This window comes from Candidatus Vallotiella adelgis (genome assembly GCF_020541305.1).
GTDB classification, from domain to species: domain Bacteria; phylum Pseudomonadota; class Gammaproteobacteria; order Burkholderiales; family Burkholderiaceae; genus Mycetohabitans; species Mycetohabitans adelgis.
Genome location: NZ_CP047396.1, coordinates 749,730 through 865,072, shown reverse-complemented (window position 1 = coordinate 865,072; position 115,343 = coordinate 749,730). Strand labels below are relative to the sequence as shown.

Here is a 115,343-nt window from a genome sequence, read left to right as displayed (position 1 = left end):
CAATTAATGCGATCTCCCTTGCGCGGCGCATCTGGATATTGGTGTGCTGCGAGTACAACGCCTAGTGCTGTGCGTGGGTCCCATTCCAGTCGGACTGTATCTAGTGTACCAGCAAGTGCATGCTCGATAACACAGGAGAAGTCATCTTTAAGTCGCATCATAATCGGTTGCGTCTCGGGGTCGCCCATTCGGCAATTGAACTCAAGAGTTTTCGGGTTACCCTGCGCATCAATCATCAGCCCAGCATATAGGAAACCTGTATAGCATATCCCTTCGCGCTCCATGCCGCTGATGGTTGGCCAGATGATCTCGCTCATCACGCGAGCATGCAACTGCGGTGTTATGATTGGTGCCTGCGAGTAAGCACCCATACCTCCGGTATTCGGACCTTGGTCACCGTCAAGCAACCGCTTGTAATCCTGACTCGACGCTAACTCGAGCACATGCTTTCCGTCGACCATTACGATGAAGCTGGCTTCTTCACCGTGCAAATATTCTTCGATGATAATACGCCTGCCCGCCTCGCCGAACTTGTTATCTCGGAGCATCATCTCGATTGCGCGATGTGCTTTATCTAAAGTCTGCGCGACTACTACACCCTTACCAGCTGCAAGCCCATCTGCCTTGATCACAATTGGTACGCCTTTTGCCTTAGCATACACGTGTGCCGCTGGCGCGTCGGAGAACATCTCGTATTCTGCGGTTGGAATGCCGTAGCATTTCATAAACGTCTTCGCGAAAACCTTCGAACTCTCAAGTTTCGCCGCTTCGCGCGTCGGTCCGAATATCCTAAGGCCGCGCGAGTGGAATAGGTTGACGATACCTGCTGCCAGTGGTGCTTCGGGCCCAACTATAGTGAATGCAATCTTCTCGTGTTCAGCGAAGTCGGCCAGCGCGTACAGATTAGTGATGTCAACATTATGCAGGCCCTTCTGTAGAGCTGTACCACCATTTCCAGGTGCTATGTAGACGATAGTAACTCGCGGCGATTGGGCGAGCTTCCACCCGAGTGCGTGTTCGCGACCACCTGAGCCGATAACTAATACCTTCATGGTAATGTTAGAAGAGCCAAATCATTTTTTTGCACGATCGGTTACTCGCTAATAATAACTGCATTCGTGTAAACATCCTGCGCATCATCGAGATTTTCTAATGCATCAAGCAGCTTTTGCATGTTGATTGCTTGACTGCCTGTAAATTTTACCTCGGTTTTTGGCTGCATTGTTACCCCAGAAAGTTCCGACTTAAAACCTGCGGCCTCGAGTGTTGCTTTGATCTGCGCGAAGTTGTTCGGCTGGAATATGACCTTGATACTACCGTCATTATTGGTAATTACATCGTCCACGCCAGCCGCCAGTGCCACTTCTATCAATTCTTCCTCTGGTGTATCAGGCGCGAATAGGAGCTGGCCGATATATTCGAATAAAAACGCAACGGAACCATCGGTCCCAAGATGGCCACCTTGCTTGGAGAGCGCGTGGCGCACCTCAGCTAAAGTGCGCGCGCGGTTATCAGTTATGGTGTCGATAATGATTGCTGCACCATGGATTCCATATCCTTCGTAGCGGATTTTTTCATAGTGCCAGCCTTCGACATCGCCGACACCACGCTGGATTGCGCGATTAATATTATTTTTCGGTATATTAGCGTCTGTTGCCTTTTCGATCGCTAGCCGTAGGCGCGGGTTTGATCCAGTATTATTACCACCTAGCCGGGCTGCTACGGTCATTTCTTTTATCAATTTTGTCCAGATTTTGCTGCGCTTAGCATCTGTAGCAGCTTTTTTATGCTTAATGTTACCCCATTTCGAGTGACCGGCCATAGTGGTTTCTCCGAGCGCGCACATAACGCGCGCAGAATTTATGTAAACATCGATGTATCACAGAAAAAGCTTTATTCGGCGCTGCGGCGCCCTCGAAACGAGGAGCGTTTAACAAAAATAATTTTAGCATGCTAGTTGTACTGATAAGTAGCGCGGCCACAATATGGTTTCCGATCTCATATAGTAATTTATCCCTCAATCCGCTCTTCCGCTCTCCAACTAGAGCCGAAGACTGTTTTGGATTGTGACGCTAAAAGTGTGATTGCTACTATCAGATCTCAGTAGACGAATAGCTGCCCATGTAGTTGGGCAGTACAACTAGGAATTTGACTAGTTGATAGTATCTACGTGGTAGAATCAATATCGCTGGCACATACCGAAGACATCAACTTCCGCGGCCTATCGACATAGCTACACTGATTTGCAGAACAGGTGACGTCTGGCTACGTCGATTTCAGCTAGTAACGTGGTAATGCAATGCGTAATTAACGGCAGATTACTAATAATCTTTTATCTCTTATGAGAAACCTAATTTCCTATAGAAACTCATGAAAGATATCCAGGTCCTTTATTAGGAAATCTTGTTCTAAATTATCTGGTAACTTAAAATGAGATGATTTTAAAATCAGCCGTTTTATTTAAAATCAACCATACAATAATGCGTATATAGTGATATAAATCATCTGCATCTAGTGTACCCAAATATTATGGACGACCATCCTCAAGTGTACGTAGTACGATTCAGCTGATCTAAAGATCAGACGCTTCGTCAGACCGCGCAGCAAACATCTGCGTATATCTATCCCAGTCAGCATTCTACTGGGTAGCGGTAATCGGTCTGCTATCGAAAAAATCTTAGACGGGTTTAGGCATTGAGGTAGATATCTGGCACCGATGTTCACGACTATCAATCAATTAGAGTTTAGCTGCATATAAACACCAGCTGACATCGCAGAAAACCTGATCGTAACACGTACGACTGACATGCTACAGACTGCTGTGCAGATGATATGCGCAAGCATGGGCATGCACGAAATCTATCTCGCTCTGGTATTTCTGCTAAGGTCGATTGGGCAGCTTTTTATGCATATTTTCATGCCGAACATCTTAGCTAATAACAGGGGTAGCTTGCCAACTAGCGACTCTTTTAATTCATATATGAGGAGTAAATGGACGCGAGGCTTTAGATATAAGATTTATTACTTGTTCGTCTGATAACGGTCCTATATGTTAGGGATATATTAAGCAGAGTTTGTCGGATTTTGACTAGATTAGTAGAAAAAAAGGGGGGGGCTGCAAGGCAGTGCAGTAGACTGTGTAAGGTTAACATACTCGACTGCTCTGCGAAGTTCGAGCTATTTCGTTATCTTCAGTAGTGTAACTAGCTCGCTTCAGCTGTGAACGCAGTCATTCTAATACGCTACAACAGTTTGTTGTACTTGACAAATCTGATGCTATTGTTATGCATCGCGAAATTCGGTGCTCTGCTTTGGATCTTTAGCGAGTTGTACAAGGTTGTTCAATATAGCTCATTTGGAGTAGAAACCCACTAGCTGATTGAGCTGACTATACTATTCCTAACGTAGCGCATTCTGTACTACACATTTCGATGCTGGTGGGTATATAGTTCAGCAGCATCCTGGATAGCATTTTGCTAGCTGACTAAGTTTCTTAGTAGAAGTATAACTACCTTGTTCTAGGTTGCTTTAGATCATCTATCAGTAAGTCAACAGTCGATGCTAAGACTGTTCATAGCAAGCTTTTCCAATTTTAAGTAGGAGGAGTATGGCTATCGATCATCGAGCATAGAGAGTACAACTGCGCCAACCCTGGTTCTGTGGAGAGCATCAGGGATATCTAAAGTGGATCGAACCACGCTTCGGTTATTTCTAATTGCGGTAGAGTAGTAAAATACTATAAAAATAAGCTGATCTAGTACCTCCCTAGAATAAGATAAGTAAATCCATAGTGTTGCTAGGTCAGCTGGCTGCATAAGCCGCAGAAGCATACAAGATATAAAAGAGATAGAGCAAAGAAATAAGCCACTCGCCGCGAGTGCTTAAGCTGGCTAATGCCTTAATATTCCCCTGTTCGTTGAAATTCTCAACACAAACGCACATCTTAGTTTAACGGGTAATTATTGATAATCGCTCTACGATGTTTCGAGCTTTTTATTCGACAAGTTTCCGGAAAACTAGTAGTCCGTACGCACTCTACTTCAATGTCATGCGGATATATTATGTGATTCTCAGCTATTTTTTTATATTTAGCATTAGAGTAATGCTTCTACCTGCATGGACTATAACTAAACCACTCCTTAATCATTTGATATTGCTCTTACCTGGCATATAGTGCTTACGTAATAGGTTCTTATAAAGAGATGTGTGATCTAATTAAGCAGATAGCCTCCAGGTTGTTGCTGAGCATAGCTACATCGATATCGGTCAAGAACTTCTACTACTTAGTAGTAGGTTACCAGGGCATTACCTTGTACCAGTATCAGACAAATCAAGGGCAATCGGTGACAAGTAGTTAGTCTGCTTGTGCTCAGCACACTTCGGAGTGAATACTTATTATGTGCTTTCTTTCGACTTCAGCATAACAGCTAGCCGCATGGTGTGTCCCACAAGCAATAGCTCTGATGTTATTTGGTCGTAGATCAGCGTACCAGTATTTTCCATAATATCGATTATATCGACCTGATTCACATCAGGAAAACTTTACTTTAACGCGTAGATAGTTGGAAATCTCTTCGTTGATAAACACATTTACTAGCTCTTGTTGGAACTAAGTAAGCGCTATTTTTTCAGTAGCAGACGAATTATCCGAGGTTTTGCGCTCTTCTATCGCATTCGGATTGCCTATCCAATAATAAAAATGAGACGTTCTATGCGTTATATATTTTCTAACAGCGCAAAAGCTGGAATGGGGGCAGCAGCTTAGCGGGAGACCTACCTGCCTAATAACAGACAAAGCTAGTTACTTTTGTCCTGGACGACACCCACTGCAGCAGCTACTTGTCTGTAGATCGCATGCGTGGTAATACTTAAATATGTCTTTTCGGAAGTTTTTCCTAGGACATCGGTGAGCTTTTTGCCTGATGTCATCCGTGTAGAATGCAATATAATAAGTGACATCAGGCGACACATGCAAAAGTGTTCGATTAGCACTCCGACCATAAAACGCTAACACAACCAAAACGTTAGAACCAACGAATCCTTCACAGAAAGAGTTTTGTGATGGGTCGATGTTTTTTCTTGCTCTCTATTCTGAGAATTGATATTATGATAATATTAAAAATCCTATGATTTTTAATCAAAATAACACTCAAAATCGCATTCTATCTAAGTAAGATGCGCAGCTTAAACCCGAGTCACAAGCCCGGCAGAGAGCCCCCGATCAATTTTTTGCCAAAAATTCGAAAGGTGAACGATGAATATGACCAGCGCAGAATGCTCCACAACAGATATTCCCCCCTCGACTGAAAATGAAAGCAGTTCAATTGGCGCGACCGTACTAATGCGGGCGCTCGCTGACGAAAATGTTCAATGCATGTGGGGGTATCCGGGTGGCTCGGTACTCCATATCTACGACGAGCTCTACAAACAAGACAAAATCCAGCATGTGCTAGTGCGGCATGAACAGGCCGCAGTTCATGCCGCAGATGCTTATGCACGTTCTACCGGAAAAGTCGGCGTGTGCCTGGTGACCTCCGGACCAGGAGTAACAAACGCAGTGACGGGTATTGCTACTGCATATATGGATTCGATTCCATTAGTAGTCATTACCGGACAGGTGCCAACGACAGCAATTGGCCAGGATGCCTTCCAGGAATGTGATACGGTTGGGATTACACGGCCATGTGTGAAGCACAACTTCCTTGTGAAAGATGTAAGAGAGCTTGCCCTGACAGTCAAGAAAGCGTTTTATATTGCGCAGAGCGGTCGCCCCGGACCAGTGCTCATTGACATCCCAAAAGATGTATCAAAAGCGCCATATCGCTACGAGCCAATTAGACACATGGCATTGCGCTCATATAATCCGGTAGTGAAAGGGCATGCAGGCCAGATCCGTAAAGCGGTTGTACTGTTACTGTCTGCAAAGCGCCCCTACATCTATACTGGTGGAGGAGTTATCTTAGCAGAGGCATCACGTGAATTAAACCAGTTTGCGGATCTGCTTGACTACCCAGTCACTAACACGCTAATGGGCTTAGGTGGCTATCGCGCGACGAATCGCAAGTTCCTTGGCATGCTCGGCATGCATGGCACCTACGAAGCCAACATGGCGATGCAGCACTGCGACGTGCTAATTGCAATTGGCGCACGTTTCGATGATCGCGTTATTGGCGATCCAGTGCATTTCTCGAGTACACCCCGCAAAATTATACATATCGATATCGACCCGTCTTCAATTTCTAAGCGAGTGAAGGTTGACATACCGATTGTAGGTGATGTAAAGGAGGTGCTAAAAGAGTTGATTGAGCAATTACAGGCGTCATCAAGCAGTCCTGACGGGGACGCATTAAGTGCGTGGTGGCAACAGATCGGGCATTGGCGTGCTCGAGATTGTTTAAGATACGATCGCGATAGCGAGATCATTAAGCCCCAGTACGTTGTTGAGAAACTCCATGAGTTGACCGGCGGAAACGCCTTCGTATGCTCGGATGTTGGGCAACATCAAATGTGGGCTGCACAGTTTTACCGCTTCGACAATCCACGGCGCTGGATTAACTCCGGAGGACTTGGGTCCATGGGCTTTGGTCTGCCAGCGGCGATGGGTGTAAAAATGGCGCATCCAGATGCTGACGTAATCTGTGTCACCGGAGAAGGCTCAATACAGATGTGTATCCAAGAGCTCTCTACGTGTAAGCAGTATGAAACGCCGATCAAGATTGTTTCGTTAAATAATCGTTATCTAGGTATGGTTCGGCAGTGGCAACAGCTCGAGTACAACAAGCGTTATTCGCATTCATACATGGATGCACTGCCAGATTTTGTGAAGCTTGCTGAAGCATATGGGCATGTTGGCCTGCGCATAGAGTGCAGGACGGATGTTGAGCCAGCACTGAAGGAAGCATTACGTTTAAAGGAGCGTACTGTATTTCTTGATTTCCAGACTGATCCTGCCGAAAACGTCTGGCCAATGGTGCAGGCTGGAAAAGGTATTACTGAGATGTTGTTCGGCGTAGAAAACCTCTGACGAGGCACGTATCGATTTCGGTGGAGGCGACACTAGACGAGATGCTACATATTATTTCCGTTCTATTAGAGAATGAACCTGGTGCGTTATCGCGCGTAGTTGGTCTATTCTCAGCGCGTGGCCACAATATTGAAACCTTAACCGTTGCTCCGACAGAAGATCGCTCACTATCGCGCATGACAATTGTGACGATTGGCTCAGACGACTTAGTTGAGCAGATTACGAAGCATCTAAATCGTCTTATCGAGGTAGTAAAGGTTGTCGATCTGACCGAAGGCATTCATATTGAACGTGAACTCATGTTAATTAAGGTTCGAGCGGTTGGCAAAGAAAGAGATGAGATGAGGAGACTATCGGATATATTCCGTGGCCGTATTATCGATGTCACCGAAAAGACTTATACGATCGAGTTGACTGGAGCTAGTAAAAAACTTGACGCGTTTATCGATGGAATCGATGTTACAGCTATACTAGAGACCGTACGAACAGGTTGCTCGGGTATTGGCCGCGGCGATCGAATTCTAAAGGTTTGATCTATTTCCGGTGCTGCATTGGGCAGCGAGGGCGGTATCCTAAACAATCAGTACTAGATTAAGTAACGATACACGAAGGAAGTTACATGAAAGTTTATTATGATAAAGATGCAGATCTTTCGCTTATCAGGGATAAGCGAGTCACGATTATCGGCTACGGATCGCAAGGTCACGCGCATTCTCTAAACTTACGAGATAGCGGTGTGAACGTTATAGTAGGGCTACGTCGTGGCGGTGCGTCATGGGCGAAAGCTGAGGCTGCCGGATTGACCGTGAAGGAGGTGGCTGAAGCAACGAAAAATGCTGATATTGTAATGATTTTACTGCCAGACGAGCAGATCGCTAACGTCTATAAGAGCGATGTGCATCAGAACATCAAGCCATATGCAGCGCTCGCATTTGCACACGGCTTTAACGTGCACTATGGTCAAGTAGTGCCACGTGCTGATCTGGATGTGATTATGATCGCACCAAAAGCACCAGGCCATACAGTACGCGGCACTTATATACAAGGTGGCGGTGTTCCACATTTAGTCGCAGTCGCGCAAGATAATTCGGGTGCAGCGCGTAACATTGCGCTGTCGTATGCGGTAGCCAACGGCGGTGGCCGAGCGGGCATTATTGAAACAAATTTTCGAGAAGAAACCGAGACTGACTTATTTGGCGAGCAAGTTGTACTATGCGGTGGCGTAGTCGAGCTAATTAAGACAGGCTTTGAGACGTTAGTCGAGGCAGGCTACGCACCTGAGATGGCGTATTTTGAATGCCTACATGAGTTAAAACTAATTATCGATCTTATCTATGAGGGTGGCATTTCCAACATGAACTACTCGATCTCGAACAATGCCGAATACGGGGAATATGTAACCGGCCCGCGCATAATTAATAATGAGACAAAGACAGTCATGAAAAACGTGTTACGTGATATCCAGGCTGGCGAGTATACAAAAAGTTTCATCCTCGAAAATCGTGCTGGTGCGCCGACATTGCAGTCTCGGCGGCGCTTAATGGCCGAACACCAGATAGAGATAGTCGGCGCAAAACTACGTGCGATGATGCCGTGGATCGCGAAGAATAAGCTAGTTGATCAATCAAAGAATTAATCAGATGATTATGCCATGTCCGTGACATCTCGAGTGCAAGCCGCTGCGTTTGGCTACTCTATTTTTTTGGAAATAGCATTGCCTATATGACTTATCCTCACCCGATTATTGCCCGTGAGGGTTGGTTGTTTATCGCTGTCGCATTTGTCGTGACACTGCTAATCCATATATTTTTAGGATTCGGCTGGGCATGGCCTTGCTGGCTATTGACACTGTTTTTTTTGCAGTTTTTTCGTGATCCGCGCCGCCCAGTTCGGCAGCAGCCGAATGCAGTGTTGTGTCCGGCAGACGGACGGATCGTTACTGTCGAGGCTTCGCATGATCCATATGCCGACCGCAACGCGTTGAAGATCGGCATATTTATGAACGTGTTTAATGTTCATTCGCAACGTTCGCCGGTTGACGGCGCAGTAATACAAGTGAAATACTTCCCCGGTGCCTACCTAAACGCTGCAATCGATAAAGCATCGTTACAAAATGAGCGAAACGCGATTATATTACGGACTGCGGACAACCAAATTGTTACCTCAGTGCAAGTAGCTGGATTAATTGCTCGGAGAATCCTTTGCTATGTGCAAACTGGTGATTTACTTACCCGTGGCCAACGCTATGGGTTTATCCGACTGGGTTCGCGCGTAGATGTCTATCTCCCATTAGGAAGCAAACCATGTGTGTCGATCGGCGAAAAAGTGCGGGTATCAGCAACAATTCTAGCTGAGCTCCAGGCGATGTAAGGAATGCTTGATGGCTAATCTCAAACCGCGAAGATCGCGTATAGAACGGCCTCGCCAAGCGAAGCCGTTCCGGCGCAACCGTACGATACAAGAACAAATCGCGCAGCGTAGCCTACGAGCTAGACGGCAACAATTACTGCGCAAACGCAGCGTCTACCTTCTACCCAATGCATTCACAACTGCCGCATTGTTCTGCGGTTTTTTCTCCGTAGTTCAAGCGATGAATGGCTATTTTGAGATCGCTGCGATTGCAATTTTTATTGCGATGGTACTAGATGGAATGGACGGCCGTATAGCGCGTATGACACATACACAAAGTGCGTTCGGAGAACAGTTTGACAGCCTCTCAGATATGGTGTCTTTCGGTGTTGCGCCATCGCTAGTGATATATGAGTGCATACTCAGAGAGCTAGGTCGCTGGGGGTGGCTGGCTGCATTTCTCTATTGCGCTAGCGCTGCGTTGCGTCTAGCGCGCTTTAATACGAATATCGGAGTAGTTGATAAAGGCTATTTTCAAGGCCTACCAAGTCCGGCTGCTGCTGCATTAGTGGCTGGTTTTGTATGGTTAGCAACAGATAACCGAGTACCTCTTAAGCTTGTCTGGCTGCCATGGGTCGCATTTAGTTTAACGGTCTACGCGGGCATTACAATGGTTTCCAGTGTACCATTCTATAGTGGAAAAGCACTCGACGTTCGGCATCGAGTGCCATTTGCGGCGATCCTGCTAGTTGTAGGTGCATTCGTTTTTGTGTCCTCTGATCCACCGCTGATACTATTTAGTATATTCGTATTATATGGTTTATCTGGGTATCCCTTATGGATATTGAATAAGCTGAACTTAACCACTAAAAAATACATTGCGGAGAAAGAGCTAAATAAAGCAGACGCTATGGAAATGTCTATAATGATGGAGCATATCGCAAATACAGCACTAAATAATAAGCGCTCAGTCGATAGTTTTTTGTAGCTATTACAGACAATAAGGTAACGTAAACTACTATGCATTGCATATTAATTTAACTAACGAGTTAGTTATCTAACTAAATATAATCAAGCAGCTATTACGATTTTTATCGGTCGATCCATCTATCGTGCCGAATCACTTCTACTCCCTCGCTTCGTCTTGCATATTTGTGCTACCGTATCATCTGCGAGTGATGTAGGCAGATGATGCTGCTATTACTTACACCCATTCGAGTCTGGAGACTAACGTGGTAGACAAGTTGATTATATTCGACACGACATTGCGTGATGGTGAGCAATCGCCCGGCGCGTCAATGACGAAAGAAGAAAAGATCCGAATTGCTCGCCAGCTTGAACGCATGAAGGTAGATGTAATCGAGGCAGGTTTTGCCGCTAGTTCGAACGGGGATTTTGATGCAATCCATGCTATCGCTTCGCAGGTCAAAGACAGCGTAGTTTGCTCGCTGGCGCGAGCTAACGATAAAGATATTATGCGTGCGGCTGCGGCGCTTAAGCCGGCAGGGCAATTTAGAATTCATACGTTTATCGCAACCTCAGCGTTACATATGGAGAAGAAGCTGCGCATGACTCCAGGGCAGGTATACGAGCAAGCGCAGCGAGCAGTGCGTTTTGCTCGGAATTTCACGAATGATATCGAGTTCTCGCCGGAGGATGGCAGTCGTTCGGATATAAATTTCTTATGCCGAGTACTGGAGATAGTGATTGCAGAAGGCGCTACCACAATTAATATTCCAGATACTGTTGGTTATGCGGTACCGGATGGCTATGCAGCGTTGATTCAGAAAATTCGCGAACAAGTGCCAAACTCAGACAAAGCGATATTCTCAGTGCACTGCCATAATGATTTAGGTATGGCAGTAGCGAATTCGCTAGCTGCAGTGAAGCTAAGTGGTGCGCGACAGATTGAGTGCACGGTAAACGGTCTTGGTGAGCGGGCTGGGAATACATCGCTAGAAGAAGTGGTGATGGCAGTAAAAACGCGCCGTGATTACTTCAGGCTAGAAGTAGGTATTGATACGACACAGATCATGCCAACCTCGAAGTTAGTATCGCAGACAACAGGCTTCATAGTACAGCCGAACAAAGCGGTAGTAGGTGCTAATGCGTTTGCGCATACGTCGGGAATTCATCAAGACGGAGTGCTCAAAGCTCGGGATACATACGAAATAATGCGCGCGGAAGATGTAGGCTGGAGCGCGAATAAGATTGTACTAGGGAAACTATCTGGTCGTAACGCATTCAAACAGCGGCTCCAGGAATTAGGAGTAGCACTAAACAGTGAAGCTGAATTAAATAGTGCCTTTGGGCACTTCAAAGAGCTAGCCGATCAAAAAGCAGAAATTTTCGACGAGGATATCCTATCAATTCTTAGTCAAGAAGCTAAGTCTGCACACGATCACGAGACTTATCGATTTGTATCGCTATCGCAGCATTCAGAAACTGGTGAGCGGCCATGCGCAAGGGTAGTATTTATAGTAAATAATAGTGAGACAATCGGAGAAGCGCATGGAAACGGGCCAGTCGATGCGACACTACATGCTATTGAGTCTCAGGTTAATAGCGGTGCTGAATTAATACTATATTCAGTTAACGCGATTACAACCGGAACACAAGCACAAGGGGAGGTAACTGTACGTCTTTCGAAATCAGGGCGTATCGTTAATGGTGTTGGGACTGATCTAGATATCGTTACCGCTTCAGCAAAAGCCTATTTCGCAGCATTAAATAAGCTTAACTCGAACACAGAAAGGCTAAACCCGCAATGCTCGTAGTAGCAGGCACACTTATATGCCTAATCTTGTCGTCTGTGTTGCACACCACAGCTTATTATAGCCCGGGTAGTCTGACGTAGTATGGAAACCTAGCCAGGGAAAGGCTACCCCAAAATTAAATGTTGTAGTAACTCAGCAAACTGACGAGATACTACTCCAGTAGATCAGTATATTGCTTGGTATTTGTTTTCTTCTTTTTTATAGAACTCTCTCTTTTATAACACCTGTTTTGTATTAAAAATACTAACTGTGCTACTAGCTTAAGTTAAGATAATTATTGTCATTTTTATATGGGGCGCATTAGAACATAAAAGTCACATCTAACCCGCATAGTATAAGCGGAGAAAGACCAGCAGAAATTCATGTTCAATCAAACGTAGCTTATAGCATTCACATAAATAAACTCGACAACAATATCATTGAAAGTCTATCGTTTATTTCAACGATGTTTCTATATATGAGTCATACGCATTTCGATTAAATAAGTCAGCGTCTTCGACGCTTTGAACCTTCTACAGCAATGGCTGCAAGGCGTCGAATATACTTAAAAGTAATAAATTTAGCTTGGCGCGCATCTCAGGCGTTTTCGAAATCTTCAAGATGAAGTATCTGATACTGTTAACTTGTTATTTATTACTATAAATTAATCGTAATTAAATAATATCCTTATGTGGGATACTTAAGGCGGTAATTTTTATCCAGCGAGATATATTCTGATGACTGCTAATCGATTCAGTCTCTTTGGATCTATAGGTAGAGAAGACGAAAATGTATAGATAAACTCGATTACTGTACGCGATCAGCCTAGAGACTATTCTAACTATGTTAAAATTATTGTCTTTTCGTAAACTCACGGCACGGCTTTTCTTCTGTGACCGCATGTTAATTAATATAAAGAAAATTATGTCTCTAGAAAATATCAAAAAATCAGAAGTCGTCACGCAATTTTCTCGCAGTACAAATGATACTGGCTCTCCAGAAGTACAAGTGGCGTTATTAACCAGTCGTATCAATGAGTTATCGGTACATTTCAAGGTTCATATGAAAGATCAGCACAGTCGTCGTGGTCTACTGCGTATGGTCAGCCGACGCCGTAAACTCCTTGACTATCTGAAGGCTAGGGATATTGACCGTTATCGTACGGTGATCCAGAAGCTGGGACTGCGCAAGTAAACAGCTCAATAACAGGCTTCTACCTGAATTAGCAGGCAGATGCAGGTATTTTATTTTTAGAATTGTAGTGTGCTGTATTCTGCAGGTATATGCATGCACCGATCTACTAGTAATCAAAATAGGATTTCGCGTCATTCGATGTGCAGCAGAAATACTGCTGTTGTCTTTCTCGATTACGATATTTCCTATTTTGAGCGCCTCGCAGCGTATCGGGAACGGTCGATGGGCCCAGCCGCGCGGTGCGCATGATGCCTCAAGGAGTGAAAATGTTTAATAAGGTCGTTAAAGAATTTAAGTGGGGCCAGCATAAAGTGCGGCTTGAAACGGGAGAGATCGCCCGTCAGGCAAGTGGTGCAGTCATTGTCGATGTTGAGGACACTGTCGTGCTCGCAACAGTGGTAGCGGCGAAATCCGCCAGGGCAGGGCAAGATTTTATCGCGCTGACTGTCGACTATGTGGAAAAGGCATATGCAGCCGGTAAAATTCCTGGTGGCTTCTTCCGTCGAGAGGGTCGTCCTTCCGAGAATGAGATAGTAGTCTCACGGCTGATCGACCGCCCATTGCGTCCGCTGTTTCCGGAGAGCTTCTACAACGACGTACAAGTAGTAATCCATGTACTATCAATCAACCCAGAGATTCCAGCAGATATTCCATCGATGATTGGCGCTTCAGCAGCGTTAACTATCTCTGGTATTCCGTTTAATGGGCCAATTGGCGCATCTCGTATCGCCTATATCGACAATCAGTTCGTGCTTAATCCAACGCGCTCGCAGTCTCAGTCGTCAAAGTTAGACTTGGTAGTTGCCGGTACCGAGCGTGCAGTATTAATGGTCGAAGCAGAAGCTCACCAGTTGTCGGAGGAGGTGATGCTTGACGCAGTTATGTTTGGTCATAAGCAGATGCAAGTAGCGATCGACGCCATCCACAATCTTGTTAAAGAAGGTGGCAAGCCTCAATGGGATTGGCGGCCAGCACCGAAAGATGAGGCATTGATTGCGCGTGTGACGGGGTTAGCGCTTACTGAGTTACAGACGGCATACCGAATGCAGCAGAAACAGCAACGTTCGACAAAGCTGAGGGAGGTATACACGTTAGTTTCGACCAAGATTGCCGAGCAAAATATGGCAGCTGGGACAGCCATCGTTAATACTATGCTGATCGATAAAATCTTATGCGATCTCGAGGCGAAGATTGTACGTAGTCAGATATTAAACGGTGAGCCGCGTATTGATGGGCGTGACACATGCACTGTGCGTCCGATCGAAATCCGAACTGGAGTACTACCGCGCGCGCACGGCTCAGCGCTGTTTACTCGAGGCGAGACACAAGCTCTAGTAGTGGTCACGCTCGGTACGAGAGGTGATGAGCAGATTGTCGATGCGATCGAGGGCGAATATCGCGATCGCTTCATGCTGCACTACAATATGCCACCGTTCGCGACTGGTGAAACTGGCCGCATTAGCTCGCCAAAGCGACGCGAGATTGGTCACGGCCGTCTTGCTAAACGTGCACTTGTCGCGTGCCTACCAGATGATGATGAGTTCGGCTATACAATCCGTGTCGTCTCTGAGATTACTGAGTCAAATGGCTCATCGTCAATGGCGTCCGTATGCGGTGGCTGTTTAGCACTGATGGACGCGGGTGTACCTATGAAAGCCCACGTAGCAGGCATCGCTATGGGATTAATCCTTGATGGCAATAAGTTCGCGGTTCTAACTGATATCTTGGGAGACGAAGACCACCTAGGTGATATGGACTTTAAGGTGACAGGCACCACACAGGGTATAACTGCACTTCAGCTAGATATTAAGATCCAGGGTGTCACAAAGGAAATTATGTGGGTTGCTCTTATGCAGGCAAAGCAAGGCCGACTGCATATCCTGGACAAGATAACCTTAGCAGTGCCATCGATAAGTACACAGCTGTCGCAGTTCGCACCTCGGATAATCACAATGAAAATTAATCCGGAAAAAATTCGTGATGTAATCGGAAAGGGTGGTTCAGTAATTCGGGTGTTAACAGAAGAAACTAAGACAACAATCGATATCTCTGATAATGGTGTTATAACTATTGCCAGCACAAGTTCTGAGGGCATGGCCGAGGCGAAGATGCGTATTGAGAGCATTACAGCAGAAGTAGAGGTCGGTCAGATCTATGAGGGTGAGATCCTAAAGCTTCTAGATTTCGGCGCAATTGTAAATATACTGCCGGGGCGCGACGGTCTATTACATATTTCCGAGATTGCGAATGAGCGGATTAAGGATATTAACAACTATCTCAAGGAAGGTCAGCAGATAAAGGTTAAAGTCATCCAAACCGATGAGAAAGGTCGGGTCCGATTATCTATGAAGGCACTACTTAACGAGATTTCGGCTACATCGCTTGTAACGCCCGTGATACCACAAGTAGAGCATTAAGTAATGCAATCGAAGTAGTATTTACTACATAAGACAAACCAGACGAAGTGTGGTATGTACCATTTCAAACTAAGATTGCATGGTCAGAATTCTTCGGTTACTTCAGGCTATTTAAGCATCGTCGGAAACTTAATGACCACACGGAATTCCGTATGAAAGCGATTGAGATAACCAAATATGGTGCTCCTGATGTCTTACAACTCAGTGAGCGCCAGATACCGGAGCTTCAGCCAGGTGAAGTGTTGATCAAGGTTAGAGCGGCCGGGGTAAACCGCTCGGACGTTTTTCAGCGCACCGGAAATTATCCCGCACCACCGGGCGCATCAGATATTCTTGGTCTAGAAGTCGCTGGTGAAATCGTCGACGGTGATCTTGATAACTCGAATAATCTATTTAACCTGACGCGTAGGCAACATGTGTGCGCTCTCGTACAAGGGGGCGGATATGCTGAATATGCAGCTGCGCCACTCGCGCAGTGCCTACCCGTGCCAGCAGGTCTATCAGACGTATATGCTGCGTCATTACCCGAGACGTTTTTTACCGTCTGGAGTAATGTATTTGATCTTGCTCGGCTGGGCGAGAGGGGAGCAGAGAAGGCATTGTTAGTACAAGGTGGCTCTAGTGGTATCGGCGTGACAGCAATTCAGCTGGCACATGCTTTTGGTCATCGAGTGTTTGCCACGGCTGGTAATATAGAGAAATGCAGCGCATGCGAAGCGCTAGGCGCTGAGCGTGTGATTAACTATAAAACTGAGGACTTTGTTTCCATTGTCAGGTCATTGACCAATAACTACGGCGTCAACGTGATCTTAGACATGGTAGGTGGTGCTTATGTAAATCGCGAGTTAAGTGTGCTAGCTGATGATGGCTGCATCGTAATAATTGCGCTGCTCGGCGGCGGCAGAGCACAGATTAATTTAGGCGAGGTGTTACATCGACGCTTAACATTGACTGGCTCGACGTTGCGGCCGCGATCAGTGGAATTTAAAGCCGCTATCGCTGCGCAATTATATGAGCGAGTGTGGCCGCTGATCGAGTATGGAACGGTCAAGCCTGTAATTCACAAGATATTTCCGGCTGAGCAGGCAGCTGCGGCACATACAATGATGGAGCTGGGTGAGCATATCGGAAAGATTGTGCTGACCTTCTAGATATGTTAATTTGACCGTAACCGGCGCTGCACAGTAACATAATAAAATTACGCACAAATTTTTCTTGCGGATGCACTAATGCCGGCACGTCACAGATCAATCGGCCTATGGCAAAAAAACAACGAGCAAAGTTAGTTGTTGGAAACTGGAAGATGAATGGCTCTATCGCTGAAAATGATACGCTGTTGAACGGGCTTGTACAACGCGCAGCAACGCTAGAGTCACGGGTTCTACTAGGCGTGTGCGTACCATATCCATATCTTGCACAAGTCCAGATGCAACTAACTGGCACACCAATCGCATATGGTGTACAGGATGTATCTGCTTATACGCATGGTGCATATACAGGAGATGTTTCCGCTAGGATGGTTGCTGAATTTGGTGTAACGCTAGCTATCGTTGGTCACTCAGAGCGCCGCACGTTACATACAGAATCTTCTAAATTAGTGGCGGCTAAAGCGCAGCGTGCCCTTGAAGCTAATATTATACCGATCGTTTGCGTCGGAGAAACATTAGATGAACGGCGAGCTGGGCAGACCAATACTGTTATACATGCGCAGCTGACTGCAGTACTAGACACACTAGATAAAGATCATGTGGCTCGATTAATTGTCGCATACGAGCCGGTTTGGGCCATTGGCACAGGTCAGAGTGCAACAGCCCAGCAGGCACAGCAAGTCCATGCCGTATTACGGAAACAGCTTACCACTAGGGGTGGTATTCGGGTACCGCTGCTATATGGTGGCAGCGTGAAGCCGGATAATGCAGAGGAATTATTTTCACAGGTTGATATCGACGGCGGTCTTATTGGTGGCGCATCGTTATCCGAGATTGATTTTCTTGCAATTAGCGCTGGATCTTTATAGGTAATTTCAATGTTGTTTTTAAGGACGTTTATTATCGTAGTTCAAGTGTTTTCGGCGCTTGGCGTGATTGGACTTGTTCTAATGCAGCATGGTAAAGGTGCTGATATGGGTACAGCGCTTGGTAGCGGAGCGTCTGGTAGTCTCTTTGGTGCAAATGGCTCAGTCAACTTCCTATCGCGCACAACAGCGGTTTTTGCGACTGTGTTTTTCATTAGTACACTTGCTTTAAGTGCGCTTGTTAATTATCAGCCACAAGCCAACGATATCTTATTAGACGGTGCGCCCCCACTAGCAGTGCGAGACTCAAAAACAAGTTCAGGGCCAGCTTCCGGTTTTGCAGCGCCCTCTTTGCCTTCCCCCGTGCCGGAGTTGAATGTACCCAAATAACACACAAGTTAGTAAAACTATGTTTTCTGATATGTATAGAAAAACGTATTTTGTGCGTTGAACAAACACCTCAACCAAGTTACAATCCACATATTGGAGCAATCTTGAGACAATTTGCAGTAATAAAAGCAATAAACAGATAAAAATCAGAGTGCATTCATAATGGCAAGCAGTGCCGACGTGGTGAAATTGGTAGACACGCCATCTTGAGGGGGTGGTGGCGCAAGCCGTATGAGTTCGACTCTCATCGTTGGCACCACAAAATGCAATGCCAGCCGCTTAAGTATATGCTTTAGTTGGCACTTATCTTTATACCGTTTTCTCGGTTTTGAAACTGTCAGTCACCCAAATCGCACCTTGAACTAACCGATAGAGGATAGTCTTGAACCCCGCCACCTATTTCCCTATCTTTCTGTTTCTTCTTGTGAGCCTCGGGTTAGGGATTACTTTAATTGGTCTCGGTAAGTTCTTGAGTGTAAATAAGCCAGACAGAAATAAGAATTCCCCATACGAGTGTGGTTTTGAGGCATCTCAAGATGCGCGAATGAGGTTTGACGTACGATACTATTTAGTTGCTATTCTTTTTATTATTTTTGATTTGGAAACGGCTTTTCTCTTTCCTTGGGGTGTTGCGTTGCGCGACATCGGTTGGCCGGGTTTCATGGCGATGATACTCTTCCTGCTCGAATTTCTGCTGGGCTTCGTCTATATCTGGAAGCGTGGTGGTCTCATCTGGGAGTAATCGAAAAGTCCGCACTTGAATCTCGGGCGAAAAGCTATCGGCCTGTCTGGAGTTGAAAGCAATGAGTATCGAAGGCGTCCTAAAAGAAGGCTTTCTCACCACAACATCTGATAAGTTAATAAACTGGGCTCGGACAGGTTCGCTGTGGCCAATGACGTTCGGGCTCGCCTGCTGCGCGGTTGAGATGATGCATGCCGGTGCTTCCCGATATGACCTAGACCGCCTTGGTGTCGTGTTTCGACCGAGTCCACGTCAGTCTGATGTCATGATCGTAGCCGGAACTTTATGCAACAAAATGGCGCCTGCATTGCGCAGGGTATATGACCAGATGGCTGAGCCACGCTGGGTAATTTCAATGGGATCATGCGCGAATGGTGGTGGCTATTATCACTACTCGTACTCTGTCGTCCGTGGATGTGATCGAATTGTTCCGGTTGACATTTATGTGCCCGGCTGCCCGCCAACTGCCGAAGCGCTGATCTACGGCATCATCCAATTACAAGAAAAGATCCGCCGAACAAATACTATCGCTCGTCAGTAACATGGAGGTGTTTCTTGTATGGTAAGTAAACTCGAGACCCTAGAGGCTAACCTTCATAAAGCATTCGGTGACAAGTTGAAAAGTACGTCCGAGTTGCTTGGACAGTTAACTATCGTTGTCGGCGCTGGCGATTTAATTGATGTAGCGATCCAGTTACGCGATAATCCATCGCTCAGCTTTGAGCAATTAACAGACTTATGCGGCGTCGATTATTCGACGTACGGCAATAGTAGATATGACACTCTACGCTTTGCTACGGTGACACATCTGCTGTCGATCCGAAATAACTGGCGCCTGCGTGTTCGGGTATTTGCGCCGCAAGACGATGCACCTATTCTGCCATCGCTGATCCGTGTATGGAATTCGGTCAACTGGTATGAACGTGAAGCCTTCGATCTATATGGCATCGTGTTTGAAGGCCATCCTGATTTACGTCGCATTCTGACTGACTACGGTTTTGTCGGCCACCCGTTCCGTAAAGATTTTCCGCTGTCCGGCTATGTCGAGATGCGGTACGACGCGGAAGAAAAACGCGTTATCTACCAACCTGTCACAGTTGAGCCGCGCGAGATTACACCGCGTGTGATTCGCGAAAAACACTATGGCGGTCTAAAAAACTGATTCTTTATCCGCCAAGGCCCGACTGCGGATTCTATAGCGAGCGCATGCTATCTGCCTAAGCCATTAAGTTTCTAGTAAGCCTGCCGAATATGCCTGATATTAAAAACTACACGCTGAACTTCGGTCCTCAGCATCCAGCAGCGCACGGCGTGCTGCGCCTGGTGCTCGAGTTAGATGGTGAAGTAATCCGGCGTGCCGATCCGCATATCGGTTTATTACATCGAGCAACTGAAAAGTTGGCTGAGCATAAAACATTCATCCAATCAGTGCCGTATATGGATCGTCTCGACTACGTGTCAATGATGGTCAACGAGCACGCGTATGTTATGGCGATTGAAAAGCTCCTTGGTATCGACATACCAATCCGGGCGAAATATGTTCGTGTGATGTTCGATGAGATCACGCGGATCCTAAATCACTTGATGTGGCTCGGCGCTCATGCGCTGGATGTTGGTGCGATGGCAGTGTTTCTATATGCGTTTCGTGAGCGAGAAGACTTGATGGACGTCTACGAAGCGGTATCTGGCTCACGTATGCACGCGGCATACTATCGTCCAGGTGGTGTCTATAGCGATCTGCCGGATACGATGCCGCAATATAAAGCCTCAAAGATCCGCAATAAAAAAGCACTTGCTCACCTCAACCAGAACCGTCAAGGTTCGCTACTTGATTTTATAGAAGATTTTACCAGCCGTTTTCCTAGTTGCGTAGATGAATATGAGACTCTACTAACTGATAACCGGATCTGGAAGCAGCGGCTAGTTGGTATTGGTGTTGTTACGCCGGAGCGTGCGCTGCAACTCGGTATGACTGGACCGATGCTACGGGGTTCGGGTATTGAATGGGACTTGCGAAAAAAGCAGTCATACGAAGTGTATGACAAACTGACTTTCGATATTCCAGTCGGCACGAGTGGCGACTGTTATGACAGATATCTCGTACGAGTCGAGGAGATGCGCCAGTCGAACTGGATTATTAAACAGTGCATTGAGTGGCTACGCAAGAATCCTGGTCCAGTGATAGTTGACAACCATAAAGTCGCACCGCCATTTCGGCTGGATATGAAGTCGAATATGGAGGAATTGATTCACCATTTTAAACTCTTCACGGAGGGTATGCATGTACCCAAGGGTGAAGTATATGTCGCTGTTGAGCACCCGAAGGGTGAGTTCGGTATTTATCTAATCTCGGATGGCGCGAATAAACCATACCGGCTGAAAATTCGCGCGCCTGGCTATGCGCATCTTTCCGCTCTTGACGAGATGGCTCGAGGTCATATGATTGCGGATGCGGTCACGATTATTGGAACACAGGATATTGTATTCGGCGAGGTCGACCGGTAGCGTAACAGCTTGAAGCATCGGGTATAGAACGATGCTTTCGCATTAAAGAGTGTCAGGTCGGCCGATAATAGTCAGCCGGCAGGTTTTCGTTCGGTAAACATTGAATGAGTTGTACCTGAAAATGATTTCAGATAAAGGTCTTAGAGAAATTGATCGAGCGGTAGCAAAGTACCCCGCTGGTCGCCAGAAATCCGCCGTGATGGCAGCTCTTGCAATTGCGCAGTGCGAGCAAGGCTGGCTATCGCCAGAGCTGATGCAATTTATTGCCAACCACTTAAAAATGCCAGCTATCGCGGTTCAAGAGATCGCAACGTTTTATACCATGTATGAAACCGCGCCAGTTGGTCAATACAAGATCACGCTATGCACGAATCTATCTTGCCAACTAGGAGGTGCTGAAGAAGCCGCGAAATATCTCAAGCAGAAACTAGGAATTAATTTTGGTGAGACAACACCAGATGGTAAGTTTACACTAAAAAAAGGTGAGTGTTTTGGTGCCTGCGGCGATGCACCGGTGATGTTACTAAACAATCACCAGATGCAGAGTTTCATGAATCGCGAGAAGATTGATCAGTGGCTTGAGGAGTTGTCTAAATGACATCTTTACATAATCGACATATCAATCCGCTGATCCTTGCAGGTCTTAACGGCGAGAATTGGCACTTACAAGACTACATCGCACGAGGTGGATACCAGCAACTGCGCCGCATTCTTGAAAAGAACATCCCACCAGAGCAAGTAATTTCGGACGTGAAAATATCCGGTCTACGTGGCCGTGGTGGCGCAGGATTTCCAACAGGACTCAAATGGAGCTTTATGCCACGTCAGTTTCCTGGACAGAAGTACCTGGTGTGTAACTCTGACGAAGGCGAGCCTGGCACATTCAAAGATCGCGATATTCTGCGCTGGAATCCATACGCATTGATCGAAGGTATGGCGATTGGCGCATATGCGATGGGTATTACTGTCGGCTACAACTATATTCACGGCGAAATCTGGGAGGTCTACGAGCGTTTCGAGCGAGCTCTAGACGAGGCTCGTTCTGCTGGTTATCTCGGTCATAATATCTTAGGTAGCAGTTTTTCGTTCGAGTTGTATGCTCATCACGGTTATGGTGCTTATATTTGTGGCGAGGAAACTGCACTACTCGAGTCACTCGAGGGTAAGAAAGGACAGCCTCGGATCAAGCCGCCGTTTCCAGCTAGCTATGGTGTATTCGGAAAGCCAACGACCATTAACAACACTGAAACATTCGCAGCAGTACCGTTCCTACTGGCGATTGGCCCGCAAAAATACCTAAGATTAGGCAAGCCAAACAACGGTGGCACAAAGATCTTCTCAGTGTCTGGCGACGTAAACTGGCCTGGCAATTACGAAGTGCCACTCGGCACATCATTTTCAAAGCTCATGGAGCTGGCCGGCGGTGTTCGCGGCAAAATTAAAGCTGTGATCCCAGGTGGTTCATCAGCACCAGTAGTACCTGGCGACCAAATGATGCAAACTGACCTTGATTATGACTCACTGGCGAAGGTCGGCTCTATGCTTGGTTCCGGCGCAGTAATTGTAATGAACGATACGCGTTGTATGGTGCATTCGCTGTTACGTCTGTCATACTTTTACTACGAGGAGTCATGTGGGCAATGCACGCCGTGCCGCGAGGGCACTGGCTGGCTATATCGGGTTGTACGTCGGATTGAACATGGTCAAGGGCGAAAAGAAGACCTAGATCTACTACACTCGATCTCGGAGAATATTATGGGCCATACGATCTGTGCGCTAGGGGATGCAGCCGCGATGCCGGTACGCGGCATGTTAAAACACTTCTGGAGCGAATTCGAATACCACATCACACACAAGCGTTGCTTCGTTCTGTCGCAAAGCAGCATATAGTATGGGCGCGTTTATAAGACTGGATTGGGGGAACCATCACTATCATGGTTGAACTTGAAGTAGACGGCAAGAAAGTCAAGGTGCCGGAAGGCAGTATGGTGATCCAAGCTGCACACAAGGTCAATACGTATATTCCTCACTTCTGCTATCACAAAAAGTTATCGATCGCGGCAAACTGCCGGATGTGTTTGATTGAAATTGAGAAGATGCCGAAGGCTTTGCCAGCATGCGCGACTCCAGTGTCTGCTGGAATGATTGTTCGAACGACATCGGACAAGGCAATAAAAGCACAGCAGTCTGTGATGGAGTTTCTATTAATTAACCACCCGCTAGATTGCCCGATCTGTGACCAGGGTGGTGAATGCCAGCTGCAGGACTTAGCAGTCGGATACGGAAAATCCGCATCGCGATATTCAGAAGAGAAGCGTGTTGTATTTCAAAAGAATGTCGGGCCTCTGATCTCAATGGAAGAGATGACTCGCTGCATTCACTGCACGCGCTGTGTGCGCTTTGGTGAGGAAGTAGCTGGAATAATGGAACTTGGCATGCTAGGCCGTGGTGAGCTGTCGGAGATCACAACATTTGTTGGTAACTCGGTTGACTCTGAGTTATCCGGCAACATGATTGACTTGTGTCCGGTGGGTGCGTTGACTAGCAAGCTTTTTCGCTATAGCGCTAGGACATGGGAATTATCACATGGGCACTCGGTGAGTCCGCATGACTCAGTTGGCGCAAATCTGATTATACAGGTACGGAACAATCGAGTAATGCGTGTGCTACCGCTAGAAAACGACGCGATTAATGAGTGCTGGATTTCAGATAAAGACCGCTTTTCATACGAGGCGTTAAATAGCACAGATCGCCTGACACAACCAATGCTAAAACAAGACGGAAAGTGGCATGAAGTCGACTGGGAAACTGCACTTGCTTATGTTGCTCACAACCTAAAAAACATCAAGGCCTTGCATGGCGCAAACGCGATTGCTACGCTCGTCAGCCCACACAGTACTCTTGAAGAATTATTTTTGCTCAAGACACTGACTCATGCGCTGGGGAGCACGAATTTAGATTTTCGGCTGCGTCAAAGTGATTTTTCTGCACTACTGAAAGGCGTGCCGTGGCTTGGTATACCAATAGCGATACTATCCAGCGCCGATTCGGCATTCGTAATCGGTTCATTCCTGAATCGCGATCATCCGCTTCTAGCGGCACGATTGCGCCAAGCTGCTGCTAGTGGCGCTACAGTGAGTTTATTGCACGCGAGCGCCGATGATGCACTCATCAATATTGCGCACAAAATAGTTTTACCGCCGTCAGATTGGATTAATGCTCTAGCTGGTGTAGCTTCTGCGGTAGCTAAGATCCGTGGCATAGCCTTTCCGGTTGAGCTTGGCAGCATTCAGCTAGATGCTGTTTCGCAGGGGATTGCTACTTCTTTGTTGAATGGCAAGCAACGATTGATTTTGTTAGGCGCGAGCGCAGTAAACCACCCAGAATTCGCGAAGCTGTGCGCTATTGCACAGTGGGTCGCGCAGATGAGTGGAGCAACGCTCGGATTTCTGCCGGAAGCGGCCAATACTATCGGCGCTCATCTAGTTGGTGCGCTACCCGGTGCAGGTGGTGCTAACGCTGCGCAGGCATTTTCGTTACCGCATCCAGCGTATCTGCTATTCAATGTTGAACCGGAGTTTGATGTCGCGAATCCACGTCAGGCTCGCGTGGCACTAGCACAGGCAGAAATAGTCGTCTCACTATCGTCATTTAAGGCCGGCGCAGACTATGCGGATGTACTATTACCGATTGCGCCGTTCACCGAGACAGCTGGTACGTTTGTTAACGCACAAGGCACGGTTCAAAAATTCACTAGTGTTGTGCGCCCGCTCGGTAACTCCCGCCCAGGCTGGAAGGTGCTATGCGTACTAGGCAATCTACTTGGGTTACCAAATTTCGATTATATGAAATCTGAGGAAGTAGCTGCTGCAGCATTGAGAGGTATAGATGTGCAGTCTCGTTTATCGAACGTGATGTATGCGCCACTAGCTCGCGGTACATTAGTGCGTATGGCCGGAACATTTGAGCGGATTTCTGATGTGTCAATCTATGACGCTGATCCACTAGTGCGTCGTGCACCGTCGCTTCATCTGACCAGAGCAGCGAAAGCTGCGCTGTGCGTATCGTTACCTGCTGCGCTTTTTGACCAACTTGAGCTAAAGAGGGGGGACATGGTACGTGTGCGCCAGGGCGAGGCATCGGTCATACTGCCGGCACTGCGTGATGCGAAGCTGCATAATGCGGTGGTACGCATTCCGGCAGCGACATCCGCCGTAGCCGAACTTGGTGGTCTGTTTGGTGATCTTCTGGTGGAGAGGGTTTAATGGGTGTGTTCGGAACGATCAATGCAACCGGTAGTTATTTTCTAGGCGTAGCATGGACAACCGTATGGGCACTGATACGCATTCTCATTATATCGGTCGTGATTCTTCTAGGTGTCGCCTATCTAATTCTATGGGAGCGCAAGCTGATTGGCTGGATGCATATGCGACTTGGACCTAATCGCGTTGGGCCGCAAGGGCTATTGCAGCCAATCGCAGATGTTCTTAAGCTGCTACTTAAGGAAGTAATCCAGCCGGCACAGGCTACTAAATGGCTCTACCTTATTGCGCCGATCATAGTTGTAGTGCCTGCATTCAGTGTTTGGGCGGTAATTCCTTTTCAGGCCAAGGCAGTGCTTTGTGATATTAACGCCGGTTTATTATATACCATAGCTATTACCTCGCTCGGCGTATACGGAGTTATCCTTGCTGGCTGGGCTTCGAATTCGAAGTACGCATTTCTTGGCGCAATGCGTGCAGCTGCACAGATGGTATCGTATGAAATTGCGATGGGCCTCGCGCTGGTTGTTGTATTGATGACATCCGGCAGCCTCAACCTGTCCGATATTGTGCATTCGCAAGGTTGCGGGTTGTTCGCTAGGATCGGCCTAAACTTCTTATCATGGAATTGGCTTCCACTACTTCCGATATTTGTTGTCTACTTCATCTCTGGTATAGCTGAAACTAATCGACACCCTTTCGATGTTGTCGAAGGGGAGTCAGAAATCGTCGCTGGGCATATGATCGACTACTCAGGGATGGCGTTCGCGCTGTTTTTTCTCGCCGAGTATATCAATATGATTGTGATCTCAGCGCTGGCTGCAACGCTGTTCTTCGGTGGCTGGAGTGCACCGTTCGAGTTCTTATCATTTATCCCAGGCATCGTTTGGCTAGCGCTGAAGGTATTTATTCTTCTATCGGTATTTATCTGGGCTCGTGCGACGTTACCACGTTATCGCTACGATCAGATTATGCGTCTAGGCTGGAATATCTTTATTCCGGTATGTATCGTATGGTTGGTGGTGGTAGGTTTCTGGATTATGTCGCCGCTGAACATCTGGAAATAAGGTATCACCATGAATATATTTCAGAGTTTTTTTAAAACATTCTTTCTGACAGAGTTGCTTAAGGGGCTTGCGCTGACTGGGCGGTATGTGTTTCATCGCAAAATCACTGTGCAATTTCCTGAGGAAAAAACGCCGATTTCACCGCGATTTCGCGGACTACATGCGCTGCGACGCTATGAAAATGGCGAGGAGCGTTGTATCGCGTGCAAATTGTGTGAAGCGATTTGTCCGGCGTTGGCGATTACGATCGAATCAGAAATGCGCGCTGATAACACGCGGAGAACGACCCGTTATGATATTGATTTAACTAAGTGCATTTTTTGTGGATTCTGTGAGGAAAGCTGCCCAGTCGATTCAATCGTCGAAACGCAGATCTTTGAATATCACGGCGAGAAACGTGGCGACCTATATTTTACGAAAGATATGCTGCTAGCAGTTGGCGATCGCCATGAAGCCCAGATTGCGGCAGCGAAGGCGTCTAACGCGCAGTACCGGTGATCGTCGCAGGGTTTTTTTCTAGACACACCATATTATGACAACAATATGCCAATGATGATCTCGTAAAAATACATGGAATTCACAACTGTCTTTTTCTACATTTTTGGACTATTCATGGTCGCGTCAGGGGTAAAAGTGATTACCTCACGCAATCCAGTTAGCTCAGCACTATTTTTGGTACTTACGTTTTTCAATGCTGCAGCAATTTGGCTACTACTTGAGGCCGAGTTCCTCGCAATTTTATTAGTGCTCATCTATGTAGGTGCAGTAATGGTTTTATTCCTTTTCGTCGTAATGATGCTTGATGTTAACCTCAATATGTTTCGATATAATTTTCGCCGCTTCGTGCCGATAGCAACAATTATTGGCACGATAATCGTGATCGAGGTCACGCCCATCCTCTGGTATGGTTACAGCACGAACGTCTCGCTGATTAATGAAGGAAGCGCACAGATACTGCAAGCAACAAGAGCCGCGAACTCGACACTGTCGTCACTATCTAATACTCGCTTGATTGGCCGAATGATCTACAGCGACTATATTTTCGCGTTTGAGGTTGCGGGATTTGTACTGCTAGTTGCAATTGTTGCCGCGATTGCATTGACTATCCGAGACAGTAAAGATGCAAAGCATCAGCGTGTCAGTAGACAGATAAAAGCGCGACGCGAGGATCGCGTTAGATTAATTCAAATAACTACTGAAAAATAGATACTCAATATATCAACAAACTAATGCGCCAGGCAATACTTGCCTTAATAAGGTCAGCGGCATCTACTGACCGGGGATAAAGAGAAAGCAATTATGTTGAGCCTTGCTCATTACCTTGTGCTGGCTGCGATCCTATTTTCAATTGCGATCGTGGGGATATTGCTGAACCGCCGAAACTTGATCACCATCCTAATGGCAATTGAGTTAATGCTACTCGCAGTAAACACTAATTTTGTCGCATTTTCACACTATCTCGGTGACGTGCGCGGCCAAGTTTTTGTATTTTTCGTACTAACCGTAGCCGCAGCTGAAGCGGCAATCGGTCTTGCAATTCTGGTTACGTTGTTCCGTAGCCTCGACACGATTAACGTCGAGGATCTCGACCGGCTTAAGGGTTAAAGAAAAACCCATAACTGTTATGGCAATAATACTTAATCAAAATTTGCTGCTAGCCGTTCCACTAGCTCCCCTGACTGGCTCATTAATCGCCGGTCTATTCGGAAAAAAAATTGGTCGCCATAATGCGCATTTCGTGACAATTTTTGGTGTGGCGATCGCATTAGTGATCTCCATATTAGTATTTCTTGATGTTTTGGATGGCAGTAGCTTTAATAATACGATTTACACATGGTTAACACTACCAAATATCGTGCCGGGACAAGGAGGATTAAGGCTCGAAATCGGTTTTCTCGTCGATTCGCTAACAGCAATGATGATGTGCATAATCACTTTTGTGTCGCTCATGGTACACATCTATGCGATTGGGTACATGGCAAAAGACTCTGGATACCAACGTTTCTTCTCGTATATCTCGCTGTTTACGTTCTCGATGTTGATACTCGTAATGAGTAATAACTTCCTACAACTCTTTTTCGGGTGGGAAGCGGTCGGTCTAGTGTCCTACCTGCTAATCGGTTTCTGGTACACGCGTCCAAATGCAATCTATGCGAACATGAAGGCGTTCCTTGTAAACCGCATCGGCGATTTTGGGTTTTTGCTGGGTATTGGCCTAGTGCTCGCGTATACCGGCTCATTAAATTATGGTGACGTATTTAAGCATCGCGATGCATTGACCAGTGTCGGTGTTCTACCAGGTACACATTGGCAGCTAATCACGGTAACTTGTATTTGTTTATTTATCGGGGCGATGGGTAAGTCCGCGCAGTTTCCGCTTCACGTATGGCTTCCTGACTCGATGGAAGGCCCAACACCAATCTCTGCGTTGATCCACGCTGCCACGATGGTGACCGCAGGCATTTTCATGGTCACACGTATGTCGCCGCTGTTCGAGTTATCTGACAGCGCTCTATCATTTATCATGGTGATAGGTGCAATCACTGCTCTATTTATGGGCTTTCTTGGTATCGTGCAGAACGATATCAAGCGGGTGATTGCGTACTCGACGCTATCCCAGCTCGGTTATATGACAGTAGCGTTGGGCGCCTCAGCTTACTCAGCAGCAGTATTCCACCTGATGACCCATGCCTTCTTTAAGGCACTGCTGTTCTTAGGCGCTGGTTCGGTAATTATCGGTATGCATCATAACCAGGACATGCGTAATATGGGCGGGCTAGGTAAGTATATGCCAATTACATGGATCACCTTTTTGATTGGCTCGCTGTCACTGATTGGCACGCCGTTCTTCGCTGGCTTCTATTCGAAAGACTCGATTATTGAGGCAGTCAAGTTGTCGAACTTACCGGGCTCAGAATTCGCATATTTCGCGGTGACCGCTAGTGTATTCGTGACTGCATTCTATTCATTTCGGATGATTTTCATGGTGTTCCATGGCTTTGAAAACTTTCGAAACGTACATCACGATAGAAATTTGCCTATCTACAGTACAGTCCATAGTTATAGTGTATACAAAATTTCTAAGCCGCATGAATCTCCATGGGTAGTCACGCTGCCGCTGGTGCTACTTGCGATTCCATCTGTTGTCATCGGTGCAATTATGGTTAGCCCGATGATTTTCGGCGATTTCTTCTTGCATGGGGTTGTATTTAATACAGTTGTCTACGTCAGCAAGCACCACGAGACACTGCGTAAGATGAACGAGGGGTTCCCCGGATGGATTTTGATGGCGCTAAATTCTATCTTTAGCTTACCAACTTGGCTCGCGCTCGCCGGCGTTATTGTCGCTTGGTTCTTATGTCTGAAGCGGCCGGATATACCAATATCGATTCGCCGGAGTTTGTCGGGAATTTATGCACTGCTGAATAATAAATACTACTTAGACAAGATCAACGAAATTATTTTTACTAAAGGCACGGTGATATTTGGAAGAATACTCTGGGTGAAGGGAGATATTGCTATGATCGATAGCCTGATTATTAGAAGCGCGCAGGCTGTTACAAAGTTTGCCGGCGTGATGCGCTGCCTGCAAACTGGGTATATCTACCACTACGCATTTTCTATGGTTATCGGCATGTTGGGATTGCTGACCTTGTTTGTTACGCTGAGAAAATAATGCGAGGACAAATATGCATGCTCATTTTCCCATTTTAACTTTCGCGATCTGGCTTCCGATTGCATTTGGCATCATCGTTCTTGTAGTTGGTTCAGACAAAACACCGGGCGTTGTTCGCTGGATTGCACTGATCGGCTCGGTGGCAAGCTTTATAGTTACTCTGCCCTTAATTAGTGGTTTTGATGCAAATCTTTCAGCGCTGCAGTTTGTTGAACTGGTGCCGTGGATTAAAAGTTTTAATATCAGATATCACCTCGGTGTCGACGGGCTATCGATATGGTTTATCATACTTACCGCATTTATAGCGATTATCGTTGTAATCGCTGGATGGGAGGTAATTACAGATAACGTTGCACAGTATATGGCAGCTTTCCTAATCTTGTCCGGCCTGATGGTAGGCGTATTCTCGGCGGCTGATGGGATGCTGTTCTATGTGTTCTTTGAAGCTACACTAATCCCGATCTACTTAATCATCGGGGTCTGGGGTGGACCGAACCGTGTATATGCGGCCTTCAAGCTCTTCCTGTATACGCTAGCTGGATCTTTAGTAATGCTAGTTGCATTAATCTACCTATACACACACTCAAATTCATTTGAGTTGTCGACTTGGCAGGCACTACCACTCAGTATGACCTCCCAGGTGTTGTTATTTATTGCGTTCTTCTTAGCGTTTGCGGTAAAAGTGCCAATGTGGCCAGTGCATACGTGGTTACCTGATGCGCATGTTGAAGCACCAACTGGTGGCTCGGTTGTTTTGGCAGCGATTATGTTAAAACTGGGCGCGTATGGCTTTCTGCGCCTCTTATTGCCTACCGTACCAGATGCTAGCCACGTACTAGCTCCGGTTATGATTGCCCTGTCACTCATTGCTGTGATTTATATTGGCCTTGTGGCACTAGTGCAGGCTGACATGAAGAAGTTAGTCGCATATTCATCGATTGTGCATATGGGCCTTGTTACGCTCGGCCTATTTCTGTTTAGTCAGCTCAGCATTGAAGGAGCTATCATGCAGATGATTTCACATGGGTTAGTATCTAGCGCAATGTTTTTATGCATTGGCATACTATATGACCGTATGCATTCACGGCAGATTGCCGACTACGGCGGCATCGTAAACACGATGCCTAAATTTTCAGCTTTCGCAGTCTTGTTCTCGATGGCTAACTGTGGGTTGCCGGGCACATCTGGCTTTGTCGGGGAGTTTATGGTGATTTTGTCAGCCGTAAAATTTAACTTCTGGATTGGATGTCTCTCAGCAATCACACTGATTCTTAGCGCTGCTTACACACTGTGGATGGTTAAACGCGTCTATCTTGGTACTATCACAAACGATAGTATTATGAGATTAGGCGATTTAAGTCGCCGAGAGTTTTGGATGTTAATGGTGCTGACACTGCTCGTGCTGTATATAGGTGTTTTTCCTAAACCGTTTACGGATGTAATGCACGAATCGGTAGTTAACTTGCTTTCTCACGCTGCGCAGTCAAAACTGCCAGCGCGGCCTTGGTAAAAAAAGGGGAATTTAGAAAATTATGCAAAACACTCCCCTGAGTGCTCTGCTACCTGATGCATTCCTAATGATTGTGACGGTTGCAGTATTGCTAAACGATATCATAACCGGCAAGAAGGGATGCAGACTGACTTATATGATTGTAGTTGGGTCCAGCTTGATTGCTGCACCCTGGTATGCGGTGATTTCCATGAATGTTCATCCGCATTACTACTTCTCGAACATGTATGTAGTTGACTCTTTCGCGAGTTTAATGAAGTCGTTTCTTTTGCTTGGCTTCGCCGTATCGCTGATTTATTCGCGAAAATACCTCGAGGAACGCGCTCTCTTCCGCGGAGATTTTTACTTGCTAGCGCTGTTTTCACTGCTTGGACAGCTAGTCATGGTGTCAGGAAATAATTTCCTGACACTATACCTTGGCTTAGAACTAATGTCGCTATCATCGTATGCAATTATTGCGCTGCGTCGTGAGCTGCCGCAGTCTAACGAAGCGGCAATAAAGTACTACGTGCTTGGGGCGCTGGCGTCTGGCTTCCTGTTATATGGCATTTCAATGCTGTACGGCGCGACCGGATCGCTCGATCTGCATAACGTATCTACCGCGATTACATCAAACCGTATTAACTATGCCGTGTTACTATTCGGCGTGACTTTCATTGTTGCTAGCATTGCGTTTAAGATGGGGGGGGTACCATTCCACATGTGGGTACCTGATGTCTATCATGGAGCTCCAACCGCTATGACGTTACTGATTAGCGGTATCCCGAAGGTTGCGATTTTTGCATGGGGATGGCGCTTTCTAGTGATAGGGCTACTACCGCTAGCAATTGATTGGCAGGCAATGTTGATAACATTAGCTGCGCTATCATTAATTGTGGGTAACGTTACAGGTATCGTGCAACACAATATCAAACGGATGCTTGCTTACTCCGCGATCTCAAACACAGGCTTTATTCTGCTCGGCCTGCTATCTGGCGTTGTTGGTGGCCAGACAAACAGTGCGACGAATGCATACGGATCTACAGTGTTTTATGGCAGCATGTATCTATTAACGATCCTAGGATCATTCGGTATTGTGATGCTGCTTGCGCGACGCGATTTTGAGGCTGATTTATTAGACGACTTCAAAGGCTTAAATAAGCGTAGCCCAGTATTTGCGTTCGTAATGTTGTTAATGATGTTCTCTTTAGCGGGTATCCCGCCAACAGTTGGTTTTTATGCGAAATTTGCGGTGCTTGAAGCTGTAGTAAATGCAAAGCTAACATGGCTTGCAGTACTTGCAGTTATCACATCACTATTCGGGGCGTTTTACTATTTGCGCATTATTAAACTAATGTACTTTGACGAACCAGTTGAAGCGACACCAATTACTGCATATAGCGCTAATCGTGCGCTACTCGTTTTTAACGGCTTCACAGTGCTATTACTTGGAATTATTCCAGGGCCACTAATATCAGTTTGTATGCAAGCGGTGCGGCATACACTGCCGCTATAAATCTACTTAACTTGGCGAAAAATATCTACTTTGATCTCTGATCAAAGTAGATATACTTATCATATAGATAAGCACAAACTTACCAAGTAGTATAGATTACTAAGTTACGACTATTTTATAAGGTAAGACTACTGCGTTGCATAGTAAAAATAAAAACAGATTGTAATTTTTTATAAAGAAATACTGAATAAATTCAGATCCTGAAATAGACTTAGATTTTATTAAAAAGCAACTCAAATAGCTAAAAAATCTCACAACAGCATACCGTTAAATATGCTACTTATGAACGCTACTATTAGGTAGCCACTAGTTAGGATAAAATCCCAAATTTATAATATCACTACTAAATAGCGATTGTCTTGAAAGAAGTATCGCGTTTTTTTCTTAGAAAAGCATAAAGTTTACTATCAATACTGCATAAGCCAACTATTAAATAGAGTAAGTCATAGCTACTAATTCTTCAAGCCGTCTGTTAGCAAGATATCTTCTCAAACAAATCGTCCTGCAGTAGAATAACGATATTCAAATCTATAGGCGATGATATTTCCTTTAAATAATTGACTTAAGCTATTCCAGAGTGTAACTCTATACACCTCGACAATTTTTTTCCAAAGTACGCAGACACTTTAACTGTCTATTAAACTAATAAAAGTCATCGAAGTGAAATTTCCAAGCCACGATTGAGATCGTGGCTAAAAAATAAAAACGATATAAAAGTTATATGAGCCTAATCAATATAATTTAGCCGAATTCTATGTATCGCTAGAACTTGTATATACTTTTTTAAGCATCACTGCAATCATACATTGATGCCATGCCGGCAGCATAAAGAATAGCTCTCTTAGAGATAAAACGCTCAAGTACGTGCGGGCTGTTCCTGCAAAAAAGATTCAACCAAATAAGTATAAATAATTGATGTTTACAGCTGGCTTACGCCGAACGGCCACAAAGTTCATATTTTGCTGAGAAGTTGACGCTAGCTTATACTATTCATGCCGTTGATATCAGCGCAGGTGACCTGTTGAAGCCAGATTTTGGCTATTAGCCAAAATAATAAAATCCCGGTCATGATTGATCATGATGGCCGCGATGGCCAGCCGATTATACTATTTTAATCAGGCGCGATTCTGATCTACCTCGCGGAGAAAACCGGACAGTTCTTGGATTTTGATCCCGTCCAACGTTATGCAACACTGCAGTGGTTGATGTTCTAGATGGGTGGACTTGGTTCTATACTCAGACAGGCGTATTACTTCCAGATCTATGCCCCAGATCAGATCAAATATGCGGTTAATCGCTATACGAATAAAGCACATCGATATATATAGTGTGATGTAAAAACAACTAAATAAATATCCTTATCTAGCTAGACTATACCATCGCAGACATTGGAGCGTTCCCGTAGGTGTGTTCGTAGAAAAATCAGGGAATTGGTCTTAATATTTTACCAAATATCAGTCTATGAAAGCAGCGTATTAATACGCGGCCTCTCTGTGCAGAGAGGTATTGAAGTGCTTGTAGCTGCCGAAGAGCCATAACTAATACTAGGGCGCGCGACGTTCTGTTCGATTCTACTCAGAATACACGTCCTTAAAGATAGGTGATCAAAAAACTACGGATTAGCCGCTCAAAATAGTATTGCCCTATAGTCTTTTCTATTATCAGAAAATGTGGTACTACTAAATATAGTAGTGTTAAGCGTGTTAGCTTAGCTATAGCCGATAATATAGATCGGCTGATCTAGCATAAATACCGCTTGCATTATGCTCGGCGATGATCATAATAACTGCAGCATAATTCTATGCTATATAGCTCTGAATCTTTGATTCAATCATATTAAAATTATAAATTCAGCATTATATATGCAGTACTTTTAGTGCCTAAGTACCGGCGCTTTAGACTTAGTGAGTGAGTGACGCTGAACTTTCCTGTTGGTTCCTCCTCTATGTAGTACCTTCGCTGAGCTCTTTCGGCTCGAGCCGCGTAGCGTCTTTTTAGACTGACTGGGCTGGTAGCCTGGCACAGCGGGTTTAAATGGCGCAACCGGATCATTCCAACTGAAGGCAAGAATTTGGGAGTTGACGTAACCACAGCGGAATCTTAACACATCTGTTGATGCACCATGCTTGCGTATGCCGATTCCTCTAAGGGTGACGATTAAGTCGACTTTAACCCGTTGCTTGCCTTGATCAAACGATCCCTGCCATGCCTTGACTTCAGCGTGCGCAGCATCGAACGAGCTACGCAAAAATTTAACACGATCAAACACGCTCGATGTACCAACGATAAAGTCAGCATGCGCCGCGCAGTCTGCAACCAGTGGATGAGCTCTCATTTGCGTGATAAATTGGTAGACTAGCTCGTTATGGTGTTGAACTTGATTAGTGCGGCCTATCGTAGGAGAGACGATTGCTATAATTGCGAGGGTGTATAAGACTATGATACCGATCAGTCGTGATGTGGATTTACGATCCATCTAATCCTATGGCTATTTACTGCGCAAAAATTGCGGTTAATATAAAAAATGTGCGCCCCAAGTGAATTCACGCGAAATATTATTTAACCGCTTAGACATTAAGTATTAGGTTAAAGTTCTATCTTTATTCAAAGTGAATGAGTAGATCGACGGGCAGGTAAGGGGCTAGACTAAGCACGCAGGACTAGGTCCCGCCGTGCGGCGGAGATTAAACTGATATGTTGCACATTGAATATAGCTCACCCCTGATAATAGAAGGTGAAGGGGTGCAGACTAACGTGCTACAAAACTACGCTTCGCGTGGAGAGAAATATGCTGACTTATGTAGTCAGTCGGGATAGTAGTCTATCCCTGTCAATTAACAACAGCACTATGCTGGTACAGCATAGAAGTTATGAAGTTATACCCAAAGGTCAAAAAATTTTAGTAGCTATGTGATAATTATCCCGCTGTATCTCTACAGCTGGAAAAACAGAACCAGACTTATATAATAGAGATAAGATGTAGGCTATTTTAGAAGCCGTGTCACAAGTTGCAGCCACCATCGCATTTTTCCTCTATGCTGTAGGCTATAGACAGGGTATAGCGCTACGATAGTTTCTATCGATAACTACAACGCTTCACTAAGCACAGAAAAATTTTATATCCAATGAATAGCGCTCAGAGAGCTAAAAATATAATTTTGGCATGCAGCGATATGCGGATTTATCCGCTTAATATTATCGCACTGAAGATGAAAAATATCGTATTTTGATATTTTCTTGCTTATTAAAAATAATGCATCTCAGAAGAGATGTCTCAGAATATTCTGAGACATTAGAAATTATAGACATAATATGTGTATATGCACAGATATGTACAAATTAGTTTTTGCCACACGTTTTCAGCTCTTTATATCTTGTACTGTTCTCTTAAGAAAGCAAACTTTCGTGATTGCTTACTCTAGCCTCGGCTCTATATAACCTGATCCTGCTGTATTCGCTAGAGAATCGGCTAAAATCTTGGATGGAAAAATTGCAATAAGATTTTTTAAAATGAACAGCTAATCATGCGATGTTGCAATCAATCACATATGGCGAAGGAGCAGTATGTATCTTAATGAAAGTGAGGTTGAGCTGGTTCGGCATCCTCAGGCATTTCGGCATGCACAATCTCGCCCAGTGGGTCAGCATACAGTGGCACGGAACAATCGTCGCAGTACTCTGGTTCAAATCGTACCGGGTGACGTCGAATATCGGTAACACCGATATTCTTGAACAGCTCGATAATATCGTCCAGCATGTTACAGCTTGGATCTTTATCGGGTAGAACCTCATCATTTGAGCCAGAATTACTATTCTCGCGGCCATATAACGGCCACACCACGCCGTGGATTACATTATTACTGCCGCGTCTGGTGAAGGCAATTCGATATTCATCTACACGTCGTTCGCCGAAACTAGCAATAACCGCACGCAGTTCATCCGGTTTTGCACCGAGCGTATCGTCCAGATACTTAATAGCAGTACGCAGGGTATGTGGGCGGATTTGCTGGTCCGCATCTCGGCAGGCTGAGTAATATGCGTCTGGCAGCAGGCAGTCAAATTCACAGCCGGGCAGCACGCCTGACAGATTCGCGCCACCCTGTACCCGCCATTGTTCTAGGCACTGTTCACGCTCGATACGAGCGCCGCTATTATCTTCCTCCTGCCATCGAAACAGCGGATCGCCAGCCGGAACAACGACTACAGATAGAATAAAACGAGGATCAGCAAGGATCGGCGACGTTTCATTTTTATCACTTATATTCATTTTAATTGCAACACCAATTAGTGCTGCCTGGCTAAGTTGCTGCGCGAGCCGGAATGTCTCGATATGATTGCTTGGTAACTGGTCAATACTGTAAAGATATGGCGCTAACGCGACGTTGGCCCGCGTCGCGAAGATGTGTGCTTGTAACTGTGCGCGCAGCGCATCAGCGACATCGTTTTTCAGTGGTCCAGACGGGATCATGTAACGCGTCCATGTCAGCACTGGTGCAGCAATCAGCAGTACATCATAAGGTTGACCATTGTGCTCGATATGGAGCGATTCGCTATGGGTTTCGGCTATATCAGCGAGGGCGATGTAAGCGCCTGCATGTTTTTGCTGCAAATGATCTAAAGCTGCATCCAGCGCTGTCTGGTTTCCATTGCGAATTACTTTATCGATTAGTGCATCAAGCTTTCCTTCCCAGAAGCGGTCTTCCATGTGGCTTCCGGACGCAAAAAGCGCAAGCGACAGACCGACTAGCTTGTCGGCGTCGGGTGGGAGACGTTTAGCGATACGCGAGTGCATAGTGTGCCAGTTGAGATACTCAAATTTATATTTTAGTCCGGATTAGAGCTGATAGTACATTGTCCGTTATTGAATATGCTTACGTCATATACGTATCTCAGGACCAATACTTATCCCGGATAAGTATCTTAATTAATTGTTTCTGGCTAGTTTATGCAGTTTGTATTGGCAAGCGGGATACAGGTAGATATATGTTGGCAGTATAGTATATTCAACTACTGTACATGCGGTTTGTATAACATTTGAAAAAATTAGAGTTCACTATCCTGACAAACAATAAAGTATTCGCTGAGTGCGCGCATATACTGGTTGAGATGCTTGATACGCTGTGAGATAGTTTTTCTACTAAGTTGTTAGTGTATTGACCAAGCCACTCGCTGTTAGGCTATATGTAAAGTACTAGAGATCTATATTTCATAATAGTAGTTAGCTAAAGTTAAGGTTGATACAATCTAATAAGTCATCACAGTTAATCGGTGGCTATACGTAGAGAGGTGTAATACTAACACAGTGAGTTATCACACTACAGCTAAGCGAAGCTATGTTGCGGATGGATACATCTGTCGTACGGCTTTAGACGGTCATCACTTAAAACGCTAGAAGCTAGAAAATCTTAGCGCTTCTAAAATGTACCTTAAAAGTTAGATTAAAATCTAACTTTTAAGGTGTGATGACGTAGGGTTTTCTATGGGCGTCACCAATACAGTGGATTCGATGCCACGTCTCTGGCAGGGTATATTTTGTGTTATGCTGTTAGCAGTTGGCGAAGCACAAACGGTAAGATTCCACCGTGCTTGTAGTAATCAACTTCGATCGGCGTGTCGATGCGTAGCAGAACTGGCACTTTTTTCATCCCGCTCTTGCTAAAAACAACGAGCATAACTTCCTGTTGTGGCCTAAAATCGTTTGTTAAGCCCTCAATATCGTAGGTTTCCTCGCCGGTTATGCCGATCGACTGCACGCTATCCTTATTTTGGAACTGTAGCGGTAGAACACCCATGCCTACTAAGTTTGAGCGGTGAATGCGTTCGAAGCTGCGCGCTATGACCGCTTTTACGCCGAGCAAGTACGTGCCCTTGGCCGCCCAATCACGCGATGATCCGGTGCCGTACTCTTCGCCGGCAAATATAATAGTCGGCGTGTCCTCAGAGATATATCGCATTGCGGCATCATAGATCGACATCTGTTCACTGCTTGGTTGGTGAATAGTCCAGCCGCCTTCCACTCGCGAGCCATCTGGCTGAGCCGGAATAATCAAATTTTTAATGCGCACGTTTGCAAATGTACCGCGCATCATAACATCGTGATTACCACGCCGTGAACCGTAACTGTTGAAGTCGGATTTCTGTATACCATTTTTTTTCAACCAGCGGCCAGCCGGAGACTCTTCTTTGATTGAGCCGGCCGGGCTGATGTGGTCGGTCGTTACCGAGTTGCCGAAGATGCCAAGTGCTCTAGCGTTTTTAACTGGAGTGATAGATTGAGCTGGTTGCATTGAGAAGGGTTCGGCGAAAAACGACGGCTCGGCGATGTAAGTTGATTTTGGCCAGTGATATACCTGACCCGCAGCACCTTTGATTTGACTCCACAGATCACTTTTCTTATTTAATTGCGAGTAATTCTTCTTAAACTTTTCTGTATCTAAGGCGTGTGTGAGTAGTTGATTGATTTCATTGCTGGATGGCCAAATATCACCTAGGTAGATGTCGAGACCGTCTTTTCCCTTACCAACCGGTTCCGTCATCAGGTCGCGTGTAATTGTGCCGGCGATCGCATATGCAACTACTAACGGCGGAGAGGCAAGAAAGTTTGCACGGATATTTGGGTGGATCCGTGCCTCGAAGTTTCGATTACCTGATAGCACCGCGACGGCAACTACGTCATGCTTAGTAATGGCATCGTTGAGCGACAAAGTTAGATCACCGGCATTGCCGATACACGTTGTACAACCGTATGCCGCGACGGTAAAGCCTAATTTTTCTAAGTATGGTAACAGTCCAGTAGCACTTAAATACTCTGTAACGATCCGCGATCCTGGTGCAAGCGATGTTTTAATATGTGGAGCTACCGTGAGACCTGCGTTAACAGCTGCTTTCGCCAGCAGGCCAGCTGCAATTAACACGCTTGGATTTGATGTATTCGTGCACGAGGTGATTGCTGCGATTAGCACATCACCGTTTTTTAATTTAATACTATCGGTAGTTGTGTATACCTTGTCTAGTTCACCAGTTTTTTTTGCGAAGCCATCTTGAGCGACTGGTAGCGAGAACAGATTACCGAACGTATTTTTCACGTTTCCAATTTCAATCCTATCCTGCGGGCGCCTTGGACCGGCAAGCGAGGGTACAAACATGCTTAGATCAAGCGTTAATGTTTTCGTATAGTCAATCTGGCCAGTGCATGGGATGCCATATAAATCCTGAGCTTTAAAGTAGTTTTCGAGCGCGGTAGTTTCTTTCTCCGTACGGCCCGTGCCTTTAAAGTAATCGATTGTCTTATCATCAACCGGGAAAAATCCCATCGTCGCCCCATACTCTGGCGCCATATTGCTGATCGTAGCGCGGTCCGGCGGTGTTAGCGATGCAACGCCTTTGCCAAAGAATTCGACAAATTTACCGACTACTTTTTCCTTGCGCAGTATTTCGGTAATTGTTAAAACCATATCTGTGGCAGTTACGCCTTCTCGAAGCTGACCCTTCAGCTCAACGCCAACTACATCAGGTGTTAGGAAATACACCGGTTGTCCTAGCATTCCCGCTTCAGCTTCGATACCACCTACACCCCATCCTACCACGCCAATGCCGTTGATCATGGTTGTATGACTATCTGTACCCACCAGTGTGTCAGGATAGTAAATTATGTCACCGACCATACTTTTTTTGTGTATGCCACGCGCTAGATATTCTAGATTTACCTGGTGCACGATACCTACGCCTGGTGGCACGACCTTAAAAGTATCAAATGCTTGCATTCCCCATTTCATGAACTGGTAGCGCTCCTGATTGCGCTTGAACTCTAGATTCATATTTAGTTCTAGCGCATCTTTTTGCCGGAAGTAGTCAATTTGCACGGAGTGGTCTATAACCAGATCGACAGGCACTAGTGGTTCGATGCATTTTGGATTTTTACCGGCGCGGTGCGCAGCGCTACGCATAGCCGCAATGTCAGCTAGTAGTGGTATGCCGGTGAAATCTTGCAATATGATGCGCGATACCATAAACGGAATTTCGTCGGTGCGCGCAGCGTTAGGTTGCCACTTTGCTAACTGCTGGACGTGCTCTTGGCTGATCTTTTGATCATCATAATTACGTAGTACAGATTCAAGTACGAGACGAATTGAGACGGGCAGACGGTTGATCTGAATACCGAGAGCCTTACCGAGCTTCGGCAACGAGTAGTACTTACCCTTACCTGATCCACTGTCAAATTCTTTAAGCGTGTTATAAAGATTATGGGCCATATGTTTCCTTTTTGATTGATACGCTTCGGTTCACTGACATTATGTAGCAATCGATATACTTATTAATGAACATCGCCTCGGGGTGGTCTAGTTTTAGTAATGAATTAACGATAGTGTTACGATACTTATCGGTGAAACAACACTAAGATGCGCGTGAAACTTTGTAATCAGAAACGGAATACCATCGATACAGAGATTCCTAATTGAGTATTTAACTACTGTTCTCGGAAAATTTCATACCGTCGTCTTATTCGATAATAAGAGCGTTAACAATTGAGCATTGATCAAGCCAAACGACTAAAATCAACGATAGCGCTACCGCGCATGAGATGTAGTCGCCCAGACTAGCTGCATATACATGATTACTACCTCGGCGAGCGTTTTAACATAAAAAGCTAGAGTAGTGTAGCCCACTCACTTAACCAATAACATATCGCTTAGATCACTATATTAAACAAATTCTCGACTTTAGGCGCTTAACAAATTAAGCCTAAATGTCGCAATGAGGATATCCACCACCCTCAAGAAAGGATGCATCCTCTGGCTAGGAAAATGCCGAAAGATTAGCTAGCAGTGTCTGAGATAGCGCTACAGTTGTCTGACGGATTACCCATGCTGTAGCGTGCTACTAATCCTATTCAGTCTAGTCCATAGACTATTCCACCGATATTCAATGCTACATACACTAGCATTCAATGCTATATACACTAGATGCAGCACAAATAGAGTCCGAAATCCGCGCGTCGAGCAGCACGCTCACATTAAGAATAATGTGAGCTAAGTGGCTTTATATGGGTTAGGTAGAACAGCGTTTGAATTAGTGAGCTGATAAATGGCACGCTGACTGTTAGTCAGCTGCAAATACGATAAACTGCATATAGCTAATGATGTTAGTTGGCGCTGTATCCGGCTCGAGATCCATACAATGGAGATCAGAATCCGGCCTAGATTCTATTAACTTCCTTGCTTAACAATGTTTGTTATCCGCTCATTTTTTGTCGTTACTCAGGAAACCTGCTATTTTCTGCGCAGCTCTACTATTGCGTTGTGCCTGCTGATATTGGAATCGGACAGAATTTTCACACCAGCTATGGCGGACGCATATGTTGGCAGTGATAAAAACACATCGATGGCAGCAGAAAGTATTAACATTTTTCATCTATACAACAAACTGAATATCAGTTAAGAGTTGATATCTGGTATTGGCTATTTTTTTCTATGCACAACGGTATTAAATTCCTAGCTATATTACTACTTTCGGTGAAAAACATATAATATTGCCGACTTTTACTGAAAAGTGTTATTTACTATAAAGCTTATACGATATCTCGATCTCGAGCTTAGACTAGCGCTAGGTTGGTGTATTATCTTAATAGATGTCTTGAGGTATGTGTCAAGGTATACATTATTAGGTGCGAGGTATATGCTAGTTTAGCTGAGCAAGTGCTCTATGCCGGCACGCTCCTCGAGCAGTTCACTAAGCGAGGCATCCATCTTTGCACGTGAGAAGGCATCGATCTCTAAATGCTCGACGCGCTTGTACTCGCCGTTTTCGATAATTACCGGCACACCATAGATGACGCCTTCCGGGATAGAGTACGAGCCATCGGCCGGTATACCCATAGTAACCCACTTTCCGTCAGTACCAACTATCCAGTCTCGCATATGATCAATTACTGCATTGGCAGCGGATGCAGCCGATGAGAGCCCACGAGCCTCGATAATCGCCACGCCCCGTTTACAAATCGTTGGAATAAATACGTTGCGGTTCCATGCATCATTTATCAATTGAGTTATCGGTTGACCAGAAGCGGTTGCAAAGCGGAAATCTGGATACATTGTCGGCGAGTGGTTACCCCATACCACAAGTCTTTCAATCGAGGAAACCGACTTTCCAACCTTAGCAGCCAGTTGTGACAGCGCGCGGTTATGATCTAGGCGTAGCATCGCAGTGAAGTTTTTCTTCGGCAAGTCCGGTGCTGATTTCATTGCAATATAGGCATTAGTGTTAGCTGGGTTGCCTACTACTAACACTTTTACATTTCGATTAGCGACTTCGTTAAGGACGCGGCCTTGCACCGAGAAAATCTCGGCGTTAGTCAACAGCAAGTCTTTACGCTCGATGTTTTTAGATCGAGGACGGGCGCCGACTAGTAACGCAACATCGGCATCTCTAAAGGCAATTTTCAGATCATCTGTGACAATGATATTTGATAGCAGCGGGAAAGCACAGTCCTCAAGCTCCATCATTATGCCCCTGATAGCGGCTTTTGCTTGCGGCAAATCAAGCAGATTTAGAATGATCGATTGATTCTTACCAAATAGTTCGCCATTAGCAATACGAAACAGCAATGAGTAATTAATTTGGCCTGCGGCGCCGGTAACAGCAACGCGTTTGACGGGCTTATCCATTAATCAACCTCCAAAACAAGATATTAAACGCAACAAAGAACGCATTCTAATCCCGCTGTATAGTTTTTCAGCGTGTTTGAGCAAACGTTCATCAAGCGTTGGTATAGCGCAGTTTTATTCACAACCACATACGGTCAGACCTACCTGCATCTTGTGGAGCTCGAGCGCGCGGGGTTAAGCGAGGCATGATGACACTATCTCGCTCATTGAATATTGAATAGCCTGCTTAAGGTGCAGCATGCTGGAGGAAAAATGGAATAAAGTCAATTCTATAGTACGTTTTCAGTATGTTTGATATATAAGATATATAAATATAGCAAAAAAGATGAGTAGTATCGTAATCATAATAATAAATCCACATTATGAATACGATGCTGCAAGCTTCAGTATCACAATGCATGGCCCTGAAGCGAGGTTCGTCTGTACCGTTGATTCGCTCAACCCGCCTTATCAACAGATTAATCAGCTGATGTCGGTCGCATGGAAGCTGGGTAAAGTTATCCTCAATTAAGATAGGAGTTAGCCGCACGCTACAAGATAAGCTAGGCAAACCGCGCGAAAGACGATTGATAAGTTGGTTGCCAATACCAACTGTACGCTGTAAAGGTGTGTTCGTAGTAATTCGCATGAGGATTAGATGCAGTGCCGCAGGAATCCATTAGGCCATTGGAGAGAGGATGCGGCGCTTGCGCGAACCAGCGGAAAGTACATTCGGAAGATCTATTCGACGTCCACTTGACAACGCCTAGCTATTAGCTGGGCGTTGCATCTGGTTATTCGATCATGAGTTGTCATTTGTCATATACATACTACAATCAGTCGGGCTGAAGTACGTCAAGATTGGTATAGATGATTAAGATGTTACTACCCAAACAATTGCATCCTACAGAAAAGAAATCAATGTCACCGACACACGCAGTATCTTAGCCTAGACCATACCTACTTTTGCATATGTAGTAAGGCAATATTGCGACTCTGATGCCAAAACGAACATTGCACAATATTGTTGCAATACATCATAAAAAGAAAAGGCGTTAAAATTACAGATTATGTCTCAATTTAGGGTATATCAATGGCTGAAGCTGTAAAGAAACCAAAACCGGAGTATCGGAATGTTAATATTAGCCAAATACTGAAATATCGGCTTCCGCTCGCGGGCCGTGTGTCCATCCTGCATCGCATGAGCGGCGCACTGCTGTTTATTCTGCTGCCTTTCTCGCTATACCTGCTTGAGAATAGCCTAACTTCGGAGCTTAGCTTCGCGTCTCTCAAAGCCTTCTTTGCTTGCCCCTTACTTAAACTTATCGTGCTTATGTTGTCATGGGCATACATATTTCACTTCTGCGCTGGATTGCGCTACTTACTACTGGATGCGCAGTATGCAGTCACGAAGCAGGGCAGCAAAAAAACGTCTATCGTCGTAGTGCTGGCGTCGTCGGTACTTATGATCGCCGTTGCACTTAAACTGTTTGGAGTCTTTTAAATGGAGAAGAATCACGGAATTGGTCCGAGGCGCTTAGTTGTTGGCGCTCACTATGGGCTACGAGACTGGATTGCGCAGCGTGCGACCGCGGCAGTCATGGCAATCTACACTGTGATCTTGCTGGGTTGGTTTTTCTCAGCAGGTAATTTCTCATATGATGGTTGGGCAGCAATCTTTTCGATCCAATGGATGAGGCTTGCGACATTTGTCACGCTACTTTCATTTGTCTATCACGCTTGGGTCGGTATGCGCGACATCTGGATGGATTACGTGAAGCCGGTCAGCGTGCGGCTCGCATTACAAGTGCTGACGATTGTTTGGCTCATCGCATGTAGTGGCTATGCGGCACAGATCCTTTGGAGAGTTTAAAAGCATGATTGCAATTAAGAATTTACTACCATCGCGTAAGTTTGACGTGGTGATCGTCGGCGCAGGTGGCTCTGGAATGCGGGCATCGTTGCAACTAGCGAAGGCCGGTCTGTCGGTCGCTGTGCTTTCTAAGGTGTTTCCAACTCGCTCGCATACAGTGGCTGCTCAAGGTGGTATCGGCGCATCGCTCGGAAATATGAGCGAAGATAACTGGCATTATCATTTTTATGACACGATCAAGGGCTCAGACTGGCTCGGTGATCAGGATGCAATTGAGTTTATGTGCCGCGAGGCAACGAGAACTGTTTATGAGCTTGAACACTTTGGTATGCCATTCGACCGTAATGCAAATGGCACAATTTATCAGCGCCCATTCGGGGGGCATACTGCACACTATGGCGAAAAGCCAGTGCAGCGCGCTTGCGCAGCCGCGGATCGTACCGGTCATGCGCTGCTGCATACACTATACCAGAAGAATGTGGAAGCCAGAACGCATTTCTTTGTTGAATGGATGGCGCTAGATCTAATCCGAAATACCGAGGGTGATGTGCTCGGTGTCACTGCACTCGAGATGGAAACCGGTGACGTCTATATTCTTCAGGGTAAGTGCACACTGTTTGCAACCGGCGGGGCTGGACGCATCTTTCATGCATCAACGAACGCATTCATTAATACTGGCGACGGTCTCGGGATGGCCGCGCGCGCTAACATCGCGCTGCAAGATATGGAATTTTGGCAGTTTCATCCAACTGGTGTTGCAGGAGCTGGTGTACTAATCACTGAGGGGGTACGCGGCGAAGGTGGTATCCTACGTAATGCGCATAGTGAGCGTTTCATGGAGCGTTATGCACCGACGCTGAAGGATCTGGCACCTCGCGACTTCGTATCTCGCTCAATGGACCAAGAAATTAAAGAAGGTCGCGGGTGTGGCCCAAACAAAGACCACTTGCTTCTAGACTTATCGCACATCGGAGCGGAAACAATTATGAAGCGTCTGCCGTCGATTCGCGAAATCGCACTAAAGTTTGCGAGCGTCGATGCAGTTAAGGAACCAATTCCGGTTGTGCCGACAATCCACTATCAGATGGGAGGAATTCCAACAAATATCTATGGTCAAGTCATCGGCACACCAAGGGCTCAAGAAGAGCCGGTCAACGGCTTCTATGCAGTCGGCGAATGCTCGTGCGTATCAGTTCACGGCGCGAACCGGCTTGGCACAAACTCGTTACTGGATCTGCTGGTATTCGGCCGTTCAGCCGGCGATCATATTATTAAGAGGGTGAGGGATGTCAAGCATCATAAGCCACTGCCGGTCGACTCAGTTGAGTTTACGTTATCGCGGCTCGCTAGGCTAGATGCATCTATATCAGGCGAGCATACACAGGCGGTGGCAGCAGAAATCCGAAAGACAATGCAGGCGCATGCGGGCGTGTTCCGCACTTCTAAGCTGCTTGCCGAAGGTGTCGAAAAGATTAACAAAGTATGTTCACGTGCTGACAACGTATATCTTCAAGACAAGTCACGCGTGTTTAATACCGCGCGAGTCGAAGCGCTCGAGTTAGCTAATCTGACTGAAGTTGCCCGCGCTACGATGGTTTCAGCTGAAGCGCGCAAGGAAAGTCGCGGCGCGCATGCGCAGAGCGACTACAAGTGCCGAGACGATATAAACTGGCTATGCCATACGATGTGGTTTAGCGAAGGTGATCGTCTAGACTATAAGCCAGTGCATATGAAGCCGCTAACCGTCGACCCGATTTTTCCAAAGCTGCGAACCTTCTAAGCAGTTTTCGAAAAGTCTAAGGAAATAAATATGGCAAAACGTATTTTTGAAATTTACCGCTACGATCCAGACAAAGATCCTAAGCCGCGCATGCAAACGTATGAGATCGAGCTAGATGCAAGCGACCGGATGCTGCTTGACGCGCTCATCAAACTTAAGTCAATCGACGAGACAATTTCGTTCCGCCGTTCATGTCGTGAAGGTGTGTGCGGCTCGGATGCAATGAACATAAATGGAAAAAACGGGCTAGCATGTCTAGAGAATCTCAATAAGCTTCCACATACGATCATACTGCGTCCGTTGCCGGGGCTGCCAGTCGTGCGCGATTTGATTTGTGATTTCACGCAGTTCTTTAACCAGTATCATTCAATCAAGCCGTATTTAATTAACGATAATCCGCCGCCAGAGAAAGAGAGGTTGCAATCGCCCAAGGAACGTGATGAACTGGACGGTTTATACGAGTGCATTCTTTGCGCAACTTGTTCGACTGCATGTCCCAGCTTTTGGTGGAACCCGGATAAATTCGTTGGTCCGGCAGGCCTGTTGCAGGCATATCGATTTATCGCCGATAGTCGAGATCAGGCAACTAGCAATCGCTTAGATAACTTAGAAGACCCGTATCGTTTATTCCGTTGTCACACGATTATGAACTGCGTCGACGTGTGTCCTAAGGGGCTTAATCCGACGAAAGCGATCGGAAAGATTAAGGAACTGATGGTGCGGCGGGCAATTTGAGGCTAACGTGTCATCATCCTATCAGTCCGACGACTATATACGACGCGCGAGGATTCGCTGGCGCGCGCGTCGAGGCATTCTGGAAAACGATTTAATTTTTGAGCGTTTCTTCAGGCGATATGAACATATACTTAGCGCCGCGGACGTTAGCGCGCTCACGCAACTACTAGAGCTGTCCGATAGCGAGTTAATGGATCTCTTGCTTTCGCGCAGCGAACTTAATGCGCCATTCGCGACACCTGATGTGGTGCGCATACTTAGTTGGCTACGCGCAGTGTGATTCGTGCGTTATATCGCAAATTATTTCCCGTATCACGATTGAGGACATGCTATGACCCCATCAGACGTTAAAGCCACGCTATCGTTCAGCGATCACTCGCCGAGTGTCGAACTTCCGATCTACAAAGGCACGATGGGTCCGGATGCTATAGATATTCGAAAATTGCACGGTCAAACCGGTAAATTTACATATGATCCAGCATTTATGTCTACCGCATCATGTAACTCCGCAATCACTTATATTGATGGTGATAAAGGCGAGTTGCTATACCGAGGCTACCCAATTGACGATCTAGCTCAAAACGCCGATTTTCTCGAGACTTGTTATGCACTGCTAAAGGGTGATTTACCTAACCAAAAACAGAACAAAGAATTTGCCGATACCGTATCGAAGCATACAATGGTTCATGAGCAGATACAGTTTTTTTTCCGAGGGTTTCGTCGCGACGCACATCCAATGGCGATTCTAACGGCAGCTGTAGGCGCACTAGCGGCATTTTACCACGATTCGCTAAACATTAATGATCCGCGTCATCGGGACGTATCAGCGATTCGAATGATTGCAAAGCTGCCGACGCTCGTCGCTATGGCCTATAAGTACAGCATTGGCCAGCCGTTTGTTTATCCGTGTAACGACTTATCGTATAGCGCGAACTTTATGCGCATGATGTTCGCGAATCCGTGCGAGGAGTATACGGTCAGCGATGTTCTGGTGCGCGCTCTAGATCGCATTCTAATTTTGCACGCGGATCACGAACAAAACGCATCGACGTCGACTGTACGACTAGCCGGCTCGTCTGGTGCTAATCCTTTCGCATGTATCGCTGCAGGTATCGCATGCCTGTGGGGGCCGGCTCATGGCGGCGCCAACGAGGCGGCTCTAAACATGCTGGAAGAAATTGGCTCGCCAGATAAAATTCCAGAATTCATTAAGCAGGTCAAAGACAAAAACTCCGGTGTCAAGCTGATGGGTTTTGGTCACCGTGTATATAAACATTATGATCCGCGTGCGAAATTGATGCGTGAGACGTGTTACGAGGTGCTCAATGAGCTGGGCTTGCATGACGATCCGCTATTCAAGTTGGCAATGGAACTGGAGAAAATTGCGCTTGAAGATGAGTATTTTGTCTCACGTAAACTATATCCGAATGTGGACTTTTATTCCGGCATCGTACAACGATCGCTCGGCATTCCAACATCGATGTTTACCTGCATTTTCGCGATGGCTCGCACCGTAGGTTGGATCGCTCAGTGGAGTGAAATGATTTCGGAGCCGGAGCAAAAGATAGGTCGTCCACGTCAGTTGTTTATCGGCTATACACCGCGCGAGGCTAAGTCGATCGACCGGCGCTAAGAGAATACACTTATGTTCAGTGGCTCGAGATTAGTAGCCTATTGGGATAGGTTATCTCTGATTAAATTAGCCATCAAGGTCGACGGGTAAGAGGTACTAGACAGGCGTCTTTAGTTCGTTTTTTTATTCCAGGATTACTGGAACCTCTGGCTAAGCTGCCGCATTTAGCCATCTCCAATACAGTAATGACTGATAGCAATTGAACGCTGTAGTTCTGCTTGTATTCTGTCTCAGAAATATGAGATTTATGCTTAGTTATATCTAAGATCTAAGAAAAAAGCTTGTAATAAGAAAATGTGTTATACGGCAGATCTGTACGCAAGGTGATAAGTATATTATCCCGCTGTGATGGGATATCGTTGTTCAACGTGCATCAATAAAGCCGAAGGCATTTATCTCAGTATTGAGAATATCTAATCAGCCTATTGATTAATAAGGTTTCTACAACAATGGGTGGCGAATAAGCCCGTGCTGCTGGCATAATTAGTACGTGAGCTAACGCGATACTAACCTATGCTATCTCTTCCATATTACATTCCAGAACTCACCCGAGACTAAACGACATGCCTCAGACTTTGTATGACAAACTGTGGGATTCGCACGTCGTCCATACTGAGGAAGACGGCACTACTATAATCTATATTGATCGGCATCTCTTGCATGAAGTTACTTCGCCTCAGGCATTCGAAGGCCTGAGGCTCGCGCAGCGACCCGTGTGGCGTATTAGTGCAAATCTGGCAGTGTCAGACCACAACGTGCCAACTACCGACCGAAGCCATGGTATTGCCGATCCCGTTTCTAAACTGCAAGTTGATACGTTAGACGCCAACTGTGATGCTTATAACATCATGCAATTCAAAATGAACGACCAGCGGCAAGGTATTGTTCACATCATTGGTCCGGAGCAAGGCGCAACGCTGCCCGGTATGACAATCGTATGCGGTGATTCCCACACGTCGACGCACGGCGCATTTGGCGCGCTCGCACATGGAATCGGAACATCCGAGGTTGAACATGTGCTCGCGACTCAAACTTTGCTGCAGAAAAAAAGCAAGAATATGCTTATCAAGGTCGATGGCATTTTACCGAGTGGATGCACGGCTAAAGACATTGCGCTTGCGATTATCGGGCGCATCGGTACGGCAGGCGGTACTGGCTACGCTATTGAATTTTCCGGATCGACGATCTGTGCGCTGTCCATGGAAGGTCGCATGACCCTGTGTAATATGGCCATTGAAGCTGGGGCGCGCGCCGGAATGGTGGCGGTCGATAATATAACGATCGACTATCTGCACGAACGGCCTTTCTCACCGAGAGGTGCCGAATTTGAGCGGGCTGCACAATATTGGCGAACTTTCCGCTCTGATAAAGATGCGCACTTTGACCGCGTTATCGAGCTAAAATCTGTACAGCTTATGCCCCAAGTAACGTGGGGCACATCACCAGAAATGGTTACTTCAATTAACTCACGCGTGCCAGACCCGGAGTGCGAGAAAGATCCAGTGAAGCATGATTCAATAGAGCGCGCTCTCCAGTATATGGCGCTAGAGCCTAATCAGGCTATAGAGGCAATCAAGCTCGATAAGATCTTCATCGGATCTTGCACGAATGCGCGCATCGAAGATCTTCGCGCAGCCGCGCATGTAGTACGCAAGCTCGGACGGCGTATTGCACCTAGCATCCGGCAGGCACTAGTTGTTCCGGGATCTGGACTCGTGAAAGCGCAGGCTGAACAAGAGGGACTAGATAAAGTATTCGAGAACGCTGGTTTTGAATGGCGCGAGCCAGGTTGCTCGATGTGTCTAGCAATGAACGCAGATCGGCTCGAGCCAGGCGAACGTTGCGCGTCGACGTCAAATCGCAATTTTGAGGGACGTCAAGGCAATGGTGGTCGGACTCACCTTGTTAGCCCGGCAATGGCAGCCGCAGCAGCTATCGAAGGGCATTTCGTAGATGTGCGTAAACTAGCTTAACGCGATATATAGAGTGTAAAAATACAGTATATATTTTGATTACGTAAATTAGGACGCCTACAGTGATTTTATAGTTGCTAGATACGATACCTTGTCAAGTTTGGAGTAAAAGCGCGTAAGTCTAGTGCGACGATTAAGGGAGGAAATAGAGTAACGCCGGTTGTGTTGCAAGGTCACACTATCAACTTATATAGCTCGAAAAAGCAGGCTTGAGACCTGATTCAGGACTCGATCACGTAAGAGGGAAGTCATGGAAAAATTTGTTGTTCACACCGGTATTGTTGTACCTCTCGATCGAGAGAATGTCGATACTGATGCTATTATTCCAAAGCAGTTCCTGAAGTCTATTAAGCGTACAGGATTCGGTCCAAATTTATTTGATGAGTGGCGCTATTTAGACCATGGGGAGCCGGGCCAGAATTGTTCAAAGCGGCCGCTGAACCCAGATTTTGTACTGAATCAGCCGCCTTACCAAGACGCCTCGATTTTACTTGCACGCCAAAACTTTGGCTGCGGAAGTTCACGTGAACATGCACCCTGGGCATTACAGCAGTACGGATTTAGGGCTATTATTGCCCCTTGCTTTGCGGATATCTTCTTTAACAATTGCCTAAAAAACGGCTTGCTGCCAATCGTGTTGTGTAGCTCTGATATACAGCAACTATTCTATGAAACAGCTGCATTCAAAGGTTTCCAGCTGACGATTAATCTAGAGCAGCAACAAGTGCGCACTTTAGACGGCACTAATATATTCGAGTTCGATATCGCCCCTTTTCGTAAGTACTGTCTTCTGAATGGGTTCGATGATATTAGTCTTACTCTGCGTTATTCTGACCGGATTCGTCAGTTTGAGATAAATCGGCTAGCTCGTCAGCCCTGGCTAGTTAATCAACCTGTCAGTTAGATGATAGGTGTTGCTATAACACGTCTTATTTTTTAGCCCAATATTCTTAAAATATAACATATGAAAGTTGCCGTATTACCGGGCGATGGGATTGGCCCGGAAATCGTTACCGAGGCGGTAAAAATATTAAATGCTCTTGAGGAGCGCTTTGAGATAGAGCAGGCACCGATCGGTGGGGCCGGCTACGAGGTCGGCGGGCATCCATTACCGGACGCTACGTTAGCACTGGCCAGCCATGCAGATGCGATTCTATTTGGTGCAGTCGGTGATTGGAAATACGATAGGCTTGAGCGTGAGCTACGTCCAGAGCAGGCAATCCTTGGTTTGCGTAAACACTTGCGGTTATTCGCAAACTTAAGGCCGGTAATCTGCTATTCGGAGCTGACCGGCGCATCTTCACTGAAGTCAGAGATTGTATCTGGACTTGACATCCTTATTGTTCGTGAGCTGAGCGGTGATATCTACTTCGGACAGCCACGCGGCCTGCGCGATGCACCGGACGGCCCGTTTTATGGCAGTCGCGAGGGTTTCGATACAATGCGCTATGCAGAGCCAGAGGTACGACGTATTGCGCACGTAGCCTTTCAGTCCGCGCAAAAGCGCGCTAAGCGGTTGACCTCGATTGACAAAGCTAACGTGTTGGAAACATCGCAACTGTGGAGGGACGTCATAACTAGCGTGGCATGCGAGTACCCAGATGTCGAACTATCGCATCTGTATGTCGATAACGCAGCAATGCAACTAGTAAAAGCGCCTAAGACATTCGATGTAATTGTCACGGGCAATATGTTTGGCGATATTTTATCTGACGAAGCGGCTATGCTGACCGGATCGATCGGAATGTTGCCCTCTGCGTCGCTTGATGCGAATAACAAAGGCTTGTATGAGCCGTCACATGGTTCGGCGCCTGATATTGCGGGCAAAGGTATAGCCAATCCGCTCGCAACGATCCTGTCAGTTGCAATGATGTTACGCTACTCACTGGGGCGAGCTGAACAAGCGAATCGAGTCGAAGATGCAGTAAAGAGCATACTTGCACAAGGCTATCGTACAATGGATATTGCTACACCGAATTGCAAAAAAGTCGGTACGCAAGAAATGGGCGATGCGGTTATTGCGGCGTTAGCATCCTAATTACCTACCTAGACGATTTATCTAAGATCGTATAAATCGCTACCTCACTTAGGTTTCCAAGCTAGTTTGCCATTATTACACTATAATTTCGTATACACTCAATAATATGACTATACCGTCCTGCCTAATAAATGTAGATCTGCAATCATAAGTGACAATCAAAGCGCACGTTGATAAACGTATATTGCATACCTATAGGTGCAACAATTATTCGCACTTAAACACAAAAAAATTTTTTTTGTGTTTTTTCATGTTCGAATTATTACCTCACGCGTCTACACCGTAGAAAAACAGCAAAACATTGATTTTAAGGGTAAGTCATGAACGTAGGTTTCGTGGGTTGGCGCGGCATGGTTGGCAGTGTCTTAATGCAGCGCATGCAACAGGAGCGCGATTTTGACCTGATAGAACCAGTTTTTTTTAGTACCAGCAATGTGGGTAGTGCGGCACCAGCATTTGCGAACGCGAGGCTTAAAGATGCATTTAATATCGATGATCTAAAACGCTGCGACGCGATTGTTACGTGCCAAGGAAGTCGTTACACAAACGACGTTTATCCAAATCTCCGTGCAGCTAGATGGAAAGGCTACTGGATCGATGCGGCATCTACACTTCGGATGAAAGACGACGCAGTAATTATCCTAGACCCAGTAAATCTTAACGTGATTCGTAATTCGCTATTACATGGCGGCCGCGCATTTATCGGCGGGAATTGTTCCGTGAGCTTAATGCTGATGGCGCTAGGTGGATTATTTCAGCACAATCTGGTTGACTGGATAACCGCGATGACATATCAGGCCGCTTCTGGGGCTGGCGCGCAAAACATGCGTGAGCTTTTATCGCAGATGGGAACGCTTCATGGGGCAGTTGAGCTGCAACTCTCCGATCCTGCATCATCTATCTTAGATATCGATCGCCGTGTATCATCAGTAATGAACAGTCAGGAAATGCCAACGCAGCATTTCGGCACGCCGCTAGCTGGGTCTCTAATTCCATGGATAGATAAAGATCTAGGAAATGGCATATCAAAAGAAGAATGGAAGGGTAGTGCGGAGACAAACAAAATTCTCGGTGGCCCACCTGCCGGTGAGCCAGGATCGATCTCAGTTGATGGATTGTGCGTGCGAATTGGTGCAATGCGTTGCCACTCACAAGCAATGATGATCAAGTTAACGAAAAATGTACCCCTTAACGAGATTCATCACATTCTAAAGACAGAGACTAATTGGGTTAAGGTTGTACCAAACGAACGTGCCGAATCAATACGCGAGCTATCACCGGCTAACGTGACTGGCACGCTATCGATACCAGTTGGCCGCTTGCGCAAACCAGCGATGGGCGGGGAATATTTATTAGCATTTACTGTCGGTGACCAATTACTGTGGGGTGCTGCCGAACCACTACGTAGAATGTTGAGAATTTTGCTTGAATATTAATCGCTAGGGATTACGCCGCAAACCCGTTGCAGATTATATCCGAACAGAAAAATCTAGATAAAAATAGAAATCAGTGGGTGGAAAAACTTCACAGTATCTTGAGTTAGAAAAACATAATGTGATGTAAGACGCTTAACGAGTATGCGAATCTATCGAATTCGGTTGGCCTCGTTTTAGTATCAGTAGAAGTTGCTAATAACACAAGATACAGTCTTTCCCATCCAGCTAATCGAGTTCATTACGTTATATCAGGCCCAATGATTAAGTAATTTCTCACAGAATAAGCGCCGTTATTTGAGGAAAATTCTGAAGCATTGATGCAGCAAAACTTGAATCCTCGAAAATCAGTAGGGAGATTTAGGCGATAAACGTCACGGAAACAATGACTTTTCGTATATGTGCTAAGCAGCGCTGTAGCTATAAAAAATCATGCGTTGCACACTTGTGTGCCGGCGGTGGCTATCAACGCTGGTTCCCGATAAGTAGATGTCTTTTTTAATTTGTCAGTGCGACTATATGCGCTACTTGCCGCCTCGACATCTGTCGAGGCGGCAAGTACAACCAATTACCCACATAAAGAGATTAGCGAATGCTACGGATAGCACCTCGCTGTCTCGCTTTCCTTACAATACCAACCATATTACATCTATCTAACAGCGGTAGCTATGCTATCGATTAAGCCTCACTAGTCGTCAGTACGCTGATACGGATAGCTCTTATACTAAAGAATAATACTTCATCAGACACCTATTGATATGAGAAAATAAGGGAGTGAGAACAAGACGAAAATCACTCTATATACCCGAATTCCTGCTATACTCAGCGGCCGCGTTAACATCGTTGTCGCTTTTTCCAAGAGTATTAATGCTCTATAATACGGCTGCATTGACAATGCCGTCGCGCGTTGCTCTCTATAGTGAGCTAGCGAATATTGCTTTATTGCCCTGCATCGGTTCTACCCATTTCAAGAATAAACCCACTGCCCCCGATGACTCAGTAATCATTGATCTGTATAACGTCGGACGAGTTAAATAAATTTGTCATGATCTGAGTCTTACTCACTCGATCTAGCTGCCGCATTATATACGATTAATGAATAAGTTAGGTACGTGTATTAATCAGAAAATTTATTGTGCCACAGGATCTAATGACGCTATACTAAGTATGAAAGTCATATGACTGTGCTTGCGTCATGTTAAGCGGGGTAGAAATGCGCATTGCGCTAGGACTCCAGTATGACGGTGCCGTATTCTGTGGCTGGCAAATGCAGCCACATGGTAATACAGTGCAGAACGTGCTTGAGCATGCACTAAAGCAATTTGCTCAAGTTCCGCTGCTTACCATAGTCGCTGGACGCACTGATGCGGGTGTGCATGCGCTCGGTCAAGTCGTGCATTTTGATACATATCTTGATCGCAGTGAATCTTCATGGGTTCGTGGCATTAACGCCTTCTTGCCGTCTAGTATTGCAGTACAGTGGGCAAAGCAAGTTCCAATGACTTTTCATGCGCGTTTTTCGGCATTTGAACGTACGTATTGCTATGTGCTGTATATGAACCCGATACGATTGCCAATGCTTGCGAATCGCGCCGGGTGGGTGCATACAGCCCTGGACATTGAGGGCATGCGCGAGGCCGCAGAATATTTAATTGGTGAGTATGATTTTTCATCGTTTCGTGCATCTCATTGCCAGTCAAAGACGCCTGTTAAGCATTTATATGCGATAGATATTGTCGAAAATAAGCCGTTTGTGCATTTGCATTTTCGTGCGAATGCATTTCTTCAGCGAATGGTGCGCAACATCATGGGTTGTTTAGTGTCGGTTGGTCGGCGCAAGCATGCGGCTTATTGGATGGCTGAAGTACTAGCTGCTCGAGAGCGCAAGCATGCGGCACCAACATTCATGCCGGATGGCCTATATCTAGCTCGAGTAAGCTATCCCAATAACTTCGGTGTGCCGCCGCCTAATCTTGCTACTTTACTGTTTAGCGAGGCATGGAATCGTGACTAAGCCTATAACTGCTAGCACTGCTGCGTTTACCTCTCGTGTGCGACATACGCGCGTGAAGCTATGCGGTTTGTCTACTGCGCAAGACGTCGATTATGCTGTTGCACTAGGAGCTGATGCGATTGGTCTAGTTTTTTATCCACCTAGCCCTCGTTGCGTTAGTATCGAGCGTGCTGCTGCGCTAGCGCGCCGTGTACCTGCATTCGTTCTTATAGTAGGGCTATTTGTCAACGCTGACGATGCAATGTTTAAGCAAGTGCTCGATTCTGTTCCGCTTAGTATGGTGCAATTTCACGGTGATGAGACACCGTTACGTTGCGCTACTTTAACTAAGAGCACAAATCTGCGTTGGCTGCGCGCCCTACGCGTTGGGCCAAATACTCAGCCAACTGATTTAGTAAAGTCCTCGTTTCACTATGCTAATGCTACGGGATTAGTACTTGATACATGGGTGGATAGTTATGGTGGCGGCGGAAAAGCGTTTGATTGGTCGCTGATTCCAGCAGATATTGCTAATCAAGCTATTTTGAGTGGTGGCTTAAACACGCAAAACGTAGCTGATGCTATTTACTCGATGCATCCATATGCTGTAGATGTGTCTAGCGGCATCGAAGTGCCCGGTGCAAAGGGTGTAAAAGACCATGTGCGTATGGCAGCGTTTATCGATACTGTCCGGGCCACAGATACAGCAATAGAGGCGACAGGCGTTTAGTGAACGGTCTGTTCGCGTAACACGAGCCGTTATATAAAAAGAGTAATAGTAATGTATAACTTGCCTGATAAACGCGGTCACTTCGGCCCTTATGGCGGCGTATTTGTTGCCGAAACCCTCATGCACGCGCTTACTGAGCTACGTGACGCGTACGATAGATATCGGCAAGATCCTGCGTTCGTCGACGAATATGTGCATGAGTTAAAACATTTTGTCGGTCGTCCGTCCCCGATTTATCACGCACAGCGTTGGAGCAATCTGCTTGGGGGTGCGCAGATTTATTTAAAGCGCGAGGACTTGAATCATACTGGCGCGCATAAAGTCAATAATGTAATTGGTCAGGCTTTGCTAGCGCGTCGCATGGGCAAGCCACGCATTATAGCAGAGACAGGAGCCGGTCAGCACGGCGTTGCGACAGCGACAATCGCTGCGCGCTTTGGCATGGAGTGCGTAGTATATATGGGCGCCGAAGATATGCGTCGTCAAGCCATGAACGTTTATCGGATGAAACTGCTTGGCGCAACTGTTATATCAGTTGACTCAGGTTCATGTACTCTCAAAGATGCGCTCAATGAAGCAATGCGCGATTGGGTCACAAATATCGAGAATACGTTCTACATCATCGGCACCGTAGCTGGCCCCCATCCATATCCGATGATGGTACGTGACTTTCAGCGTGTGATTGGCGATGAGTGTCGGGTACAGATGCCCGAACTAGTAAGGCGTCATCCTGATGCGGTAATTGCATGCGTAGGTGGAGGGTCGAATGCAATAGGAATTTTTTATCCATATATCACTGATACAGCAGTGCAATTGATTGGTGTAGAGGCAGCCGGTGATGGTATAGACACTTGCCGGCATGCCGCCTCGCTGATTGGTGGCACGCCCGGCGTATTACATGGAAATCGAACTTATTTGCTGCAAGATGAAAACGGGCAGATTATTGATACCCATTCGATCTCCGCAGGGTTAGACTATCCGGGTGTCGGGCCAGAACATGCGTGGCTACACGATACCGGCCGAGCACAGTACGTTGGAGTCACTGATAATGAAGCGCTGAAGTCGTTTTATGACTGCTGCCGCATCGAAGGAATTATTCCTGCGCTCGAGTCTAGTCACGCGCTTGCATATGCAGCGAAACTTGCACCAAGCCTAGCGTGCGACAAACTATTATTAGTTAATCTCTCTGGACGTGGCGACAAAGATATGCATACGGTAGCTGAACGCACTGGAATCTCATTTTGAGTACAGCATATCTTGCGACACCAATTGCGTCGCAAGATGGCGCAAGTGAGCAAGCAAGATTAAAAGATAATCTTGGTGAGCCATCTAGTGGTAAGCGCGCTACCCTAATAGGGGTTAAGTTATGCAATCATGATTTCCTCTCTGAGGTAGATAACGTAGCTGACCAATCTATTGACCTAATTGTAGCTGATCCCCCATATGGGTTAGGCAAAGACTATGGCAACAATTCTGATAAGCGTAGCGGCCAGGACTTTATCTTGTGGACTTTTCACTGGCTTGAGTTAGTGATTCCAAAGCTCAAGAAAAGTGGTTCGCTGTATATATTTTGCACATGGCAATACGCTCCAGAGATCTTCTATTTTTTAAAGCGCCGCCTTACAATGATCAACGAGATAATCTGGGATCGACGCGTACCAAGCATGGGCGGCACGACACGTCGGTTTACGTCAGTTCACGACAATGTTGGATTTTTTGCGGCATCGCGAGACTATTACTTTAATCTAGACTCGGTGCGGATCCCATATGATCCCGTTACAAAAAAAGCCCGTTCACGACGTATTTTTGAGGGCAGCAAATGGCTCGAACATGGCTATAACCCGAAAGACGTCTGGTCTATATCGCGCCTGCATCGACAGCATGCTGAGCGAATTGCGCATCCGACGCAAAAACCACTAGAGATTATCGAGCGTATGGTACTATCCAGTTGCCCACCGGGCGGGCTGGTACTCGATCCATTTATGGGTAGCGGAACTACTGCAGTGGCTTGCGTACGGTGTCAGCGTCGCTTTGTTGGCTACGAAATTAATCCTAAATACTGCGAACTTGCGCATCGAAGATTATCTGACCTCAAAATGAGCTAATTTATGTCGGCTAAAAATTTAATATATGTCTAGAATTAAAGCAAAGTTTGCTGCGTTAGCCCACGATCGACGCAAAGGATTGATTCCATTTATGACCGCGGGAGACCCCGACCCAGCGCGTACTGTCGAGTTTATGCATGTATTGTCTGCTAGTGGCGCTGATATAATTGAGCTTGGTGTACCGTTCTCGGACCCAATGGCCGACGGCCGTGTGATCCAGCGCTCATCGGAACGGGCACTGGCGCGCGGGATTACATTGCAGTGCGTGCTAGACAATGTGCGCGCGTTTTGCGATCACAACTGTGATACACCAGTAGTACTGATGGGATACGCAAATCCGATTGAGCGGATGGGGCTCGAGGCCTTTGGTGCTGCAGCGCATGAGGCTGGTGTGGATGGCGTATTAGTGGTCGACTACCCGCCCGAGGAAAGTGCTGAATTCGCTAATACGATGCGCAGTTATAATATTGATCCTATCTTCTTGCTTGCACCAACCTCTACAGAAGAACGTATGGCTGTAGTAGGGCGCGTGGCAAGTGGTTATGTCTATTATGTATCGCTCAATGGTGTAACCGGCTCGGCAAATATCGACGTTTCCAGAATCGCAAATAGAATGCCGGCTATTAAGGCACAGGTTTCTCTACCGATTGGAGTCGGATTCGGTATTCGCGATGCTTCTACAGCCCGCGCGATTTCTGAAATTAGCGACGCAGTCGTAATCGGTAGCCAAATTGTTCAACTGCTTGAACAGACGCCTGGGCAAGACGCTGTACATACGCTCAAGACATTTGTCTCCGAAGTGCGGCGCGCGCTAGACTGTGTAGCTTAAGTCTAGATGATATGCCGCGATAAAACTACTACGCATTGAGGATGCTTTCATGAGTTGGCTGGATGAGCTGCTTCCGCCTAAGATTAAGCAAACAGATCCGCGCAGCCGTAAAAGCATTCCCGAGGGACTATGGATCAAGTGCCTGAATTGCGAAGCGGTGCTTTATCGAAATGATGTGCGAGCCAACATGTACGTATGTCCGAAATGTAATCATCACATGCGGATTAGCGCGCGCGAGCGTTTAGATGTATTACTTGATCCGGAGGGCCGATATGAAATCGGCCAAGAGATTTTGGCTGTTGATGCGCTGAAATTCCAGGATGGCCGAAAATATACAGATCGGCTCAAGGATGCGATGAACGAGTCTGGTGAGACTGACGCTATAGTCGTAGTAGGCGGTGCGATCCACGGATCGTTGGTAGTAGTCGCCTGCTTTGAGTTCGCGTTTATGGGCGGATCAATGGGCTCAGTTGTCGGCGAGCGCTTTGTCCGTGGGGTAAAGAATGCGCTTGAGCATCGAGTTCCATTTATTTGTTTTGCTGCATCAGGAGGCGCGCGGATGCAAGAAAGTGTGCTGTCACTAATGCAAATGGCTAAAACTACAGCGATTCTCACGAAGCTCTCTCAAGCAAAGCTACCGTTTATCTCAGTGCTGACTGATCCTACAATGGGTGGTGTGTCAGCCAGCTTTGCTTTTCTAGGCGACGTGGTAATTGCTGAGCCCTATGCGCTGATCGGTTTCGCTGGCCCACGCGTGATCGAGCAGACGGTGCGCGAAAAACTTCCAGAAGGATTTCAGCGTTCTGAATTTCTACTCAAAAAAGGTGCGATTGATATGATCGTAGAGCGGCGAAGGATGCGCGAAGAAATTGCCCAGCTAATCGCACTGTTGATGCACTAGACATCGAACGTAGCTGCTGAAGCAGCAGCGCTTGACACAAGAGAGGGCTACCATAACTGTGTTTATCACGCTTCAGGATTGGCTAGCACATCTAGATAATGCCTACCCAGTTGGCATTGACATAGAGCTATCTCGTATTATGAAAGTCAAAGAGATTCTTGGCTTACAGTTCGCCTGTCCCGTGATCACGGTGGGCGGAACTAACGGCAAGGGATCTACATGCGCAATCCTAGAGGAAATTCTGCTACGTGCTGGCTATCATGTTGGGTGCCACACATCGCCACATCTGCTTGAGTTCAATGAACGCGCTCGAGTAGACGGCTGCAATGTAACAGATGATGAATTACTACTTCATTTCGAAGCGATTTACGTTGCACAGTTTTCGTTACCAGAACCAGTTGCGCTCACTTACTTCGAGTTTACGGCGCTAGCGATTATGCGCTTATTTGCAGCCCGACAGCTCGATGTAGTCATCCTAGAAGTCGGTCTTGGTGGCCGTTTTGATGCGATAAATATTATTGATGCTGATTGTGCAGTGATTACTAGCATAGATCTGGATCACCAACATTATCTTGGTAATACGCGGGAACAAATTGGTTTCGAGAAGGCGGGCATTTTCCGCTCGGGCAGGCCAGCAATTATCGGCGATCCACTACCACCGGCTAGTGTAATAAAATATGCCGAGGAAATCAGTGCTGATCTCTGGTTGTTCAATCGCGACTTCTACTATGAAAGTTATACTAACAGTCTACCGCAGCAATGGAGCTACTGTGGCCGCACATCGAAACGTGCAGCGCTTGCCTATCCAGCGCTGCGCGGCGCAAATCAGTTGTTAAATACTGCAGCGGCGCTCGCCGCGCTCGAGGCGCTACGCGAGCGTCTTCCAGTCAGCGCGCTGGATCTCCGGCTTGGGCTGGCTAATGTTAAGTTGCCTGGGCGCTTTCAGGTGCTTCCTAGTAAACCGGCGATCGTGCTGGATGTTGCACATAACTTTCACGCAACCGCAGTTCTGGCACAAAATTTAGGTAACATGGGGTATTTCCCCCGCACTTATGCGGTATTCGGCGCAATGGCCGACAAAGATATTGTCGGCATGCTAACTCTCTTAAAGAGAGAAGTTAATTATTGGTACATAACTGAATTACCTACGTCGCGTTCAGCCAGCGCTATCGAAATCGAACAAAAATTAATAGCGCTTGGTGTATCGCACAGTAATCTCGCTACATCCTTGAACGCGCCGATACGGCGTTTCATAAATTCACAGATTGCCTATCAGGCTGCGCTCGACCAGGCATCTGAAAATGATAGAATTATTGTTTTTGGCAGTTTTTATACAGTGGCTGGTGTTATGACCTATCGTAAGATGTTGCATCATTAATCTACACTAGAAGCAATCAAACTGGGAAAGCTTGCCTGCTCTGCTACAAGCTATATATGGGATTATTCTCCTTCAGCAAAAAAAACAACCCAAGTCAATCCGGCGTTACCGCGTGGCGCTATGTGAGCCGAACAAACTATAGCAAGCATCGATCACATCTAAGTGCCGCACTATTCGATCCAACGCTGCCCAAAAAACAGCATGCCCGTTGGCGATTAGTTCGTTCGATCTTGCTAGTTTTGATAAGTGCAGTAGCGTTGCTAGTGATTCTAGACTCTGATCAAAATCCCTTGATCGATAATGTCTCTATTCAGATTCTATACACAGTAAATTCGACACCTTGAGCTCTGGTGATACACTGAATACATCAGCCAGAAATTACTATGTAGTGCAACTAGATATACTAAACACTGATGCTACTACATAAGATTAGGCAGGCTAAATAAGGTCGCTCGGCATACCAGCCTATGTTGAGAGTCGGCGCTAGTCTGATGGCAGAAATGGGATCCTCGGCACGCGCCGGACCATTTGTTTCCACGCTGGCGGTAGCTGCTGTAGTGGTGAAAGTGCGTAATACTGGCTTCATCTAAGATAGCGACAGTAAGCTCCTGCAGTGGATAACAGCTGTAAGGTAATAAATTCGCGATGACTATTTTCGACTACTTTGTAATCACAGTCATTAGCTTGTCCACATTGTGTGGGATGTGGCGTGGGTTGCTAGCGGAGGTGTACGGCTTAATTAAATGGATCGTCGTGCTGCTTGTTGCAGCGATCTATGCTCCAGTCTTAATATGCTATGTACCAGCAAACTGGCCTGGCGGCGTACTCACACAGTACTTAATCACATGCTTGGTCTTAATAGTAGCTGTACTGGTTGTTTTTAGCTTAATTAGAGCGCTGATCACTCGGATTGCTGAGGCCGGTGGGCTGCGCGGCATTGATTGTACTTTAGGTATACTATTTGGGCTGATGCGCGGCATTTTTCTTGTATTGCTGTTAGTAGTAGTCGCTGCATTCACCACGCTGCCGAGAGAAAGCTTCTGGCGCAATGCACTATTCCGACCTTATACTGAACGCGCTATACAAGAACTAAAACCATTCTTGCCAGCTATGATCGCATCATATATACGTTTCTAAGCGGCACCTGGATCAATTTTTTTGAAGGATATGCCATGTGCGGCATCGTAGGCGTAATTTCTCAGTCCCCCGTCAATCAGTTGATCTATGACAGCTTGCTGCTACTACAGCATCGTGGTCAGAATGCTGCTGGTATTGCAACGGCTAACGGCAGCACATTCCATATGCATAAAGCAAATGGAATGGTACGAGATGTGTTCCGAACGCGCAATATGCGCTCACTACACGGCAACTACGGAATTGGTCAAGTCCGCTACCCTACTTCCGGATCCGTCAGTAGTGCAGAGGAAGCTCAACCGTTTTATGTAAATGCACCGTTTGGTATCATACTCGCGCATAATGGAAACGTGACGAACTGGGAACAGCTTAAAGACGAGATGTTTCGTATAGACCGCCGACATATTAACACAAGTTCCGATTCCGAGGTGTTGCTCAATGTATTAGCACATGAGCTGCAGCTAGCTACGACCGGATTCTCTCTAAAGCCTGATGCAATGTTCAAAGCGGTATCTGGAGTACACCGACGCGTGCAGGGTTCCTCTGCAATCGTCGCTTTAATTGCAGGATACGGATTATTAGCTTTTCGCGATCCACATGGTATCCGGCCGTTAGTTATTGGCAAGCATGATATAGATCAGGGCACTGAATGGATGATCGCATCCGAATCAGTCGCCCTTGAGGGCATCGGTTTCGAATTTATACGAGATATAGCGCCTGGTGAAGCTGTATTTATTGGTATGGATGGTACTCTACACACTAAGCAGTGTGCGCAGAATCCTAGCCTAAATCCTTGTATTTTCGAACTAGTTTACCTAGCTCGGCCCGACTCGGTACTCGATGGCGTACCTGTCTATAACGCGCGGTTGCGTATGGGTGACTACCTAGCTGAGAAGATTAAGCGTACGCTGCCTAACATGCAGATTGACGTTGTGATGCCAATTCCTGATTCGTCTCGGCCTGCGGCTATGCAGGTTGCTAAAAAGCTTAACATTGAATATCGGGAAGGCTTTTTCAAAAACCGCTATATTGGCCGTACTTTTATCATGCCAGGCCAAGCGGTACGAAAGAAGTCAGTTCGCCAAAAACTCAATGCGATGGCAGTTGAGTTTAAGGGGCGCAATGTTTTAATCGTCGATGACTCGATCGTACGTGGCACTACGTCCCAGGAAATCGTGCAAATGGCACGTGACGCTGGCGCGCACAAGGTAATTTTTGCTTCTGCAGCACCGCCAGTACGCTTCCCGAATGTATATGGCATTGATATGCCAACTTGCAGTGAATTAGTTGCACATAGTCGGACCGACCAGGAAGTGGCGCAGATTATTGGTGCGGATGCACTTGTTTATCAAGATGTCGAAGACATGAAACAGGCTGTGCGTGACATAAATCCACGACTACAGAATTTTGAGGCATCATGTTTTGATGGTCACTATATTACCGGCGATGTAACAACCGAATATCTAGATAAGGTTGAGCGAGTTCGACTTGATCCAATATCTCAGTCAGATCAAGATTCTGGCAACGAATGTAACGATCACCCACAATTACATTTGCATTTATCTATTGATTAAGTGCGATATTTTATAGAAATAAAATGCATTAATATTATTTTATTTACTATAGCACGGATAGAAGTGTAACACTGCTGAACAAACACGAAAATCGAGATTACTACTACCCGTAATTTTTTATAGATATAAAAACATGATCAGATAATAAATATCTGTCAATAGCTTAAAAAGCAGTATCGAGCAAAATATAACTAAGCTACCTGTGCTGCAGAATAAATACTATCTAATTTTTAAAATTACTTAAATTTTTTAAGTAATAAATGCCCAGAAACTAAAAATAGATTTATTCTATGCTTTTTATCTGAATTCGGAATTACGTCTTATAACTTATTTAAACTGTTTTATATAAAAAAACTATATACTCAATGTAGAGATAAATACGTTTAATCTTTATTTTTTGGTAGGCCGTACTGGATTCGAACCAGTGACCAACGGATTAAAAGTCCGCTGCTCTACCAGCTGAGCTAACGACCCAAATTACAGAGAATTGTATCGAAAAAAATAGACTAGTCAAGCGAGAAGCTCGTAATAAGCGAGCCGTACAGTGTTTGCTTTGAGTCTTGATACTGTAGAACAAACTGTCCAGACTCTAATGTCGTGTTTTTGATATTATTACCCATGAATCTTCGTGTTATTGCATTGAACGCACTGTTATGACTGATTCAGTGCTTTGTTCTGGAAACTATCTATTATCTATCACTGAAATTCTAACTTTTTTAGCCGGACGTCTAGATCAGTGTAGTGGTAACGCTCTTGCTTTTTCAGAGCGGAAACTTGATGAGCTAAATCTTCATTTTGTCCGCGCAACGTTGCTATCTGCTGGCTCATCTGATCAAAATAATTCAATTGATCGAGTATTGTATGCTGCGCTGAGCTTAGCTGGTTTAATAATGAGTCGGCTTTAGCACGAAGGTCTAATACTGCTTGTCGTGCCTCGTTGTCATCGAATAAGCCGGCGTATGTAGGTGGCACGAAAAACACAACACCCGTTATTATAGCTACAGCTATAGCGATGCGAAGTCCACCAAAAAAGAAAGTCATACAGTTAGTATATCTTGGTTGTTAATAGATAGAGGAGATCAGCACAGCGATTTTTCGACCACGCTGCTTCATTGTGGCCTATTGCAGTGGGTTTTTCTTTTCCCAAGCTTACCGCTTCTATCTGACTGTCGTCTACCCCGAATAGTACTAAGATACGGCGAACTGACTCAGCACGCTTTTGGCCCAATGCTAGGTTATATTCGCTCGTACCGCGCTCGTCAGTCTTGCCCTGGATTAGTAAGTTATATTGCGGATGCTTCTTCAAGTATTGAGCATAGACTTGCAAGATCGGCCGATCTTCATTGTTTACGGTATAGCTATCGAAATCGAAGTAGATACTGCGCTTTACAGGTGGGGTTTTAAGCTGATGAAGCTCGTCAACATTCATTTTCTGTATGTCGACCGGCTGTAGTTGTGTGTCTATAGCGTTGTCTTTACTGTTAACGTATTCATTAAACTTAATACCTGAGTGACACCCGGCCAATATACTTGCCATCAATGCCGCAAAAATAATACGTAATGTGAACATTGTTTAAAGTTTTCCTATAATTATTACATAAAAGGTCCCCAGGAAGGCTCACACACGCCGCCTCCGGGAATCAACAATACTTGATGCGTGCTGCCGTCAGTCGAAACTACGGCCAAAACTTGACGGTTTTTAACCTGAGTTGTGTAGAGCAGATACTGGCCATTTGCAGCGAAACTCGGTGACTCGTCGTGCGTTGTATTAGTAAGCGCTACCGAAGACCCGGTCAAGAGATCTTGCAGATATAGCTTAAATGTACCTGCAACGCGCGAAATATATGCAATCGCATTACCATCCGGCGAGACCCGCGCGCTGGTGTTATAGCTACCGTGAAACGTTATACGCTGTAGGGCGCTCGCTGATTCGCTATATACAGGAATCTTATAGATTTGTGGCTGGCCGCCACGGTCACTGGTAAAGTAAATCGACTTTCCGTCCGGAGAGAAGGTTGGTTCAGTATTGATTGAAGGGCTATGGCTCAGCTGACGCAGACCGGAACCGTCAGCATTGATAATAAAGATCTGTGTATTACCGGTTAATGATAGTGCTACTGCGAGTTTCGTGCCATCTGGAGACCACGCCGGTGCACTGTTATTGCCTTTTTGGTCGGATACGATCACGCGCCGGCTAGTTAACAAATCGTGGATGTATATAATCGGTTTATTTTTTTCGAACGATACATAAGCAAGTTTCGTACCGTCTGGTGACCATGTTGCAGAAATAATGGGCTCCGAGCTCGTTAGAACAATATGGTTATTTTGGCCATCCGAGTCAGAGATCTTGAGTTGATAACGCCCACTGTAGCGGGTCACATACAATAGCCGTGTAGCGAATATCCCACGCACCCCAAGTAACTTCTGATAAACGTAGTCGGCAATCTTATGTGCGCCCATGCGAAGCCCGCTTTCCGGGCTTAGAAGTGAGAGCCCTCCTAAGCTTTTCTGATTAATTGTGTCGTATAGCCGGAAGCGTATTTCATACTGACCATTTGTACGCTGTACAATGCTTCCACTACCAAATGCGTTTGCTCCTTTAGTTTTCCAGCTACTAAGCTTAACGGAGTCGGATTCGGATATAGGTATGCTACCTGTGTCGATACTGCTGAACTTTCCACTACGGACTAGGTCAGCTCGCATAATCGCCGAAATCTGCTGCGGCGAACCAGACTCGTTAGCAAAGTTTGCTATCGCGATCGGGAACCGGGTCGAACCAATACCTGTAACGAGCACTGTTACTTCAGCTCGGATTGATGCGCTAGCGGTAATAAGAAATGATAAAACTAGTATTGTTGGTCCTAGTTTTTTAATTAAACTCATGGCGCTTTCCTGCGCTTTCCTAGTGATACGTTATTGACGACTATGCAATCTAGACCCTAATTTAGGGAAATTGTTCCCTAGGTAGAATTATAGCAAGACGCTTTTCTGGTATGCATATAATAGCGCGACAATGCGCGACCAATTATTTAGCGGCAGGTTGTATCTGGATGTTAAAGCTTTCCAGTGCTTTTCCATACGTGTCTAGTGGCATTGGATCGGAGCGCTCGACCGCTCGCCGGGCCGCGTTATCCCATTGTGAGTTACCGCTGCTACGCGCAATACGCGTAGCAAGCACAGCACCATCAGGTGCGCAACGTACGGTAATTAATGTATCTAGTTTTTCAGTGGGGCCAGACCAGATAATATTAGGCCGTACACGGCGCTGTACTTTATCCGCGTAGCTAGATATTATAGTGCTACTACTTTTTCTTCCACTTTTACCACTTCTAGTTTTTTTGTTAGCTCGGCGCGTATTACGGACTAAGCCCTGCAACTGCACTAGCCGTACGCGGCGCGCTTGGTTGAGCTTTTGTCGTGCCGGCTGTTTAACCTTTACTGCTTCTTTCTGGTGTTGCTTTTCCTGCTGCAATACAATGTCCGCTTCTTCACTTTTTATTTGCATTGGCTTTATTTGCATCGGCGCAGGAGGGAGAGGTGTTTTCGTTATCTCCGTCCAGATTTCTGCCTCGGCGCCAATGTTAGGGGGAATATTTTGCCATTTTACTCTCTGGCATAGAAAAAATGCGAGCAGAACATGCATCAATGTTGCGAGCATGAGCGCTCGCAACGTACCGCGCTCTCGCGGTGGCTTAATAGAATATTCTGCTATCGACTTCATTTCTGCTGGACAAGTAGGCCGACGCGCTTGACACCGTTTTCTTTCAGCGCCGACATAACATCCATTACACCTTCATACTTAACTAATTTATCTGCACCAATTACAACTGGCCGGTTCGGATAAGTTTTCGCTAAGTCAGCGATGAAGTGCTTTAGATCTGCTGGCGTCATCGGCCATTCTCTCATAGTGCCTGAGGTATCATTCTTGTATTTAACGCTCGTAGTTCCGTCAGGCTTGATACTAATAATAATAGGTAGCGTCTGTTCTTGTGGAGAATGACTTCCAACTGTGGGCAAGCGAATAATTGACGGCGAAGCAAGCGGAGCGGTCACCATCAAAATAACAAGCAGAACGAGCAGAACGTCAATGTACGGCACAACATTCATGTCAGATATCGCACGGCGCGCCCAACCGCCGCGAAAACTAGAGCGGATTAGAGTACTAGCCATTCAATTTTCGTCAGTGTACTTTTCGTTGTAGGATGTTTAAGAATTCTTCGATAAAAGTTTCGAATCGGATTAAAAGTCGGTCAATATCATGAGCATAGCGATTATATGCTACTACTGCCGGGATAGCTGTAAATAAGCCGATAGCTGTTGTGATCAATGCCTCTGCTATGCCAGGCGCAACGCTGGCCAGCATTGCCTGCTGTATGTTTTCAAGCCCGCGGAACACGTTTAGAATTCCCAAGACAGTGCCAAATAAACCAATGTACGGGCTTACTGATCCAACCGATGCAAGAAATGCGAGAGTGGACTCGAGAATATCCATTTCACGCTGGAACGCAGCGCGCATCGCGCGATGCGCGCTATTTAGTATTGCACTGGATTCAGTAACTTGTTGTTCTTTGGTTTTTAAATATTCGCGCATACCTGACTCGAAGATTCGCTCAAGAGCGCCAATTGTATGACGATTAGTTTCAGCGCTCTGGTAAAGCGTCTGTAGATCTCTGCCTGACCAAAAATCGTGCTCGAACCATTTGGTTTGGATTCGAGCACAACGGATTGAGAACCATTTCCGGAAAATGAAAGTCCAGGATAATAGTGATAGCAAGATCAGCAGTGCCATAACGGTTTGCACTAGCAGACTTGCATGTAATACGAGTGAAATCATTGAAGTGTCTGGTGCATTATGCATAGTTATCTACTCGCTGGACCGAATTAGACCATGCTCTGTAAGATGTCAACGTGTAAGGGCTGATAGCCATACGTTGCGTAGGTCACTCAGAATCGCCAGCGGTACGATATCAGGAAATAGTACGGGCTGGATGGTTATATACTGGATACTGCTCATGCAGATCATACCGATAAATAGCACTTTATCGTCATAGGGTGGCCTGTTGGTGAAAATTACCCAATGCAGATCGGATCCGCTCGATACAATTCTCGATATGAACCCAGTTGTTGCTGGTCAATATGTCGCATGCACACTAACTACTTAGTGTCGGTGTGCCAAAAAAGTTTTGGGTCATCGGTGTAGAAAACAACACCGCCGATAACGTTGTTTTACATATATACATACTAGCCATGTAAGCTAGTCAGAACTTCTGAGTTAAGCGATATCGTATTTATTTGTTTAACTTTACCAGAGCATACGACATTATCGTAGCCAATAATTAAAATTAAATCCATTTTTATAGTACTAAGTTGCTTATTTATTAGCCTTCCAATACACTAAATTTAACATAGCTAAAAATATTAGCTTTAAAGTCGTAGGAAAAATAACTACATGTCAAGTGTGGTGCTGCTGTTTTTCCTTTACTTGAGAAGCTGTAATTGAGTCGCGGTCATTATATACCTATCCGACTTGACCTGTCTTAGCGTTAATAGCAATTATTTTCTGATCGGCTGATCAGGAGGCTTCATCCCTATTACAGACGCAATAGTACGCTAATGTAGTCAACCATTTGAATATTGAAGAGAACTGACGCATGTTTGATAAAGCTAAGCAAACCATTGCGAACATCGATCCGCAAGTCTGGCAGGTGATTCAGAATGAGAATCGTCGGCAAGAAGATCATATCGAACTGATCGCGTCGGAAAACTATGCAAGCCCAGCGGTAATGGCGGCGCAGGGCTCTCAACTGACTAACAAGTACGCCGAAGGATATCCTGGTAAGCGGTATTATGGCGGTTGCGAATATGTTGATGTAATCGAGCAGTTAGCGATGGAGCGAGTTAAGCAGTTGTTTGGCGCGGAGGCTGCGAACGTACAGCCTAATTCGGGCTCGCAAGCCAATCAGGGGGTATTTCTCGCACTTCTCAAGCCTGGCGATACAATCATGGGCATGAGTCTCGCGCACGGCGGCCACCTGACGCACGGTTCGCCGGTTAACCTGTCTGGCAAGTTATTTAATGTAGTCAGCTATGGACTCAACGATAACGAGGATATCGACTATAATGGAGCCGAGCAGCTCGCACAGCAGCATAAACCTAAGTTGCTGATCGCTGGTGCATCTGCGTTTTCTCTATGCATTGACTTTAAGCGGCTATCGCGGATTGCAAAGTCGGTCGGGGCTTATTTTATGGTAGATATGGCGCACTATGCAGGGCTAATTGCTGCTGGCGTTTATCCGAACCCAGTACCGCATGCAGACTTTGTGACAACTACCACACATAAGAGCTTACGTGGTCCGCGTGGTGGCGTAATCTTAATGAAAGATAATTATAAAAGTATAGTTAATTCAGCGATTTTCCCGGGCATCCAGGGTGGTCCATTAATGCATATAATCGCTGCAAAGGCTATTGCGTTCAAAGAAGCGCTATCACCAGAATTTAAGATTTACCAGAAAAAAGTTTTGAACAATGCGCGTGTGCTTGCCGAAACACTAGTAAGCCGTGGATTTCGGATTGTATCCGGCCGAACCGAAAGCCATCTCATGCTCCTCGATTTGCGTACGCAGCAGATCACTGGAAAAGCTGCAGAGATCGCCTTAGGCAGTGTTCATATCACTGTAAACAAAAATGCAATCGCGAATGATCCGGAAAAGCCATTTGTAACTAGCGGCATCCGTCTTGGCTCACCGGCGATTACTACGCGTGGCTTCGGACCTGAGCAGGCGGAGCATATCGGGCATTTGATTGCTGATGTGCTGGAGAATCCAAGCAACGTTAAAATTCTTGGACAGGTACGTGAGAAAATCTCTATACTCGCGAACCAGTTTCCTGTATATCAGTAGGTTTTGAAAGCATAGTTATATGCTGCTTATTTTAAGCTATCAAGTCCTAAACGCCTGTGGTAGATTTACACACACTATACAATAGTGTAGTTATATTTCGTCGTTGTGCTCCAGCTTAAAACAGCTTTTTAGATAGACATATATTGGAGTAACTTACCCCGCTAATGATGTCCGAAAAAAAGATGGCACACGAAGATACTATCTTTTGGCGTTTCGAAAGCGGTATATAGCTGACAAGCTAATTGTCCAGATAGCTGCATAGGTCGAGACTAGTTGTTCACTAAAGTGCGAGGACACGGGCATAACTTATCGTAGTTATGCTACATGTTGTACGGTAATCTCGCTTACATACATTATCTATGTACGTTTTAAGTTTAGGGCAATTCTAATATTGCCCTCTTAGGGGATATATATTAGTTTAGAAGTCTGATATTAAGCATGCTATTCATGTATGACTTAGTATACTATACCGACCATAGTATAGAGTTACGTGATATATAGCTTCTATGTAGTCATATCAGCCCAAATGCTGCAAAAGTTTAATATAGGAAACATAAGAAATAGAAACCAGTCCGCTGTTTATAACAGCACCTCTCGAGAAAGTATGAGAGATAGATTTCCGATATATTTTGATTCAATTCATCGCCGCCCTCGGTTATCTACCGTCAGCAGAGTTTATCGAGCTACTCGTGCTTACTGACGTAAGATGGGTATAAAAGTTTGTGGCATAGCCGCCTTGCAACCTAGCCTATACGAGAGGCCTCAGTAGGTTAGTTTTCGGGGTGACCCCTGATACGTAATCTCGCATTCTGTAGAGTGTGATAACTTCTCTGTTGATATCGAACAGGTAGGGTATTTATTCGCCCGCCGCCGCAGTAGCACTCACATCATGTGACGGACATACCGCCTTCCATAGCTTGTAGCTCTTCCATGCAACAAGGCTTATTACTATTACTTTCAGTAACGGTTTAGCATTTCGGATTACCGCGCGACGTACAGGACCAGAAAAAACAGCTGATGCCATGGATTGCATTACTACATGCTCGTTTAGTAATGCACTAATTGCCGGAAACCGGCGCAATGCGCGAAATTGGCTAATTCCCGGAATTAGCCAACCAATCCAACTGAGCCTTAAGGCGCTTTGATGTAGTGCTTGACCGGCACCGGCGATATCTAGCCGATTAAGAGCGGCGCGCGATAGCAATAGCTCTTTTCGGATTGCTCGCACCCTGGGGTCACTTAATTTTTCCAGTAAAGATGATTGGGTAGGGTAGTTACTGGAATGAGGATCGTTCATGGCGATGGTTTTTGGAAAATAGTGCGGTCTTTATCAAATTCAGATAACGTTTCCTCAAAGATTAAGGGTGCTTGACGCACTCTAAAGCGCGCTTTCTGCATACAGGCAAAAGCACCGACAAGGTACAGTACAGCTATTATAGCTAGTACCTGCCATCGATATGTTTCCCAAAACGCCGCGGTAACTAGAATAGTTAGAGTGATTAACCCCATTGTCGCGAACATCATAGCTGCAAGGCCGGCGAACAATACGCAGAGTAATCGTTCTTTTTCTTCTGCAAGTTCGATACCAAACAACTCTAAACGAGTTTGAATCAGGAAAAATACTGATCTGACTAGGCGTCGCAGTGGGCCATAAATCGGCGGTAGCGGTTGAGTATTATTGCTCATTAACAAATTGCGCAAGATGCGCGGCAGGCGGAATATCGATAGCCACCGCATCGTGTACACGGGACGCGGTAGCGCTAAGCGTTGACAAAAGCAACGTAAGTGTATCTTTATACCAAGGCAGTACTACTGTCGATTAATCAGTAGCCCGATCAACACACCGATACCAGCGGCGATACCGATAGAAGTCCATGGATGGTCGTGAACATAATCATCCGTGGCACGTGCCGCTTTTTTTCCTTTTTCGACGACAACTACTTGGACATCTGATGCTTTTTCTTTTGCCTGTTTCAGGCGCGTAAGCGCTTTTTCACGTAATTCGATCGCATGCTCTCCAGTCGTGCTCGTCGCTTGTTTGAGCAGATTTTCTGCGTCCGACAGGACAGTTCTAATATCTGACATTAAATGTTCTTTGTTACCTTCCATTACTTTTTTTCTCCACGAAAAACTTACCGCTAAGCCCTATATCCTAACGGAACTGTACAGTTATAGCGAGCGCACTTATACCATGGCCGAGCAGGAAATTACTTTTTACTACATAAAATTTGCCCTAGTTAGGCTAGGAGTAAATTCTTTTTTCTATTAGATAGTGGTGCACAACTATCTAATTGCTCTGAATGACACTGCATATTAAATGACGAACCATTCCATCCATGGACTTCTATCGGTATCGCCGCTGGTATCGGTGTGTTGATCGGGCTACTGATTAATCGACAGTAGTACTGCCTTGGTATAAAGATACACTTACGTTGCTTTTGTCAACGCTTAGCGGAATTGAAAAAAGAGTCTTGTAATGTTAAGCGTGCCGTCATGCCTGTGTAACATCGTGTCTTTTCGCTTTAATGGATATTAGAAAACAACCCATGTTAGTGTTAACGAATCAAATAAATATGTAATGGCTATCTATGCTGCAATCGCTTACCTGGTCAAGAGTATAAAGTGGTAAATAAAATTGGATAACTACTATAATGTGATTTTTTAGTTGACAAACGAAGTGTTGTTTATCTTTTATTTATTTAAAATAGCTAGTCTATTATCGATATAGACTTAGCTTATTTAATAATTTTAATAACTGTCTAAGTCAGGTGTAAATCTGTATTTTTTAATAACAGTATGTATTCATATAAAATCGAGTAATTTTATACTTACACTATAAACTTTTATTACTTTTTTAGGATTTTTTGCATCCTCAACTCTAAAAAAATCGTGTACTAAAACTCAGACATTTTATTTTTATTGTAAATTTTTAGTGTTGACTCGATTGGTCGGAGCGATAGGATTTGAACCTACGACCCTCTGATCCCAAATCAGATGCGCTACCAAGCTGCGCCACGCTCCGCCGAATTTTTAATTGTAGTTGAATGGTTAGTATTCCGTCAATTTTCTTAGTACACTTTATTCATGTGCAGTGTACTGCCGCCAGTGGTAGGTACCTCCGCGCATCGGTATATGCCCTTCTCCCCCCCCCGCCACGCACACTGGTAAACCGCACTTGGGATCTTCCCGGTGACTTTAGAGATCTTCCCGGTGACTTTAGAGAAAATGAACTGTTTGGGGAAACAAGAAAATTTCTAGGTGGCTAGATCCTAATCCTTATGATGAGGCTATCGCGCTTAACAACTCTGCTAATCTCGATATGGTAAGAGCTGTATAATACTAACAAACTGTTTCGCTACTATGTAGACTTTTGAGTACTGCTGTCATTACCGCTACGGTGATGGCATCGCGCTGACTAAATAGTGCTACCAAAACCATGCACACTTTCTCACCCTGCTGCTTGTGAACTATTGAGGTTATGCTGTATGGTTTTCTTATCAGCACTATGTAACGCGGCTGACTAACCTGTGAATATAGTAATAAAGAATAGAAGACGCTGATCTCTGATTTTTGTAAAGCGGTTTTTCAATAGTCGCTGACATCAGATATCCGCGCGTCAGTAGAACAGTTGCCGAAATTTACATTTCTAATTTAGATGCGAAAACTACTATATTCTCCGGCATAGTTAGCCTGATATGGTATCAGGCAGCAAGTTGACCCGTATAGCGGAGTATTCTACTTATATATTTTATATGAACGATTTCTACAATCGCAGGTTGGTTGACTACAGACAATTTATATTACGTGATTTCTAGCTTATCTAGTCTAATCTACTTCTTATAAATTTATATGTTGGTGTAAATGTTGCGTTAGCATATATTGCTAAATAGCAATAGCAGATAGATCGCAATATTTAGTTATAGTCAAAAAAATTTTTGTATTATCATGACTCAATTTTTCTAGTGCATTTCCCTATTAGACTGAACAGTCTACGTATTAATTTCTAAAAATTAGGGCGTATCTAGTATAATATTTTGGTCCTTAACCGCCCTTAGCTCAGTTGGATAGAGCAACGGCCTTCTAAGCCGTAGGCCGCAGGTTCGAATCCTGCAGGGCGGGCCATCAAAGAATGGAGGCTCGTAGTTTTTAGCATCAAATACAGCATTTGATGAGCCATTTTTTTATTTCTATGAAGCAGCAGATTAGTATTAAAATACTAGAAAAGATCAGATTTTGTTATTAGAAAAAATAGGTTCGGTCTATGGCTAACTTTTAGATCTACTTTCTCATCTGATAACCTAAGAAGTTAAGATATGTTTATTTGTTAAAATAGTGGCCTATCTTTTTACTTTTTATGAAATTGTGTTACACACATGTCTCAATAGTAAAAATAACACTGAGTTAATCAATACTTTTGATTATACCTACCAGTTAAATGTTGCTGCGCAGCCTGTATGAATCCTACAAACTGTTAGTCGATAGAATGTTGAAACGGACAGAAATCGTCTGTCTTGAGACAGTAACTCGACTGAGTACCTGTAAAAGGCATAATAACTTTATACTAAAATTACATATATAATAGTATGTTTGGTTTAAGCACATCCTATAACAAGCTTAGATTGTTGATCGCTGCCTCTTCGGTGATATGTTTTTTCCACGTATGCGGCTATTCTAAGAAATTTCCCATGCTGCTGCTGCATCTTCGATATCTAGGCACTAACCCAGGGTAAACCGCGAAAACACCAACCGCTTATTGTCTTGCGGTGGCCCCGATCATCTTTTTTTCCCTCAAAACCTTCTAGAATATCGAAGGCTCTCACAAAGCCTGCGTTTGCTGCTGCCTCTGCAGCGAGCTTCGAGCGTATAGCGCTGCGGCATAGCAGCAGGATTAGTGTGTGAGGCATCGCCACTTTATATAATTGCTCTACAAACTTGCTATTTTGGATAGCGCCCGGGTATTGGGTCCACTCGACGTGTACATACTGGTTATTGGCCACGACCGGATAACCGACCCAATCTAGTTCTGCGTGGGTACGCACGTCAATTAACAATCCTAACGGTTCGAGAGCTAGCAGCTCGAATGCTTCACCTGGCGTCAATGCGCCAGCATACTGCAACTGGTATTGAATACGCCGAAGATTAGCTGTTTTATAAATATTATTATATGTATTCATTACTGTATACCTAAAATCCTAATAGCCTGATTTACTAGGCTCACTTTATACAATAGCTAGTCAGCGGATTACATTATTAATATGTGACGCCGAAATTTTATAATATAGGGAGGCACTTCGATCGGGATATATTTAATTATTATATCGTATATTTATTTGATAGATCTATTACAACTGGTGTAACATAAGAAATATATACACCACTGTAGGCAATAACACGTGAGTCGCGGACCGAATTATAAAAATCAATCTGTAGTGCAACCTAATCGCGATTCCACATTGATGTATATTTTAATGTAAACGTGCTATGATGTGACGTGGGTTGACCGCGTCGGACGCCTTTTGACTGCTGGCGATATGTTCTGCCATGGATGTTTGATCATACACAGCTATTAGCCCTTGAAGCTTTCTGCTAAAGTAAAACGCTGCCGAATAAATTACGTTTTTGTAGAATGGTTTGTTGCATAGACAGATTCCAGTTGGATTGGAATTAAATCAGCTTACGTGATCATGCCATTGTCACGTAACATAGCCTCGATACTTGGTTGACGACCTCGAAAAGCCTCGAACGATGTTAGCGTAGAACGGCTACCACCAACCTCGAGTATCTGCGCGCGGTAGCGCGCTCCGGTTTCATGATTAAGTACACTACCACTGGTGCTAGCTGCTTCCTTAAATGAGGCATAAGCATCGGCTGACATAACCTCAGCCCATTTGTAGCTATAATAACCTGCAGCATAGCCGCCTGAAAACATGTGACCGAATGTGTTTGGCCATCTCGAAAATGATGCTTGCGGTATAACATGGCAGCTATCACTTACCTGGCGGGCTAGTGTATTAACACCGAGCATGCCATAAGGATTATGGCTGGTATGCAACAGCATATCGAATTTTGAAAAGACGATTTGTTGCAATGTGACAAGCCCACTTTGGAAATTCTTTGCCGCCAGCATTTTATCAAATAATTCGCGCGGTAATGGTTCGCCACTCTCTATATTCGAGGTTATACTAGTTAGAACATCCCACTCCCAGCAGAAGTTCTCCATGAACTGCGATGGAAATTCAACAGCATCCCATTCAACACCATTAATTCCAGATACACTTAACTCGTCGATTCGAGTCAGCATGTGGTGTAATCCATGACCAAACTCGTGGAATAAAGTAATAACTTCACCATGTGTAAAGCAAGTTGGTTTGTCACCAACTGGGGCTGAGAAGTTACACGTTAGATAGGCGACTGGGGTTTGCAGTGTACCGTTGGCATGTCTGTAGCGTGAGCGTGCGTCATTCATCCACGCACCACTGCGCTTGCTCTCGCGGGCATACAAATCTAGATAAAACTCAGCGAGCAACCTACCATCACGATCTTCAACTCGGAAAAACTGTACGTCCGGATGCCACGTTTCAGCCGAATTCGGTTTAATGAGTATGTCGAATAAGTACTCAGTAATACGAAATAAACCTTGAAGAACGGTGCTTTCTGGGAAGTATTTCTTAACTTCTTGTTCGGAGAACGCATATAGCTTTCTTCGCAGTTTTTCAGACGCGTAAGCAATATCCCATGGTTTAAGCGGCATAAGCTGAAGATCGTTAGCTGAAAATGCTTGCAGTTGCGCCCAGTCTTTTTTTGCATGCGGCCTCGCACGCCGCGCAATGTCATCAAGAAATACAATAACCTGCTCCGGCGAGTCTGCCATCTTTGACTCGAGCGATATTTGCGCAAAATTCTGATAGCCTAGCATCAATGCTTCTTCTGCGCGCAGCTTTAGCTGCTCGGTCATATTCGCAGTGTTGTCCCACTGCGGCTTGCCGCAGCTATAGCGAGGGCCGAGTTCCGATGCGCGCGTCATATATGCGCGGTACATTGCTTCGCGCATCGGCCGGTGTTCTGCATATTGTGTGACCGGAAAATACGATGGGCAGTGCAGCGTAAATTTCCAGCCCGGCCTGCTATCTTTTTCGGCCATATGACGAGCGGAGTTAATCACGTCCACAGGTAGGCCATTCAGTTCTGTGTCATCCGTCACAAAGTATGTATACGCGTTCGTTGCATCGAGCACATTGTCTGAGAACTGCTTCGATAGCGCGGCTTTTTGTTCATGCAATTGCGCAAAACGCGGCTTTTTATATTCTGGAAGTTCAGCGCCAGATAGACGAAAATCGCGTATCGCGTTGTGAAGAATTGTCTTGCGGATGTCACTGAGAAGCGCATATGCGCTGCTGGCTACAATACACTTGTATTTCTCGTACAGCGCAAGATTATGTCCGACTTTTGACCAAAATTCGATCACTCGAGGCAAATTTTGTGCATGTGCCGCGCGCAGTGTTGGTGTGTCGGAAACAGCATTTAAATGGTCAATTACGCTCCACGCGCGTGATAGCGGCTCGGTAGCCATTTCAACTGGTTCGACTATCATCTCCCAGGTGGCCGGTGTTTGCGGCGCACTGGCATGTTGTACTGCGTCGTGCGCGGCTTTAAGTAGAATATCGAGCGCCGGGGTCACATGCTCAGGGCGGATTAAGTTAAAATGGGGTAAATCTGAGAAATTAAGTAATGGATTGAGAGTAGCAGCTTGGCCCATGATGTTCCTATCATATTATGAAACGTGCTAATCAACGTGACGAACTAAGACTGGGGTACCCGCGTGGCGTTTAACGTGTGCCTATAATTTGGGGGTTTAACGATAGCTTACAGTCAATTATGCCCAATCTTACACGCCCGCAGCGTCACCCGGCTGCGTATTCGGCTGCTGCAATTGTATTGACTAATAACATCGTAATTGTCATTGGACCGACACCGCCTGGTACCGGTGTGATATGCCCGGCAACCTTATGAACGCCGGCGAAATCTACATCGCCACACAACTGGCCCTTGTCATCACGGTTGATGCCAACGTCGATAACAGTTGCGCCCGGCTTAACCATATCAGCCGTCACTAAATTCCACGTGCCAGTTGCTGCGACGACGATCTCCGCGCTACGCGTATGCACTGCTAAATCCCGAGTCTTACTGCTGCAGATCGTTACAGTTGCGCCGGCTTCAACTAGTAGCATCGCCATTGGCTTGCCAACAATGTTGGAGCGGCCGATAACTACGGCGTTAGCGCCAGTCAGAGGGATGTTTTCTAATTCGAATATTTTCATTACTCCATATGGAGTGCAAGGGCGAAAAAGGGGTTTTCCAGCCATCAACGCACCCATATTCACGACATGCAAGCCATCTACATCTTTTTCTGGTGCAATCGCTGCGATAACTTTATATGCATCGATATGCGGTGGTAAAGGTAGTTGCACAAGAATACCGTGTATCCTCGGATCACGGTTCAGCTGGTCAATTCTGACAAGCAGATTAGCCTCGATTAGTTCGGCTGGGTAGTAATCACATACTGCATGCAAACCGTTAGCCTCGCACGCCTTGATCTTATTACGAACGTAGATCTGGCTAGCTGCGTTATTGCCTACCAGTATTACTGCGAGTCTAGGTGGGTAGCCACGTTCAGTAAGCGCGGCAGCACGTTGTGCTACCTTATCGGAACGCAGCCGTTTAGAGAGCAGAGTGCCATCGATGATTCTAGCTGTCATAGCAAGTTATGAATTAAGTGGGTCGCAATACTAAGAGACGAGCGTGTCGTATTATATTATACCGCTATCAGTGACTGGCTTTTTGCACGGAGCACCTTGACCCACCTTAATCTTGATTAAGAGATTATCCGTAATCTATTTATTTGACCAAAAAAGAAATGATGTGCTCGACTGATTAGTATTAATCTGTAGCGACAGAATATTTTGTAATATTAATATATTTATAAGTTAACAATTCAGATTGTTGGCTTGTTTAATTATATTAATTTACGAACGGGTTTTATGGATAATCTAGCGAACACAGCCTAATGTAATTTTCTCTTTAGTACTAAAAAAGTCGTCTATTGACTCGTTTATAAATTTCACTAACCTATATTAGGTGTCTCATTAATCATGAGACCAACATTAGCGGATGAGCTGAACTGATTTTCCACTCACGGGGTGAGTTCCTTTATCCTTATCAAGGAGTAGTTAGACTATAAATCTTTTTTTATTGTCGAGCATGCTGCAGTATATCTATATTAATTTAAGTGTGTTGACTACCAACTTTCTTAATCTATTGCAGGCGCATTTCAAATGCACCGTGAGATGCTCTGCATATAGATTGCTCAGGGCTTCTAGATTCTAGCTACTTGTAGCTAGAACGGCAGCTCACAAGTCGGTGTCAGGTGTCAAAACTGAATGTATCCAGTTGTTTAGCATCGAGGTCATCAGGTGTTTTTTTAGTAGTTTTTAACGGGTGCCGGAAATGGTGGTTAGTGAACAGCAGTTCGGCTTGACTTCTCTGCTACTACGGGTGGAGCTGAGACTAGGAACTCAAAGTCAATCCTGAAATACGTACGGCGTTATTGAGCTGATGACCCCATCATACTTGCATTTAATGTTTATCATGAACAACATCCAGCTAGTTTCTCGCTAAGAGGCTATCGATCAGCGATAATGTATAGGGTGTCTTGTAAAAGATTGAGCCATATTCAGGCTAAATACTAAAAATGCTAACCCTAAAAATACGACTTTTCTCCGGGAGAAGTCATATCAGCTATCATTACATCTCTATGTAGAGGTTTATGCAGCTAGTACGGTAGAAGAGCGGTTTTTCTCGTGAGTGAAGTGGCTTTCCGCTAAGTCTGTTTAGACTTTCATCTAGAAAAGTATTTGTTTACATGCGTGATGTTTTTTGATATTCTGAACTAAGATTTCTAATTAATTCTAGGCTTTTATAGTGCATAAAAACGCTTGTGCGTAGAAAAATCTCTATATCTTGCAGTTCTAACCCATATCATCCTAGCTTTGCATTGCAGCATTGACGACGCCTGCAAAATCTGTTTTCTCTTGTGAGAAACAGCATTTGTTCTTATCCGTTTATTATAGATGGATTAATATATTATTATTTAATATGCGATGTTTTGATATAACGCATCTTCCTTCTACTCTTTCTTGAACTAGTTTCCATATAATCAGCCTTATCAGGCTGTAATAATAAACGGCGTGAGTGAGCAGTAAACGGGGGGCCTTCATGTTATCCAGTTTGGACGTTAGGCCATAGGTAAACCTATAGTCTTCTTGCTCCACAAGCTCAGAACTAATTAGTCAATATAGAAAAATTGTTACACAACAATAAAATCATACTGTGAAAATTTTAACATAACCCAGAGATAGAACATCTAAAGATGCCAGATTTTCTTATTGCACTTCTTGAATCTCCAAAATGAAAAATCATCTGGTTATTTAAAAAATTTTGTTGCACAGGCTAAGACCGGGTCTTTACAATCCCGTCACTATTCGGCCAGGAGGGCCGCCTCTAACCGCGCGATCCCACCGGCGGAACCACGCGCGGCAGCTGGTCACCTTGTGCTGCACTTTCTACATATCAGGACCAGGAGATGCTCATGTCCGCCGTACCAGAGGAGGTGATGAAGTATATCGCTGCCGAAAAAGACAACGACCCGCAAGAAACCGCCGAATGGCTCGAGGCGTTGAATGGCGTGCTGTCAGCCGTGGGCCCCGAGCGCGCACATTACCTGATCGAGAAACAAATTGAGTTTTCGCGGGCTCATGGTGAGTATCTTCCGTTCTCTGTAAACACACCGTACATCAATACAATTCCTGTATCTGCGCAGGCTAAAAATCCTGGCGATCAAGATATCGAGCACCGAATCCGCTCATATACGCGTTGGAATGCGCTAGCAATGGTGCTGCGCGCCGGCAAGCACACGAATGTTGGTGGGCACATTGCATCGTTTGCATCAGCAGCCACTCTCTATGATGTTGGGTACAATCATTTCTGGCATGCACCAAGTGCTGAACATGGCGGTGATCTAATATTTGTACAGGGCCACTCATCGCCCGGTATTTATTCACGAGCATTTCTTTTAGGTCGATTCACCGAGGAAAAGCTAGATTACTTTCGGCAGGAGGTCGGAGGCAAAGGTATCTCATCGTATCCACACCCATGGTTAATGCCAGATTTCTGGCAGTTTCCAACAGTTTCAATGGGCCTGGGCCCAATTATGGCAATCTACCAGGCGCGTTTTATGCGCTACTTAGAATCGCGCGGCATCGCGAAGACCTCAGTGCGCAAGGTTTGGAGCTTCCTCGGAGATGGAGAAACAGATGAGCCAGAATCGCTCGGTGCAATCGGCGTGGCCGGGCGTGAGAAACTGGACAATCTTGTATTTGTAATCAATTGCAATCTGCAGCGGTTAGACGGGCCAGTACGAGGCAATGGCAAAATAATCGGGGAGCTGGAATCCGAATTCCGTGGAGCGGGCTGGAACGTAATAAAGGTAATCTGGGGAAGTCGCTGGGATTCACTATTCGAACGCGATAAGACGGGTGTATTGATGCATCGGATGATGGAAGTGGTCGACGGAGAGTACCAGACATATAAGTCAGAGTCTGGCGCCTACGTACGAGAGCATTTTTTTATTACACCAGAACTAAAAGCACTAGTAGCAGACTGGTCAGATGATGATCTCTGGAATTTAAATCGGGGCGGCCACGACCCACATAAAATTTATGCGGCATTTTACGCGGCACAGCATAGTGTCGGCCAGCCAACCGTAATTCTAGCAAAGACGATAAAAGGCTATGGAATGGGCGATGCCGGGCAGGCGATGAATATTACACACCAGCAGAAAAAAATGCAGGTAGATCAACTCAAAAAGTTCCGCGACCAGTTCCAATTGCCTATCTCAGATGACAAGATCGCTGAAGTTCCTTACCTGAAGTTCGAGGAGGGCTCAAAAGAGCTTGAGTATATGCGCCAGCATCGTTTTGCGCTCGGCGGATATTTGCCGCAGAGACGCATGAAGGCTGATATATCGCTGGATGTACCTCCACTATCTGCATTCGAAGGGTTGCTTAAGGGAACTGGCGATGGACGCGAGATTTCCACTACCATGGCGTTTGTACGGATCTTGAGCATTCTCCTCAAGGACAAAGTATTAGGTAAACGGATTGTTCCAATCGTGCCAGACGAGTCGAGAACGTTCGGCATGGAGGGGTTATTCCGCCAGATCGGAATTTGGAATCAAGAAGGGCAGAAATATGTGCCGGAAGACTTCGACCAACTAATGTTCTACAGGGAATCGACGACAGGACAAATCCTGCAGGAGGGCATTAACGAGGCAGGTGGAATCTGCGATTGGATAGCGGCGGCAACATCATACTCGACACACAATGAGATTATGGTGCCATTCTATATCTTTTACTCGATGTTTGGCTTTCAGCGTGTCGGTGATTTAGCCTGGGCCGCTGGCGATATGCGATCTCGAGGCTTTCTGCTTGGGGGTACCGCAGGACGCACAACGCTCAACGGAGAAGGGCTGCAGCATGAGGATGGGCATTCTCTGTTGTGGGCGTCGTCAATCCCAAATTGTGTTAGCTATGACCCGACATTTTGCTACGAGCTTGCCGTGATTGTCCAGGATGGCCTGCGCCGAATGGTGTGGGAGCAACAAGACGTATTTTATTATCTAACGGTAATGAACGAAAGCTACAAGCACCCCCCTATGCCTGTAGGGGAGCATGTTATGCAACATATTGTCAAAGGCATGTATTTGTTACGCAAGGCCAATATAGATAAGGATGCTGCGCGTGTTCAATTGCTAGGTGCTGGCACGATCTTAAACGAAGTAATTGCGGCGGCTGAGTTGCTAAAACATGATTGGGGAATAGCTGCTGACATTTGGAGCGTGCCGAGCTTTATCGAACTAGCTCGCGAAGGGCATGCAGTACAGCGTTACAACTTACTTCATCCACTCTCTAATCCAAAATTATCACACGTGCAGACCTTGCTAAAGGATACGCAGGGTCCAGTGATCGCGTCGACCGACTATGTGCGCTCATTAGCTGAGCAGATTCGGGCGTTTGTGCCACGTCGCTATGTGGTACTGGGTACTGATGGATTTGGTCGTTCTGATACGCGCGAAAAGCTGCGTCACTTCTTTGAGGTCGATCGCTATTGGATCACAGTAGCTGCGCTGCACGCGTTAGCCGACGAAGGCATCAGTAATCGTAAGATAGTGGAACAAGCATTACAGAAATACCAGCTCAATTCGGATAAGCCAAATCCAGTGACCGTCTAATACTGTTTTCTTGCATCACGTTAATGCGTTTCCCCGCGGGCAATAGCCGTATTCGGTCGTCGCCTACGTGTGGTTAATTGAGATAGAATCAATGAGTAAAGTAATCGAAGTGAAAGTGCCGGATATCGGCGACTGCAAAGACCTGCCAGTAATTGAGGTGCTTGTAAAGCCGGGTGATACTGTTGAATCAGAACAATCACTAATTACGCTCGAGTCAGACAAAGCAACGATGGATGTGCCGAGTCCGGTCGCTGGCATAATAAGATCGTTGAAAGTCAATGTCGGAGACGTAGTATCTGAAGGCACGCTCATTGTCGTACTAGAGAGTGTCATAAGTGCAACTTCCGATCAGGTAGAGTGCGTTCCGGCCGTACCGCTGACTACGGCGCCAAAGCCAGTTCTGCAACCTTCATATTTATCTGATACACAAAATTTGTCTGTTATACAAGCACCAGTGTGTGGCGCTGTCGAGCCATCGGTGCTTGCGCAGGTAGCGGCGATCCCGATGGACGACGAACGTCGTACTAGCCATGCAGGCCCGTCGGTTCGCAAGCTCGCTCGCGAGCTTGGCATTGAGGAAATTGCGCGCGTGCCGGCCACCGGCCCGAAGGGCCGGATTACGCGCGAGGATGTAGCTGCTTATATGAAGAGCATAACGACTGAGCAGCGTAGTGTGCCTGAGGTCGTCACCCAGGCGTCTGGCGGAAGAGAATTGAGCTTACCGCCTTGGCCGAAGATCGATTTTTCAAAGTTCGGTCCGATGCAGACTCGACCTTTATCAAGGATCAAGAAGATCTCTGGGACAAACTTGCATCGTAATTGGGTCATGATTCCACACGTGACAAATAACGATGAAGCTGATATTACCGAGCTTGAGACGTTGCGCGTGCAACTAAATAAAGAAAATGAGAAGATGGGCATCAAAGTAACAATGCTTACCTTCGTAATCAAGGCAATCGTCTCTGCGCTAAGAAAAATACCAATATTCAATACTAGTCTTGATGGGGATAATATTGTATTCAAACAATATTTTAATATTGGCTTTGCGGTCGATACACCGAATGGATTGGTTGTGCCTGTGCTTAAAAATGTCAACCATAAAGGCGTGTTCGAGATCGCGAAAGAAACTATAGAGCTCGCTAGGCTGTCTCGTGAAGGAAAGCTAAAATCAGAGCAGATGCAGGGTGGTTCAATCTCAATTTCGTCGCTTGGTGGTATAAGCGGCACACATTTTACACCGATCATTAATGCACCGGAAGTTGCAATCCTCGGCTTATCTAAAAGCACTTACAAGCCGGTCTGGGATGGTAAGCAGTTTATCCCACGTTTAATGCTACCGCTTTCGTTGTCATATGATCATCGCGTAATCGACGGCGCGGAGGCTGCGCGCTTCAATGCATACCTTGGCCAGATCCTTGCAGATTTCCGACGCGTAATACTGTGAGAGGATACAGATGAGCCGCGTGGAAATAAGAGTTCCTAGTATTAGAAATTTTAAAGATGTAAACAGGATCGCGACATCAGTTCATCCTGGCGATATTATCGATAAGAGGAGTTTTCTAGTAAAGCGAGAAAGAGATAAAGCGTTGATTAAGGTAGTCAGTACTTATCCTGCTATACCGCACGTCGTTACCACAATGCCGGGACTATATACATGCGGTTCGCCGGCTTCATCCTAGCGAATTAGAGCCATATCGAGTGTGACCTATTAGTGCTAGGCGTTGGGTCAAGCGGCTGAGTAGCCGCTTTTCGTGTTGCTGACCTCGGCCTCAAAACTGTGATCGTCGAGCGATATTTAGCACTAGGCGGCATTTGCTTGAACGTCGGGTATATTCCGTCAAAAGCGTTACTTCACACGGCGGCCGTCATTGACAAGGCAAAGGCGTTAGCAATACGTAGGATTACACTCGGTCAAACGCCAGATTAATTTGGTAAAGCTTCGTGAGTTCAAGACCAGCGTAGTGAATAAGCTTACGACCGGGCTCCGCCGAAATAGTAAAAATATGACAGATTCAGGTCGTAACCGGTGTTGGGGCGTTTGTTGACTCTTATCCTCTTGTGAGGTACAGAGACTAACAACGGACAGCAGATCGTGTGCTTCAAACAGGCAATTATGCAACCGGATCGCAAGCGGTAAAACTTCTGTTTTTGCCTAGCGATGCACGCATTATTAATTCTACAGGTGCATTAGAGCTTCCGCAAATCCCGCAGCGCATGCTAGTAATCGGCGACGGAATAATCGGGATCGAGATGGCTACGGTATATTCGACGCTTAATGGTTTAATGTATGGCGAAGACCGAGATCTTGTCAAGATATGGAAAAAATTTAATATAAAGCGCTTCGCAAATATTATGCTCAAGACAAGGACTATGGCTGCCGTAGCTAAGGCGGACGGGATCTATATAAGTTTCAAGAGTGAGAATGCACTAATAAGTCCTCAGCGATACGACTGAAGTCCTCAGCGATACGACTGCGTGCTCGTCGCAGTTGGGCGACGTTGGAATACCAAATACATTGGTGCCGAGTATGCCGGCGTTGCAGTCACCAAGTTCGGTTTTATTGATGTCGATAAACAAATGTGTACTAATATGCCGCACATCTATGCGTTCGGCGATATCGTGGGGGCAGCCGATGCTTACATACAAAGCTGTTCACGAGGGGCATATAGTAGCACAATCCGCTGCTGGCGAAAAATCTTATTTCGATGTACTGCACATTCCTTCGGAAGCATACATTGATCTAGAGGTAGCATGGGCCGGTCAGACAGAAGTGCAACTGAAAGCCAGGGGGTACAATACGGTAAAGCTGTATTTCCGTAAGTTGCCTCCGGGCGTGCTATAGCAAATGGCGGGGATGAAGGATGCACGAAACTATTGTTTGATAAAACAACACATCGCGTGATCGGCGGGCGCTATCTTTAGGCTAAATGCGAGCGATCTAATCAGCGAGATTTGCTTAGCCATAGAAATCGGTGCAGATGCGACAGATATCGGCAAGACAGATTCATCCGCACCCGACCGCTTGGCGAATCAGTTGGGATGGCTGCGGAACTGTACGAAAGCGTCTGCACCGATTTGCCGCCACAGCGCAAACAGTACGATAAGTCGTTTCCCCTGACTTTCAAGGCATGTGGAAAAACCGTTCACATAAGTTCGACCTGTAGCCTTTCCTAGGAAGGGCTACTAGCCTCGTGATCTTGGGTTAGTAGACAAGACTGTCTGTAATATCATCATTAAGATGAAGAGTGTTGGGATAACCATCCTATTCTTAGCAATAGGCTCGAGCTGATATCTGAACTGTATCGCTTTGTTTGCTTATGCAGCACTGTAGTAACGCGGATAAATTCGGCACGTGTTACTCTGCAGTGATCCTTATAAGTCATGGGATTATTGTAGTAAAGTGTTCTCGCAAGATGCGTTAACCTGATCAGCAATAACTATTCTTATATCTCTTATCTTCGATAGAGTACGGTGCTCATTTTTCTATATTTTTTTATATATAAATATATACCTAGCGGCAGTAATTTTCTTAGGTATGAATAAATTCATGCGTGAGATCCTAATCAAATCGTGGTGAGACATTAATAAAAAAGAATTCCGACGCGCGATATGTATTACGTCACGCAACATCATTTCAGCACTTTTCTATATAATTAATACTAAATAAATCTAAAGAAATAATACTGATGAATATCCATATTTCATTAGCCATGCTTATAACAGTATCTCGGTATAATGTTCTATAACATTTAAGTTGTTAACTGTATTTTTTTATCTTAAAAAAACCCAAATTGCGTCAGCAGAAATGGACTATTTATTGAGTTAATATATTATATTAATAATTAATAAAAAATGATTATTTACTCATATTCATTTTTGAAAAATCTGTTCTCTGATGAGCCTTATAACATTTTTTAGAGCCTTCCACTGCCAGTAGCTACGCTATTCAATAGCGAGTTGAAAAAAACTTACTTTATAAGTAAAAAATTGAATTTTCTGATTATGCAGCTAATAGCTCATAGTCGATGCATAAGAACGGTACTATTACACTTATTTTTCTAAACCACAACAGTTGCACGATTAGATACATAGATTGGAGTTCGGCGTGTGATAAAACGCATAGATACGTGGTATTAAAATCCGCACTTCGCTCGTTTTATTGTGCGGCTTAGTCGTGTACTAGCACTGACTGAGCCAGTGTGCAATTGCAGAATCTAATATTCTTATTGTACGTAGTAGACCTATAGCAGAGATAGGAACGGGGCTTCATTTTCTATGAAATCTATGGAGTATCTAGCCATACCCCATAAGATACAGAGTATGGCGCGAAGCCGAATGCAGGATAAGTTTTATGGTATAATTACCATTATTATGGTAGCTAAAAATTTGTACGCAACAAGCATCAATCTCGGTGCTAAATTAGCTTGTTTGTAATGTAAGACAATACAAGCAACGAGATTTTCTTTTTCCTGATTTAGCAATATCTCCTGTCTTGATAATATCTTCTGTTTACCCATCCCCAAAAAACTAACTACCCAAGCTGCGCTGCGCGTCACGATATACGCAGTCAAGATTATTTACACGATGCACTTAAACCCAAATCAGCCTAAAGCTAGGATGATTATACCGCGCCTTACTCTCGTTCGTACTACGTCGAGATATTGTAGTATTTTGACGAGTAGACGCACTACACATAGGTTATGGCGGTCATTTTGCGCGATTTTTTTATCTCCATCTCACGCAGGATGATAATAGCGCTCGCTGGGTAGCAATGCCGCCTGTTCAGGCATAAGTATAAGATATAGCTGTAATGTAAGTGCGCACGATGACGATATTAACCATAGTCGACGATCCTACTTTTAGTAGGTAGAAGCGCTCCAGGCACGCGATCACCGAAGTTAAATATGAGTATGCCTGTCAGCAGCTAGCCCGCAACAGTTGCAGCATTACTAGCGATCTCAACCGCACGGAGCACAACGTAGACTGATGACGGCATTCATAGTTTACATAAGTGCGATGCACTTTCTATCACTAGTTGTAGCGGGGGTACTTGACTAAAATTCTAGGATATTTATCCTTGATAACAATAATCAAGAATTATAGGTTTTCCTCTCTATGAGACTCACTACAAAAGGTCGATTTGCCGTTACCGCAATGATCGACTTGGCACTGCGCCAAGAAAATGGCCCAGTGACGCTCGCCGGCATTAGCCAGCGACAGCGGGTTTCTCTGTCTTACTTGGAGCAGCTATTTGGTAAGCTGCGGCGGCACGAGATTGTCGCGTCGGTGCGCGGACCAGGTGGTGGTTATAATCTTGCGCGCCATGCTGATAAAGTAACCATAGCTGACATTATTGTCGCTGTTGACGAGCCGTTGGACGCGACACAGTGTGGTGGAAAAGGCATATGTGAGGGTACCAAACAGCTAGATGGCCATTGCATGACACATGAGTTGTGGTCAACACTGAACCAGAAAATAGTTGAGTATCTCGACTCTGTGTCGCTACAGCACCTAGTTGATCAGCAGCGCATACGCGAGAGTGCAGCCCCGATACGTCTCGACCGGCCAGGAAAGCTGGTTAAAACAGATAATGATTCGACATACGTATTGCTAGCAGATACAAACTTTCAGAGCTCTATATGATCTCACCTTCATTCCACCTACCCATATATATGGACTATAGTGCGACTACGCCAATTGACTCACGCGTGGTAGATAAAATGGTTCCGTACCTGCGTGAGAAATTTGGCAACTCGGCTTCGCGTAGCCATATATATGGCTGGGAAGCTGAGCGCGCGGTCGAGCAGGCGCGTGAGCAGGTCGCTGAGGTCATTAATGCCGATCCACGCGAGATTATCTGGACGTCTGGCGCAACCGAGTCAGACAATCTAGCTCTGAAAGGCGCGGCAAATTTTTATCGCAGCAAGGGCAAGCATATCATTACGGTGAAGACCGAGCATAAGGCCGTGCTCGATACGACACGTGCACTAGAGCGGCAAGGCTTCGATGTGACATACTTAGACGTGCGCGATAACGGTCTACTTGATTTAGAATCATTCAGCGCAGCATTACGACCAGACACGATTATTGCATCGGTGATGCATGTAAATAACGAAATTGGCGTGATTCAGGATATCAAAGCGTTTGGCGAGATTTGCCGAAAAGAAGGGATCGTGTTCCACGTTGATGCCGCCCAATCAATTGGTAAGGTTGCAATCGACCTGAAGAAGTTGCAGGTCGACTTAATGTCATTTTCCGCGCATAAGACATATGGACCGAAGGGGATTGGCGCCCTGTATGTGCGACGTAAGCCGCGCGTTCGGATTGAAGCGCAGATACACGGCGGAGGCCATGAGCGAGGTATGCGCTCTGGTACGCTTGCTACTCATCAGATTGTCGGTATGGGTGAGGCTTTCCGGATAGCCCGCGAGGAGATGATCACTGAGAACGAGCGGGTTAGGATACTCCGAAACCGCTTGCTCAATGGTTTGCTGCGGATCAATGAGCTATACGTGAATGGCGATATGCATTTTCGCGTCCCGCATAATCTGAACCTGAGCTTTAACTTCGTCGAAGGCGAGTCTCTAATGATGGCAGTCAAGGATATCGCGGTATCGTCTGGTTCTGCTTGCACATCTGCCTCGCTGGAGCCATCGTACGTGCTACGCGCGCTAGGCCGTAACGACGAGCTAGCACATAGTTCAATCCGCTTTACCGTTGGTCGGTTTACAACAGAGCAAGAAGTAGATTATGTGATCGAATTATTACGTAATAAGATTGCAAAGTTACGTGAGCTTTCGCCGCTCTGGGAAATGCATCAGGCGGGGATTGATCTGTCAACAATCAAATGGGCTGCGCATTAAGCGGGGCTGACTAAATCTCTACACATACAACAAGGAATACTGTAATGGCATATAGCGATAAAGTTTTAGATCATTATGAGAACCCGCGTAACGTCGGGTCCTTCGAAAAAGATGATAACGCGGTCGGTACTGGTATGGTTGGCGCACCAGCATGCGGTGATGTAATGAAACTTCAGATCCGTGTCGGTGAGGACGGAGTGATCGAAGATGCAAAGTTCAAGACCTATGGCTGCGGTTCTGCAATTGCGTCTAGTTCGCTAGTGACAGAATGGGTCAAAGGTAAGACTCTAGACCAGGTACTATTAATTAAGAATACCCAAATTGCCGAAGAGTTAGTGCTACCACCGGTAAAAATACACTGCTCTATCTTAGCAGAAGACGCAATCAAGGCAGCAGTGGCTGATTACAAGAAGCGACATGTGGCAAGTAACCCACAAACTTACTGTCTAAGTAAATGAGGTGGGAGGGAGCTTGATATGGTGAGCTACTCAACCGGCCGGTCAAGTCCACTACTAGACTTGACCGATGAATAATAGCCTAGCTATACCAGCACACGACGATGGCAATTACTTTGACGGAAAAAGCAGCAAAGCATGCGCAGAAATACCTGACATACCGCGGCAAAGGTATTGGACTTCGGTTGAGTGTAGGTACGACCGGCTGCTCTGGCTTAGCGTACAAGCTTGAGTATGTCGACACACTACACTTTAACGATATGGTATTCGAAAGCCATGGAATTAAGGTTATCGTCGATCAGAAAAGTCTTGTGTATGTTGACGGAACAGAGCTAGATTTTGCTCGTGAAGGACTACATGAAGGCTTTCGATTTAACAACCCAAACGCGAAAGACGAATGTGGGTGCGGAGAATCGTTCCGCGTCTGAGTTATTATATTTTGTCTTGAAGCCATGGGCGTATTCTCTCCGTACTACTAAATAGTAGTAGCGACAGTTGTGATTTTTGATCATGCTTTTGCTGACTCAAAACCACTTCGAATTTTTCCAATTACCTGAGAATTTTAGGTTGGATACCCGCGTGCTTAATCGGGCCTATCGCGCTGTACAGGCACAGGTGCATCCGGATCGTTTCGCTTCGGCCAGCAGCGCACAGCGGCAGATCGCAATGCAATGGGCAACACATGCGAATAAGGCATATCAGATACTGAAGTCGCCTTTGCAACGCGCAACCTATCTTTTGCACCTGCGTGGCATTGACCTTAGCGAAAACAATAATACTGCGATAAAACCGGCATTCTTAATGCAGCAAATGGAGTGGCGTGAGCGGACTAAAGATGCTGCTACAGTGTGTAATCTTAATGAACTACACGTGCTGCGGTGTGAGTTGCAAGACGAAGAATCGGCGCGACTTATACAGCTCAGCGAATTACTCGATGCTAGTTTGGACCAGCAAGCTGCCGAAGCGGTACGCCAGCTGATGTTTATCGAACGAGTCGCACACGAAATCGATATACAGATCGATAAACTAGAGGGGGCGTAAAGCTTACCGTCCGATATATAAAGCGTAAGACGCAGTTTTCACGCGCCCAACATCGTACCCCACATGGATAAAGATGGCCTTACTGCAAATCTCTGAACCCGGTATAGCGCCGGCGCCATACCAGCGCCGTATCGCCATTGGTATTGACCTTGGGACGACTTACTCCCTGGTAGCCGTGGTACGCAACAATATTCCAGAGGTATTGCCTGATAGCGAGGGGAAGGCATTGCTGCCGTCTGTTGTTCGCTACCTAACTAGTGGTAAACGTAAGATCGGTTATCCAGCAAAGGAAGATGCCACTCTAGATCCGCGCAACACAATCATTTCGGTCAAGCGTTTCATGGGACGCAGAAAGGAGGATGTGCAGGGCCTGAGCAATACGCCTTATACATTCTCCGATACGCCCGGCATGATCCAACTGCAGACCGTAGATGGAGTTCATAGCCCAGTCGAGATCTCTTCAGAGATCCTTGCTACATTGCGGAAACGTGCTGAGGATACGCTTGCGGATGAAATAGTCGGTGCCGTTATTACAGTGCCCGCATATTTTGACGATGCACAGCGTCAAGCCACGAAAGATGCAGCACAGCTTGCTGGTTTAAATGTATTGCGCTTATTAAACGAACCGACTGCCGCGGCGGTTGCTTATGGGCTAGACAGTGGGGCGCAAGGGCTATACGCAGTATACGACTTGGGTGGCGGTACATTTGATTTATCGGTACTCAGGCTCACGCACGGCGTATTCGAGGTACTGTCTACAGGTGGCGACTCGACGCTTGGAGGCGATGACTTCGATCAGATCTTATATCGGCATGTACTGAAATGCGCATTGCTGAACACTCTTCCCCCGCAGGATGTACGAGCACTGCTAGATGCGGTTCGTATCGCGAAGGAAACTCTGTCAGCCGAGGACGAAGCTGTGCTCGACATTACGTTATCCAGCAGCCGACGTGTTGTGCTAACGCTCACGGAAGCGGAATTTTCAACCATAACTCAACCGTTAGTTGAACGCACGATCGCGCTCACTCGCCAGGCATTACGAAGTGCGAAGACCATGCCGCATGACTTTGACGGCATTGTGCTGGTGGGTGGCTCTACGCGTATATGTGGCGTGCGTCGTGCTGTTGAGCAGTATTTTAATCAAACACCATTGACTGATGTGGATCCAGATCAGATTGTGGCATTGGGTGCTGCAATCCAGGCTGATATGCTAGCTGGTAACCCCCGTAAAGGTGACGACTGGTTGCTTCTTGACGTAATACCACTGTCTCTTGGGTTAGAGACAATAGGTGGATTGGCAGAGAAAATTATTCCTCGGAACTCGACGATTCCTATTGCGCGGTCGCAGGATTTCACAACGTTTAAAGACGACCAAAGCGTGATCCTAATTCATGTAGTACAAGGTGAGCGTGAATTAGTTTCAGATTGTCGATCTCTCGCGCGTTTCGAGTTACGGGGCATTCCACCGATGACTGCTGGAGCCGCTCGAATCCGTGTCACATTCCAGGTGGATGCAGATGGACTATTATCTGTATCGGCTCGTGAAATGCAATCTGGCACACAAGCTGTGGTCGGCATCAAACCAGCGTACGGACTGAGTAACGACGATATTGTGCGCCTATTGGAGGATGGATTTAAAAGCGCGGAGCGCGATATGCGCGCAAGAGCATTGTGTGAAGCTCAAATCGATGCGTACCGCTTAATGGATGCAACTAATGCGGCGCTGATGTCCGACGGGGAGTTGCTTGAAGCCGCCGAACGCCCCAATGTTGATGCCATATTAAACAGGTTACGCGCTGTAGTCGACGGAAATGACGCAGACTGCATCGTCGAGGCGACGAAAACCTTAGCAGCTATAACCGACGAGTTTGCCGCTCGCCGTATAGATAAAAGTATTCGTAGTGCACTTGCTGGTTGTAATCTTGATGACATTAGTTGATCTTTGCCGTCACTATTATTTTATAGGACTATTTCTCGATGCCTCACATCGTTGTTCTGCCTCATGTTGAATTGTGCCGGGATGGAGAAATGTTTGAAGCCGAGCCCGGAAAGAGTATCTGCGATGCGTTGCTAGATGCTGGAATTGAGATTGAGCATGCGTGCGAAAAATCGTGTGCATGCACTACGTGCCATGTGATTGTGCACGAAGGATTTCATGCATTGGCACCATCCGAGGAAAATGAGGATGATTTACTAGATAGGGCCTGGGGCTTAGCAGCGACCTCTAGGCTGTCGTGTCAAGCGAAGATACCTCCAGATTCAGATCTGGTGATCGAGATTCCTCAATATTCGATTAATCATGCAAAAGAAAGCTACTGAGCAAGAAGGGGGCAGTGAAATAGACAGACACGAACGACATTGCATCTTTACTGATAGATGCTTATCCAGATATGGATCCTAAAAATATTCGTTTCATCGACCTGCATCGATAGGTCACTAAGCTCGATAGCTTTGACGATAACCCACAGCGCTCAAATGAAAAGATATCTGCGTAGTAGATATGCCCTTATTTTGCAGTGCGTTGTTTTGGTATATGTACCATCCGCTCAGTATCGCTAATATACCGCTCCTCCCGAATGCCGCTAACTATTCGCTGCATAGTGCAGTTTAGCAACGAGCTGTGTATGCGGTGAACATAGCACATATAACTTATAAAAATCTATGACTAGCTACTTCGTATCTTAAGTAAAATGACTGTCGTGAAATTTTTCTAAGCGCTAATTCTAAAAGAATAGCGTTGAGCAATTATTATTGCGATGTCTGTAAGCGGGGAATGAGGATTGCGTAGCTTGTTATTTTTTATCCCCCTCCCCGCTAAAAAGCGATTTCTAGATAAATCTAGTCTGACGGTTTATTAGATTCCATACCTTTATCGTTGCAGCGTGCCATCACCATATAAGATCAGAAATTTGCGGGCATTGGTATCAACCTTCCCCCCGAAGGTGAGGGAATAAAATTACATCACGGATGCTTGGACTGTTGGTCAGCAACATCACGAGCCGGTCGATGCCAATGCCGCATCCACCAGTGGGTGGCATACCGTATTCCAGCGCGCGAATATAGTCGGCGTCATAATACATTGCCTCTTCATCGCCGCAATTTTTCTGCTCTACTTGCCTGAGAAAGCGCGCTGCCTGGTCTTCCGGATCATTCAGTTCCGAAAAACCGTTTGCTATCTCGCGACCAGCAATGAATAACTCGAAGCGCTCAGCAATGCTGGGGACTGTGTCTGATGCTCGAGCGAGCGGTGATACTTCTACTGGATAGTCGATAATATAAGTCGGCTCCCATAGCTGTGCCTCAGTAGTTTCTTCGAACAGAGCAAGCTGCAACGCGCCCACGCTGGTGTTGCGCAACGGTACATCATTAGTATCAACGTTGAACCGGCGTAACTCGGCATATATCCAGTCACTATCAGTAAGCTGTGCATCGCTATATTGCGGCGCATACTTCTGAATTGCGTCTATGATCGTCAAGCGCTGAAATGGATGACTAAAGTCTAGTTTGCGCCCCTGATAGTATATCTCCGTCGTACTATGTGCATCGAGCATCGCTTGCTGGATCAACTGCTCAGTAAATTTCATTATCCAGCGATAGTCGGTATATGCAGCGTAGAACTCCATCATTGTGAATTCTGGATTATGGCGTGGTGAGACTCCTTCGTTACGAAAATTCCGATTGATTTCGAATACGCGGTCAAACCCGCCTACTATCAATCGTTTTAAGTATAACTCTGGAGCGATACGCAGAGACATCTGCATATCTAGCACATTGTGGTGTGTAATAAAAGGCTTGGCTGCCGCGCCGCCCGGGATTGGGTGCAGCATTGGAGTCTCGACCTCCATAAAACCAAAATTCGTCATGAACTGGCGGATCGAGGTAATCGCGCGAGTACGTACTTGGAATGTTTGACGCACTTCAGGCGTGACGATTAGATCTACATAGCGCTGCCGGTAGCGCATTTCTTGATTAGATAATCCATGAAACTTGTCTGGTAGGGGACGGATGGCCTTGGATAATAGTCGCAAACGAATGCAGCGTATTGATAGCTCTCCTCTGTTGGTCCGGAACAGAACGCCATGTGCCGCTATGATATCGCCTAGGTCCCATTTCTTGAATGCACTATAGACATTAGCACCGACATTAGTCGGTGTAATAAAAAACTGAATCTGACCAGTGCTGTCCTGAACAGTCGCGAAGCTTGCTTGACCCATGATGCGCTTCAACCTCATCCGGCCGGCAATTGATACATTTAGCTTGAGTGTTTTGATGGCATCTTTGTTGATATCTGAAAAGCGATCGTGTAAATTTGCTGCGCTATTTTCTGGGCAGAAATCGTTCGGATACGCAATGCTTTTCTGGCGAAGTGCTTTCAGTTTATCGCGGCGCTCTGCAATAATTGCATTGTCGATAACAGTCTGATTGGTATTGTGATTCTTTTCTATCATGGTCAGCTAGGCCCGTAGTTATACGCCTTGCTTCAGGCTTGCGCTCATAAAATCATCGAGGTCTCCATCGAGCACCGCTCGGGTGTTGCTAATTTCAATGTTCGTACGTAAGTCTTTCACGCGGCTTTGGTCGAGTACGTAAGAGCGAATCTGGTGTCCCCAGCCTACATTAGTTTTACTCGATTCCAGTTTGTCTTGTTCTGCCTGGAGTTTACGCATTTCCGCTTCATACAGTCGCGACTTAAGCATTGCCATTGCCTCAGCGCGGTTTCTATGCTGTGAGCGATCATTTTGACACTGCACGACAATACCTGACGGTATATGTGTGATTCGTACCGCAGAGTCGGTCTTATTGATGTGTTGGCCTCCAGCTCCAGATGCGCGGAACGTATCGATGCGCAGGTCGGCCGGATTGACCTCGATGTCGATTGACTGATCCACTTCTGGATACACGAACACCGATGAGAATGACGTATGGCGATTACCAGATGAATCAAACGGCGATTTACGTACCAGGCGGTGGATGCCAGTTTCAGTGCGCAAATAACCATAAGCATACTCACCTTTAACTTTAATAGTGGCATTTTTTATGCCAGCTACTTCACCGTCGGACTGCTCAAGTACCTCAGCCTTAAAGCCTTTACGCTCACAATAGCGAAGATATTGGCGCAAAAGCATTGATGCCCAGTCTTGTGCCTCGGTTCCACCTGCGCCGGCCTGAATGTCGATAAAGCAGTTGTTTGGATCAGCTGGATTATTGAACATGCGGCGAAATTCGATATCGGACACGCGGCGCTCTAGGGCCTGAACGTCGTACTCGCAGGTACGTTGCATATCATCATCCTGTGCCTCGTTAGCTAACTCTAGCAGCTCTTGCATATCTATCAGGTCGCCGGACAGCGACGAGATCATCTGAATAACCGACTCAAGTAGCTTTTTCTCGCGACCAAGCTTCTGCGCATGATTTGGATTACTCCAAATATCCTGGTTTTCAAGTGCTGTATTGACTTTTTGTAGTTGAGCTTGTTTAGCGTCGAAGTCAAAGATACCCCCGTAGCTCTTCCATGCGCTTTCGGAGATCGGTAATGATTGCTTCGATTGCATTTAGACGTTCTACTTCCATGGCAAACTAGCCTTATATAAAAAGATAAATTACAGTGGCTCGACATCATGGTACGCATGCTCGATGACTAACTGTACACGCGATGCACCATTCCAGGTATCACGCATAAGCCGGTAGGCAAATCGCGCCCGTTCCGGAAGTATCTCGACATGATTAAACCAAATAGCTGAATATCGAAGGCGACCACGGGCAAGCTGTAACTTCAGGTGTCGCTCCCCGACAGTTGACTGCGATAGCACGTCGAATATCCCCGAAAAAACTGGTGCCGGGAAACCTTGGCCCCATACTACGCCGTCCATCAACTGAACAAAGGATAGCGTGTGATACGTGTCTTCTAGCTCTCCGTCCGTCTCGATCTGTCGTGTGAGTGCGTCCTTGTTTAGACATTGGCGAGCTATCGCCTCAAATGCTGACGCAAAACGCGATATATTCTTAGTCCGCAGCGTAAGACCGGCGGCCATCGCGTGGCCACCAAAGTGCTCTATTAATCCAGGATCCCGCTTAGAGAGAAGGTCTAGCGCATCGCGTAAGTGAAAGCCCGGGATCGAGCGTCCAGAGCCTTTCACACACTCCCTCGACTTATCGGCTAGCGCAAACGTAATCGTTGGTCGATAGAAACGCTCTTTAAGTCGGCTGGCGACGACACCAATTACCCCCTGGTGCCACGCCGGGTTAAAGAGCGTAACAGTGGCCGCATCGCTTAAATTAAGCTTAGTAAGTCCAGCTAACGCTTGCTTATGCATTTCCACTTCGATTGCACGACGCTGTCGGTTCATTGTATTAAGTTGCTGAGCTAGCTCATTAGCACGATAAGGATCGTCGGTGACTAGGCATTCGATGCCAAGCGACATATCGGAAAGCCGCCCTCCCGCATTTAGTCGGGGTCCTAATGTAAACCCTAGGTCGAATACAGACGTATGAGCCACATTACAGGCTGCCACTCGGAAAAGTGCGGCAATACCTGGCTGCATCTTACCGTTTCGGATGCGATTCAGGCCCTGTGCAACTAGTAAGCGATTATTTGCATCTAGACGCACGACGTCAGCTACTGTGCCTAACGCGACTAAATCGAGCAAGCTGCTGAGCCTTGGCTCGGGACGATTGTTGAAAGTTCCGTGCTCGCGCAAAAGCGCGCGCAGTGCTAGTAGTACATAAAATATTACACCGACGCCAGCTAGATGCTTGCTCGGGAATGCACAGCCAGGTTGATTTGGATTAACGATTACTCGTGCAGCTGGTAGTGTATCGCCGGCTAAGTGGTGATCCGTAATCAGTACATCAATGCCCAGCTCGTTAGCAGCTGCTACGCCGTCTAAGCTGGCGATTCCGTTGTCAACAGTAAGTAGCAGGTCAGGGCAGCCGACAGGACGGTGGGCGACTAGATCCACGATGTCTGGAGTGAGTCCATGGCCGTATTTAAATCGGTTCGGCACTAGATAGTTAATGTCCGCGCCAAACAGACGTAGGCCGCGCACAGCTACCGCGCATGCAGTTGCGCCATCACAATCATAGTCGGCTACCACTAGGATCCGCCATTTCGAGACAATGGCTTGGGACAGAAGCTCAGCTGCAGCGCGGGCGCCTAATAGCTGTGCTGGCGGGAGAAGTCGCTCCATCGTGGTTTCCACGTCGGCAGGCGAACCGACGCCGCGCGATGCATATAACCTTGCAAGTACTGGATGGATGCCATGCAGCATAAGGGCATGCACGTCGTTGGATGGGCAGACTCGGGTGACAATTCGGATCATAGTCGTGAGTTCACCGCAATAAGGACGAAAATGACCGACGCCGCCAGAATTTTTTTATATCAAGGGCGCGGATAACTAGTGTAGTTGAGCCGGTGTCGCTGCACAGCGTTATCGCAAGTTGAACGAGTTCGCGGCGTTTTAATGCTACAAGTGCCGGCGAAAACCAGTCGTCTCCCAGAGCTGAGAACATAGCGCGAAAGCGAGGCCAATCCTGCTGAATAAATGGTGCGCTGAGTTGATCCAGTTCAACTAGCGTCATACCGTTGTTCAGGGTGTGGTCTGCAGCCTGAGTGGTAGCTTGTTTCCGCAATATGTCGAAAGTATCAGGTAGAGTTTCTAGCGCTGCACTGGATGAAATCGCTAGCCCACGTGTGGCTGCTGCCCGCGATAGCACGCGCTCGAAAGGTTTAGACACTGTTGTCATGCGCCCTTGAGCATAAAGCCAGAGCGAGTTAATGGCAGGTAACCCGCGTGCTTCGCGGGCTTGGTTAATCGGATGCCCAAACCAAGCCATTTGAATCTCGTTTTGCAGCTTCATCCACATACGCGGCCGGTGGCCGGTATAGGCCTCGTGCGGTAGCCAGATGTCGATGTTTCGCCCTAAAGCGCGCAGTGGTGATGCGCTAGCTAATAATCCGAGTTGCTCGCTTGATAAGTACCAACGCAGCGGCGTTGGTGCTTCCAATTTTACGCCGAGCCCCCTAATAAGGGGTCGCGCGACAGCAAGCAGCCCGGCTGCATCATTCTGCGAAAGTTGTAACATCCCAGGATCAACTAGTACAAGATGATTATGTACGACCCGCATGTGAACAGGTTCAACGCATGCCCAGACAGCATCTTGTGGATTGCCGCCGTCCGCAAGCAGCATATATGGGGCCAGCGGCACGACGTCGTTGATCTGCTGACACGGCCCAGCAAGCGCGTCAGCACGACCAACGCCAAAACATCGGGCAACCCATCGCTCATGCGGTAATGTCCGCTGAAAATCATCACCAATCACGCGTTCGACGAACGTTGCGCGTTCGACCAACTTGTCTAGAGCTGGCTTATATAGGTTATGTAGCACTAACTTTGCATGAGTTATATCTGGTAACGAAAATGGCAGCAGTAGGTGGAGGCGTAGAATAGGGTGTGTAACATGCATGATAGGGTGTATTCTATCTCAATATGCCGGTTATTATCGGCTTTGCTCTCCTATGGCATACAGCTCTCGCAAGCGCATACTTTTACACTTTACTTTTGCATGACAACCGGGATTTTCTGGGAACTCCAGCATCGAGTGGTTACTCGATATGCTATACAAGATACTCAGCAAATAATTATACGATCTGTGACAAGTCGTACTAGGCGTACCTTATCAAGTTTATATTATTATATTTTTTAAAAAATTATATTTCCTAATCGATGTTGATAGTTTTATAATTATATTAGGATATACAATATTTTTTCGTAGCTATTACTTAAATTAAGTAATAGCTACGAAAAAATATAAAAATAGAAGAATATATTAGATGTTATGTATTTAGTTACACTAAATTAGGATAGATAAAAAGTAATTAGTATTTTACTATTTATGGAAGCATATAGCGAGCTCAAGACTTATTACTGATCCTATATATCATAGGAAAAATTCAAAATACTGAAATGAAGACAATCATTTTTAGGTTGGGTATGATGGGCTAGGCAAAATCGGTGAAGTTCACTCCATGAAAGCATGCAGCGGCAAAAAATACTATGTAGCTAAACTACAGTTTTATCTGTGGTTCTGTCTAACGACGAGATGAGTTGGTATTCATATAAAGGATTAATCTGAAGATCCCTTACGAATGGCAAATTGGTTTTCGCTATACATATACTAAAAAACGTTCTTCTGGAAACGGGTTCATTTCATTTGTTTCCCTTATTTCAATGTTAGGTATCGCACTAGGCGTTGCGGCACTGATTGTCGTTCTATCGGTAATGAACGGCTTCCAGAAAGAAGTGCGAGACCGGATGTTATCAGTTCTAGCACATATCGAAATTTTCTCACCGACTGGTTCAATTCCTAATTGGCAATTGACTTCCAATGAAGCTAGCCAGAATCAGGCGGTGATCGGCGTAGCTCCGTACGTCGATGAGCAAGCACTGCTGATCCGGAAAAGAGCGGTAAACGGCGTTGCGCTGCGCGGCATTGATCCAATGCTAGAGCCTCAAGTATCTTATATAGGTACTGAAATGAAAGTGGGTCGGCTAAGTAATCTGCAACCGGGATCGTTCGGTATCATTATCGGCGCTGATCTAGCGCGCGCCCTAGGCGCGATCGTCGGCAGTAAGGTTATACTGGTAACCCCGGAGGGTATCATCACCCCGACTGGCATGTTGCCTCGGCTTAAGCAGTTCACAGTAGTTGGTGTGTTCGAGTCTGGTCATTACGGGTTTGATAGTACGCTAGCCATGGTATCAATTTCCGATGCGCAGACACTATTTCGATTGAGCACACCAAACGGTATCCGGCTCCGAATCAAGAATATGCAGCATGCGCCTGAAGTCGCGCGACAACTCGCACGTTCTCTGTCTGGCGATCTGTATATCCGCGACTGGACAAAACAAAACAAAGCTTGGTTCTCAGCCGTGCAACTCGAAAAAAAGATGATGTTTATTATCTTGACGTTGATCATAGCGGTTGCTACTTTCAACCTTGTCTCATCGCTGGTGATGACGGTTACCGACAAACAAGCTGATATTGCAATTTTGCGAACGCTTGGTGCGCATCCGAGCTCAATTATGAAAATTTTTGTGATTCAGGGTGTAACAATCGGCTTAATAGGTACTAGCATCGGCATTACGCTCGGTTGCGTGCTCGCTGTCAGTATCCCGTGGATTGTACCGTGGATTGAGAATGTATTCAGCTTTCAATTTCTACCACCGTCCATCTATTTTATAAGCAAGCTGCCTAGCGACTTAGTTGCAGCTGATGTAATCAAGATAGGCGCGATTGCATTGGTAATGTCTACGTTTTCAACACTGTATCCAAGCTGGAAGGGAGCGCGTATACGTCCAGCTGAAGCATTGCGCTATGAGTAGAGCAACGCACAAGCAGCAAACTGTATTGGTTGCGACCGGTATATCGAAGACATTTGTGCAGGGCGGCCAGCTAGTTCCAGTGATATCTCATGCGCAATTAAACGTGTATCGTGGAGAGAAGCTGGCTATCGTCGGAACTTCCGGCTCTGGCAAGAGTACGCTCCTGCATCTGCTGGGCGGACTCGATGAGCCAAGTTCAGGGTGTATTGCTCTACTTGGTAAGCCGTTTTCGAGCTTGGCAGAGCGTGAGCGCAACGATCTGCGCAATCGTGCCCTGGGTTTTGTCTATCAGTTCCACCATCTTCTGCCAGAATTTACCGCGCTAGATAATATTGCAATGCCATTGCGGATCCGCCGGATTTCGGTCAAGGATGCACGTCGAGAAGCATTATCTACGCTAGAGCGTATTGGCATCGCGTATTGCGCAGAATACCGGCCTAGCGAACTTTCTGGGGGCGAGCGGCAGCGCGTAGCGATCGCTCGAGCTCTAGTGACGCAACCTGAATGTGTGCTAGCGGATGAGCCGACAGGAAATCTCGATAGCTATACCTCGGAAACGGTATTCCAGCTGATTTTAGAGTTATCGCGGACGTTTGAGACAAGTTTTGTACTTGTTACGCACGACATTCAGTTAGCTGCGCGCTGTGACCGGGTACTTCGCCTACAAGGCGGCGTGCTGCACGATGAAAATGTTCCGCACGCGCGGCGATGACCAAACAATAGTATGATAAAGATAGCTTGGTACATACGAATTGTATTGGTTTATATGATTAGTAGTTTACTAATATTTTTATACGCCGACACATGATTATATCCGTTTTTCTGTGGATCGCAATTACGTAGCGTTAATCAGGTTTTGCATTTTGTATTGAGGCATTTCGGATGCTTGCTGTATCGCTTAGCTCTGCCACTCGGTGAGTCGTTGGCCGAGACGACGGCACAGGCTCTGTCGCTGTGTGGAACCGCAGGTTGTTTCCACACGCGCCCTTCTAGGTACAAACACGTGGCTGAGAAGGATATTCTCACAAATTTATACACTTATCGTAGGCACTGGCGTATTGCAGTAGTAACATTTATTACGTATAGATAAATATACATCTGGCTATGCGTACTCAATAGATTATAAACCCCAGTCTGTGCTATTAACGATTTTTGAATGCTTGCAAATTGTATGGATCGTCCAGATAGAGAATACTCTCGCGATTTTATAAGCTTGAGTAACCGTGTTTATTATCAGAACGATTCTGGTGCTGCGAGGCTCTGCCGCCTATATGCTGTAACTGCCAATAGACATCGGCGTATCACTGCAATATTTTTACATTCGCATGCTGTAAACATAGTAGAAATACTAATTATGAAACATTACATATCACGTATTCAGGTGACGCTCTGATTGTGTTAGCCACTATACCAATTTAGTAAATACGAGTGTATCGGGCTAGGGACGATGTATAGCATCTCTTATGCAGGGGGATAGGGACATTTTAGAGCCAGCAGTGACTTGTGTTACCTCCTGTTTATAAGAGAGGAGTGCTCGTCTATATCACATGAGCCATGTTAGTTACTCAGGCTAATAATAGTAGGAAATCAAGACCGCCAGAAGCAGCGAATACCTGCGATACCGCGCGCTCCGTATCGTTCAGCATGAGGTAATGAGTCAGTTGAAAGACCGCCTAGTGCGTAGACAGGTAGCGTCGTGCGTGAGGCTAGCGCGAAAAAGCCATCCCAGCCAAGCGGCTTGACATCGGGATGGCTAGCGGTTTTTAGAACCGGCGACAGTGTGACAAAATCGGCCTTAATAGACTTTGCCTTTTCGAGTTCTTCTATTGTGTGGCATGATGCGGCTAGCAGTTTTCCTTCTGGAAGCCCACGTTTATTATATGCCATCAGGCTTTGGCTGTCGAGATGTAGCCCGTCCGCACTCAACTGTAAGCTGATCGAGTTGTAAGTATTAAGCAATAGAACAGTATTATATTGCTGACATAGAATTAGCGCTTTCTTGGCTAAATTCATGTAATAAATAGAACTCAGATTTTTTGAGCGAAGCTGGACCAGCTTAATGCCCGAGTCTAGCGTCCGTTGTAACTGTTTAAGAAATAGAGCGGGATGCTCCGTATTACCACAATCTGGTGTTATAACATATCGTTTTAGCATTAATATCTAAAAAATAAAGGCAGCTTGTTGCTCATAGTTTATCGGAGAAACAGGAAAATCATCCTTCAAGAGGATGATGTATTGCTTGCATGCAAACAGGTATCTTATATTCATGTATCGGACGATCTTTTCTGCTAAGTTGAGCAACGACCAGGAAATACAGTGCATGAGCATGAACCACACGGCATCTGCTCTCTAGTTATATGCGACTTGTATAGCATCTAGTCCTCAGACGCTGAGCGAAGAATATCACGGAGTATAAGTAATCTATAGATACTTACTTATCAGTAATGCCCCGCGATAAAAAATAAAATTAAATCAAAGGTATAGTGACAATCAACTTGTCACTAATCAGTGTTTAGCGAATGCAGCTAATGGGCACTAGGAGCAGTTGGCTAGTACTGACAGTGCAGCACGTATTGGAGCCTAGTCATAGTAAAGCTATAGCAGTATTGAATTGCAAGTAGTCTTGCGTTCAATAAAGAAAGCGTATGCGTATGTTAGCAGATACCGCTAATTAGCGGTATCTGCTAACTAGGCCCAAAAAAACCTATGCACTAACTGCTTGAGTTGGATACTAGAGCTGAGAGCTACTGAATGTTATTTCATGTCTTAAGCGCATACTTTTGCATGGCGCACCTGAGCTGCTTGGAGTTTATGGATAATAGATATCTCATCGAGATGCGGTAAGTTTCTTTTAATGCGACATGGCGATTGTTAGCCTTCATTATGCTTAGACTCACAATGCTGATTTGTTATAGAAGAATACCTTGTCCGATGCTAGCTCAGCATCCACTAGATTATTCGAGCGGTATCAAGCAGGATGCTTAGAGAAAGTTAGGCTTTCGAGTATAATCTGGCTTTCCCGCTAGCATCCAGCGATGACTAAATACGTATTTTTTACTGGTGGTGTGGTGTCTTCTCTAGGAAAAGGCATTGCCGCCGCCTCCCTCGCTGCGATCCTTGAATCACGTGGTCTCAAGGTTATTCTACTGAAGCTTGATCCTTACATTAACGTTGATCCAGGCACTATGAGCCCGTTCCAGCACGGTGAAGTGTTTGTAACTGAGGACGGCGCCGAGACAGATTTAGATTTAGGGCACTATGAGCGCTTTATTAGCATAAAAATGCGGCGCTCTAATAATTTCACAACAGGCCAGATTTACGAGTCAGTGATTCGAAAAGAGCGCCGTGGTGAATATCTCGGTAAGACTGTCCAGGTTATTCCTCATATTACGAATGAGATTCAAGCGTTCATTGAACGTGGCGCCACATCAGCAGTATGTGGCACACCAGACGTGGCGATTGTTGAGATTGGCGGCACAGTCGGAGATATCGAATCGTTGCCGTTTTTAGAGGCAGCTCGGCAGATGGGGTTACGGCTTGGGCGTCATAATTCGTGTTTCGTACACCTGACGTTAGTACCATTCATCGCAACAGCTGGCGAGCTAAAAACTAAGCCTACGCAGCATAGCGTGCAGAAATTGCGGGAGATCGGTATCTCACCGCACGTGCTGCTATGTCGGGCCGATCGACGGATTCCAGATGATGATCGTGCCAAAATCTCACTATTCTCGAACGTGCTGCAAGATGCAGTGATCTCTGTATGGGATGTAAGCAGCATTTATAAGATACCGCAGATGTTGCACAACCAGGGTCTAGACAAAATTATCTGTCATGAGTTGAGAATTACGCCAAATCCCGCTGATCTAACGCCGTGGTCAGATCTCGTGTACCGTCTTGAGCACCCAAGGTATGAAGTTACAATCGGCATGGTTGGAAAGTATGTCGAACTCACTGAATCGTACAAATCGTTGATTGAGGCGCTTTGCCATGCGTCTCTGCATACGCTCACCCGTGTAAATATTGAGTATATCGACTCGGAGCAGATTGAGATGGAAGGTATCGACAGTCTCGTTCATCTAGATGCCATTTTAGTACCTGGCGGTTTCGGCCAGCGTGGCATAGAAGGAAAAATAAAGGCTATCCGCTACGCGCGCGAGGAAAAAGTGCCATATCTAGGAATATGCTTAGGCATGCAACTGGCAGTTATTGAATTTTCACGCCATGTTGCGAATCTACGATGGGCTAATAGCACCGAGTTTGATCCATTGACGCCGAATCCGGTCGTCGCACTGATTACCGAATGGTGCGACCGCGATGGTACTGTCGAAAAGCGGAGCGAATCATCGGACCTAGGTGGCACAATGCGACTTGGCGCGCAGCGCTGTCCGGTCAAGACGGGTACACGCGCTGAGCAGATTTACGGAAACGATGTCAACGAGCGACATCGTCATCGATACGAGGTGAATAATTATTTCGTGCCAACTCTCGAAGCTAATGGATTAATTATCAGCGCTCGCACACCGACTGAGGACTTGCCGGAGATGATGGAGTTGCGCGGGGATCTGCATCCATGGTTTGTCGGCTGCCAGTCCCACCCCGAGTTTACCTCGACGCCACGCGATGGCCATCCGCTATTTAAAGCTTACGTAGAGGCTGCGCTTGTCTATCATCAACAAGGCAAGAATAGAGAAAGTGCAAAAGTTGCACCGTGCGTCAATTAACGAAATCTGGAAGTTAACATGAAACTATGCGACTTTGAGGTCGGCCTGGATAAGCCATTCTTCTTAATCGCGGGCACTTGTGTGATTGAGTCACAGCAGATGACGCTCGACACCGCCGGCTGGCTCACCGAAATTTGTAGCACGCTACAGATTCCATTCATTTATAAGTCGTCGTACGATAAGGCTAATCGTAGTTCGGATCAGTCGTTCCGCGGAATTGGTATAGATGAAGGTCTGCGCATTCTTAGTGAAGTACGTCGCCAGATCGGTGTACCGGTGTTAACTGATGTACATACGCAAGATGAGATTCATGCAGTTGCCTCAGTCGTTGATGTCTTGCAGACACCAGCATTTCTGTGCCGACAGACTGATTTTATTCATGCAGCCGCCTGTTCTGGAAAGCCCGTCAATATCAAGAAAGGGCAATTTCTAGCACCGCATGACATGAAGAACGTGATTGATAAAGCACGTTCGGCAGCCCAAAAGTCTGGGCTGTCGCCAGACCGATTTCTTGCTTGCGAACGTGGTACTACGTTCGGTTATAACAATCTAGTCTCCGATATGCGTTCGCTCGCAATTATGCGCGAGAGCGGTGCTCCGATCGTATTCGACGCAACCCATTCAGTACAGCTGCCCGGTAGTCAAGGCACTGAGTCTGGCGGACAGCGCGAGTTCGTGCCAGTTTTGGCGCGTGCTGCTGTTGCAGTCGGCGTAGCTGGACTATTTATAGAAACGCATCCGGATCCAGCGCGGGCGAAGTCTGATGGCTTAAACACCGTACCATTACAACAGATGTATCCACTCCTGCAAACGCTAGTAACGCTTGATCGTGCGGTAAAATCTATGCCACTGGTTGAGAACAATTTCATCTAAGCCGTACGACGCAATAGGGCCAGTAACGCGCAAATACATCTTATTGTAATTCCGTGCGTCTGATGAGCAAGTATGCACTGTCAGAGCGAAGTATATGGCATGTTAGCTGGTCGGCATGCGCTTCTGCTGTTGCTACATGGACTCATCATAGTTAAAACCGATTTATCCATTCTTGGGGAAACAATGAGTATTATCGTAGATATCATCGGGCGAGAGATTCTTGATTCGCGCGGTAATCCGACTGTCGAGTGTGACGTATTACTTGAATCAGGTGCAATGGGCCGCGCAGCAGTGCCGTCTGGCGCATCGACAGGATTACTCGAAGCGATCGAATTGCGCGATGGTGAGAATAACCGATACGGTGGAAAGGGGGTACTCAAGGCAGTAAAAGAGGTAAACACCAGTATTTCTGAGGCAATCATGGGCCTAGATGCGTCGAAACAGGCCTTCCTTGATAAAACTTTAATAGAATTAGATGGCACCGAGAACAAGTCACGAATCGGCGCTAATGCGATGCTTGCTGTATCAATGGCGGTTGCGAAAGCCGCTTCCGAGGAGGCGGGATTGCCCCTATACCGCTACTTCGGTGGTTCCGGAGCAATGCAATTACCAGTGCCAATGATGAATATCGTGAACGGTGGCGCGCACGCAAATAACAGTTTGGATATCCAGGAATTCATGATCATTCCGGTAAGTCAACCGACTTTCCGGGAAGCACTGCGCTGCGGCGTTGAGGTATTCCATGCTTTAAAGAAGATTCTTTCAGACTGCAATATGAGTGTTGCGGTCGGTGACGAAGGTGGCTTTGCCCCAAACTTTAATAGCAATGTTGAGTGCCTATCAACGATTATTCAGGCAATCGAAAAAGCTGGCTATCGCGCCGGCGAAGATGTTCTGCTTGCACTAGATTGCGCAGCCAGCACATTCTACTACGATGGAAAGTATCAATTAGCCAGCGAAGGCTTGGAATTATCATCATCCGAGATTACAGACTATCTGACAACATTGGTTAATAAATTCCCAATCGTATCAATCGAAGATGGTATACATGAAAGCGATTTAGATGGTTGGAAGATTCTAACTGATAGGCTCGGAAAAAAAATCCAACTGGTTGGAGACGACTTGTTTGTGACTAATACGAATATACTAAAACAAGGTATTGAGAAGGGTATCGCGAACTCAATCTTGATTAAGATTAATCAGATCGGGACGCTGACTGAAACGTTCTCGGCTATTGAAATGGCTAAGCGTGCCAGCTATACCACTATCGTGTCGCATCGCTCTGGCGAAACCGAAGATTCAACGATCGCTGACATTGCAGTAGGTCTAAATACCGGACAGATTAAGACTGGATCGCTGTCACGTAGCGATCGGATTGCCAAGTATAATCAATTGCTGCGTATCGAAGAAGATTTAGGCGATATTGCAAGCTACGCCGGTCGCTCTGCGTTTTATAGCTTGTGTTGATGAAGCGTTACTAAACCACGCGGTAACACGACTATCAACCTGATGATAGTCTTTAATGGTGTGACTTTTGCTCCAAGCTCCAGGAGCAAAATTCCTCTAAAACTACACCTGATTAGCTGTAGCTCGTTATGCGGATCATTACCATTGTCTTTGTTGGATTAATCGCACTAATTCAGTTTCCATTATGGTGGGGTCACGGCGGCTGGCTGCATGTATACGATCTTCAGAAGCAACTCAGGGTGCAGCAGCATAAAAATAAAACGTTGAAGCTGCGAAATAAGCAAATCGCTAGTGAAGTGCAGGACCTGCGCGTCGGAACTACTGCGGTCGAGGAGCGGGCACGCTATACGATGGGGATGATTAAAGAGGGAGAGGTGTTTGTGCAGTTTGTATCACAGAATGTCTTGGCTATATCCGCGCTGGTTTCGCCGACAATAATATCTACGCATAATCATATATTAGTCCAACCGATATGCGTGGTTACAACGCACGCCCAGCTTACATATAAACCGGGCTACTCCAGATCACGTAAGATGCTTTGATTACCATTCCAGATAGCGTAGGAATGCTAAGATCATCCTAGCCATTCATGAGATGGTAATACTGATATTTTGTAATAATGCTGGCCATTGCGAGCGAGCTAAGCAATGGCCTCGCCTCAGTGTGTTTTATTGAAGTATTTACTAGACCCCAATATTCTTTTTACTGCTAATACGCTACTTCGTTAGGTTCGAGAATTTTTCGTATCCTCGCCATCTTTTTAAAGCATATAGGCACAGGTAAGCGTGTCGGTATAAGATCGCGGCAGCATGAGAACAATCCTTCGTATCAGAATACCTCGGTCAGCTGCGAGTATCTCCTAGACTTTCAGTGATAGGGTCGAGATGGAAGATCTGATTCTTTTGTTGTATTAGGATCGTTTTCACTGCGCGAAACGCGATCCTGGTATCGCCAGACTTTTTTCACCTTATATAGAATCTCGCCGCGCGTCGTCTGCTAATGTAAGCTACATAGTCACGCTGTAGCATGTTGACTATCTGTATGTTGCTTATTGATCACGCTATGTTTCGTTAGACCGTAGAACGATCATTTGATCGTGCGGACTAGCTGGGAATTTTGGTACCAATATATATAACGATGCAGCATACAGGATCATTCGGCGTAGTCGGTGGGTTAGCAATATGCTGTTGCTTAATGCGGCACACTGTTTGTCAAACGTAGCAGACTTATAGTCTAGATCCGACGGTGTGTAACTAGCATATTACTTAGTAAGTCTATTTTACCTTATTAAACTCGATATTTCCTTGAATAGCCTTCTCTGCTCGCTATAAGCAATATATTTTTGGGTGGTAAATTCTGTCAGCGCCGAACTAACGGACCATATATTTAGCACATATAGGATGTGTGAATTATTCAGAAATATCTAGCCCTCCTCCATGATCACCGAATTCATCATTACTAAGACTCAACTGCCTAGAGCGGACAGAGTCATGGATCAAAGTATTTTTCGCCTATAGATTATAGGCGCCGAAACTATGCTGTCGTGTAGCACAAACTGCTGCGGTGCACTTGTAGTCAAATCTACGTCATTTATCGACCCTTGGAGAGATCTTTGTCGCTCACTATCATTATGAGCTGCGCAGCTAATAGAAGTATGTAATCAAATACACTTACCGATTACGACGAAGTGCCATCATAGCAATTCGTATCCGCATGCGGCGGCTGCAGTCCTGTAGATAGACAGTGTCACTGATGTTGAAATTTCGTTAATATAAGCGTTGTGCACTAGAGATAGGCATAAATAAGGTAGCTGGGATGCGGATTGTATGCTAGCAGTAGTCAGCGTTAGGCGGCGCTAACTACCAGTCAAGACAAGGATATCGCTCATCTATAAAAGCGCGAAACGCTATGTATTAAATCAAGACTTAATCTTACGGCCGCACTTTATACGCTTTTCATTGATGTTAGCCGGGCGGCGCTCTATCGCCGACGTGCTTTCCTGTGACTTTTCGGAGGTTCGCTTGAAGAGATGCGCTGAGACAGATTTTGGGTTGCAGGCAGTATTTCGAATAGTATGATAGTTTTCGCACATGTTGAATGCTACACGTGTGCGCTATTGGCGCATGACACGTTCTTTATTACATGTCAGTAACTCGGTGGTAAAGCAATCGAGGTAGCGACTAGGTATATACCCTAGACTAGTACCACACATATGTGTGGGTGTCCGCTCCAATTGAGCTAGCTCTAACATAGAGCCGCTAGCTCTAACTGTTCTATGCTGTAAACTTCTAACCTACTCGGACAAACCAAAGCAGGGGCTGACGAAATAGAGGGCGAAGATCGTCGACGGCAGAGGCATTGTTCTAGTTGTCGACCGATTTGATCTATATACCTCCTGCTCTTTCGGCTATAAGAACACCGTGTTGAATGGTGGAGACGATTCGTCAGGCTTGACGACCGCTGACGATAGTGTGCAGCTTATCTGAATTAGCGACGCTTACGCTGGTGAATAACTAATAATATTCAGCCTATCAAGGCCATCACGACTTCTCTTATGCGCATCTTGCGAGAATCCAGAAGTATCTCGGAGCTTATTGAATACGTCGCACAAAACCATGTATTGCACTCTGTGTCTGTTGGATTACGCGATCATATTTTCGCCGGTTGCAGTGCTTAGATGGCTGATAATTTCGCTAACGTTTAGTCGCTTATTAACTGGCGATGACGAGTCAGGTCTATAAGGAAGGTGCTGACTAGTGGTCTCTTTAGAGACTCTTAAGTTTGAGCAGCCAGTCTTATTCTTGGTGCCATGTACGGCACGTTTCGTACACACTGCTAGCTATCAGCTACTTGTTACAATAGACCAATGAACTTTTTGCTTATACAGACAATTTTGATTAGCGCGTTGCCGATGTTCTTCGCCATCACATTGCATGAAGTAGCGCATGGAATTGTTGCTAGCCGATGCGGTGACAATACCGCATATCTAATGGGGCGTATTTCGCTCAATCCAATGCGTCACATCGATCTGATAGGCACGATCATGATCCCACTCATCATGATGTTTGCGACTGGGGGCACATTTATCTTCGGCTATGCAAAACCGGTGCCAGTCGATTTTAGCTGCTTGCGCAATCCTCGATG

General features: G+C 45.9%; 85 protein-coding genes, 4 tRNA genes and 5 pseudogenes (2 of these 94 cut by a window edge). 69 read left to right on the top strand and 25 right to left on the bottom strand.

Annotated features, from left to right (window positions below):
- Positions 1-1,052: the 5' portion of a phosphoribosylamine--glycine ligase gene (gene purD, locus GJV44_RS03175; RefSeq protein ID WP_226806315.1), read on the bottom strand. Its footprint begins 223 nt before the window's first position; 1,052 of the gene's 1,275 nt are visible here — the first part of the coding sequence; its start codon is at positions 1,050-1,052; its stop codon lies beyond the left edge, outside the window.
- Positions 1,053-1,093: 41 nt separating this feature from the next.
- The gene (locus GJV44_RS03170) at positions 1,094-1,822 is read right to left on the bottom strand and encodes a YebC/PmpR family DNA-binding transcriptional regulator (protein WP_226806896.1); all 729 of its coding nucleotides are present in this window, start codon (positions 1,820-1,822) and stop codon (positions 1,094-1,096) included.
- 3,432 nt (positions 1,823-5,254) lie between these two features.
- On the opposite strand from GJV44_RS03170, the gene GJV44_RS03165 reads away from it, so the two are divergent.
- The 27 genes and pseudogenes from GJV44_RS03165 to GJV44_RS03035 all read left to right on the top strand — a co-directional run bounded on the left by GJV44_RS03165 (position 5,255) and on the right by GJV44_RS03035 (position 34,995).
- A complete protein-coding gene (locus GJV44_RS03165) occupies positions 5,255-7,024 on the top strand; it encodes an acetolactate synthase 3 catalytic subunit (RefSeq protein ID WP_226806314.1) in 1,770 nt (589 codons plus the stop codon).
- Positions 7,025-7,065: 41 nt separating this feature from the next.
- Complete coding sequence (gene ilvN / locus GJV44_RS03160) at positions 7,066-7,557, top strand: acetolactate synthase small subunit (protein WP_226806895.1); 492 nt, start codon at positions 7,066-7,068, stop codon at positions 7,555-7,557.
- A gap of 86 nt (positions 7,558-7,643) precedes the next feature.
- Positions 7,644-8,660 carry a ketol-acid reductoisomerase gene (gene ilvC, locus GJV44_RS03155; protein ID WP_226806313.1) on the top strand — a complete coding sequence of 339 codons (1,017 nt, stop codon included), beginning with the start codon at positions 7,644-7,646 and terminating at the stop codon, positions 8,658-8,660.
- An 86-nt stretch (positions 8,661-8,746) separates the two neighbouring features.
- Complete coding sequence (locus tag GJV44_RS03150; RefSeq protein WP_226806312.1) at positions 8,747-9,394, top strand: phosphatidylserine decarboxylase; 648 nt, start codon at positions 8,747-8,749, stop codon at positions 9,392-9,394.
- A 10-nt stretch (positions 9,395-9,404) separates the two neighbouring features.
- Positions 9,405-10,361 carry a CDP-diacylglycerol--serine O-phosphatidyltransferase gene (gene pssA / locus GJV44_RS03145; protein ID WP_226806311.1) on the top strand — a complete coding sequence of 319 codons (957 nt, stop codon included), beginning with the start codon at positions 9,405-9,407 and terminating at the stop codon, positions 10,359-10,361.
- A gap of 244 nt (positions 10,362-10,605) precedes the next feature.
- A complete protein-coding gene (locus GJV44_RS03140; protein ID WP_226806310.1) occupies positions 10,606-12,150 on the top strand; it encodes a 2-isopropylmalate synthase in 1,545 nt (514 codons plus the stop codon).
- 903 nt (positions 12,151-13,053) lie between these two features.
- A complete protein-coding gene (gene rpsO, locus GJV44_RS03135; protein WP_226806309.1) occupies positions 13,054-13,323 on the top strand; it encodes a 30S ribosomal protein S15 in 270 nt (89 codons plus the stop codon).
- 260 nt (positions 13,324-13,583) lie between these two features.
- Positions 13,584-15,740 (top strand): polyribonucleotide nucleotidyltransferase, encoded by a 2,157-nt coding sequence (gene pnp / locus GJV44_RS03130; protein WP_226806894.1) that lies wholly within the window; start codon positions 13,584-13,586, stop codon positions 15,738-15,740.
- A gap of 152 nt (positions 15,741-15,892) precedes the next feature.
- Positions 15,893-16,891 (top strand): NAD(P)H-quinone oxidoreductase, encoded by a 999-nt coding sequence (locus GJV44_RS03125; protein ID WP_226806308.1) that lies wholly within the window; start codon positions 15,893-15,895, stop codon positions 16,889-16,891.
- Between the two features lie 107 nt (positions 16,892-16,998).
- Complete coding sequence (gene tpiA, locus GJV44_RS03120; protein ID WP_226806307.1) at positions 16,999-17,757, top strand: triose-phosphate isomerase; 759 nt, start codon at positions 16,999-17,001, stop codon at positions 17,755-17,757.
- Between the two features lie 9 nt (positions 17,758-17,766).
- Positions 17,767-18,144 (top strand): preprotein translocase subunit SecG, encoded by a 378-nt coding sequence (gene secG / locus GJV44_RS03115; protein WP_226806306.1) that lies wholly within the window; start codon positions 17,767-17,769, stop codon positions 18,142-18,144.
- 174 nt (positions 18,145-18,318) lie between these two features.
- Positions 18,319-18,403 (top strand) — tRNA-Leu (locus tag GJV44_RS03110).
- A gap of 123 nt (positions 18,404-18,526) precedes the next feature.
- Entirely contained in the window at positions 18,527-18,886 is a 360-nt protein-coding gene (gene ndhC, locus GJV44_RS03105; protein WP_226806305.1) for an NADH-quinone oxidoreductase subunit A, read from the top strand.
- Positions 18,887-18,947: 61 nt separating this feature from the next.
- Complete coding sequence (locus tag GJV44_RS03100; RefSeq protein WP_226806304.1) at positions 18,948-19,427, top strand: NuoB/complex I 20 kDa subunit family protein; 480 nt, start codon at positions 18,948-18,950, stop codon at positions 19,425-19,427.
- Positions 19,428-19,445: 18 nt separating this feature from the next.
- Positions 19,446-20,048, top strand: a complete 603-nt coding sequence (locus GJV44_RS03095; protein ID WP_226806303.1) for an NADH-quinone oxidoreductase subunit C — start codon at positions 19,446-19,448, stop codon at positions 20,046-20,048.
- A gap of 89 nt (positions 20,049-20,137) precedes the next feature.
- A complete protein-coding gene (locus tag GJV44_RS03090) occupies positions 20,138-21,391 on the top strand; it encodes an NADH-quinone oxidoreductase subunit D (protein ID WP_226806302.1) in 1,254 nt (417 codons plus the stop codon).
- A gap of 121 nt (positions 21,392-21,512) precedes the next feature.
- On the top strand, positions 21,513-21,989 hold the full coding sequence (nuoE, locus tag GJV44_RS03085) for an NADH-quinone oxidoreductase subunit NuoE (protein WP_226806301.1): 477 nt from the start codon (positions 21,513-21,515) through the stop codon (positions 21,987-21,989).
- Positions 21,986-23,281 carry an NADH-quinone oxidoreductase subunit NuoF gene (gene nuoF / locus GJV44_RS03080; protein WP_226806300.1) on the top strand — a complete coding sequence of 432 codons (1,296 nt, stop codon included), beginning with the start codon at positions 21,986-21,988 and terminating at the stop codon, positions 23,279-23,281. Before nuoE ends, nuoF begins: the two co-directional genes overlap by 4 nt.
- Positions 23,282-23,325: 44 nt before the next feature.
- Positions 23,326-25,656, top strand: coding sequence for an NADH-quinone oxidoreductase subunit NuoG (gene nuoG, locus GJV44_RS03075; RefSeq protein ID WP_226806299.1), 2,331 nt, complete (start codon positions 23,326-23,328; stop codon positions 25,654-25,656).
- Positions 25,656-26,720, top strand: a complete 1,065-nt coding sequence (gene nuoH, locus GJV44_RS03070; protein ID WP_226806298.1) for an NADH-quinone oxidoreductase subunit NuoH — start codon at positions 25,656-25,658, stop codon at positions 26,718-26,720. The genes nuoG and nuoH overlap by 1 nt, the downstream gene beginning before the upstream one ends.
- A 9-nt stretch (positions 26,721-26,729) precedes the next feature.
- A complete protein-coding gene (gene nuoI / locus GJV44_RS03065) occupies positions 26,730-27,218 on the top strand; it encodes an NADH-quinone oxidoreductase subunit NuoI (RefSeq protein WP_226806297.1) in 489 nt (162 codons plus the stop codon).
- 72 nt (positions 27,219-27,290) lie between these two features.
- Positions 27,291-27,926 carry an NADH-quinone oxidoreductase subunit J gene (locus GJV44_RS03060; protein ID WP_226806296.1) on the top strand — a complete coding sequence of 212 codons (636 nt, stop codon included), beginning with the start codon at positions 27,291-27,293 and terminating at the stop codon, positions 27,924-27,926.
- 93 nt (positions 27,927-28,019) lie between these two features.
- The gene (gene nuoK, locus GJV44_RS03055) at positions 28,020-28,325 is read left to right on the top strand and encodes an NADH-quinone oxidoreductase subunit NuoK (protein ID WP_226806295.1); all 306 of its coding nucleotides are present in this window, start codon (positions 28,020-28,022) and stop codon (positions 28,323-28,325) included.
- A gap of 19 nt (positions 28,326-28,344) precedes the next feature.
- The gene (gene nuoL, locus GJV44_RS03050; protein ID WP_226806294.1) at positions 28,345-30,396 is read left to right on the top strand and encodes an NADH-quinone oxidoreductase subunit L; all 2,052 of its coding nucleotides are present in this window, start codon (positions 28,345-28,347) and stop codon (positions 30,394-30,396) included.
- Between the two features lie 13 nt (positions 30,397-30,409).
- Positions 30,410-31,906: an NADH-quinone oxidoreductase subunit M gene (locus tag GJV44_RS03045; protein ID WP_226806293.1), complete on the top strand. Its 1,497-nt coding sequence runs from the start codon at positions 30,410-30,412 to the stop codon at positions 31,904-31,906.
- A 22-nt stretch (positions 31,907-31,928) separates the two neighbouring features.
- Positions 31,929-33,401, top strand: coding sequence for an NADH-quinone oxidoreductase subunit NuoN (nuoN, locus tag GJV44_RS03040; protein ID WP_226806292.1), 1,473 nt, complete (start codon positions 31,929-31,931; stop codon positions 33,399-33,401).
- A gap of 908 nt (positions 33,402-34,309) precedes the next feature.
- A pseudogene (locus GJV44_RS03035) lies at positions 34,310-34,995 on the top strand (glutathione S-transferase N-terminal domain-containing protein).
- A gap of 279 nt (positions 34,996-35,274) precedes the next feature.
- Here the strand turns inward: GJV44_RS03035 and GJV44_RS03030 are convergent.
- The 4 genes from GJV44_RS03030 to GJV44_RS03015 form a co-directional block, all read right to left on the bottom strand.
- Positions 35,275-35,877 (bottom strand): BspC domain-containing protein, encoded by a 603-nt coding sequence (locus GJV44_RS03030; RefSeq protein WP_226806291.1) that lies wholly within the window; start codon positions 35,875-35,877, stop codon positions 35,275-35,277.
- A gap of 1,095 nt (positions 35,878-36,972) precedes the next feature.
- On the bottom strand, positions 36,973-38,193 hold the full coding sequence (locus GJV44_RS03025; protein WP_226806290.1) for a DUF2863 family protein: 1,221 nt from the start codon (positions 38,191-38,193) through the stop codon (positions 36,973-36,975).
- Between the two features lie 745 nt (positions 38,194-38,938).
- Entirely contained in the window at positions 38,939-41,653 is a 2,715-nt protein-coding gene (gene acnA, locus GJV44_RS03020) for an aconitate hydratase AcnA (RefSeq protein ID WP_226806289.1), read from the bottom strand.
- Between the two features lie 1,431 nt (positions 41,654-43,084).
- Positions 43,085-44,065 carry a malate dehydrogenase gene (locus GJV44_RS03015; protein ID WP_226806288.1) on the bottom strand — a complete coding sequence of 327 codons (981 nt, stop codon included), beginning with the start codon at positions 44,063-44,065 and terminating at the stop codon, positions 43,085-43,087.
- 325 nt (positions 44,066-44,390) lie between these two features.
- Here GJV44_RS03015 and GJV44_RS03010 point away from each other — a divergent pair, with 325 nt between their 5' ends.
- The 21 genes from GJV44_RS03010 (at position 44,391) to purF (ending at position 66,153) form a co-directional block, all read left to right on the top strand.
- Positions 44,391-44,576: a hypothetical protein gene (locus tag GJV44_RS03010; RefSeq protein ID WP_226806287.1), complete on the top strand. Its 186-nt coding sequence runs from the start codon at positions 44,391-44,393 to the stop codon at positions 44,574-44,576.
- A gap of 561 nt (positions 44,577-45,137) precedes the next feature.
- On the top strand, positions 45,138-45,548 hold the full coding sequence (sdhC, locus tag GJV44_RS03005) for a succinate dehydrogenase, cytochrome b556 subunit (protein WP_226806286.1): 411 nt from the start codon (positions 45,138-45,140) through the stop codon (positions 45,546-45,548).
- Positions 45,549-45,917, top strand: a complete 369-nt coding sequence (sdhD, locus tag GJV44_RS03000; protein WP_226806285.1) for a succinate dehydrogenase, hydrophobic membrane anchor protein — start codon at positions 45,549-45,551, stop codon at positions 45,915-45,917.
- 4 nt (positions 45,918-45,921) lie between these two features.
- Positions 45,922-47,697 (top strand): succinate dehydrogenase flavoprotein subunit, encoded by a 1,776-nt coding sequence (sdhA, locus tag GJV44_RS02995; protein WP_226806284.1) that lies wholly within the window; start codon positions 45,922-45,924, stop codon positions 47,695-47,697.
- 30 nt (positions 47,698-47,727) lie between these two features.
- Positions 47,728-48,432: a succinate dehydrogenase iron-sulfur subunit gene (locus tag GJV44_RS02990; RefSeq protein WP_226806283.1), complete on the top strand. Its 705-nt coding sequence runs from the start codon at positions 47,728-47,730 to the stop codon at positions 48,430-48,432.
- Between the two features lie 7 nt (positions 48,433-48,439).
- Positions 48,440-48,712 carry an FAD assembly factor SdhE gene (locus tag GJV44_RS02985; protein WP_226806282.1) on the top strand — a complete coding sequence of 91 codons (273 nt, stop codon included), beginning with the start codon at positions 48,440-48,442 and terminating at the stop codon, positions 48,710-48,712.
- Between the two features lie 51 nt (positions 48,713-48,763).
- Entirely contained in the window at positions 48,764-50,065 is a 1,302-nt protein-coding gene (gltA, locus tag GJV44_RS02980) for a citrate synthase (RefSeq protein WP_226806281.1), read from the top strand.
- 563 nt (positions 50,066-50,628) lie between these two features.
- Positions 50,629-52,038 carry a 3-isopropylmalate dehydratase large subunit gene (gene leuC / locus GJV44_RS02975; protein WP_226806280.1) on the top strand — a complete coding sequence of 470 codons (1,410 nt, stop codon included), beginning with the start codon at positions 50,629-50,631 and terminating at the stop codon, positions 52,036-52,038.
- Positions 52,039-52,288: 250 nt separating this feature from the next.
- Entirely contained in the window at positions 52,289-52,942 is a 654-nt protein-coding gene (leuD, locus tag GJV44_RS02970; protein WP_226806279.1) for a 3-isopropylmalate dehydratase small subunit, read from the top strand.
- A 60-nt stretch (positions 52,943-53,002) separates the two neighbouring features.
- Positions 53,003-54,076, top strand: a complete 1,074-nt coding sequence (gene leuB / locus GJV44_RS02965) for a 3-isopropylmalate dehydrogenase (protein ID WP_226806278.1) — start codon at positions 53,003-53,005, stop codon at positions 54,074-54,076.
- A gap of 320 nt (positions 54,077-54,396) precedes the next feature.
- Positions 54,397-55,512, top strand: coding sequence for an aspartate-semialdehyde dehydrogenase (gene asd / locus GJV44_RS02960; RefSeq protein WP_226806277.1), 1,116 nt, complete (start codon positions 54,397-54,399; stop codon positions 55,510-55,512).
- Between the two features lie 1,210 nt (positions 55,513-56,722).
- Complete coding sequence (gene truA, locus GJV44_RS02955) at positions 56,723-57,523, top strand: tRNA pseudouridine(38-40) synthase TruA (RefSeq protein ID WP_226806893.1); 801 nt, start codon at positions 56,723-56,725, stop codon at positions 57,521-57,523.
- Positions 57,513-58,232: a phosphoribosylanthranilate isomerase gene (locus GJV44_RS02950; protein ID WP_420885753.1), complete on the top strand. Its 720-nt coding sequence runs from the start codon at positions 57,513-57,515 to the stop codon at positions 58,230-58,232. Before truA ends, GJV44_RS02950 begins: the two co-directional genes overlap by 11 nt.
- A gap of 51 nt (positions 58,233-58,283) precedes the next feature.
- The gene (gene trpB / locus GJV44_RS02945) at positions 58,284-59,477 is read left to right on the top strand and encodes a tryptophan synthase subunit beta (RefSeq protein ID WP_226806275.1); all 1,194 of its coding nucleotides are present in this window, start codon (positions 58,284-58,286) and stop codon (positions 59,475-59,477) included.
- A 23-nt stretch (positions 59,478-59,500) separates the two neighbouring features.
- Positions 59,501-60,337 (top strand): DNA-methyltransferase, encoded by an 837-nt coding sequence (locus GJV44_RS02940; RefSeq protein ID WP_226806892.1) that lies wholly within the window; start codon positions 59,501-59,503, stop codon positions 60,335-60,337.
- Between the two features lie 25 nt (positions 60,338-60,362).
- On the top strand, positions 60,363-61,166 hold the full coding sequence (trpA, locus tag GJV44_RS02935) for a tryptophan synthase subunit alpha (protein WP_226806274.1): 804 nt from the start codon (positions 60,363-60,365) through the stop codon (positions 61,164-61,166).
- 49 nt (positions 61,167-61,215) lie between these two features.
- On the top strand, positions 61,216-62,067 hold the full coding sequence (accD, locus tag GJV44_RS02930) for an acetyl-CoA carboxylase, carboxyltransferase subunit beta (protein ID WP_226806273.1): 852 nt from the start codon (positions 61,216-61,218) through the stop codon (positions 62,065-62,067).
- 52 nt (positions 62,068-62,119) lie between these two features.
- On the top strand, positions 62,120-63,445 hold the full coding sequence (gene folC, locus GJV44_RS02925; protein WP_226806891.1) for a bifunctional tetrahydrofolate synthase/dihydrofolate synthase: 1,326 nt from the start codon (positions 62,120-62,122) through the stop codon (positions 63,443-63,445).
- 467 nt (positions 63,446-63,912) lie between these two features.
- On the top strand, positions 63,913-64,035 hold the full coding sequence (locus GJV44_RS04480) for a hypothetical protein (protein WP_276310864.1): 123 nt from the start codon (positions 63,913-63,915) through the stop codon (positions 64,033-64,035).
- Between the two features lie 55 nt (positions 64,036-64,090).
- Positions 64,091-64,582 (top strand): CvpA family protein, encoded by a 492-nt coding sequence (locus tag GJV44_RS02920; RefSeq protein WP_226806272.1) that lies wholly within the window; start codon positions 64,091-64,093, stop codon positions 64,580-64,582.
- A 35-nt stretch (positions 64,583-64,617) separates the two neighbouring features.
- Positions 64,618-66,153: an amidophosphoribosyltransferase gene (purF, locus tag GJV44_RS02915; RefSeq protein WP_226806271.1), complete on the top strand. Its 1,536-nt coding sequence runs from the start codon at positions 64,618-64,620 to the stop codon at positions 66,151-66,153.
- A gap of 398 nt (positions 66,154-66,551) precedes the next feature.
- Here purF and GJV44_RS02910 read toward each other — a convergent pair.
- The 7 genes from GJV44_RS02910 to tolQ form a co-directional block, all read right to left on the bottom strand.
- Positions 66,552-66,627 (bottom strand) — tRNA-Lys (locus tag GJV44_RS02910).
- A 222-nt stretch (positions 66,628-66,849) separates the two neighbouring features.
- Positions 66,850-67,194: a YbgF trimerization domain-containing protein gene (locus tag GJV44_RS02905; RefSeq protein WP_320412811.1), complete on the bottom strand. Its 345-nt coding sequence runs from the start codon at positions 67,192-67,194 to the stop codon at positions 66,850-66,852.
- 4 nt (positions 67,195-67,198) lie between these two features.
- Positions 67,199-67,723 carry a peptidoglycan-associated lipoprotein Pal gene (gene pal / locus GJV44_RS02900; protein ID WP_226806270.1) on the bottom strand — a complete coding sequence of 175 codons (525 nt, stop codon included), beginning with the start codon at positions 67,721-67,723 and terminating at the stop codon, positions 67,199-67,201.
- Between the two features lie 23 nt (positions 67,724-67,746).
- Positions 67,747-69,036 carry a Tol-Pal system beta propeller repeat protein TolB gene (tolB, locus tag GJV44_RS02895; protein ID WP_226806269.1) on the bottom strand — a complete coding sequence of 430 codons (1,290 nt, stop codon included), beginning with the start codon at positions 69,034-69,036 and terminating at the stop codon, positions 67,747-67,749.
- Between the two features lie 142 nt (positions 69,037-69,178).
- Complete coding sequence (locus tag GJV44_RS02890; RefSeq protein ID WP_226806268.1) at positions 69,179-69,874, bottom strand: energy transducer TonB; 696 nt, start codon at positions 69,872-69,874, stop codon at positions 69,179-69,181.
- Complete coding sequence (locus GJV44_RS02885) at positions 69,871-70,323, bottom strand: biopolymer transporter ExbD (protein WP_226806267.1); 453 nt, start codon at positions 70,321-70,323, stop codon at positions 69,871-69,873. The genes GJV44_RS02890 and GJV44_RS02885 overlap by 4 nt, the downstream gene beginning before the upstream one ends.
- Positions 70,324-70,333: 10 nt before the next feature.
- Positions 70,334-71,011, bottom strand: a complete 678-nt coding sequence (gene tolQ / locus GJV44_RS02880; protein ID WP_226806266.1) for a protein TolQ — start codon at positions 71,009-71,011, stop codon at positions 70,334-70,336.
- 793 nt (positions 71,012-71,804) lie between these two features.
- On the opposite strand from tolQ, the gene glyA reads away from it, so the two are divergent.
- Positions 71,805-73,052, top strand: a complete 1,248-nt coding sequence (glyA, locus tag GJV44_RS02875; RefSeq protein ID WP_226806265.1) for a serine hydroxymethyltransferase — start codon at positions 71,805-71,807, stop codon at positions 73,050-73,052.
- An 856-nt stretch (positions 73,053-73,908) separates the two neighbouring features.
- Here the strand turns inward: glyA and GJV44_RS02870 are convergent.
- The 3 genes from GJV44_RS02870 to GJV44_RS02860 form a co-directional block, all read right to left on the bottom strand.
- The gene (locus GJV44_RS02870; protein ID WP_226806264.1) at positions 73,909-74,349 is read right to left on the bottom strand and encodes a DUF3318 domain-containing protein; all 441 of its coding nucleotides are present in this window, start codon (positions 74,347-74,349) and stop codon (positions 73,909-73,911) included.
- Complete coding sequence (locus GJV44_RS02865) at positions 74,346-74,738, bottom strand: phage holin family protein (protein WP_226806890.1); 393 nt, start codon at positions 74,736-74,738, stop codon at positions 74,346-74,348. The genes GJV44_RS02870 and GJV44_RS02865 overlap by 4 nt, the downstream gene beginning before the upstream one ends.
- 123 nt (positions 74,739-74,861) lie before the next feature.
- Entirely contained in the window at positions 74,862-75,161 is a 300-nt protein-coding gene (locus GJV44_RS02860) for an ElaB/YgaM/YqjD family protein (RefSeq protein ID WP_320412810.1), read from the bottom strand.
- 222 nt (positions 75,162-75,383) lie between these two features.
- On the opposite strand from GJV44_RS02860, the pseudogene GJV44_RS02855 reads away from it, so the two are divergent.
- Positions 75,384-75,455, top strand: a pseudogene (locus tag GJV44_RS02855) (glycine zipper domain-containing protein); the annotation flags it as partial.
- A 542-nt stretch (positions 75,456-75,997) separates the two neighbouring features.
- Here GJV44_RS02855 and GJV44_RS02850 read toward each other — a convergent pair.
- Positions 75,998-76,074, bottom strand: a tRNA-Pro gene (locus GJV44_RS02850).
- Positions 76,075-77,097: 1,023 nt separating this feature from the next.
- Between GJV44_RS02850 and GJV44_RS02845 the strand changes: the two genes are divergently transcribed.
- Positions 77,098-77,174, top strand: a tRNA-Arg gene (locus GJV44_RS02845).
- A gap of 587 nt (positions 77,175-77,761) precedes the next feature.
- Here the strand turns inward: GJV44_RS02845 and GJV44_RS02840 are convergent.
- From GJV44_RS02840 to GJV44_RS02830, 3 genes are all read right to left on the bottom strand, one after another.
- Complete coding sequence (locus GJV44_RS02840; RefSeq protein ID WP_226806263.1) at positions 77,762-78,226, bottom strand: rhodanese-like domain-containing protein; 465 nt, start codon at positions 78,224-78,226, stop codon at positions 77,762-77,764.
- A gap of 500 nt (positions 78,227-78,726) precedes the next feature.
- Positions 78,727-80,808, bottom strand: a complete 2,082-nt coding sequence (locus GJV44_RS02835; protein ID WP_226806262.1) for a M3 family metallopeptidase — start codon at positions 80,806-80,808, stop codon at positions 78,727-78,729.
- A gap of 145 nt (positions 80,809-80,953) precedes the next feature.
- Positions 80,954-81,808, bottom strand: coding sequence for a bifunctional methylenetetrahydrofolate dehydrogenase/methenyltetrahydrofolate cyclohydrolase (locus tag GJV44_RS02830; protein ID WP_226806261.1), 855 nt, complete (start codon positions 81,806-81,808; stop codon positions 80,954-80,956).
- 1,889 nt (positions 81,809-83,697) lie between these two features.
- Here GJV44_RS02830 and aceE point away from each other — a divergent pair.
- From aceE to GJV44_RS02775, 11 genes and pseudogenes are all read left to right on the top strand, one after another.
- On the top strand, positions 83,698-86,397 hold the full coding sequence (gene aceE, locus GJV44_RS02825) for a pyruvate dehydrogenase (acetyl-transferring), homodimeric type (protein WP_226806260.1): 2,700 nt from the start codon (positions 83,698-83,700) through the stop codon (positions 86,395-86,397).
- Positions 86,398-86,488: 91 nt separating this feature from the next.
- Positions 86,489-87,841 carry a dihydrolipoyllysine-residue acetyltransferase gene (aceF, locus tag GJV44_RS02820; protein WP_226806259.1) on the top strand — a complete coding sequence of 451 codons (1,353 nt, stop codon included), beginning with the start codon at positions 86,489-86,491 and terminating at the stop codon, positions 87,839-87,841.
- 10 nt (positions 87,842-87,851) lie between these two features.
- Positions 87,852-89,493, top strand: a pseudogene (locus GJV44_RS02815) (dihydrolipoyl dehydrogenase family protein); the annotation flags it as partial.
- 2,019 nt (positions 89,494-91,512) lie between these two features.
- Positions 91,513-91,962 (top strand): annotated as a pseudogene (iscR, locus tag GJV44_RS02810) (Fe-S cluster assembly transcriptional regulator IscR); the annotation flags it as partial.
- A gap of 74 nt (positions 91,963-92,036) precedes the next feature.
- Positions 92,037-93,260: an IscS subfamily cysteine desulfurase gene (locus GJV44_RS02805; protein ID WP_226806258.1), complete on the top strand. Its 1,224-nt coding sequence runs from the start codon at positions 92,037-92,039 to the stop codon at positions 93,258-93,260.
- Between the two features lie 44 nt (positions 93,261-93,304).
- On the top strand, positions 93,305-93,718 hold the full coding sequence (gene iscU, locus GJV44_RS02800) for a Fe-S cluster assembly scaffold IscU (RefSeq protein ID WP_226806257.1): 414 nt from the start codon (positions 93,305-93,307) through the stop codon (positions 93,716-93,718).
- A 101-nt stretch (positions 93,719-93,819) separates the two neighbouring features.
- On the top strand, positions 93,820-94,143 hold the full coding sequence (gene iscA, locus GJV44_RS02795; protein WP_226806256.1) for an iron-sulfur cluster assembly protein IscA: 324 nt from the start codon (positions 93,820-93,822) through the stop codon (positions 94,141-94,143).
- An 82-nt stretch (positions 94,144-94,225) separates the two neighbouring features.
- Positions 94,226-94,756: a Fe-S protein assembly co-chaperone HscB gene (hscB, locus tag GJV44_RS02790; RefSeq protein WP_226806255.1), complete on the top strand. Its 531-nt coding sequence runs from the start codon at positions 94,226-94,228 to the stop codon at positions 94,754-94,756.
- A 73-nt stretch (positions 94,757-94,829) separates the two neighbouring features.
- A complete protein-coding gene (hscA, locus tag GJV44_RS02785) occupies positions 94,830-96,695 on the top strand; it encodes a Fe-S protein assembly chaperone HscA (protein WP_226806254.1) in 1,866 nt (621 codons plus the stop codon).
- Between the two features lie 38 nt (positions 96,696-96,733).
- The gene (gene fdx / locus GJV44_RS02780; protein ID WP_226806253.1) at positions 96,734-97,075 is read left to right on the top strand and encodes an ISC system 2Fe-2S type ferredoxin; all 342 of its coding nucleotides are present in this window, start codon (positions 96,734-96,736) and stop codon (positions 97,073-97,075) included.
- Between the two features lie 35 nt (positions 97,076-97,110).
- A pseudogene (locus tag GJV44_RS02775) lies at positions 97,111-97,188 on the top strand (Fe-S cluster assembly protein IscX); the annotation flags it as partial.
- Between the two features lie 492 nt (positions 97,189-97,680).
- Here GJV44_RS02775 and lysS read toward each other — a convergent pair.
- The 4 genes from lysS to GJV44_RS02755 form a co-directional block, all read right to left on the bottom strand.
- Positions 97,681-99,204, bottom strand: a complete 1,524-nt coding sequence (lysS, locus tag GJV44_RS02770) for a lysine--tRNA ligase (protein WP_226806252.1) — start codon at positions 99,202-99,204, stop codon at positions 97,681-97,683.
- A gap of 18 nt (positions 99,205-99,222) precedes the next feature.
- Positions 99,223-100,327 (bottom strand): peptide chain release factor 2 gene (gene prfB, locus GJV44_RS02765; RefSeq protein WP_226806251.1). Its coding sequence is split into 2 segments (ribosomal slippage): positions 99,223-100,254 and positions 100,256-100,327, totalling 1,104 coding nucleotides; the frame shifts between segments, so codons are not numbered across the junction.
- A 29-nt stretch (positions 100,328-100,356) separates the two neighbouring features.
- A complete protein-coding gene (recJ, locus tag GJV44_RS02760; protein WP_226806250.1) occupies positions 100,357-102,075 on the bottom strand; it encodes a single-stranded-DNA-specific exonuclease RecJ in 1,719 nt (572 codons plus the stop codon).
- Between the two features lie 10 nt (positions 102,076-102,085).
- On the bottom strand, positions 102,086-103,219 hold the full coding sequence (locus GJV44_RS02755; protein ID WP_226806249.1) for a regulator: 1,134 nt from the start codon (positions 103,217-103,219) through the stop codon (positions 102,086-102,088).
- A gap of 665 nt (positions 103,220-103,884) precedes the next feature.
- Here GJV44_RS02755 and GJV44_RS02750 point away from each other — a divergent pair.
- Entirely contained in the window at positions 103,885-105,138 is a 1,254-nt protein-coding gene (locus GJV44_RS02750; protein WP_226806888.1) for a lipoprotein-releasing ABC transporter permease subunit, read from the top strand.
- Positions 105,131-105,850, top strand: a complete 720-nt coding sequence (locus GJV44_RS02745) for an ABC transporter ATP-binding protein (RefSeq protein ID WP_226806248.1) — start codon at positions 105,131-105,133, stop codon at positions 105,848-105,850. Before GJV44_RS02750 ends, GJV44_RS02745 begins: the two co-directional genes overlap by 8 nt.
- 875 nt (positions 105,851-106,725) lie before the next feature.
- On the opposite strand, the gene GJV44_RS02740 is transcribed toward GJV44_RS02745, so the two are convergent.
- The gene (locus GJV44_RS02740; protein ID WP_226806247.1) at positions 106,726-107,292 is read right to left on the bottom strand and encodes a thiamine phosphate synthase; all 567 of its coding nucleotides are present in this window, start codon (positions 107,290-107,292) and stop codon (positions 106,726-106,728) included.
- 881 nt (positions 107,293-108,173) lie between these two features.
- Between GJV44_RS02740 and GJV44_RS02735 the strand changes: the two genes are divergently transcribed.
- The 5 genes from GJV44_RS02735 to GJV44_RS02715 all read left to right on the top strand — a co-directional run.
- Positions 108,174-109,859, top strand: coding sequence for a CTP synthase (locus tag GJV44_RS02735; protein ID WP_226806246.1), 1,686 nt, complete (start codon positions 108,174-108,176; stop codon positions 109,857-109,859).
- An 18-nt stretch (positions 109,860-109,877) separates the two neighbouring features.
- Positions 109,878-110,732, top strand: a complete 855-nt coding sequence (gene kdsA / locus GJV44_RS02730; protein ID WP_226806245.1) for a 3-deoxy-8-phosphooctulonate synthase — start codon at positions 109,878-109,880, stop codon at positions 110,730-110,732.
- A gap of 183 nt (positions 110,733-110,915) precedes the next feature.
- The gene (gene eno, locus GJV44_RS02725) at positions 110,916-112,199 is read left to right on the top strand and encodes a phosphopyruvate hydratase (RefSeq protein ID WP_226806243.1); all 1,284 of its coding nucleotides are present in this window, start codon (positions 110,916-110,918) and stop codon (positions 112,197-112,199) included.
- A gap of 128 nt (positions 112,200-112,327) precedes the next feature.
- A complete protein-coding gene (ftsB, locus tag GJV44_RS02720; RefSeq protein WP_226806241.1) occupies positions 112,328-112,741 on the top strand; it encodes a cell division protein FtsB in 414 nt (137 codons plus the stop codon).
- Between the two features lie 2,324 nt (positions 112,742-115,065).
- On the top strand, positions 115,066-115,343 hold the beginning of the coding sequence (locus GJV44_RS02715; RefSeq protein ID WP_226806240.1) for a site-2 protease family protein. 394 nt of this gene lie beyond the right edge of the window; the window shows 278 of its 672 coding nt (coding positions 1-278); the start codon lies at positions 115,066-115,068; the stop codon falls past the right edge of the window.

What these genes read in the sequence shown, in the direction of transcription:
- GJV44_RS03170 (WP_226806896.1), bottom strand. Translation starts at nt 1,822, where the DNA reads ATGGCCGGTCACTCGAAATGGGGTAACATTAAGCATAAAAAAGCTGCT.
- GJV44_RS03165 (WP_226806314.1), top strand. Translation starts at nt 5,255, where the DNA reads ATGAATATGACCAGCGCAGAATGCTCCACAACAGATATTCCCCCCTCG.
- ilvN (WP_226806895.1), top strand. Translation starts at nt 7,066, where the DNA reads ATGCTACATATTATTTCCGTTCTATTAGAGAATGAACCTGGTGCGTTA.
- ilvC (WP_226806313.1), top strand. Translation starts at nt 7,644, where the DNA reads ATGAAAGTTTATTATGATAAAGATGCAGATCTTTCGCTTATCAGGGAT.
- GJV44_RS03150 (WP_226806312.1), top strand. Translation starts at nt 8,747, where the DNA reads ATGACTTATCCTCACCCGATTATTGCCCGTGAGGGTTGGTTGTTTATC.
- pssA (WP_226806311.1), top strand. Translation starts at nt 9,405, where the DNA reads ATGGCTAATCTCAAACCGCGAAGATCGCGTATAGAACGGCCTCGCCAA.
- rpsO (WP_226806309.1), top strand. Translation starts at nt 13,054, where the DNA reads ATGTCTCTAGAAAATATCAAAAAATCAGAAGTCGTCACGCAATTTTCT.
- GJV44_RS03125 (WP_226806308.1), top strand. Translation starts at nt 15,893, where the DNA reads ATGAAAGCGATTGAGATAACCAAATATGGTGCTCCTGATGTCTTACAA.
- tpiA (WP_226806307.1), top strand. Translation starts at nt 16,999, where the DNA reads ATGGCAAAAAAACAACGAGCAAAGTTAGTTGTTGGAAACTGGAAGATG.
- secG (WP_226806306.1), top strand. Translation starts at nt 17,767, where the DNA reads ATGTTGTTTTTAAGGACGTTTATTATCGTAGTTCAAGTGTTTTCGGCG.
- GJV44_RS03100 (WP_226806304.1), top strand. Translation starts at nt 18,948, where the DNA reads ATGAGTATCGAAGGCGTCCTAAAAGAAGGCTTTCTCACCACAACATCT.
- GJV44_RS03095 (WP_226806303.1), top strand. Translation starts at nt 19,446, where the DNA reads ATGGTAAGTAAACTCGAGACCCTAGAGGCTAACCTTCATAAAGCATTC.
- GJV44_RS03090 (WP_226806302.1), top strand. Translation starts at nt 20,138, where the DNA reads ATGCCTGATATTAAAAACTACACGCTGAACTTCGGTCCTCAGCATCCA.
- nuoE (WP_226806301.1), top strand. Translation starts at nt 21,513, where the DNA reads ATGATTTCAGATAAAGGTCTTAGAGAAATTGATCGAGCGGTAGCAAAG.
- nuoF (WP_226806300.1), top strand. Translation starts at nt 21,986, where the DNA reads ATGACATCTTTACATAATCGACATATCAATCCGCTGATCCTTGCAGGT.
- nuoG (WP_226806299.1), top strand. Translation starts at nt 23,326, where the DNA reads ATGGTTGAACTTGAAGTAGACGGCAAGAAAGTCAAGGTGCCGGAAGGC.
- nuoH (WP_226806298.1), top strand. Translation starts at nt 25,656, where the DNA reads ATGGGTGTGTTCGGAACGATCAATGCAACCGGTAGTTATTTTCTAGGC.
- nuoI (WP_226806297.1), top strand. Translation starts at nt 26,730, where the DNA reads ATGAATATATTTCAGAGTTTTTTTAAAACATTCTTTCTGACAGAGTTG.
- GJV44_RS03060 (WP_226806296.1), top strand. Translation starts at nt 27,291, where the DNA reads ATGGAATTCACAACTGTCTTTTTCTACATTTTTGGACTATTCATGGTC.
- nuoK (WP_226806295.1), top strand. Translation starts at nt 28,020, where the DNA reads ATGTTGAGCCTTGCTCATTACCTTGTGCTGGCTGCGATCCTATTTTCA.
- nuoL (WP_226806294.1), top strand. Translation starts at nt 28,345, where the DNA reads ATGGCAATAATACTTAATCAAAATTTGCTGCTAGCCGTTCCACTAGCT.
- GJV44_RS03045 (WP_226806293.1), top strand. Translation starts at nt 30,410, where the DNA reads ATGCATGCTCATTTTCCCATTTTAACTTTCGCGATCTGGCTTCCGATT.
- nuoN (WP_226806292.1), top strand. Translation starts at nt 31,929, where the DNA reads ATGCAAAACACTCCCCTGAGTGCTCTGCTACCTGATGCATTCCTAATG.
- GJV44_RS03030 (WP_226806291.1), bottom strand. Translation starts at nt 35,877, where the DNA reads ATGGATCGTAAATCCACATCACGACTGATCGGTATCATAGTCTTATAC.
- GJV44_RS03025 (WP_226806290.1), bottom strand. Translation starts at nt 38,193, where the DNA reads ATGCACTCGCGTATCGCTAAACGTCTCCCACCCGACGCCGACAAGCTA.
- acnA (WP_226806289.1), bottom strand. Translation starts at nt 41,653, where the DNA reads ATGGCCCATAATCTTTATAACACGCTTAAAGAATTTGACAGTGGATCA.
- GJV44_RS03015 (WP_226806288.1), bottom strand. Translation starts at nt 44,065, where the DNA reads ATGGATAAGCCCGTCAAACGCGTTGCTGTTACCGGCGCCGCAGGCCAA.
- GJV44_RS03010 (WP_226806287.1), top strand. Translation starts at nt 44,391, where the DNA reads ATGAGTAGTATCGTAATCATAATAATAAATCCACATTATGAATACGAT.
- sdhC (WP_226806286.1), top strand. Translation starts at nt 45,138, where the DNA reads ATGGCTGAAGCTGTAAAGAAACCAAAACCGGAGTATCGGAATGTTAAT.
- sdhD (WP_226806285.1), top strand. Translation starts at nt 45,549, where the DNA reads ATGGAGAAGAATCACGGAATTGGTCCGAGGCGCTTAGTTGTTGGCGCT.
- sdhA (WP_226806284.1), top strand. Translation starts at nt 45,922, where the DNA reads ATGATTGCAATTAAGAATTTACTACCATCGCGTAAGTTTGACGTGGTG.
- GJV44_RS02990 (WP_226806283.1), top strand. Translation starts at nt 47,728, where the DNA reads ATGGCAAAACGTATTTTTGAAATTTACCGCTACGATCCAGACAAAGAT.
- gltA (WP_226806281.1), top strand. Translation starts at nt 48,764, where the DNA reads ATGACCCCATCAGACGTTAAAGCCACGCTATCGTTCAGCGATCACTCG.
- leuC (WP_226806280.1), top strand. Translation starts at nt 50,629, where the DNA reads ATGCCTCAGACTTTGTATGACAAACTGTGGGATTCGCACGTCGTCCAT.
- leuD (WP_226806279.1), top strand. Translation starts at nt 52,289, where the DNA reads ATGGAAAAATTTGTTGTTCACACCGGTATTGTTGTACCTCTCGATCGA.
- leuB (WP_226806278.1), top strand. Translation starts at nt 53,003, where the DNA reads ATGAAAGTTGCCGTATTACCGGGCGATGGGATTGGCCCGGAAATCGTT.
- asd (WP_226806277.1), top strand. Translation starts at nt 54,397, where the DNA reads ATGAACGTAGGTTTCGTGGGTTGGCGCGGCATGGTTGGCAGTGTCTTA.
- truA (WP_226806893.1), top strand. Translation starts at nt 56,723, where the DNA reads ATGCGCATTGCGCTAGGACTCCAGTATGACGGTGCCGTATTCTGTGGC.
- trpB (WP_226806275.1), top strand. Translation starts at nt 58,284, where the DNA reads ATGTATAACTTGCCTGATAAACGCGGTCACTTCGGCCCTTATGGCGGC.
- trpA (WP_226806274.1), top strand. Translation starts at nt 60,363, where the DNA reads ATGTCTAGAATTAAAGCAAAGTTTGCTGCGTTAGCCCACGATCGACGC.
- accD (WP_226806273.1), top strand. Translation starts at nt 61,216, where the DNA reads ATGAGTTGGCTGGATGAGCTGCTTCCGCCTAAGATTAAGCAAACAGAT.
- GJV44_RS04480 (WP_276310864.1), top strand. Translation starts at nt 63,913, where the DNA reads ATGTTGAGAGTCGGCGCTAGTCTGATGGCAGAAATGGGATCCTCGGCA.
- GJV44_RS02920 (WP_226806272.1), top strand. Translation starts at nt 64,091, where the DNA reads ATGACTATTTTCGACTACTTTGTAATCACAGTCATTAGCTTGTCCACA.
- purF (WP_226806271.1), top strand. Translation starts at nt 64,618, where the DNA reads ATGTGCGGCATCGTAGGCGTAATTTCTCAGTCCCCCGTCAATCAGTTG.
- GJV44_RS02905 (WP_320412811.1), bottom strand. Translation starts at nt 67,194, where the DNA reads ATGACTTTCTTTTTTGGTGGACTTCGCATCGCTATAGCTGTAGCTATA.
- pal (WP_226806270.1), bottom strand. Translation starts at nt 67,723, where the DNA reads ATGTTCACATTACGTATTATTTTTGCGGCATTGATGGCAAGTATATTG.
- tolB (WP_226806269.1), bottom strand. Translation starts at nt 69,036, where the DNA reads ATGAGTTTAATTAAAAAACTAGGACCAACAATACTAGTTTTATCATTT.
- GJV44_RS02890 (WP_226806268.1), bottom strand. Translation starts at nt 69,874, where the DNA reads ATGAAGTCGATAGCAGAATATTCTATTAAGCCACCGCGAGAGCGCGGT.
- GJV44_RS02885 (WP_226806267.1), bottom strand. Translation starts at nt 70,323, where the DNA reads ATGGCTAGTACTCTAATCCGCTCTAGTTTTCGCGGCGGTTGGGCGCGC.
- tolQ (WP_226806266.1), bottom strand. Translation starts at nt 71,011, where the DNA reads ATGCATAATGCACCAGACACTTCAATGATTTCACTCGTATTACATGCA.
- glyA (WP_226806265.1), top strand. Translation starts at nt 71,805, where the DNA reads ATGTTTGATAAAGCTAAGCAAACCATTGCGAACATCGATCCGCAAGTC.
- GJV44_RS02870 (WP_226806264.1), bottom strand. Translation starts at nt 74,349, where the DNA reads ATGAACGATCCTCATTCCAGTAACTACCCTACCCAATCATCTTTACTG.
- GJV44_RS02865 (WP_226806890.1), bottom strand. Translation starts at nt 74,738, where the DNA reads ATGAGCAATAATACTCAACCGCTACCGCCGATTTATGGCCCACTGCGA.
- GJV44_RS02860 (WP_320412810.1), bottom strand. Translation starts at nt 75,161, where the DNA reads ATGGAAGGTAACAAAGAACATTTAATGTCAGATATTAGAACTGTCCTG.
- GJV44_RS02840 (WP_226806263.1), bottom strand. Translation starts at nt 78,226, where the DNA reads ATGAATACATATAATAATATTTATAAAACAGCTAATCTTCGGCGTATT.
- GJV44_RS02835 (WP_226806262.1), bottom strand. Translation starts at nt 80,808, where the DNA reads ATGGGCCAAGCTGCTACTCTCAATCCATTACTTAATTTCTCAGATTTA.
- GJV44_RS02830 (WP_226806261.1), bottom strand. Translation starts at nt 81,808, where the DNA reads ATGACAGCTAGAATCATCGATGGCACTCTGCTCTCTAAACGGCTGCGT.
- aceE (WP_226806260.1), top strand. Translation starts at nt 83,698, where the DNA reads ATGTCCGCCGTACCAGAGGAGGTGATGAAGTATATCGCTGCCGAAAAA.
- aceF (WP_226806259.1), top strand. Translation starts at nt 86,489, where the DNA reads ATGAGTAAAGTAATCGAAGTGAAAGTGCCGGATATCGGCGACTGCAAA.
- GJV44_RS02805 (WP_226806258.1), top strand. Translation starts at nt 92,037, where the DNA reads ATGATCTCACCTTCATTCCACCTACCCATATATATGGACTATAGTGCG.
- iscU (WP_226806257.1), top strand. Translation starts at nt 93,305, where the DNA reads ATGGCATATAGCGATAAAGTTTTAGATCATTATGAGAACCCGCGTAAC.
- iscA (WP_226806256.1), top strand. Translation starts at nt 93,820, where the DNA reads ATGGCAATTACTTTGACGGAAAAAGCAGCAAAGCATGCGCAGAAATAC.
- hscB (WP_226806255.1), top strand. Translation starts at nt 94,226, where the DNA reads ATGCTTTTGCTGACTCAAAACCACTTCGAATTTTTCCAATTACCTGAG.
- hscA (WP_226806254.1), top strand. Translation starts at nt 94,830, where the DNA reads ATGGCCTTACTGCAAATCTCTGAACCCGGTATAGCGCCGGCGCCATAC.
- fdx (WP_226806253.1), top strand. Translation starts at nt 96,734, where the DNA reads ATGCCTCACATCGTTGTTCTGCCTCATGTTGAATTGTGCCGGGATGGA.
- lysS (WP_226806252.1), bottom strand. Translation starts at nt 99,204, where the DNA reads ATGATAGAAAAGAATCACAATACCAATCAGACTGTTATCGACAATGCA.
- recJ (WP_226806250.1), bottom strand. Translation starts at nt 102,075, where the DNA reads ATGATCCGAATTGTCACCCGAGTCTGCCCATCCAACGACGTGCATGCC.
- GJV44_RS02755 (WP_226806249.1), bottom strand. Translation starts at nt 103,219, where the DNA reads ATGCATGTTACACACCCTATTCTACGCCTCCACCTACTGCTGCCATTT.
- GJV44_RS02745 (WP_226806248.1), top strand. Translation starts at nt 105,131, where the DNA reads ATGAGTAGAGCAACGCACAAGCAGCAAACTGTATTGGTTGCGACCGGT.
- GJV44_RS02740 (WP_226806247.1), bottom strand. Translation starts at nt 107,292, where the DNA reads ATGCTAAAACGATATGTTATAACACCAGATTGTGGTAATACGGAGCAT.
- GJV44_RS02735 (WP_226806246.1), top strand. Translation starts at nt 108,174, where the DNA reads ATGACTAAATACGTATTTTTTACTGGTGGTGTGGTGTCTTCTCTAGGA.
- kdsA (WP_226806245.1), top strand. Translation starts at nt 109,878, where the DNA reads ATGAAACTATGCGACTTTGAGGTCGGCCTGGATAAGCCATTCTTCTTA.
- eno (WP_226806243.1), top strand. Translation starts at nt 110,916, where the DNA reads ATGAGTATTATCGTAGATATCATCGGGCGAGAGATTCTTGATTCGCGC.
- ftsB (WP_226806241.1), top strand. Translation starts at nt 112,328, where the DNA reads ATGCGGATCATTACCATTGTCTTTGTTGGATTAATCGCACTAATTCAG.